Source organism: Brucella pseudogrignonensis (assembly GCF_032190615.1).
GTDB lineage: Bacteria > Pseudomonadota > Alphaproteobacteria > Rhizobiales > Rhizobiaceae > Brucella > Brucella pseudogrignonensis_B.
Map to the genome: position 1 here is coordinate 455495 of NZ_JAVLAT010000001.1, position 115343 is coordinate 570837.

The following is a 115343-nucleotide window of genomic DNA, read 5'->3' on the forward strand; positions in this document are numbered from 1 at the left end:
CGAAACACCCTTCGCACCGGGACGCAAAAGGAAGGATGCCAGATATGCATCATGCCGCGCACGCCACAACCGGTCGCGTTCTTCCGGATCATTGGTCCAGCGGAATTCACCGCCACCATTTTCCGCAGCGATCTCGCCAAAGATTTCCGCCTGTTCGGCAACGCCTGTTTCCGTGCCATGGAACTCGACAAACAGATAAGGCTGCGCCTCATAGGGCAGCTTGGAGTGCAGGATAAGCGCTTCCATTTGAAGCTTGTTCACAAGCTCAATGCGCGCAACCGGAATACCCATCTGGATGGTTTCGATCACGGCACGACAGGCCGATTCAACATCCGGGAATGGGCAAATCCCGCCCGATACAGCTTGCGGAATCCCCTGCAATTTTAACGTCAGTTCCGTGATGATACCGAGCGTGCCTTCAGAACCGATCAGCAGCCTTGTCAGATCATAGCCTGCGGCAGTCTTCTTCACGCGTTTTGACGTCTCGATCAGGCGACCATCGGGCATGACCGCTTTCAGCGCCAATACGTTTTCGCGCATTGTGCCATAGCGCACGGCGTTTGTGCCAGACGCCCGAGTTGAAGCCATGCCGCCCAGGGTCGCATTCGCGCCCGGATCGATTGGGAAAAACAACCCGGTATCGCGCAAATATTCATTGAGTTCGCGTCGCGTAATTCCCGGCTCAATCACGCAATCAAGGTCTTCCGCATGAACTGCCAAAACACGGTTCATCTGTGTGAGATCAATCGACACGCCACCTGCAGGCGCATTTACCTGCCCCTCAAGTGAGGAACCAGCACCAAATGCAATCACCGGCACCTTATGCTCGGCACAGATGCGGACCACATCCTGCACATCGTCTGTCGTTTGCGCAAAAATGACAATGTCCGGCGCCTGCGTCGGCACATAAGTCGTCGTGTGGCCATGCTGCTCGCGAATTGCCTGTCCAGTCTGGGCGCGTTCACCAAACCGCTGCTTGAGGAGTGCAACTGCGGCTGCAATACCCTCTTCATTACGCTGAAGGGCAACCACATTCTGAAGCGACATCGTTTATTCTCCGTATTTCAATTTATGCTGCGGCTAAGGCCAGCGCGACAGGATCCTGTCCCAAATGCTCGGCAATGGCACGCACGACAAGGTTATGATCTTCACGCTGCGGAAGGCCCGAAACAATCGCCGTCCCTATTACGCCCGCGCCTGCGACATGGATCGGAAATCCGCCACCCGCCAAGGCATAATCGGCGACATCAAGCGCCTTATGTTCTGCAAACATTTTATCTTCGCGGTTTTGTTCCAGAACAAGGCGATAGCTCGAAGCGTGAAAGCGGCGCACGACATTAAACTTACGCCGCAACCATTCGGTATTGTCAGCAGTCGTTCCGGCAGTGGCTGCAAAAAACAAACGGCGGTCCCAGAGCGAAATATCAATCGCAACCGCCAGCTTCTGTTTCACCGCAATATCGCGTAGCCGATGACCGAGGGAAAACGCATCATTCTCCGTAAAGCTCGTGAAAATAAGCGCCTGTTCCTGCCGGATGATCTGCTTGATGTCGTCGCTTTGCGCCATGATCCGCTTTCTCCCCAAAACAATTATTGTGTTCTTTTGCGCCCTCATTCACATGATTGCAACCGTTGAACACCACCATCAAACTTGATTGATTGAGCGCAAGCGGCTAGTGGAACTGCATGGCTCAGAACCCAAATATTGATGTACCCGCACAAGTCGACCGCATACCGCAATTTGTGGAGACCGCAGTTTTCAAACGCGATGTTTTTTCCGAAACACGCGCAGGCTATTTTGCGGGCGATCCCGAAACAAGAATTATCCGTCGTGTGGTGAGTGCTGCCCCTTGGTGGTCGAAGCCTTTGGCATGGATTCTGGCACGACGTGAAATTCGCGGCCTAAAAACCGTGCGCGGCATCGAAGGCGTCCCACAGCTTCTCTATACCGACAAAGACGGCCTCTATCGGTCATGGACGGAAGGCACACCGCTGCATCTTGCGCGTCCGGCGCAGCTCAAATGGTATCGCACCGCGCATCGCATTCTGCGTGATATGCGCCGCATGGGCGTTACCCACAACGATCTGGCCAAGCCACAAAACTGGCTGATGACACCGGAAGGCGAAGCAGCCGTCATCGATTTTCAGCTGGCAAGTGTGCATCGCCGTCGTGGCGGATTTTATCGTTTGCTCGCCTATGAAGATTTCCGTCACCTCATCAAGCAGAAGCGCGCCTTTGCGCCCGATCTGATGACACCGACCGAAAAGCGCATTCTGGCGCGTCGTTCGCTGCCGTCACGCATTTGGCTTGCTACGGGCAAGAAGGTTTATAACTTCATCACGCGCGGCATTTTCAACTGGTCCGATGGTGAAGGTACCGGCGACCGTATCGACAATGAAGGCCCGGCTATTATGGCGGCTCTCAAGTCTGATCCGCGTGTGAAAGACGTCGCGCTCACGCTTTATTCACTGCCCGCCAAAGGCGTCGGCCTCTACGCCTTTGTTGAAACTGCCGATGCAGACGAAAAAAGCCTACGTGCCCGGCTCAAAGGCAGCAAGCTTGAACTCATCCAGCCGGTTTCGCATTTGCCGCGTCGGGAAGATGGAACGATCCGCGACGATATTCTTCGTTTGATCGCCATGAACCAGATGACGGAGCTTGATGAACTGCTGCAACGCGAGCCGGAAATGCGCGGCCTTGTCGAAGCGCTTGCTTCACATCGGCTCAATTTCACCGACCGTCGCATCTCACAGCTTGAGTAATTTAACGCTTTCGCTGGTTTTTGATCAACGAATCACTACATTCGGTAGCAATGTCTGATTTTCCCGATGATATGCCGTTTTTCGGCAATGACACACCGGCTGACCGCACACCTGCGACAGGCGGAATTGCCGCGCGCGCTATGGCAGCACGCAACCAGCAGCGTGGCGAACCCGATTATTTAAAGGGTCTCAACCCTGAGCAGCGTCAGGCCGTCTTGACCACCGAAGGTCCGGTTCTTGTTCTCGCAGGTGCAGGCACCGGCAAGACCCGCGTGCTCACAACCCGCATCGCGCATATTGTGACGACTGGCCTCGCCTATCCAAGCCAAATTCTCGCTGTGACCTTTACCAACAAGGCTGCACGCGAAATGAAAGAGCGTATCGGCCATCTGGTCGGTGGTGCAGTTGAAGGCATGCCATGGCTTGGCACGTTCCACTCCATCGGCGTGAAACTGCTGCGCAAACATGCAGAACTGGTGCATCTCACTTCAGATTTCACCATTCTTGATACAGATGACGTCATCCGTCTCATCAAGCAGCTTATTCAGGCTGAGGGTCTCGACGACAAGCGCTGGCCACCCCGCACTTTTGCGAACATGATTGATGGCTGGAAAAACAAGGGCTTTGGGCCAGCTGATATCCCCGAAGGTGACGCGCGTTCATTCGGTAACGGCAAGGGCCGCGAGCTTTATCAGGCTTATCAGGAACGCCTGCGCACGTTGAACGCCTGCGACTTCGGCGATCTGCTGCTGCATCCGATCCGTATCTTCCGCAACAATCCCGACATTCTGCGCGAATACCACGCGAAGTTCCGTTATATCTTGGTGGACGAGTATCAGGACACCAATACGGCCCAATATATGTGGCTGCGTCTGCTTGCTCAAAGGCCACAATCGAAAAGCAGGGCTCCAGTTCCGGCAGATGCTCGGCAGGCCTCATCAGGCTTGAGCGACAATAAAGTGAATTTGTGCTGTGTGGGCGATGATGATCAGTCGATCTATGGCTGGCGTGGTGCGGAAGTGGATAATATCCTCCGCTTCGACAAGGATTTCCCTGGCGCGGTTGTGATCAAGCTTGAGCGTAATTATCGCTCGACAGCACATATTCTTGGCACGGCAGCGCACCTGATTGCCCATAATGAAGGTCGTCTCGGCAAAACGCTTTTTACCGAAGCGCCAAACCCCGACGATCCAAAAGTCAAAATCCATGCAGCATGGGATTCGGAAGAAGAAGCCCGTGCCGTTGGCGAAGCAATTGAACAGGCGCAGCGTCAGGGGCATATGCTCAACAACATGGCGATCCTTGTTCGTGCTTCTTTCCAGATGCGCGAGTTTGAAGATCGCTTTGTAACGCTTGGCCTCAACTATCGGGTCATCGGTGGACCGCGCTTCTACGAGCGTCTCGAAATCCGTGATGCCATGGCCTATTTGCGTGTCGTGGCCCAGCCCGCAGACGATCTGGCTTTAGAGCGCATCATCAACACGCCAAAGCGTGGCCTTGGTGAAGCGGCAATTCGCCTGATCCATGACTATGCGCGCGCGCGCGACATCTCGATGTTCGCAGCCGCTTGTGATCTGGTGGAAACCGAAGAGCTGAAACCAAAGCCTCGTTCGGCGCTGCGCGAAGTGGTCAATAATTTCCGCCGCTGGCAAACGCTTCTCGACAACACCCCGCATACAGAACTCGCAGAAACCATTCTTGATGAGTCTGGCTACACTGCCATGTGGCAGAACGACAAATCAGCGGAAGCGCCGGGACGTCTCGAAAACCTTAAGGAACTGATCCGTTCCATGGAGGATTATGAGAGTCTGCGCAGCTTCCTCGAGCACATCGCACTCGTCATGGATGCTGAGCAAAATACCGATATGGATGCGGTCAACATCATGACGCTCCATTCTGCGAAGGGGCTTGAGTTTGAAACCGTCTTCCTGCCCGGCTGGGAAGAAGGTCTGTTTCCGCATCAGCGTGCACTCGATGAAGGTGGCCGTTCCGGTCTCGAAGAGGAACGCCGCCTCGCCTATGTCGGCGTGACGCGTGCGAAAAAGAACCTGCATATCTGGTTTGTTTCCAACCGCCGCATCCACGGCATGTGGCAGTCGACCATTCCGTCACGCTTTCTGGAAGAACTTCCCGAAACGCATGTCGAAGTGGCTGAGATGGAAGGCAATTACGGCGGCTATGGCAATAGCAGTTACGGACAATCGCGCTTCGACAAGGCCGACCCGTTTGAAAACTCTTATTCAACGCCCGGTTGGCAGCGCGCGCAACAAAACCGTTCAGATGCAACGCGTAACAATTGGGGCTCACGCTCCGGTGCAAATGTCGAACGCGTCGGCTATGGCGAAACTGATTCCGGCTTTGGTGCGGGTCGTGGGTCGATAAAAGGGCGCATGATTGACGGCGAACTGGTTGCAAAATCAACAACCGATAAGCCATCCGCCTATTTCGTCGGCGACCGTGTGTTCCACATCAAATTCGGTAATGGCACAATCTCGACTATCGATGGCAATAAGCTCACCATTGATTTCGATAAGGCCGGTCAGAAGCGCGTTCTCGACAGCTTCGTTCAGCGCGCATAACTTTTAAGACAAAAAAGCCGGAGTTTACTCCGGCTTTCCTTTTTCCCAGGTCACATCACCCTTGAACAGCGGAACGGTCGATAGCGATGTCTTAGCCGATCCATCCTGAACTTGTGTCGCATGGGCGAGATAAAGAAGCGTATTGTTCTTCTGGTCATAGATACGGGTGATAACCAGCTTTTTCCAGATCAGACTGGTGCGCTCCGCAAAGACCCGCTCACCGCCCTTACCAAGCTTAATGTCGCCGATGGTAATGGGGCCGGACTGCTCGCAGGAAATCGATGCATTAGACGGGTTTTCGAACCAGTTGCCCTTCTGCAAACGATCGATAACACCCCGCGAAAACGATGCCAGATAGCAGGTTACACCCTGCACCTTCGGATCCTGAACTGCATCAATTGCTATGTCATTGCCGAGCCAGTCAACACCGACCTTGCCAACTTCTTCAGCCGATACGGCAGCAGAAGCGCCGAGCAAAAGCATGGGCGCGACAAGCAATCCCACGAACCTGTTCATCTTTGACATTCGATCTCTCCAACAACTTCATTCTCAAAGGTGGAGTAGCAAATCAGGCATTGCAAGAGAGCAAGCCTCAACCGCCCCATTTTTCCAAAAACGCTTCGATTTCAAACGTCTGAATATCAGGAATTGCTTCATAAAGTTTTTCTACCGGCCAATCCCACCAGCACAGAGCCAGCAATCGATTCACGATGGCATCATCAAAGCGTTTTCGGATGATACGAGCCGGCACACCGCCGACGATACGATAAGGCGCCACATCTTTCGTCACAACAGCATTGGCGCCGATCACCGCACCATGACCAATATTGACGCCGGGCGTGATCACCGCGCCATGGCCAATCCAGACATCATTGCCGATTGTCACGCGTTTGGCCTGTCGCCTTTCACGGAACGCACTGTCCACGCCTAGATAGCGAAAATATTCATTCGGGCGATAGCTCACCTTATGGGTCGTCAGCCGCTCCATCGGGTGCTCAAGCGCATTAATCCGTACATTGGAGGCAATTGAGCAGAACTTACCAATCTCAGCGTAAATGCCTTCACTGTTGCGCTCCAGATAGGTGAAGTCCCCAACCGTCACTTCGCGCAGTATTACACGCTCACCAATGTCAGCATAGCGTCCCAACTTGGAGCTTTTCAGCTGTGCAGTCGAATGAATGCGCGGTTCACTATTCTGCAAACGAAGGTCTTCGCCCTGCGTCATTTCAAAACTTTCTGAAATCTTTGTACTCTGCTAGACTGTATCTATCGTTTCAACATAAGATGCGCTCGATAAATAGGCGCTTTCCTATTGCATAACGATGTAAACATTAAATAGCGTTCTTATCTGCGATAAATGCAAAACAAAATTCAAGGCTGACCGGACATGAAAAAATTCCTGCCCATCTTCATCTTCGCCTTCATCATTGTGATTGTTGGCGCTGCAGGCTTCAATATGATCCGTGATCGTAATTCCGCCGATCAGCCTTTCGGTGGTCCGTTCAATCTCGTGGCCATGGATGGCAAGCCTTTCACTGAAAAAGAACTGCGCGACACACCTTCAGTGGTTTTCTTTGGCTTCACCCATTGTCCTGATGTGTGCCCAACGACGCTTTATGAACTGGACGGATACTTCAAACAGCTTGGACCAGAAGCATCTGATATTAAAGCTTATTTCATTTCCGTTGACCCTGAACGCGACACACAGGAAATCATGAAAACCTATGTGAGCAACGTATCAGACCGCATTATCGGCGTGACCGGAACACCTGAAAACGTTGCGGACATGGTGAAGTCCTATCACATCTACGCCAAGAAGGTTCTGACCGAAGACGGCGAATATACAATGGATCACACGGCTTCGGTTTTCCTTCTCGATAAGGGTGGCCGCTTCCGTGGAACGATCGCCTATCAGGAGAACCCAGATACTGCTCTGGAAAAGTTGAAGAATCTGGCCAAAGGCCGCACAAACGGGTAAACAAAGCTTCCAATTCGATTTGAGAGCTTATTATCCATGCCCCAATCACGACTCTTCTTTTCGGCTGACAAGACGGAAGCCGAACGAATCTATGACATCATCGAACAAGCATTTGAGGATGAAGCCTTCCCGATTGCGATTACTGAGATCGATGAAGACCGTCAGATTTTCGAAGTTTCCGTCTATACCGAAGATGGAGCGGATGAACTTGCAGCGCGCATAGACGCGCTGGTAGGTGCTGGCAAATTTGAAACTGAAGAACTGCCAGACATTGACTGGGTCACACACTCGCTCTCAGTTTTGAAGCCCGTTCGGGCAGGTCGTTTCTTTGTGCATGGCTCGCATGATAGCGACAAGCTGCAAGCCGATGATATTCCGATTTTGATTGATGCTGGCCTTGCTTTCGGCACCGGTCATCATGGCACCACGTCGGGTTGCCTCGAAATGCTTGAGGAAGTTGTTGAGCGCGAGCACCCAACCAATGCGCTTGATCTTGGTACCGGCTCGGCTGTTCTGGCCATTGCCATTGCCAAGCTTGCACCAATCCCGGTTCTCGCTACCGATATCGATCCAATCGCCGTTACGGTTGCCGCTGAAAACACAGTCCTCAACGGCGTGAGCGAACATGTCGTCACAGCGACTGCCGAAGGCTTTGATCATGCGATCTTCCGTTCCTACACACCGTTTGATCTGATCGTCGCCAATATTCTCGCAAACCCGCTGATGGAACTCGCACCGGCACTGAAATCACATCTGGCACCAAGCGGCTCAATCATCCTGTCTGGCATTCTCGACAGCCAGCACGACATGGTGCTTGCCGCCTATCAGGCGCAGGGGCTAACCCATCAGAAAACCTTCCATCGCGAAGGTTGGGTCACGATTCACCTGAAGTAATAGCTTTCCATTATTTATTGCGAGTTACGCTCATGGCTTTTCAGACTTTTGATGTAACCACCGATCCGGCCAATGGTGCGCCACGTGTCGCCAGATTGCACGAAAAGCTTGTCGAACAGGGGCTCGACGGCTTCCTCGTTCCGCGTGCCGATGAGCATCAGGGCGAATATGTGCCGCCCCGCGCGCAGCGCCTTGGCTGGCTGACAGGTTTTACCGGTTCGGCAGGTGCAGCACTGGTCCTCAAAGATAAGGCCTATATTTTCATCGATGGTCGCTATGAGTTGCAGGTTCGCAATCAGACGGATGGTAACGTGTTTTCTTATGAAAGCCTTGTCACCAATCCACCTGCAAGCTGGCTCGCAGAAAATGGCAAGGGTCTCACGATTGGTTTCGATCCGTGGTTGCACACGATTTCCGAAGCCTCCGCTCTCCGCGATGCTTTGGAAAAACAGGGCGGAAAGCTGGTGCCGGTTGCACATAATCTGGTTGATCTCATCTGGGATGACCAGCCGGAAGCCCCACTTGCGCCGGTCACTATTCAGCCAGCCCGTTTCTCGGGCCACGAGGCTGAAGACAAAATCAAGGAAATGCAAAAAGCCGTGGCCGCAACGGGTGCAAGTGCCACTGTGCTGACCGATCCGTCATCGGTTGCCTGGGTATTCAATATCCGTGGCAAGGACGTCTCCAACACGCCGCTGCCATTGAGCTTTGCCATCATTCCGGCAGAGGGAGAGCCGGAACTCTTCATCGACGAGCGCAAGCTCGCCATTGAACCCCGCGCCTATCTCACGCAGCTTGCGAAACTCTGCGATCCCGCAAAGCTTGAAGGCCATTTGAGTGCGCGCGCAGCGAACGGCGAAACGATTCTGCTCGATCCCGCACTGGCTGCGGAAAAGCTTCGTCTTGCGGTAGAAACTGCTGGTGGCCATGTCATTCATGGCAAAGACCCTGCCCGCCTGCCTCGCGCCATCAAAAACAAGGCAGAGCTTGACGGTTCCCGCGCAGCGCACGAGCGCGATGGGGTGGCCATGGTCAATTTCCTGTCATGGCTTGATGGCGAAAAGCCCGGCACAGTTGATGAAATCTCAGCAGCGCAAAAGCTGGAACAAAGCCGCGACAAGGCTGGCCGCGACTTCCAGATGCCGCTTGAGGATATTTCATTTGATTCGATCTCCGGTGCAGGTCCAGACGGCGCAATCATCCACTACCGCGTCAACACGGATACAAACCGCAAGCTCAACGATGGTGAGCTTTATCTGATTGATTCCGGCGCGCAATATCGTGATGGCACAACGGATATAACCCGCACGGTTGCTATCGGCACCACCACACCAGAAACGATACGCTCTTTCACGCTTGTGCTAAAGGGCATGATCGCTATCACCACCGCACGCTTCCCAAAAGGCACTCGCGGACAGGACATTGATGTGCTGGCACGTATCGCGTTGTGGAAAAAAGGTTTCGACTATGCACATGGTACGGGTCACGGCGTCGGCAGCTATTTGTCGGTTCATGAAGGACCCCAGAGCATTTCAAAGAAAGGCGTGCAGGAGCTTTTGCCTGGCATGATCCTTTCCAACGAACCGGGCTATTACAAGCCGGGCGCTTACGGCATCCGCATTGAAAACCTGATCATCGTGAAAGAAGCGGAAGTGCCAGCAGGCGGCGAGCTTCCGATGATGAGCTTTGAAACGCTCACCTTCTGCCCAATCGACCGCCGCCTGATCGACAAATCACTGCTCACGCAGGAAGAACTGGACTGGCTGAATGCCTATCATGCGAGCGTGCGTGAGAAGCTTATCAGCCATCTCGATGATGCACAGGCCAAGTGGCTCGAAGCAGCAACCGCCCCGCTTTAAACCGGAAAGAAATGGCGCAGCGCGACCAAAAGCGCTGCGCCTGCAAAAAACATTGTCATCATGCTAACCCGTAATGACAACAACACGCAGAAAACCAGTACCAGCAATTCGCGCCAGCCATGATCCGATGCAGGCGCTGCAACAATTGCGGTCAGAACAGCCGCAGGCACAGCATTCAGCGCTGCTTCAACGCGATAATGCACACGCTCAAAACGCGATAAAATCAAGTGTCCGCCAAAGCGGGTAATATAAGTGCATAATGCGCCCGCAAGAATGATCCAGATCGTCGTAGACATGATCTATGCCTTCCCTTCTTGCGGCTTTGCGAGAACAGCGGCCAACACAACTCCGCCCATAGCGCCGAGCGTCACATGCCATGGCGAACCGACGAACTTGTAAGCCGCCACTGCGCAAACAGCACTGACGATAACAACGGGCCACCAGTGTTCACGATGACGAAAACTCATCACCATTCCAAGGAAATAGATTGGCAGCAGAAAGTCGATGCCCAGCGCATAAGGATCAGAAATCAGATTGCCAAACAGCGCACCAATAAGCGTCTCGATCAGCCAGCAGACATAAATCGTGAGGCCAAGCCCCATATACCATGCGAAGCTGATTTTGCGGCCCGCCTCTGCGCGAATTTCAACTTCAGCATATTGCGGATCGACCAGCAGAAAGAACGCAACGGCCTTTTGCATGAAGGTGAAATGACGAATACGTCGCCCAACAGTTGCCGAATATAGTACATGGCGGAAATTGACCGCGAAAATCGACAGCACAATCATCCATGGCGCGATTTTCTGGCCGAAAAGATCAAGTCCAACCATCTGGCTGGCACCTGCATAGATCGTTCCACTCATGAAGATGGCTTCAACAATGGTAAAGCCGTTGTCTATAGCCACCGCACCAAACAACAAACCGAACGGCGCGCCAGCCGCAACGATAGGCACTCCACGCTTGACGCCCACCCAGAAATCATGATGCACTGACGCCGGTGCTGGCCGAAAACCCTGATCCACGAATATCACTCCTCACTCATGGAGTGCTTAGAGAATTTCAGACCAAGTTGAAATCAATTTTCGATAAAAATCATACTATTAGAATATACGCGCAGCATTTCAGCATCACTGATAAAAACCAGTGATGCTGAAATGAATTATTCTGATGCTTGTGGAACTGTGCCCTCAATCTTCTTGATCCAGTCTATCAGCGGTCGGGACTGGTCAGCAAACTTGACCAGCCTGTCAGCAATATCCGCGCGGGTGATGCTCTCCGGGTCAATTTCCATGCGAACAGCAAAATGCCTATTACGAATACCCTCAAGAAGATCAGCATCAGTGACAGTTTCAAAACCGCGTGGGGTCCGCTTCAGACGCTCGTGATCACTGATCTGCAAGCCGCTTTTCTTGAGCTTTGCCACAACCGCGCGATATTCGTCTGGCTTCTCGACAATTGACTCGCGGATAGCCTGAAGCAGCTCTTTCTTCGGCCCCCACCAGGCCACACCGGCATAGCAATCACGAATGCCCGGCAGACCAATACAAACATAAAAGCAGCCGCTTTCATCCCACTTCGTGCCGGAATTGGACAGAAGCGCCGACAAGTGCCGGTTATAGGGCGCTTTATCATGAGAAAACCGCGTGTCCCGCTTAATGCGGAACTGCGATTTCACCCGGTCACCCTTGAAAGGTAACCCCGCCTTCTCGAAGCGAGCCGTCAGTTCTTCAATCAGATCGCCAAGCGGCTCCTTCAGATGCTCTTCAAACAGGTCCTTGTTTTCAACGAACCACTCACGGTTCTGATGAAAATCAAGCGCTTTGAGGAATGGAATAGCCTTGTCGCCAAAACCTTTGAACGGAGCCATCAGCCCTCTCCAACCAATGTCAGCCACGCATCTTCATCGATGACTTCGATGCCAAGTTCCGACGCTTTCGCAAGCTTCGAACCTGCACCCGGACCAGCCACCACAAGATCAGTCTTTTTAGAAACCGAACCCGCCGTCTTGGCACCGTGACGTTCTGCCATGGCTTTTGCCTCATCGCGCGACATGCGTTCAAGGCTACCAGTGAACACCACGGTCTTTCCTTCGACAGGTGATCCAGTTGCAACGCGCGCCACTTCATCCAGCGGCTTCACTTCTGCAAGCAGCGCATTCAGCACTTCCTGATTATGCGGCTCTGCATAAAAATCGACGACGGCTTCCGCCACAATCGCGCCGATACCTTCAACGGCAATCAGATCCTGCCATGCTTCATTGCCCTTATCGGTACGGTCGCCTTCTTTTGGCGGGACAGCTGTTGTCGCTGCTCCGGCAAACTTGTCGTAGGTGAGATAGGCCTTGGCAAAGCGCTTGGCGTTCACTTCACCAACATGGCGGATACCAAGACCAAACAGAAAGCGATGCAGTGCAATTTCACGCCGATCATTAATCGCGTCATAGAGCTTCTTTACCGAAGTCGCACCAAAGCCGTCAATGTTTTCAAGCTTCTTAAAGACGGATGCTTCCTGTCGCTTTTGCAGCGTGAAAATATCCGCAGGTGATTTGATTTTCAGACTGTCATCTTCAGCATGGAAGAAAAACTCAACCTGCTTTTCGCCAAGTCCCTCAATGTCAAAGGCATTGCGTGAAACGAAATGGCGGATACGCTCAACCGCTTGTGCTCCACAGGCCAAACCGCCCGTGCAACGATAGACCGCCTCGCCTTCTTCACGCACGGCATGGCTACCGCAAACCGGACACTGATGCGGAAAATGAAACGGCACAGCATCAGAGGCACGCTTTTCCAACACCACATCGACAATCTGCGGAATCACATCGCCAGCACGCTGCACGATCACCGTATCGCCGATACGAATGTCGTGATCGTCCTCACGGATACGTTCACCCTTCAGGCCGATGCCCTTGATGTAATCCTCGTTATGCAAGGTTGCATTGGTCACAACCACACCGCCGACTGTAATCGGCTCAAGACGCGCAACCGGCGTCAATGCGCCTGTACGTCCAACCTGAATATCGATGCCACGCAGTATGGTCGTTGCCTGCTCGGCCGGAAACTTGTGCGCAATGGCCCAGCGCGGGCTACGCGAGCGGAATCCAAGCCGTGTTTGCAGATCCAGCCGATCCACTTTGTAGACAACGCCGTCAATATCGTAATCGAGCTTGGCACGCTCAAGACCAATGGCGCGATAATGCGCAATCAGTTCATCTGCGCTCTGCAACCGCTTGGTCAGCGGATTTACCGGGAAGCCCCACTTGGCGAACACGTCGACCATGCCATGCTGCGTATCCGCAGGCATTTCCGACATTTCACCCCATGCATAGGCGAAGAACCTAAGCTTGCGGCTGGCGGTTACTTTCGCATCAAGCTGACGCAGCGATCCTGCTGCTGTATTGCGCGGATTGACGTAGGTTTGCTTGCCTTCCGCCACCATCTGCTCGTTGAGCGCGAGAAAGTCGCTCTTCGCCATATAGACTTCGCCGCGCACTTCAACGATGGCTGGAGCGCCCGCCGGAAGCTTATTCGGAATTTCACCAATGGTGCGGATATTGGCCGTTACATTCTCGCCGGTGGTGCCATCGCCGCGCGTGGCCGCACTCACCAGAACGCCATTCTCATAGCGGATCGACATGGAAAGCCCGTCGATCTTCGGCTCTGCCGTGAATGCAATGGAATTATCAGGCAATTGTCCGAGAAAGCGATACACGCTGCCCACAAAATCTTGCACGTCTTCATCCGAAAAGGCATTGCCGAGCGACAGCATTGGTCGCGCATGGGTAATCTGAGCAAATTTGGAAACAGGTGCAGTGCCAATCCGCAAGGATGGACTATCTGGCCGAACCAGATGTGGAAAGCGCTCTTCAATCGCATCATTGCGCCGCTTCAATGCATCATAGTCGGCATCCGAAATTTCTGGCCGATCATTGGCGTGGTAAAGCTCATCATGATGCGCAATTTCACGCGCAAGCCGTTCCAGTTCTGCGGTGGCTTCTTGGTCGGTCAGTTTTTCAACGAAAATATCGGACATATGCGTGGCAAAACCTGCTGATTCAATTTTGCTCAACATAGCTAAGAAATGAGGCTGCGCCTACGAAAACAGCAAGTCGCACACAGACTGCTGACAACAGTTTAAATTGCTAGTGCACTGTTCTCGGCCAGCAAACGTTCCGCCGCTGCGCGTGCTTCATCGGTAATGCTGGCACCGGCCAGCATACGTGCGATTTCTTCCTGCCGCTCATCGACACCAATCGAACGGATCGACGTGGACATGCGATCTTCATTGGTCGCGGATTTGGCAATCAGGAAATGCGTTGAAGCGCGCGCGGCTACCTGCGGTGCATGCGTCACCGATAGAACCTGCACACGCGATGAAAGACGCGCCAAGCGCTGCCCAATCGCATCGGCAACTGCTCCACCTACCCCCGTATCGATCTCATCGAACACAAGTGTCGGTGCCGAACCGCGATCAGCAAGCGCCACCTTCAGCGCAAGCAGGAAGCGAGAAAGTTCACCACCCGATGCAACCTTCATCATCGGGCCAGCGCGCGTACCCGGATTGGTGCGAACCCAATATTCAACCGTATCAATGCCTTCGGCAGCACGCGCATTTATATCCGTCGTCATTTCGACGATAAACTCAGCACGCTCAAGCTTCAGCGCCGGAAGCTCGGCCATGACAGCGGCTTTAAGATGCTCAGCTGTATACGTACGGCGTTCAGACAGAGCCTTGGCAGCGGCATCATAAGACGCACGGGTTTCTGTGGCTTGTGCTTCAAGCTTAATCAGCTTTTCTGCTCCGGCATCAAGATCAGCAAGATCGGCATCCATCTTGTCCCGCAAAGCTGGCAAGCCTTCGACTGCAACCGAATATTTGCGCGCGGCGGCTCTTAAAGCAAACAACCGCTCCTCGACTTGCTCCAGCACACGCGGATCAAAATCAATCTCGCGCATGGCATGATCAATACCATCCTGTGCAAGTGCTAGGTGATTGAGTGCTTCATCAATCGCCTTACAAACGGGCTCAAGAAGATGCGGCGCTTCCGGGATTTTACGCTCTAACCGACGCACGAGGCTTGCAAGTGTCGGCACTGGCGAACCATTCCCTGACAACAACTCACCTGCTTCATTCACGTCACCGGCAATCTTTTCTGATTTCATCATGATCGCACGGCGTTCAGCGAGCTCCTCTTCTTCGCCCGGCTGCGGATCAAGTTTGGTCAGTTCTTCGACTGACGACCGCAGATAGTCACCTTCGCGCTCAGCCTGTTCGACACGCGCACGATGCTTCGACAATGCACTTTCTGCGTCGCGCCATGCTTTATAGCGCTCGCGAACAGTGGTGGCTTCAGCATCGAGACCGCCAAAAGCATCCAGCAATGTACGATGAAGATCGGTATCAATCAGCGCACGATCATCATGCTGACCGTGAATTTCAACGAGACGCTTGCCGAGTTCGCGCAGCAGCGCGACGCTTGCCGCCTGATCATTGATGAAAACACGAGTGCGGCCGTCCCCCATCTGGAGGCGGCGCAGGATAACGTCGCCGTCATCATCAAAACCATTTTCACTTAAGAATTTACGTGCCGGATGGCCACCCGGCACATCAAACACGGCAGTCACCTGCCCCTGATCCGCACCATGACGCACTAGAGAAGCGTCGCCGCGCGCACCAAGTGCGAGCGACAACGAATCAAGCAGGATTGATTTGCCTGCACCTGTCTCGCCCGTAAGCACGGACAAGCCGGTCTTGAACTCGATGTCGAGCCTTTCAATCAGAACAATATCGCGGATCGACAGGTGCGACAGCATGCAGGTATCGGCTTAGTTGCCGCCCGTGATGAGCGAAGAAGCCTTGGCTAGCCAAGAACCACCGTTTTCGCGCGGTTCAAGACCACCGCTCTGCAACAGCTTGTAGCTATCCTTATACCAACGGCTATCCGGGAAATTCTTGCCCAAGACAGACGCAGCCATCTGAGCTTCCGACGTCAGACCAAGCGCATAATAGGCTTCGACCAGACGAGCAAGTGCTTCTTCAACCTGACGGGTGTTGGAGTATTGCTCTACAACCAGGCGGAAACGCTTGATCGCAGCCAGATATTCCTTGCGCTCAAGATAGTAACGACCAACCTGCATTTCCTTGCCGGCGAGCTGATCGCGCGCAACACGGATTTTGGTCTTGGCATCGTCAACATATTCGGAATTCGGGAAGCGATCGACCACTTCCTGCATCGCTGCAATAGCGCGACGGCTTGCAGCCTGATCGCGGGTCACATCAGGAATCTGGCGGAAATAGCTCAAACCGATGATGTAGTATGCATAGGCCGATTCAGGCGATGTAGGGTAAAGCGTATTGTAACGCTTTGCCATGTTGATCGCTTCTTCGTAATTGCCCTGACGATAATTGGTAAAAGCGGCCATGACGAGCGACTTACGCGCCCATTCAGTGTAAGGATGCTGACGATCGACCGCAGCAAACTTCTTAGCAGCTTCGCCCAGACGACCAGCATCGAGGTTCGCAAGACCTTCGTTGTAAAGCTTATCCGCCGGATCAATCGTCTCAACATATTTGGTCAGATCGATATCGTCGTTTTTGCTGGCACATCCCGCAAGCGGAACAAAAACGGCAAGGGCGCTGACCATCAGCGCGGTTTTCGTCTTCACCGGGAAATTGGAACTCGTCATGCGGTCTCCGGCCATCTGGCAACGTCTTTTCAGTAAGGGCGTAAGCAAACAGACTGATCTGTGCTTATTTCCATCCAACTCAATACATCAGCATCAGCACAAAGGTAAACATAGCCGAGGCTGTTTTGGCCGTTCATAAACCACATGCTAGCGTAATCGGCAATCGTCTAGCTGATCAATCATCAGAAAATGGCATATTCGGAACGGCCTAAGGCATTATCTTTGCAAACCAATTGCTACATCCTCATCCAATGGCGAGGTCTGGCTGTCACTTCACATACGATACACCGACTCATAGCAAACATGACGTGGCGATCACGGCCCAATTATGGCCATAAACGTCCAGTCCTTCGCATCACACCCTTAAAGTGCCCAAGGGGCCGAAATATTTGGACGAACGGTCACCATATCCGAATTATCAAAATTGCGACGAACACCACTTGCTTCAACAATATCGTAATTCGATTTGTCAGCAAGAAGCGCCTTTACTGTTTCGGCATTCAGCCTGTGACCACCGCGATATGACCGGAAACAGCCAATGAAAGGCAGCCCAGCGAGCGCAAGATCGCCCACGGCATCCAGTGTCTTATGGCGTACGAACTCATCTTTAAAACGCAGGCCACCCGGATTTATAACCGAATTATCGTCGCCAATGACAAGCGAGTTATCAAGCGAAGAACCGAGCGCCAAACCAGCCGCCCACAGCCGTTCAACATCTTTCATGAAGCCGAAAGTACGTGCAGTGGAGATGTCCTTACGGAAGGCCTCTTCATTGATGTCATTGGCGTATTTCTGACGACCAATCAGCGGACACTCAAAATCGATTTCGACTTCGTAACGAGTCCCCGAATAGGGCTGAAACTCCCCCCATGATCCGCCTGCTTCCACGCGCACTGTTTTGAGAATACGAATGAACCGACGCTTGGCGTCTTGCGTAACAATACCAGCTTCATCGAACGCATCAATAAAACGCGCGGAGGTGCCATCAAGAATCGGAACTTCTGGCCCTTCAATCTCGACAATAAGATTATCAATACCCAGGGCGGCAATCGCTGCCATCAGATGCTCAACTGTATTGATTCGCGCTTCCTGCGGTCCAAGAGCCGTACAGAGATCAGTTGCACCAATCTCGGAGGCATGAGCGCGCGTATCCGGCGCATCCTTAATATCAGAACGGCGGAAGATAATTCCGATATTGACGTCTGCTGGCAAAAACGTAGCCGATGCACTTGTACCGCCATGGACACCTACGCCCGACAACGTGAAAACACGGCCAATTGTCTTTTGATAAACGTTCAAAACGGGGTCCAATCTATCTTTTTTTAATGCGCGATGCAGCATCCTGCCAAGGTCTTTTCAGCGGGCAAATCAACGTAACCGAGCTTTCTTCATGTCCCTTAAATAAAAGAGATATGGCAAAAATGAGCTACCGCTACGCAGAAACATCGCCCGCAGATATGAAAGCATTGGCTACAAATAGTAGTTGCGGGGAACCGATCAAAATCACGCTTTCTTACAACATATAACGAAGCGCCAATGAAAAAAGCCGCAAGGAATTCCTTGCGGCTTTTAAATTCAACCAACGTTTACTGATCAGTTTGACTGACGGCGCAGGAACGCTGGAATTTCGAGCTGGTCTTCTTCCGAAGCAGCGCGTGGCTGTGGACGGCCCTGATCGTCAAGCTGGCCGCGACGCGGTGCATAGATCGAAGCATCCTGCTGCATTGGGCGGCGCTGCTCTGGCTGACGCATCGCAGGTTCGCGCTGCTGAGCTGGCTCAAGGCGAGCTGCTGGCTGCTCTTCTTCACGACGGGTCAGACCACGTGTCAGGCGGGAAAGCAGACCCATTGGACCGCGTTCTTCCTGAACAGGCTGCTGAGGCGCTGCACGACGTGCATTGATCTCAGCCTGTGCAACAGGTGGGAAATCAGAAACAGCTGGCATACGCGGAGCAGGACGTGGCTGAGGAGCCGGTTCTGCATGCATCTGCTGTGGCTGCTGATAAGCCTGTGGCTGCATTGCCTGAGCAGTTGCCTGATTGTGATGCATCTGCGGCTGTGGAGCGACTGGACGAGCAACAGGTGCGCGTTCAAAGCTTTCAGCAGCAGGCGCCTGGAAAATACGGCTCTGCGGGCGGAACTCAGGAGCAGCAGAAGCGGCGGGCGCTACTGGTGCAGCTGGAATTTCAGTTTCGATCGACTGAGCAACTGGCGCAGGCTGTTCAACCTGACGTGGCTGTTCAGCGACTGGAGGACGAAGAATGCCATGTGGAGCCATTGGCTTTGCCTGCTGGGCAACTGGCTTTACCGGCTGGCGAAATTCCAGCGGCGCAGGCGCCGCATCTCCGATCTTCTTGTCGATGCCAGTGGCAACAACAGAGACGCGAATAACGCCTTCCAAGCCTTCATCAAAAGTAGCGCCAAGGATAATGTTGGCTTCAGGATCAACTTCTTCACGGATACGTGTCGCAGCTTCATCGACTTCAAACAGAGTCATATCGCGACCACCGGTGATCGAGATGAGAAGACCCTTTGCACCGCGCATCGAGGTTTCATCGAGCAGCGGGTTAGCAATCGCAGCTTCTGCAGCAGCCATTGCACGGCCTTCGCCGGAAGCTTCGCCAGTGCCCATCATCGCCTTGCCCATTTCGCGCATAACCGAGCGAACGTCAGCAAAGTCGAGGTTGATGAGGCCTTCCTTGACCATCAGATCGGTGATGCAGGCAACACCCGAATAGAGCACCTGATCCGCCATTGCGAAAGCATCAGCGAAGGTGGTCTTGTCGTTGGCAATGCGGAAGAGGTTCTGGTTTGGAATGACGATAAGCGTATCGACGTTCTTCTGCAGTTCTTCGATGCCGAGCTCAGCCGTCTTCATGCGGCGAGCACCTTCAAAATGGAAAGGCTTTGTTACGACGCCGACAGTGAGGATACCGCGTTCGCGTGCAGCGCGTGCCACAACAGGAGCCGCACCCGTACCGGTGCCGCCGCCCATACCGGCAGTGACGAAGCACATATGCGTGCCATTGAGGTGGTCGACGATTTCGTCGATGCATTCTTCAGCAGCTGCGCGACCAACTTCAGGCTGCGAACCAGCACCGAGACCTTCGGTGACAGCTGCGCCGAGCTGGATCATGCGTTCGGACTTCGACATGGTCAAAGCCTGCGCGTCAGTGTTCGCGACAACAAAATCCACACCGCGCAAACCGGCATTGATCATGTTGTTGACCGCGTTGCCGCCACCGCCACCGACACCGAACACGGTGATGCGAGGCTTCAGCTCGGTAATGTCCGGCTTTTGCAGATTAATTGTCATGGTTCTCGTTCCTCTTAAAGCCTCACACCGCTTCGCCGCCGCGGTGCTAATTGGTTATTACGCTGATGGTTACGCCCACATCACGCAATGAAATCACTCAGTGTACTCAAAAACTCTCTCTCAGCCATTGGCCGACACGCTGAATTCGCCCGCCCGTACCAGTCATAAGACCGGAGGAAGCTGCTTTCACCGACCGTTCTTCAATGCCTGCCACTTGCGGGTAGATCAGAAGTCCAACAGTCGCGGAGAAAGCCGCACCCTTAGCCGCTTCAGGCAATCCCGCTATTCCTAGCGGACGCCCGATACGCACATTCCTTGCAAGTATCCGTCTGGCTGCTTCTGGCATGCCCGGCAGCTGGCTTGCGCCACCTGTCAGCACCACACGCTTCCCAACGATGTGTCCGAGGCCCGACTGGTTCAGCCTGTCGCGAACCAGTTCAAGCGTTTCTTCCACACGTGCACGGATGATCCGCGTCAAAACCGAACGCGGATATTGATTGGGTACATCACGCTCGTCATCGCCAATTGGCGGAACCGAGATGAGATCGCGGTCGTCAGCTGCACTTGGCAGCGCCGAGCCATACATAACCTTAAGGCGTTCAGCATCTTCCATCCGTGTGGAGAAGCCGCGTGCCACATCCATGGTGACGTGCGAACCGCCGATAGCAACTGCATCAGCATGAATAAACTTACCTTCAGAGAAGACAGAAATCGTGGTCGTGCCGCCGCCCATATCGATGCAGGCCGCACCCATTTCAGCTTCGTCACCAACGAGCGCTGCAAGGCCGCTCGCATAAGGTGTCGCGACGATTGCCTCGACCGAAAGGTGACAACGATTGATACACAATTCGAGATTACGAAGCGGTGCCGCATCAGCCGTCAGCACATGCATGTCGACGCCAAGGCTGTCGCCCAGCATGCCAAGCGGATCGCGAATACCGCGCTCGCCGTCAAGCGTATAGCCAACGGGCAGCGAATGTACGAGGTGGCGTTCAGCAGCAAGCGCCTGCTTTGCGCCCGCCGCCAGTACGCGGCGAATATCTGTCTGTTCAACCTCATGACCGCCGAGATTAACGCTCGCAGTAAACGTCTCACTCTTCAAACGGCCAGCAGAAATATTCACGATGAGGCTATCAACCGTCAGGCCAGCCATACGCTCAGCAGCATCCACTGCGAGGCGGATTGACTGTTCAGCCGCATCGAGATCAATAATCACGCCAGACTTCACACCACGCGAACGCTGATGGCCAATGCCAAGCACTTCCATGCGATGCGTGCGACCCGGAAGAAGCGCACCCGCTTCATGCGGACGCAGACGCGCGATCACGCAGGAAACCTTACTAGAACCAACATCCAGAACTGTCAGCAGGCGCACCTTGCGCCCTGCACTTCCAGCTTGTGATGAACCTTTTCCGCCAAGAATACTCATACGCGTTTCCCCGTGCGGGCTAATTCTTTTTTACGATCTGCCAGAAACTTCTCACGCTGCTCCATGCCACTCGCCGTCAACTGCACCGTGACGCGATCATCAAGACGCATATCGACCGCAGCAATATCGCGCGACAACAGATGCTTTTCGCTATCCATCTTTTCGACTTCAGCAAGAGCCTTCATCGGATCATTTTCCGGCAGCATGATGCGAACGCCGTTTTCCAGCAGAATGTCCCAACGGCGATCAGCAACACGAATATATGCACGAACCTTGCCAGCCAGCGCAGGATAGGCGGCAACCTCGTCCACGAAGCCCTTAACGCGTTTTTCAGCACCCGCACCGACGACTAGCGGGAGAGCGTTGTAACGGCCCGGCCGGAACGGAACGATTGTATCACCCGCCGAATCAATCAGCGAAAGCTCCTGACCATTCTGCCAGACCGCGAAAGCTTTACGCTCTTCAAGCGACACCAGCAGAGTACCCGGATAAACCTTGCGCACTTCTGCGCTTTCAACCCAGGGAAGCTTCGCAATCGCCTGACGCGCAGCCTCAGCACTCAAGCCAACGAGCGATGTTTCACCGTCCAACTCAAGCTGACCGAGAATATCAATATCGGAGGTCTCGTTGTTACCAACGACCTTCACCTCTTCAATTGCAAAACCGAGAGTCGAGGCAGTTGCCTTGACCATGTTTTCGGAATGACCACCAAGAACCATGCCGTAAACGCCGGTTGCGCCAAGAAAGCCGAGCATACCAATCGTGCCAGCATAGCGCGGAACGTTGATATTGCCCTGAAACAAACGAACAGCAAAGCGGAAGGGCTTGCGCAGAAAGCGCGGCAGAACAAAGGCTGCACCCGATGCATCACGCATCGCGCCAGAACGCCTGTATTCATGTGATCTGCCGTTTAACGCAAACAAGACGCGTCCTCCACCAACCAACTCAACAATTCACCAAAAGAGATACCCGCCGCTTTCGCGATATCAGGTACGAGCGAGGTAGGAGTCATTCCCGGCTGAGTATTAACTTCCAGCCAAATAACTTCGCCTTCTTCGGAAAAACGGTCATCGAAACGGAAGTCTGACCTGCTTACGCCCCGACACCCGATTGCCCGATGCGCCGTAAGTGCCATTGTTTGTATTTTTTGGTAAATATTTGGTAAAATTTTTGCCGGACATACGTGAGTTGATGCTCCAGGCACATATTTTGAATCAAAATCGTAGAACTGATGCCCTACCGGAATGATCTCGCAGACATCCATCGCGCGATCACCCATCACGGCGCAGGTCAGCTCACGACCCGGAATGTATTTTTCGACCAAAACATCCGCACCATAATTCCACTCGGCTGAGCTGATGATTTGCGGAGGATGAGTCTGATCTTCCTGAACGATGACAACACCGAAGCTTGAACCTTCTTTTACAGGCTTCACCACATAAGGCGGCTGCATCGGATGCTCATTGCCGATTTCAAAACGATTCATCAGGCGTGAAGGCGCAACAGCAACACCAGCAGCAGCCGCAACCGTCTTCGCACGACCCTTATCCATAGCGAGCGCGGAAGCCAGCACACCGGAATGCGTGTAAGGAATTTGGAGATATTCAAGGATACCCTGAATGGTGCCATCTTCACCAAACGGACCGTGCAGCGCATTGAACGCCACATCAGGCTTCAACTCAGCGAGAACACTGGCAACATTCCGGTTAACATCAACACGCGTAACGCAGTAGCCGCACTCTTCGAGAGCAGTTGCACAAGCAGCACCAGACGACAGGCTGACAGGACGCTCTGAAGAGAAGCCGCCCATCAAAACGGCAACATGCTTTACAGCCTTCTGTCCAGCCACGTTAGTCATCCCCTCTGCGCATCCCCTGCGCTCGAATCAAAAATAGAATCAGGATAGCCCGGCCACACTACGCAGCAGACACCCAAGTCAGAAAACTCTGACGAATCAAATCACTGTACGGTTAACCATAAAGAATCAGAGAGTTGATTCCGTGGCAAGCCCCTATCAAAAGGGGAGCAACTTACGAACGACTCAATAAGCGCAAAAAAGCCCGGAATTTCAGTGGGAAATCCGGGCTTCTTAAAATATTAATTTTTATACGAATTCTTTCACTTCCTGCCCTTCACGGAATAAGCCAAGCCGCTTGATCTCCCAATGAAGGCGAATGCCGGAACTCTCATAAACCTTAGCGCGAACTGTCTCGCCAAGCATTTCGAGATCATATCCGGTGGCGTCACCCGTATTGATCATGAAATTGCAGTGCATCTCAGACATCTGTGCACCACCGACGCGCAAGCCACGACAGCCAGCCTTGTCGATTTCTTTCCAAGCAGACGTGCCTTCAGGGTTTTTGAAGGTTGAGCCGCCAGTTTTCTCACGCACAGGCTGCACTGTCTCGCGGTGATTCTGCACCTCGTCCATCGCCTTCTGAATGTCTTCACGGTCGCCCGGAATACCTTCAAACAAGGCAGACGTGAAAATCAGATCAGGCGATGCCGAGGAATGGCGATAGGCATAACCCATGTCTGCATTGGACAGAATGTGCAGCTCACCCTTGCGGTCAAGCGCACGCACTTCCACTACGCGCTCGCGGGTTTCAACACCATTGGCACCGGCATTCATCCGCAACGCGCCGCCAATGCCACCGGGAATGCCGTGATAAAAATGGAAGCCTGCCAGATTAGCCTCAAGCGCGGCCGCCGCTACACGCTTATCAGGTGTTGCCGTGCCTGCCCTCAACCGCGTTTCCGACACCTGTTCGACACTGCCGAAGCCCTTGGCTGATAAACGCACCACAAAGCCCGGAATACCACCGTCACGGACAAGAAGATTGGAGCCGATACCTACAACCAGAAGCGGAATCTCCTCTGGCACAGCTTGCAGAAACAAAGCCAAATCTTCTTCATCTGCGGGCTGAAACAGAACCTGTGCAAGGCCACCGGCGCGGAACCATGTGATTTTGTCCATGCCGGTATCCGGCATCATTTTGCCACGCAGCCCCGACAGCCTGCCGTCGAGCTTCTTGAGAAGCGCTTCGCCGCTTTCCATTACTTTTCACCCTGTTCAGCCAGTTCTTTCGGAAGTGCATGCGCCCATTGCGTGATATTGCCCGCACCGAGGAAAACCACGAAATCACCGGGTTCAGCAACAGATGCAACAAGTGGCGCCAATGTTTCTGGACCACTGGCATAACGTGCATCACGATGGCCCGCGGTCTTAATGCGCGAAACGAGCGTTTCCGAATTTACGCCTTCAATCGGGTCTTCGCCAGCCGTATACACGGGCGCAACGATAACCGTATCGGCATCATTGAAGCACGCTGCAAATTCATCAAACAGGCTGTGCAGACGCGTATAGCGATGCGGCTGAACGATACCAACGACACGACCTTTGGTTGCTTCGCGTGCGGCTTTCAGCACCGCGCGAATTTCAACCGGATGGTGTCCATAGTCATCGAAAATCTCAACGCCATTCCACGAGCCCGTGTGGGTAAAGCGACGCTTCACACCGCCAAACGCGCCAAGACCACGACGAATATCATCGGCTGAAATGCCCAGCTCATGCGCAACCGCAATGGCCGCCGTTGCGTTGGAAACATTGTGCAGACCCGGCATCGGCAGACGCAGATCCTTGATCTCGGTCGTCTCACCCTTGCGCGAACGAATCAGCACATCAAATACGCTGACAGCGCCTTCCATGCGATGATTGACAAAGCGCACATCTGCCTGCGGGTTCTGGCCATAGGTCACGATGCGACGATCCTCAATGCGGCTCACCAGAGCCTGCACTTCCGGGTGATCTAGGCACATCACGCCAAAACCATAGAACGGCACGTTCTCGACGAACTGTGCGAAAGCTGCACGCACATTGTCAAAGTTGCCGTAGTGATCGAGATGCTCAGGATCGATATTGGTAACAACCGCAATATCGGCTGGAAGCTTGAGGAACGTACCGTCGCTTTCATCCGCTTCGACAACCATCCAGTCACCGTCACCCATACGGGCATTGGTGCCGTAGGCATTGATAATGCCGCCATTGATAACCGTCGGGTCAAGATGACCGGCATCAAGCAGCGCTGCGACCATTGATGTGGTCGTGGTCTTGCCATGCGTGCCGCCAATGGCAACCGCACGACGGAAACGCATCAGTTCAGCCAGCATTTCAGCACGGCGAACAATCGGCAGAAGCTTTTCGCGCGCAGCGGCCAGTTCCGGATTGGTCTTCTTGATTGCTGTAGAGACAACAATTACTTCTGCATCGCCAAGATTCTCAGCCTTATGGCCGACAAAGACTTCAATGCCCTTCTCGCGCAGACGCTGCACATTGGCGCTATCCGACTGATCCGAGCCCTGAACCTTGTAGCCAAGATTGTGCAGCACTTCCGCAATGCCGCTCATGCCAATGCCGCCGATCCCGATAAAATGGACAAGCCCGATGTTGAGCGGCATTTTCATGGCCGAGTTCCTTCTTTAAATTCCTGAACTGATTGTCCTGCTGCAATAGCCTCTGCAAGATCAGCAAGCAACTGCGCGGCATCAGGCTTACCAACGCTTTTTGCAGCTTTTGCCTGTTGTTCAAGCCTTTCCGGCTCGTTAATCGCCGCACTAATTATGTCAGCCAGTCGCTGTGGCGTCAGCTCCGACTGCCGCATGACCTCGCAACCGCCAGCACGCGCAAGGGCTGCCGCATTCGCTGCCTGATCATGATCAAGCGCATGCGGGAAAGGCACCAGTATCGCCGGACGGCCAATCGCTGCTATTTCTGAAACAGTCGAAGCCCCCGAACGTGAAATGACAAAATGCGCATCGGCGATGCGTGCTGGCATATCGTTGAAGAACGGCGCAACATCCGCAAGAATACGCAGCTTCTGATAAGCAGCACGAACAGCCGCTTCATCTTCTTTGCGGGCTTGCTGGGTAATCAGCAGCCTTGCCCGTTCACTCTCTGGCAAAAGCGCAATCGCTTCGGGAATAGCTTGTGAGAAAAACTGCGCACCCTGACTACCACCAAATACCAGCAGGCGAAAACGCTGGCCTTCTTTGGCTGGTCTATAGGATGTGTTGGCAGCAGCAAGCACCGGCGGGCGAACCGGATTTCCGGTCGCAATAATCTTTTCAGCAAAAGCGCCGCTTGTTTCTGGAAGAAACCCGCCAGCAATTGCCTTCACGCGCGAGGCGAGTCCCTTATTGGCACGGCCCATGACGGCATTCTGCTCATGCACCATTGTCGGGATGCCCATATTGCTTGCAGCATAAAGCGGCGGCAACGTTGGATAACCACCGAAGCCAGCAACCAGTTTCGGCTTCAACCGACGGAACAGTTTGCGACTATCAAGATTACCCTGCCACAACGACCAGAGCGTGCGTGCCAGCGCAATCGGATTGCGCCCGGCAATGGTAGCGGAACGGATCACATGCACATGATCTTCTGCAAATGCCCCGGCAAAGCGCTGCGCGCGCGCATCGGTTGCCAGATGCACATCCCAGCCACGAGACTTCAACTCATGCGCCAGTGCTTCGGCTGGAAACAGATGGCCGCCAGTTCCCCCGGCAGCCAATACGATTACGCCTTTGGCCATAGTTCCCTCACAAAACCGGAATGCGCTCGCCCATGCTGACCGTATGCGTCATACGCGCTTCCGGACGACGGCGTGTCAGCGCCAGCAAAATGCCCATAGTGATTGCAATCGCTACAAGGGATGAACCACCATAAGAAATGAATGGCAGCGTCATGCCCTTTGCAGGCATCAAATGCAGATTAACCGCCATGTTAATGATCGACTGGAAGCCAAACAGGATCACGATGCCAGAAACAGCAAGACGCGTAAAAGCATCGCGCTCACGAAGCGCAATCGACAAGCCACGGATCACGATAAACGCAAACAGTGCCATGATGATCATGCAAAGAATAATGCCATATTCTTCGGCGGCTACCGAGAAGATAAAGTCGGTGTGACTATCAGGAATGATGCGCTTTACCGTACCTTCGCCCGGCCCCTGACCAAACCAGCCGCCACGCAAAATAGCTTCGCGACCTGCATCCACCTGAAACGTGTCGCCCTCGCCGGTCATAAAGCGGTTCACACGACCCGCAACGTGATCAAGCGTCATGTAAGCACCGAAAGCACCAACAACTGCGATGCCGCCAAGAACCAGAATCCAGAACATTGGCAGGCCAGCGAGAAAGAACATCGCGCCCCATGTGCCAGTGGTCAGCATGGTCTGCCCGAAGTCCGGCTGCAACATCAGCAATCCAGCTGTGACACAGAACAGTGCCATGGCTAGAAAATATCCCGGCATATGGCCACCGCGCTCGCGCTCCGAGAAAAGCCATGCGCAGATGACCACAAAAGCAGGCTTCATAAATTCGGACGGCTGAATAGAGACACCGGCAAGGCTGACCCAGCGACGTGCGCCCTTGATTTCGATGCCGACGAACAGCGCCGCAGCCATAAGAAACAGCGATGCGCAGAGCAGTATCAGTGCAAAACGCCTGATCTGCCGGGGTGACAGAAATGACACACCGATCATAACGGCAACAGCCGGGATCATGAAAAATGTCTGTCGTTCCACGAAATGGAAGCTATCGAGGCCAATGCGTTGTGCAACAGCAGGACTGGCCGCGAAGGAGAGCAGTACGCCAAGCCCCATCAGGGCCAGACATGCAGCCAGAAAGTAACGGTCGATTGTCCACCACCAATTGGCGACAGCACCACGGTCAACGCGACTTACCATCAGCTTTTCCCTCCGATTGGCTCAATACCCGGGAGTGCGAGAACGGCGCTGCGGAATGCATCACCGCGTTTTTCAAAATTCTGGAACTGGTCAAAGCTCGCACAGGCTGGTGAAAGCAGAACCACAGGCTCGCCCGCAGCGTCATTACCTGCATCGCGTGCCGCATGTTCAACAGCCGCAGCCAAAGTGTCTGAAATCTCAAACGACACCGCATCGCCCAGCGTCGCAGCAAATTGCGCCGCAGCCTCACCGATCAAATAGGCTTTGGTGATACGCGGGAAGAAACCAGAAAGCGACGCAATACCGCCCGCCTTGGGCACACCACCGGCAATCCAGTAAATATGATTGGCAAAAGATGACAGCGCGGGAGCGGTCGCTTCGGCATTAGTGGCTTTGGAATCATTGACGAAGAGAACCTTGCCGCGATGCCCCACCTGTTCCATCCGATGTGCAAGACCAGGGAAGCTTTTCAAACCGGCACGGACTTCTTCAATGGAAAGACCAACGGCAAGACAGGCAGTGATAGCGGCTAACGCATTCTGCGCATTGTGCGCGCCGCGAAGCGAACCAATACCCTCAAGCGAAGCAAGCTCTTCAACGCTGCCAGCTTTGGCGGAATAGAGCTTTACACCGTCCGCAAAAGCACCATCCTCAAGGCGCTCGTCCTTGGAAATTCTCGCGACTTTTACGCCGTTTCCTGCGAGACGGTCTGCAATACTGATGCAATAATCGTCATCGACGCCAATGATTGCCACATCGCTTTTTGCAACAAGCCGCTCCTTGATCGCGGCGTAGTTTTCCATCGAACCATGCCGGTCAAGATGATCCGGCGTCAGGTTGAGCAGAATACCAGCAGTCGGATTAAGCGATGGCGCAAGATCAATCTGATAGGATGAGCATTCAACAACATAGAAACGATTTGGCGCTGGTGCTTCCAGTGTCAGGATTGCTGTGCCAATATTGCCGCCAAGCTGCATGTCGCGGCCCGATGATTTGATAATATGGGCGATCAGCGCGGTTGTCGTCGATTTACCATTGGTGCCGGTGATGGCGATAAACGGGCAATCCGGCGCAATATGATTGCGTTCACGTACGAAGAGTTCAACGTCACCGATAATCTCAACACCAGCGGCAAGCGCCAGATCCGCCGTCCAGTGTGGTTTTGGATGGGTCAGCGGAACTCCCGGCGAAAGCACAAAGGCAGCGAACTGTGACCAGTCCGCCTGCCTCAGATCACCTGTTGCAATGCCAGCGCTTTGCGCGCGGGCCACACTGTCGGGATTATCATCCCAGGCAATGATCTTCGCGCCACCAGCCACTATAGCCTTGGCCGTTGCAATGCCCGACCCACCCAATCCGAAGAGGGCAACAGTCTTATCTTTAAGGGCGGTGATCGGGATCATTCGTCTGCCTTATCTCAACTTCAGTGTGGAAAGGCCGATCATGGCAAGGATAATCGCCACGATCCAGAAACGGATCACGACCTGACTTTCCGTCCAGCCCTTCTTTTCAAAATGATGATGAATAGGTGCCATCAGGAACACGCGCTTGCCAGTCATCTTGAACGAGCCAACCTGAATAATCACCGAAAGCGCTTCCATGACGAAAAGACCGCCAATGATCGCAAGGACAATCTCGTGCTTGGTGGCAACAGCAACCGTGCCGAGCATACCACCAAGGGCAAGCGAACCTGTGTCGCCCATGAAAATTGCAGCCGGTGGCGCATTAAACCAGAGGAAGCCAAGCCCCGCCCCAATCACAGCGCCCAGAACGACCGCCAATTCACCCGTACCCGGAACAAAGTGGATTTGTAGGTAATCCGCAAAAATAGCATTACCCGACAGATAGGCAATGAAGCCAAAGGAAGCGGCAGCAACCATCACTGGCACGATTGCAAGACCATCAAGACCATCGGTGAGGTTCACCGCATTGCCTGCACCAACCATCACGAAGGCTGCAAAAGGAATGAAGAACCAACCAAGATTAAGAACGAACTGTTTTACAAATGGAAATGTCAGCGACGACGAGAACGGCTCTTGCCCGGCGCGCATAATGATAAATGCTGCAACAGCAGCAATCAGAAACTCGATACCAAGGCGCGACTTACCTGAGAAACCTTTATCCGACTGCTTTGTGACCTTCAGGTAATCGTCATAAAAGCCGATCGCGCCAAATCCAACCGTGACCATCAAGACAACCCAGACATAGACGCTGGAAAGATTGGCCCAAAAGAAACATGACACGAGAATGCCGGTCATGATCATCAGGCCACCCATGGTGGGCGTCCCGGCTTTTTTAAAGTGAGTCTGAGGACCGTCAGCACGGATTGGCTGGCCTTTTCCCTGTCGCGCACGCAACGAATTGATGATCGCAGGACCAAACAAGAAAACGATCAGTGCCGAGGTAATCATCGCGCCGCCGGTGCGGAACGTGATGTAGCGAAACACGTTGAACGGCGTCACATGATCGGCAAAAACTGCAAGAAGCATCAACATACGGAGAAAAATCCCTCAAACACGCCTATTCGGCAGGAACCACCGGTGGAAACTGGTTTGTCAGCGCCTTGACGATCTTAGCGAAACCGATCCCTTTGGAGGATTTCACCATGACCACATCGCCGGGGCGGACTGCTTTCATCACCAATGGCAATAATTCCTCGGTGCTCTGCCTGTATTCGACGTGAATTTCAACCGGCAAGGCGTTTTTCAGCACCGACATTTCACGGCCACCGATATAAAGTACGTTCACTTCGGCATCGACAATCGGGCGCGCGAGGTCAGCATGAAGCTTGCCAGACTGACGACCCAGCTCCAGCATATCGCCCAAAATTGCGATGCGGCGACCACGCGGACCTTCCGGCGGCGTTGCCTGCAAAAGTGAAAGCGACGCACGCATCGATGTTGGGTTGGCGTTATAGCTTTCATCGATGAGTGTGAAAGAACCACCGTCCGGGTGTTCCAGCACATGACGCGCACCACGACCGCCTTCAGCGCTCAGCGTTGCCATAGCAATGGCAACTTTTGCCATGTCTGCACCAACGAGATGAGCAGCACCCAGAACAGCAAGCATGTTCTGCACAATATGGCGTCCCGGCATGCTGACTTTGACGACGGCTTCTTCATTGCCGATCTTAACGGTCATGCACGAACAGGTCGGATGCATTTTGACTTCGCGCAGGCGATAGTCCGAGCGGGCATTTTCACCGAAGGTGACGATGTGCTCGATGCCTGCCTTTTCAGCCAGTTCTTCAAGCTGTTTGAAGCGCTTGTCATCGCGATTAAGTAGCGCATAGCCACCCGGTACAACGCCTTCAAAAATCTCAGCTTTTGCTACCGCAATTTCTTCAAGATTTGCAAAATGGCCTAGATGCGCAGGCGCAATCAGCGTTATCAGCGCGACATGCGGGCGAACCATTTTCACCAGCGGACGAATTTCGTCATGATGATTCATGCCGATTTCGAACACACCATAATCGGTATCGGCTGGCATGCGCGCAAGCGTCAGCGGCACGCCCCAGTGATTGTTGAAAGAGGCAACCGACGCATGAACTTTGCCGCTATCGGCCAGCACGTGACGCAGCGCCTCTTTGGTTGTCGTCTTACCGACAGAGCCCGTGACAGCGATAATCTGCGCTTTGGAGCGTTCACGCGAAGCAAGACCAAGCTTGGTCAAAGATTCAAGCACATCTTCAACCACGATCATCGGCACTTTGAGATGACCAAGCGCAGGAAGGCGGGATTCGTTCACCACCAGCAGACCTGCGCCAGCGGCCATAGCAGCCGTTGCAAAATCATGCCCATCGAACAAATCGCCCTTGATCGCGAAGAAAGCTTCGCCTTCTTTCAGCGTGCGGCTATCAATGGAAATTCCCGTGATCCCCGCAGGCAACGTACCGAAAGGCCGGCCTTCCATGGCCTCCACCATATCGGCAGATGTCCAAAGCCAGTCATTCATCCCTTATGCTCCTCAAGGCGTGCGCCAAGTGCCGCCGCCACTTCCGTATGATCAGAGAATGGCAAAGTAATATTGCCAACAATCTGACCTTCTTCATGTCCCTTGCCCGCAACAACCAATGTATCGCCCGGCATCATCATCGAAACTGCTGTGAAAATCGCCTCGCGACGATCACCAATTTCCGTGGCTCCCGGTGCCGCAGCCATGATTTCGGCGCGGATTTGCGCAGGCACTTCGGAACGTGGGTTGTCATCTGTGACGATTGCCACATCAGCAAGACGCGCTGCGATTTCACCCATGATCGGGCGCTTGCCCTTATCACGATCGCCGCCACAGCCAAACACCACGATCACGCGACCCGTGGTAAACGGACGCACGGACGTCAGCACATTTTCAAGCGCTTCAGGCTTATGGGCGTAATCGACATAGGCAGGAGCGCCCTCTTCGGTGGCACCAACGAGATCAAGACGACCCGGAGCGCCTTTAAGACGTTCAAGCGCACGCATTGCAGCAGCAGCCGGGACACCGGTCACCATAGCGAGACCAGCCGACACCAGTGCATTCGCGACCTGAAAGTCACCAGCCAGCGGCAATTCAATTTCAAAAATTTCGTCCCCGATGCGCACTTCGACATGCTGGCGGAAACGCTCATGTTCAACGCGCTTAATGGTGATGAAATCGCCTTTGCGACCAACGGTCTTTACATCACAACCCGCAGCTTTTGCAGCTTCAATAGCCTGTGGCGAAAATTGGTCATCTGCAAAAATAATCGCAGGCGCACCTTTTGGCAAAAGCGTATCAAACAGGCGCATCTTGGCATGCAGATATTCTTCAATCGTCGCATGATAGTCCATGTGATCACGACCAAGATTTGTGAAAGCACCAGCGGCAAGCTTCACACCATCGAGGCGGCGTTGATCAAGACCATGCGACGAAGCTTCCATCGCAGCATGGGTCACACCTTCATCGGCCAGTTCAGCAAGCACACGATGCAGTTCAACCGGATCAGGTGTCGTCAGCGAATTATAGTCGCTGCGCGTTGGCGAGAAGACACCTGTTGTACCAATGTTTGCGGCTGGAAAACCGGCATAGGCCCAGATCTGACGCGTGAACGACGCCACTGAAGTCTTGCCGCTGGTACCTGTGACTGCAACCATAACTTCCGGCTGCTTGCCATAAAATTGAGCAGCCACAATAGCGAGCGCATGGCGCGGGTCTTCAACATGAAGGAGAGGCACACCGCGATTTTCAAGAACTGCACTCTTGCCAGCAATAACCGCAACTGCTCCACGTTTGACAGCATCAATCGCATAGGCCGAGCCATCTGCCTTCACGCCTTTGAGAGCCGCAAACAAGAAGCCCGGCTCCACTTTGCGGGAATCCGATGTAACGCCTGTAATTTCGAGATCACCTGCGGAACCGGAGGTAAGATCCTTAAAAAGTGCGATGTCTTTCAACTTCATGGTCATACCAATTCCAGATAAAGGGACGTATCACGCGCTACATGCAATTACACGAATCAATCATATCCAGCAGCAGCGGTGGCGATTTCTGACTCTGCTGGCGCAAATTCCTGTTTAAAATCGGGCTTAACCCCCAAAAAAGTGGCTGAGCGGCGAATAATTTGTGAAACCATTGGGGCTGCGTTCAAACCAGCGGTCGCACTGTACTTACCTTCTTCAGGCTTCGGTTCGTCAATAATGGTTAGAACCACATAGGTTGGATCATCCATCGGGAATGAGGCTACGAAGGCATTGAAACGCACATCCTTCGAATAACGGCCATGAACGACCTTTTCCGCCGTGCCGGTCTTTCCGCCAACGCGATAGCCCTGAACCGTTGCATTTTTACCCGAGCCACCGGGCGCAGTTGCGTTGAGGCGATAGAGATAGCGCATGTCAGCAGAGACTTGCGGATGAATCACCTGCTGTGCGACCTGATCGGCTTGAGCCTGTGTACGCGCAAGGAAAGTTGGCTCGATCAGCTTGCCGCCATTCATAAGCGCCGCCGCACCAACCGCCGTCTGCAATGGCGTGGTCATCATGCCGTGACCAAACGAAATGGTCATCGAATGAACCTTCTTCCAAACGCGCGGCTCAACAGGACGCGCAACTTCTGGAAGCTCTGTCTGCATACGATCCAGAAGACCAAGCTTTTTCAAGAACGCACGGTGGCCTTCAATGCCAACGACATTCGCTTCGTGACCCGAACCAATATTGGATGAGAAGATGAAAACTTCTGGCAGCGTCAACACACGGCCCTTGCCGTGGAAGTCGCGGATGGTCTGACGACCAATGACCAGCGGCCGCGAGGCATCAATCTTCGAGTTCAGCGTGAACTTGCCCGAGTCGAGCGCCATAGCCGTGGTGAAGCTCTTAATCGTCGAGCCCATTTCATAGGTACCCGCCGACATACGGTTAAGGCGATCCTTATCCAGTGCGTGCACTGGATTGTTCGGATCAAAATCCGGCACCGAAGCCATGGCGATCACTTCACCGGTCTTCACGTTCAGCACCACAGCACCCGCTGCAATTGCGCGATAACGTTCAACCGCCTTTACCAGCACATCACGCATGATATGCTGCACGCGAATATCAATCGAAAGCTTGACCGGTTCCAACGACTGTGCAGTGGCCATGCCTGCTGCACGAAGATCGCTAAGCCCCTGACTGTCAATATATTTCTCCATACCCGCAATGCCCTGATTGTCGACATTGACGAGGCCAAGAATATGCGACGCGGTCGGACCACCGGGATAGAAACGGCGCTTTTCGGTACGAAATCCGATACCCGGCACACCGAGAGCCATGATCTGGCTCTGCTGACGCGGCGTCAAACCGCGTTTTACCCAGACAAAGCCTGCACCGCTCTTCAGGCGGCGATACGTGGCTTCCCAATCGAGATCGGGAATGACGGTTGAAAGAAGCTCGATGGTTTCATCTGGATCAACGATCTTGCGAGGTTCCGCAAAAAGCGACGCAGTCTTGATATCAGTTGCCAGAATTTCGCCGTTGCGGTCCAGAATATCGGGACGCGACGCCAGCTGATGCACAGCAGGACCGTTGGAGTCATCGTCTTCGCCACCAATGACACCGAAATAGATGAGCTTTCCGCCGATAACACCGTAAATACCGACGAAACAGGCAATGGCCATCCACAAACGATTGCGCGCACGATTGCCATGTTTTTTGCGGGAACCCACAAACGCCATATTGCCAGCCAGCTTTTCATTGCCAGCCGGCATGGTGCCGTCATCAATGGTATTTTTGTTCTTCTTGGACAATCCGAGCTTCAGCCGCATGATCAGTGCCTCGCTCCATTCTTTTTAACGCTTCCGGTGGTGGTTGCATCTGGTTCCAGAACGCCGCTTGCGACCAGTTCGTCGCTGCCGGAAATCAATTTCTGAATATCATCGAGCTGACGCTCAGGAATATCTTCGACACCCATGGCCAGCTGCTGCGCTTCAATCGGCTCAAGCTTCAGCTCTTCAGAGTACACACCCACCAAGCTCTGCAAACGTCCCGGCTGATTCATCAATGCCCAGTCTGCGCGCAGAAGCGTGATCGTGTCCTTCTCAGAGTTAATCTGGCGTTGGAGTTTAGCAATAACCGAAATCTGCCTCTCCGCATCATACTTGATGGTATAGGTGATCGTTGCTGCTATCAGCATCGCCGCAATCATGATGAGTTCAAAAGTACGCAGCACTCGTTCAACTCCGGGCCAGTTCATGCGTTTCAGGCAGTTTAGGCAACCCGAAAAGCGTCAAATCATCTTCAAGAGGCGGATTTTCAGTTCTCACACCTGCACGCAGTTTTGCAGAGCGCGAGCGAGGATTGCGCTCTTCTTCTTCAGCTGTTGGGCCAACAGCGCCCTTCACCGCAGGCGTAAAGCTTGGCAACCGCACGTGCGTTGCAGGCAGATGCCGTGATCCTGCACTGCCGCCAGAACGATCCGCAAAGTAGCGCTTGACCATACGATCTTCGAGCGAATGGAAGGTCACAACAACAAGACGCCCGCCGGGCTTCAAGACGCGCTCGGCTGCAAGCAGCGCGCGCGCCAATTCGCCCAACTCATCATTCACATAGATACGCAGCGCCTGAAACACGCGCGTCGCCGGATGAATTGGCACCTTTGGATTGCGTCCGACCAGCCCTTCAATCGCATTCGCGAGATCAAGGGTGCGTGTAAAAGGCTGTGCTTCACGGCGCTTTTCGATCATGCGTGCAATACGGCCAGCATGACGTTCTTCGCCCAAAAAATTAAAAATACGTGCAAGATCGCCCATCTTGAGACGGTTCACGACGTCAGCAGCACTCGGTCCCTTGCGCGACATGCGCATATCAAGCGGACCATCTTTCTGGAAAGAGAAGCCGCGCTCGGCTTCATCAATCTGCATTGAGGAAACACCAATATCGAGAACAACGCCATCGACCATGGCACCCGCTCCCAATACCTTTTCAACCGCTTGATCCAGCGCAGAAAACTGGCTCTCAACAAGATCGAGCCTGCCGTCAAACTCCTTCACCATGACCTGTCCTGCTGCAATCGCAGTTGGGTCACGGTCAATGGCGATAACATTTGCGCTCTGCTCAAGAATGCAGCGCGTATAACCACCAGCACCAAAGGTGCCATCAACAATTACTTTGCCGGTTTCGGGTTTCAGAGCGTCAATCACTTCGGAGATAAGCACCGGAACGTGACGGACCTGAGCCCCTTCGGCTTGAGATTGGTCTCCGCCGAGGCTAGCCATCATCACGATCCTTTCCCGGGATCACGTCCCGCTATCCAGTGTTTTACGCATCATTCCGGCCAATTTCAGACGGGTGTCGATTTGGCGGATTCGTTCAAACAGTTATCGGATATTAAGCTTAATGAACCGTTATCCTTTGGCAGCGACCTTCATAAATCCGTCTTGTGTGAAAAGTTTTCCCAGCAATAAATTGAGGCACTTTTGTTAGCTCTTATCCTCGCAGCATCAGAGCCGGTTTAGCCGACAATTCACTCATCCAATATCCAGCCTTCACAATCACATAGTTATGAAGAGCACTCTCCCCAACACCGTTGACGTAATCACCGCACAAGATTATTAAATGCAAATAATTTGCAATTGCATTTTGGAAGCTTAAAGCATGGCCCCACAGGATACGACGACGACCACGGCGAAAGATGTTAGTTTTGAAGGCTGGCGTCGTGATCGCGGCGAAGCTTCGATGTCAGATGTTCATCGCTCTATACGGGTCAGTCGGTCCGGTTCTAAACTCCGACGTGCCATGGCTTTCTTCGGCCCCGGCTATCTCGTTGCCGTTGGCTATATGGATCCCGGAAACTGGGCAACATCCCTCGCTGGCGGTTCGCGCTTTGGCTATATGCTGCTGTCGGTCGTGCTGCTTTCAAACCTCATGGCCGTACTTCTGCAAGCACTCTGCACCCGACTGGCCGTTGCGACAGGACGCGATCTTGCTCAAGCCTGCCGCGATGCCTATCCGCGTTTTCTTGCCTGGCCTTTATGGCTGCTGGCAGAACTTGCAATCTGTGCCACCGATCTTGCCGAGGTCATCGGCACGGCAATTGGTCTCAACTTGCTGTTTGGCATCCCGCTCGAAATCGGTGTCATCCTCACAGCCGCCGATGTGCTTTTGGTGCTCTATCTCCAAAACAAAGGCTTTCGTCGTGTTGAAGCGCTGATCATTGCGCTGCTGGCTGTTATTGCAATTTGCTTCCTGATCCAAATTCTGATGGCAGACCCAAATTGGGGTGATGTTATCCGAGGTTTTGCACCCACCACCGAAATCCTGCGCAATCCGGATATGCTTTATATTGCACTCGGCATCATTGGTGCGACGGTCATGCCGCATAATCTCTATCTGCATTCTGGCATCATCCAGACCCGTGACTATGGCCAAACAATACCCGAAAAGCGCGAGGCAATCCGCTATGCCACGCTTGATTCCACCATTGCGTTAACGTTTGCTCTGCTGGTCAATGCTTCCATCCTGATCCTCGCTGCCGCAAGTTTCCACGCAACCGGAAATACCGGCGTCGAAGACCTGGACAAGGCCCATGCCTTGCTCAATCCGCTGCTTGGTTCAGCGCTGGCACCAACACTCTTCGCAATTGCTTTGCTGTGTTGTGGCCTTAACTCGACCATCACTGCAACGATGGCAGGTCAAATCGTGATGGAAGGTTTCATCGACATCAAACTGAAGCCTTGGTTGCGTCGCGCTATCACACGCTTTGTCGCGATAGTTCCAGCCGCAATCGTTACAATCATGTGTGGATCACAGGGAACCAGCGAGCTTCTCATCCTGTCGCAGGTTGTGCTCAGCCTACAATTGCCTTTCGCTGTCATTCCGCTTGTGATGTTTACAGCAGAAAAGAAAAAAATGGGCGCACTGGTGGCACCGCGCTGGGTAACAATTCTTGCGGCTATTACCGCCGCAATCATTGTCGTTTTGAACATGAAGCTTATTTATGACTTCTTCACAGGCGCACCCATTTGATCTGGCACAGTGGCTTTCCAACCCGGAAAGCCACTATTTTTTATTTGACAGCTGAATTACCACCATCAGCATAAAGCGCTGAGCCGGAAACAAAGCTCGCCATTGGACCCGCAAGAAAGAGTGCCGCCTGAGCAATTTCTTCAGGCTTCGCAATCCGCTTCATTGCATGGAGGCCCGCCGCCCATTCTTTCTGCGCATCACTGCCTGCCATCGGCGTATCGACACCGCCCGGCAAAAGCGCGTTGGCTCTTATGCCTTGCGCGCCATAATCTGCCGTGATGCCCTTCACCAATCCCATCAACCCAGCCTTTGCAGCACCATAGAGTGACATTCCAGGAATTCCGACACTGGTGCCAACAAAGCTTGATGTAAAAATGATCGAACCGCCGCCGGACTTGAGCATGGATGGTATCTGCGATTTCGCGCCGAGAAATGCCGATGTCAGATTTCCGGCAATCACCTTGTTCCAATCATCAAGGCTTGTTTCTGCAAAAGGCCCGATAGGACCGACAGTGCCAGCATTATTAAAAGCAATATCAAGACGACCGAACTCACTTTGCGCAACGGCTATGAGTTTCTCATGCGTTTCAGCTCTTGAAGCATCACCAGCCACATAATATGCTTCACCGCCAAGCTCTTTGATAGCTTGGGCGACTGGAACCAACCCCGCCTCATTGCGGGCATTTAGAACGATAGTTGCACCCTGCGCGGCAAAAAGCATTGCCGTAGCGCGCCCTATACCCGACGACGCACCGATAATAATTGCGACTTTATCTTTTAAGCTCGACATGGAAACCTCCTTTATTAGGAAGCTCCGCAATAGATAGGCAACGTGAACACAACTATCCGTTTCCTGCGATCAAAGACATATGAGAAAGAATAAAGTGTCAGTCGGTCTATAAGCCGGGTTTTGTATGGCCGGACTTGCGTCCAACGTGGCAGCCATTCATCTGGGACGGATGTCGCCACCCGCCTCTTGCAACCCACCCGGACGACTGATCCGGAAACTGATTGCCGGTCCTTACGAACCGGCGCGCCGTCCCTATTCGGTTTTGCTCCCAATGGGGTTTACCGTGCCGCCTGTGTTGCCACCGGCGCGGTGGGCTCTTACCCCACCCTTTCACCCTTACCCCGTCATCCCTGCCGCTTAGACAAGCGGTACGGAAGACGGGGCGGTTTACTTTCTGTGGCACTATCCCTGGGGTCGCCCCCGCCGGGCGTTACCCGGCATCGTATTTCCATGGAGCCCGGACTTTCCTCACCTGCCGTCTTTCGACATATGACAAGCGCGGCTGCCCGACCGACTGACGGCGCGTATATAGCATGATCGGACAAAGTGGGAACCGTGTTTCGCAAAAATCTCCACACAACAAAAAAGCCGGCAGCAAAACCACTACCGGCTTTTCGTTCACATCATCGGCCTGAAACTCTACGCGACCGACAACATAAATTCAGATGTTACAGACCAGCCATATAGGACTTAACTGAGCTACAATATTTTGCAGAGGTTGGGTTCATACGCTTTGCGCCATGACCGGCATTATACTTAAGGATCGTACCGCAAGTGCTGCCGCCGCCAAGCTTCTGAGCCATTGCAAGATACTTCATGCCAAACTGTATGTTGGTTGAAGGCTCGTAGAGACCCTTTGCAGAACCCGTGTATCCGAGACCACGCGCCGTCGAGAGCTTGATCTGCATCAGACCAATTTCACCAGCCTTGCCGCGAACATTTGGCTGGAAGTTGCTCTCGTGACGAACAACGGCATGCGCCAGCGACGATGGCACACCATAGGTTGATGCATAGCGATTGATGATCTGCGAATAAGCCTTGCCGCTAACCTTTGCGGACTTTGGTGCATCAGAACGTGCCTTGGAACGCTTTGCACTTTTTGCAGCGGGTGCAGCACGCTTGGTGATCACAGAAGCCTTTTTCGCGGTCTGCTTTGTTTCTGACCGTGCGGAACGCGAAGCCTTTTCTGACTTGTTGGCTTCAACAGCCTTGTTTTGAGCGCGGGCTTTCAGAAGATCTGCGAGATTGGTTGGCTCGTTTACCGGCGCACTGATCGCAGAATTTAGACCAAAAGAACTCATGGCGCCAATGAGGGCGCAAACAACTACAAATTTTGACTTCATAACCTACCGTCTTGGATCGTATTTATGGGGCTTTGCTGGTCTTGGGGGCAGCATTGCCGTTTTATTTTTGATCCCGCTCAACAAGCATTTCACACGCTCATCACCGCCGGGAATGGCAGATCATGTGCTGGGGAAATGCAGCCGAAGATTGGTGGGGGAAGTAAAATAGTCTTACAGGTTGTAATAAACACTGTCACATTTCGTGATGCACGCATCAGGGAAAAAAGATCAATAATCAGCACGACTTCCGGTCTAATTTAATGAAATTACTACAGAAATATGAATCCTGCGTCCCAGAGCATGTTAAAAAATGGCGATACTCACGCAGTAACATTTTGCAGCGAAAAAATAAGCCTGTAGAGGGTATCTATAGTAGATACGTCGGCTACACCGTCCACATTTTGTATCCGAAAATGCCGCTGAAAGGCCTTAATCACGATCTCAGTGGCCTCATCGAACACGCCATTGATCTCGATTTTGTATCCGTAAAGCGCAAGCATCGATTGCAAAGCCTCAACTGGTTGCCCGTGTTCGCCGCGCGCGAGAAAGCGTCCACCGCGGATCGGCGTTGGCTCAATGTAATGACCAATGCCTGCTTCATGCAGTTGCTTCCATGGGAAGTTATGCCCCGGATCAGTCTTACGCTCTGGTGCTATGTCTGAATGCGCAAGCACGTTTTCGGGGCGGATTCCGTAGCGTGAGCAAATACTGCGGCACAGTTCGATAACCGACGCGACTTGCTGCTCAGCGAATGGCGGATAGTTTTCAAGAACGCCCGGATTGACGATCTCAATACCGATGGAAGCCGAATTAATATCAGTTTCGCCTTTCCAGAAGCTGTTTCCTGCGTGCCATGCACGCGCCTTTTCAGACACCATCTGCACAATGCGTCCATCTTCATGAACCAGATAATGTGCTGAAACTTCCCGCTCTGGAGACTTGAGAACTTCAAGCGCCTCCTCTGCCGTCGCCAGACCCGTATAATGCAGGATCAGATAAGTCGGCGTCTTACCATCCTTGCGAAGTCCGAAGTTCGGCGAGGCATCAATAGTAGCGGTCGGATAATCCGGCTTTGCCAATGCAAGCGCTGCTAATTCATCTGACGGCTTAATATCTGAACCACTCATGCGGCCTCCAGTTGCTTCACGACACTGGCCCAAGCACTGTTGATGGCAGCGAGGCGCGCATTTGCAATATTAATGAATTCGAGCGGAAGGCCTTCTGCAAAAAGCCTGTCTGGATGATGTTCCTTAACCAGCGCGCGATATTTTTTGCGCGCTTCTTCAAAAGAAACACCACGATCCAAACCAAGAATAGCGAAGGGATCGCCCTCGCCGCGACTGACATGCCGCAAAGCGATGCGGTCAAAGCCTTGTTCGTCATAACCAAAAATTTCGGCAACGTTCGAAAGAAACGCCATTTCCTTTTCATGCACATAGCCGTCAGCGGTCGCTATATGAAACAGTCCGTCGAGAATATCTTCGAGTAGATGACAATTCTCATCGCCTTCGCGACAAAGCCCCGCAAGCTGACGCGCATAGCTCTCGTAACCAGCGACGTCCTGCTGCGCGAGGTTATAAAGGCGCACCACATGCGCATGTTCTTCTTCGGGTACGGAGAAAATCCGCTGGAACGCGCGAAACTCATCCTGCGTCACGACACCATCAGCCTTAGCCATCTTGGCCGACAGTGCAATCATGGCGATGGAAAAAGCAACGCGTCTGCGCGTGTCTGCATCGCCTTCGAAAACTGTTCGCACAGCTTCAATCACGCTGGAAATAGCGCTGAGCGTTATAGAGGTGAAAAAATCACCGATTTGAACCCAGATCGACATGAATCGTTTCTATAGAATTCCGCAAAGGCTGGAAACAACAACTCGCGACAATCGACGAAAAAACAATAATTTAGCAATAAACAAAATAGTTATTGGGGCTGACGTTCTGAAAAAGAACGCTGCGCGGAACTCGCAGCGGCTTCACCGGCGGCCTGCGCCTGTTGCTCGGATTGTCCGACTGCTTTGGCTGCGGCTTCCGCGTTGCTGCGCGCACGCTCAATGGCTACAGCCTGTTGTTCGGGTGTCATAACACCGGAATTATCTTCCAGCGCCTTTATAAGATTAGGGCCTTCCTGCGCTTGCTGAACAGGTGCAGATGTCGATTGTTCCGACTGTGTCGGCGCGGCTGCCTGTTCCTCTGCACCTTTGCCACAGGCAGCAAGCGCAACAAGAACAATAGCAGAAATGAAAAACAAGAAATTACGGCTCATGACAAAAGACATAACCGAAGTCAGACGGCGTTTGAACACTGAAAACGCGCTCACCTCATCTTTGTTTTCAACAATCGCAGAATTTGTCACTCGTTCCGTTCCCTTCGAGGCAAATAGCGGCCCGAAAACGGACCGCTATCTGAATTCTGTGAATACCGTGGGCATTCACGTGACTATCACTGCAAGCTAGTTTGCAGGCGGAGTTCCGGTTGTACCTGGCGTTGAAGGCGTCGGTGTTGCTGGCTCAGGGGTAGCCGGAGTCGTTGTCGTGTTATTAGCCGGCGCTGCCGGTGCAGCTGGCGCTTCAGGCGCCGGCGCTGCCGGAGCGTTACTGGAATCTTTTGAATTGTCGCTACAAGCTGCAAGACTCAAAAACGATACGGCAGCAACTGAAGCAATCAAAAACTTCTTCACGGTGGCTCTCCTTACCCTAAGTTGAAGCGTTGCGGGGATATAGCCAACGCTCTCTGGTTTTTTGTGACTGACCCCTTAATGGCCAATCACCTTCATAAGACATTCGTCACACCACTCTTTTTGTCCCCGGCGCTATTTCCAAGCGATGTTTTGACGATGTCAACATCACAACACAAAACGGCACGCATACGAAAAGGTTCTCTCAAATAGTCTTACGCACCGTAACAAACCGCCATAATAACAAAGGACTAATCATAACTTTCTGCGTCACGCGCCTGTTACCCGATGATGTTTAACTCTGCCAAACACGTCTGGCTTCGCCAGTGATTTGGCACCGCAGGAACCGGGAACATGGCATGAAAACGCAGAGTACGAACGACACGATCCTCAAGCGTGCAGTCACTCAAAACAACGCGCTCTCAAAAGACGGTGCTTCGGAAAGACTGTTTGCCTGGCTGTTTAAAGGGCTGGTTTATCCGCAGATATGGGAAGACCCGGAAGTCGATATGGCAGCACTTTCCATAGAACCGGGGCATCGCATCGTGACTATCGCGTCAGGCGGCTGCAACGCACTTTCTTATCTGACGGCCGATCCGGCTTCGGTCGAAGCTGTCGATCTGAACAATGCGCATGTTGCTTTTAATCGGCTGAAGCTCGCCGCACTCAAACACTTGCCAGACTACGCAACATTCTACCGCTTCTATGGAAAAGCCGATGACAAGGCCAATCTTGCGGCCTATCAGCGCTTCATCCAACCTCATCTTGATAACGAAAGCCGAGCCTATTGGGAAAAGCGCAAATGGAGCGGCCGCCAGCGTATCTCGATTTTCTCCCGCGATCTCTACCGCCATGGCCTGCTAGGCGTGTTCATTGGCATGGGACACCGCGTTGCCCGTCTTTATGGCATTGATCCGCGCGACATTCTCAAAGCACGCACCATGGAAGAACAGCGCACGTTCTTTGATACTGCCCTAGCACCCTTGTTTGAAAAACGCATGGTGCGCTGGGCCACAGCGCGCAAATCATCACTGTTTGGCCTTGGCATTCCGCCACAGCAATATGATGCCTTGGCAACAGCCGGCAATGGCGATATGGCTTTCGTCCTTCGAGCGCGCCTCGAAAAACTCGCCTGCGCTTTCCCTCTAAGCGAAAACTATTTCGCATGGCAGGCGTTTGGACGCGGCTATAATAATAATGACGAGACCGGCCCTTTGCCGCCTTATCTCTCTCGCCTAAACTTCGACACTGTACGCACGCGCGGTGATCGCATGAGCGTGCGCAATGCCAATTATACGGAATTTCTCGCCAAGAAGCCTGCTTCGTCGGTGGATCGCTATATCTTGCTTGACGCGCAAGACTGGATGAACGACGCACAACTCAACGCACTCTGGAGCGAAATCACGCGCACGGCAGCACCCGGTGCCCGCGTTATCTTCCGCACAGCAGCCGAGCCAAGTTTGCTGCCGGGACGTGTAGATGTCTCAATACTCGACCATTGGAATTATTGTGCAGAACAATCTCGTGCTTTGCATAACCGCGACCGCTCTTCCATCTATGGCGGCTTTCACCTTTATGTTCTGAAAGACGCATAATATGAGCGCCCATCAAAAACAGAGCAGCGGCATAGACCACGCGAGCCTGATGGACCGCGTCTATCGCCACCAACGATACTTCTACGACGCGACGCGCAAATATTATCTTCTCGGTCGCGATACAATGATCGCAGGCCTCAACGTTCCTCAAGGCGGCAGCGTATTGGAAATAGGCTGCGGTACGGGACGTAATCTGGTAAAAACCGCGAAGACCTACCCCACCGCAAAACTCTACGGCATCGATATTTCAGCCGAGATGCTCGATACCGCTCAAGCAGCTGCAAAGAGAGCCGGAATTGCGGAACGCATAGAACTAGAACGTGCTGATGCAACACATTTCAATCCAGTCAAACTTTTCAATGTAGACAGTTTCGACCGTATCTTCATTTCCTATGCGGTTTCGATGATCCCGCAATGGCAATCGGCTATTGCTGAAAGCATCCAGCACTTAAAGCCCGGCGGAGAAATGCATATTGTCGATTTTGGCGATCAGCAACGCCTACCAAGCCTTTTCAAAAATGCCCTTTTCACATGGCTAAATTGGTTTCATGTGACTCCACGCGAAAACCTCTTTGCTGTGTCAGAGCAGCTTGCAAAAGAACAAGGCGCTCATTTGCAGAAAAAAGTCCTGCACCGCGGCTTTGCATGGATCGCTATTATCCGCAAAACGCCCTAAACCTGCGACACAATATATATCGAGCAAAGTTTTGCCCGCCGACTGATGACGTCAGCATCGGGATCGCGTAACCCTAATCAAGACTGATTCGCGACACCGGGACTATCGTATGAACGCTACCGCCAGCCGCTGCTTTCTTGCCCTCGGGGCGTTTCTTCTGTCCGCTTGTACGACAGTCGATTATGATTTCGCCGACGTTAAAAAATCCGGCAATTCGATGCAGCAAATGGCACGACCATCCGGCGCGATTAACGCGCCGCGTTTTGGTGATCGCAAACCGTTTGAATGGACTGGCCGCACACCGTGGCATTACCCAATCCACGGCACGGATGTTTCCAAATATCAGGTCGATGTAGACTGGAACACAGTCCGGCGCAGCGGCATTTCCTTTGCCTTCATCAAAGCAACAGAAGGCGGCGACCGCTTCGATGATCGCTTCACTGAACACTGGAACGGTGCAAAACAAGCTGGCATTCCACGAAGCGCCTACCACTTCTATTATTTCTGCCGCCCTGCAATCGAACAGGCGCGCTGGTATATCCAGAATGTACCGCGTGATCCAAATGCATTGCCGCCCGTACTCGACATGGAATGGAATGCACATTCGCCCTCGTGCAAACTGAGGCCGAATGAAGTCGTCGTGCGCAAAGAAATGAAGATTTTTCTTGATGCCGTTGAAAAGCATTATGGCAAGCGCCCAATCATATACACAACTGTCGACTTCTTCGATGAGAACAACCTCAACCAGCTGAGCGGATATCCGTTCTGGCTGCGCTCCACTGCCGGTCATCCGACGGAGAAATACGGCCCCCATCCGTGGACATTCTGGCAATATACTGGCACCGGCACCATTCCCGGCATCAAGGGTGATGCAGACATCAATGTCTTTGCAGGCAGCGCGGCAGCATGGAAAAAGTGGCTCGAAAGCAACAAGGTCCGTTAACTCAACGATAAAAGGAAGCTCACACTAAGTTTCGCTTCATTTCCATGACGTGATGAGGCAATAGCTTAAAAAACAAATGGGGACGTTATTTCCCTCTTTTATTGTGAGTTCTCTCGATGAAACTTATCGCTTCAGTGATGGCTGCCGCTTTACTGGCATCAACTGCAATTTCCCCTGCTCTCGCTTCTCCGGCCCCGTCTGCCGCACCAGACGCGGCTAATCAGCCGAAGCCAGAATGCGAAATCGACTTTGGTCAGTGGATGGACAATCTGATCAAAGAAGCACGCGAAGCAGGTGTCGGCGAAAAGGGTATTGCGGAACTGCACAAGGCGACGCTCGAGCAGAAAGTTCTTGATCGCGACCGCAAGCAGACAGTTTTCAACCTCACCTTCACCGATTTTTCCAAGCGCCTGATTTCGGAAGCGCGCCTGAAGAATGGCCAGAACAACCTCGCCAAACATGCTGATGTTTTCAAGAAGGTCGAAGAAACCTATGGCGTTCCCGGCCCGGTTCTCGCAGCCTTCTGGGGACTGGAAACCGATTACGGCGCCATTCAGGGCGATTTCGATACGCTGAACGCACTGGTAACACTCTCTTACGATTGCCGCCGTCCAGACCTGTTCCGCCCGCAATTGATCGCGCTGCTTAAGCTTTTCGATACAGGCGTTGTCGATGCTGCCACAACCGGCGCTTGGGCTGGCGAAATCGGCATGATGCAGCTTCTGCCGAAGGATTATCTGGAACGTGGCGTTGATGGCGACGGCGATGGCAAGGTCGATCTGAAGAATAGCATTCCAGATGCGATGATGACCGCTGGCCGCATGATTTCCGAACTCGGCTGGAAGCGTGGCGAGCCTTGGCTTGAAGAAGTGCGCATCACGCAGGATCTCCCTTGGGAAGAATCCATCCGCACCAATCGCAAGCCGCATTCGTGGTGGGCGCAGCACGGTGTAACCGGCCTTAATGGTCCACTCGGCCCGGATGATGGCGATGCATCACTGCTGCTGCCGTTGGGTCGCAAAGGTCCGGCATTCTTATCTTATGCCAATTTCGACATCTTCGTTGAATGGAACAAGTCGATTGTTTACGCAACGACCGCTGCTTATTTCGCGACCCGTCTTGCAGGTGCTCCAGCTTTTAATGCTGGCAATCCTGATCAAGGCCTGACGCAGGAACAGATGAAGGAACTGCAGACCAAGTTGCAGGCGCGTGGCTACGACATGGGCAAGATCGACGGCGTCTTCGGCGTACTGACCCGCGATGCTGTTCGCACCGAACAATTGCGTTTGGGCATGCCTGCTGATTCCTGGCCAACACCGGAACTGCTCGAAAAGCTTTGATTGTGAAGAACTCGAAGGCGCGGACCACCTCCGCGCCTTTTTGCATTCCCCTCGTAAGTTGATCTCGCTATGCTTTCTACTTTGATCGTCGTCCTTCCCGTATTTGCCCTGATTTTTTCAGGCTGGCTGGCGTTCAAGCTCAAAATATTAGGCCCGCATGCAATAGCAGAACTCAATCGCTTCGTTGTCTATCTCGCCCTGCCCGCCCTGCTTTTCGACATTATGGCCAACACCCATGTCAGCGATCTCTGGCAACCCGGCTTTATCAGCGTGTTTATGCTCAGCAGCGCCATTGCTTTCGTACTTCCATTTCTTGTTCGTCTTCGCGGCAAGCTTTCTCTCGCGGATAATGCGCTCGACGGCCTGAATGCCGCCTATCCGAATACGGGCTATATGGGTATACCGCTTTCGATGATTGCGTTCGGCTCCGGTGTTCTTGCTGCAACGACGATCTCAATCATCATCACTGTCTGCGTGACTTTTGCTTTTGCAATTGTGCTGATCGAAATCGGTCTGCAAACAGAAAAGAAGCCGCTGCGCCTTATCTGGAAAGTTGCGCGCTCTCTCATGCGTAATCCGCTACTGGTTGCACCGTTTCTCGGCACCTTGATGCCTGTGACCGGCCTCACCATTCCCGCCCCCGCCGAAACCTTTCTGAAGATGTTGGGCGGCGCCGCTTCACCTTGCGCACTGGTTGCGCTTGGCCTATTCCTTGCGCAAACGCGTAAGATTGAACGCGATAGCGTCAACGCGATCGCCTTCCTTGTCTCGGTCAAACTCATTGTTATGCCGTTGGCTACATGGTTGCTTGCGGTTTACGTTTTCAATCTGCCGACGCATCTTGCGCAAAGCGCCACATTGCTTGCAGCCCTTCCTGCCGGAACTGGCCCCTTCATGCTGGCTGAACACTATCGTCGCGAGGCTGCCATCACGTCGAATGTCATCCTATATTCGACTGTTCTTTCAGTGCTGACTCTCTCCGGTTTGCTGGCTCTGATCCGCTAAAACAGCAAAAGCCACCCTCAAAATTGGCAGTTTCATGGCTTTTTCATGAAATGTGAACAAATTTTTCAGGTAAAAATTTCAGATACTTAAGTGGTAAACAGAAGGTTTTTTTCGCCATCACCGCATATTGCAGCAAGAAATCTTCTTTTGTTTAAACCGTTTTGCGCTTAGATTCAGGTTCTCTACCAGCGCGCATTCGACCAGTCATTGGCTCGTCGGGTGCATAGAAGGAGACAGACCGATGGGACTTACACGATCTTTGAACGTCCTCATGATCTGTGCAGCATTTGCATTTGTTGCAGCGTTGATAGCAGGCGTCATTCCCTGAATGAGGGAGAGCCTAAGCCATTAGACGACATCAGTTTTTGAGGATGAACTGATGTGTCTTACTGAAAGAAAAGCCCGGTTTAAAACCGGGCTTTTTTCATTTCATGCAACTTCAAGCGCAGGCTCGGCTTTTGGTCGAATGCCAATCATATGGCAAATCGCGAATGGCAGATCAGCGCGGTTCATCGTGTAGAAATGGAAATCCTGCACACCGCGCTCAATCAGGTCCATAACCTGCTCGGCAGCAATTGCGGCTGCAACCAACTGATGGGTCTGCGGGTCTTTATCCAACCCGTCAAAGCGTTCCGCAAGCCATGCCGGAATGTGGGTAGCTGAGCGCGCACAGAAATTGCTGACTTGCTTGAAATTATGCACCGGCAAGACACCCGGAACAATCGGGATATAAATGCCTGCTCGACGCACACGCTCCACATAACGCTCATAAAGATCGTTATCAAAGAAAAACTGTGTAATCGCTCGTGTTGCTCCATTATCGACCTTACGCTTGAGCATATCGATGTCAGTCGCGAAATCCGGGCTTTCAGGGTGCTTTTCCGGGTAGGCTGAAACAGAAATGTCGAAATCAGAAAGCTTACGCAGGCCACCGACCAAGTCAGCGCCGTTCTGATAACCGCCTGGTGTCGGCACATATTTCTCGCCAATGCCGCTGGCAGGATCACCACGCAGCGCTACAAACCGATTGACGCCAAGCGCTGCAAACTCCTGCGCAACGCGATCCACTTCCTCACGCGTCGCATCCACACAGGTCAGATGCGCTGCAGGCTGAATATCCGTTTCTTTCAAGATACGCGCAACAGTGCGGATCGTGCGCTCACGCGTCGAACCACCTGCACCATAGGTCACGGAGACAAACTCAGGCTCAAGCGGCGCAAGCCGCGTTACCGTTTCCCAAAGGCGCTGTTCCATTTCTTCCGACTTCGGCGGGAAGAATTCGAACGATACCCGGGTGGTCTGGCCGATATCAGGTCGGCGGGAAAGACCGTAAAAGCCCATCAGACTGTCTCCGTCATGCTTGCATTGCGCGGTACCGGATCAGCAATCAGCAAACGCGGATCATGGGCAAGCCAAAGCTTCACCGTCAGTCCATCGTCACCATTTGCAGCCTTTGGCGCCAACTCAGTTGTTTTTGCAGGTTCCAGTCCTGCCTCTTTCATCCAGCCCAGCATCTGCTCATCACTGAAACCAAGCCGTAAATGCGCATGCACTTCGCGCAGAAACTCAAGCCGATGCGGGGCAAAATCAACAATCAGCAACCGACCGCCCGGACGCAATGCACGCGCAGCTTCCCGAATTGCAGCCAGTGGATCATCAAGAAAATGAAGAACCTGATGGATTGTCACCAGATCAAAATTCTCGCGCTCGACAGGCAGCGCATAGACATCACCCTGCCGCACTTGCGCATTGGCAACCGATGCCAAATCGAGATTGGCTCGCGCCACAGCCAGCATGTCGCGATTAATATCAATCCCAAGCCCACGCAGATAAAGCGGTGAGAACAGTTCCAACAAACGGCCGGTCCCCGTGCCAACATCGAGCATCGCCTGAAATGGCTTCTCGCCTATGATGCTCTTGAGGGCAACCTCAACAGCATTTTCCGACACATGCAGCTTGCGAATTTCATCCCAGCTACCAGCATTGGCACTGAAATAGGCTGCGGCCTTTTCCTGACGACTGGATTTAACTTGCAAAAGCCGCTCCATATCCCGTTCAAGCAACGTGTCCGCACCATCGAGCTTTGACAGAAGATTGCGCGCAACTTCGCCGCAAACAGCATTATCCGACAGACGAAAATACGCCCATGCGCCTTCCTGATAGCGATCAATCAAATCTGCTTCACCAAGCAGCTTGAGATGCCGCGACACGCGCGGCTGCGACTGGCCAAGAATTGTAGTCAGGTCTGATACCGTCAGATCTCCTCTGGAAAGAAGCGTAAGGATGCGCAGGCGGCTTGGTTCAGCCACCGCTTTTAAAACATCCACCATCTGATCGAGCTGCAAACGCAATTCGCAATCTCCGCAATCTAAAACATATAAAGATATGTTTATGTGAATTGCAGAAATCGCGCAAGTGATTTTCACACACCCATGCACAGCAAAACTGCCATGAAGCTCCAGTAGCGGTTTGAATGATTTAATAAGCAGAGTATGGTTGTTGCCAATCGCGCTGAAAGCCGGAAAGGAAGACAGCCATGGGTGCAAGCACCGAGCGCCAGAAGGCAGTTGCAAAATCGCTTACGCTTTTGCTTCCCGCAGTTCCCTATTCCGATTCAGAACCAATCCGTGCAGCGGCACTTGCCCCGCATATGAAATCTCTCCCGCCATCTATAGCTGTCTGGCTAGCAACAGTTGCACATGTCCGGCACGCGCATACTGACTATGACGCTTTGCGTGATGATGGCTACGATAAAGATTCAGCACGCTTTTTTGTCATGGATGCAATCAATAAGAAGCTCACCGAATGGCGCGCTACACGGCTTGTCACCGCAGACGATGACGAGAAGACAGAAGCGTAATTCTCCGATTACTTCTGTGCAACAATAAAAATGCGCGGGAAACGAAGCAGAACACGACCATCATTCAGCGTTGGATAGAACGCCTCGAGACGAGCCTTATACGCTTTCAAATACGCGCGCTGCTCGTCATCATCCAGCGGCTCAAGAAATGGTCGCAGCCCAGTGGACTTCACCCATTCAATGATTGCATACACATCAGCCAATTGATGATTATAAATCACATGCCAGATATCGACGTGGGACGCATGCTTAATCAAAGCGTTATAGTATTCCGTCGCTGATGGCAGTGGTGCCCTACCCTTATCGCCAATTTTAGCGTTAAATAGCCCGGTTTTGGCGACTTCACGAATTAAAATATGGGTCGGTTCAGCCATGTTATCCGGCATCTGCACTGCCAGATAAGCACCCGTCTGAAGCTCGGACAATAATCTTTGCATCTGCTCAATGTGATCAGGAACCCACTGAAAAACAGCATTTGAAAATAGCACATCGGTTTCGGTATCTGGCACAAATTTGGTGAGATCACCAACATCGAAGTCCACTCGCGGCAAACGCACTTTCGCCTTCTTGATCATATCTGGCGATGTATCAAATCCCGAGATTTTTGCATTTGGCCAGCGCTGAACCAGAAGTTCAGTAGAATTTCCCGGTCCACAACCAATATCGACCACCTTACGCGGATTATCGATCTTTATCTGCGCCAGAAGGTCAACCGCCGGGCGGCTGCGCTCATCTTCAAACTTCAGATATTGCTGTGCAGACCAGTCTTTCACGGGACACTCCAAAAAATGAAAAAGGCCGGTGCAATGCATCGGCCTTGATTTTGTTTAGCGTGTCAGCGGCTTGTAGGTAACCCGCTTTGGATTGACGCTTTCAGGTCCGAGACGACGAACCTTGTCCGCTTCATAATCCTCGAAGTTGCCTTCGAACCATTCGACATGGCTATCGCCTTCGAATGCAAGAATATGTGTCGCAAGACGGTCAAGGAACATACGATCGTGGGAGATGATAACGGCGCAACCAGCGTATTTTTCGAGCGCATCTTCAAGCGCTGCCAGCGTTTCGGTATCAAGATCGTTGGTCGGTTCATCGAGGAGCAGAACGTTACCGCCTGCCTGCAACATCTTGGCAAGATGCACGCGGTTACGCTGACCGCCGGAGAGATTGCCGACTTTCGCCTGCTGATCACCGCCCTTGAAGTTGAACGCACCGCAATAAGCGCGGGAATTCATTTCAAACTTGCCGAGCTTGATGATGTCGTTACCGCCGGAAATTTCTTCCCAGACATTCTTGTTAGGGTCGAGGTGATCACGGCTCTGGTCAACATAACCAAGGTGAACCGTGTCGCCAATGCGGATCGAACCAGAATCTGGCTTTTCCTGACCGGTGATCATCTTGAAGAGCGTCGACTTACCGGCACCGTTTGGACCGATAACACCAACGATACCACCTGGAGGCAGCTTGAAGGTGAGGTTTTCGATCAGCATACGGTCGCCAAACGATTTGGTCAGACCTTCAGCTTCAATAACAACCTGACCAAGACGCTCACCGGCCGGGATCAGAATCTGGGCATCGCCCGGACGCTGATTGTTGGCAGCTTCAACCAGCTGGTCATAGGCCTTAATACGCGCTTTCGACTTCGACTGACGAGCCTTCGGGCTTGCGGCAATCCATTGACGTTCGCGCTCAAGTGCCTTCTGACGCGAATCTTCTTCGCGGCCTTCCTGAATCATGCGCTTTGACTTGGCTTCCAGATAGGCAGAGTAATTGCCTTCGTAAGGAATGCCGCGACCGCGATCAAGCTCGAGAATCCAACCGGTAACATTGTCGAGGAAGTAGCGATCGTGCGTGATGAGAAGCACTGCGCCTTCATATTCACGCAGGTGCTTTTCCAGCCAAGCGGTGGTTTCAGCGTCAAGGTGGTTGGTCGGTTCGTCAAGCAGCAGCAGATCAGGCTTCGAAAGAAGCAGCTTGCACAGTGCAACACGACGACGCTCACCACCCGAAAGCTTGGTAACATCAGCATCAGCAGGCGGGCAGCGCAGAGCCTCCATCGCCATTTCAACCTGACTGTCGAGATCCCAAAGGTTCTGGCTGTCGATGACGTCCTGAAGAGCCGCACCTTCGTCTGCGGTTTCATCAGAATAGTTCATCATCAGTTCGTTGTAACGGTCAAGAATAGCTGTCTTTTCAGCCACGCCTTCCATGACATTGCCAAGAACTGTCTTTTCCGGATCAAGATGCGGTTCCTGCGCAAGATAGCCACAGGTCGCACCTTCAGCGAGCCAGGCTTCGCCGGTGTAATCCTTGTCGAGACCAGCCATGATCTTCAGGATTGTCGATTTACCGGCACCGTTAGGACCAAGAATACCGATCTTCGCATCCGGATAGAACGACAGATGAAGGTTTTCGATAACCTTTTTAGCACCATAGGCCTTGTTCAGCCCGGACATATGATAAATGAATTGGCGTGCCATAAAGCGCGTCGTCTCCACGAGTTAGAAAGCGTGAACGGCCATTCGCCGAACCGCAGATAAAATTCTGAGGGCTATGTAGGCGAAATAGCGCGCGGAAGCAAATATCATCGCGCAAACTTCAGCTTGAAAAGCTTATAAACAAAATGAAACCGGGCGCGGATATTTCCGTCACCCGGTTTCCCCTCTGGCCACCACTCGGGAAAGTATCCTCCCTTTCACCGAATGGCCTGCTAGTTATGCCTTAATACCTAAATTCAACGCCTCTGGATTTCCTCCAAAACTCCGTCGACATCCCCGTTAAAGATAGATTTGCCTAGGTTTCTGCGGTTTTCAAGCGGAATTTGCTTAAAAATTGCATTTGCCTAAATTTAATTCACTCAACCTCTGGATGCCTTTTTAAGCGACACCACCAAAAGAGCATTTGACTATTTGCGCAGCATAAATTCAGATGCTTTTATGTCGTTTGAAACCATCCATCGCTTGCCGCTTAATGGCAGAATCGAACTGCCATTTCGGCAATCGCTGATTGCTGCACCAAAGGCTGCGGTACACATCTGCCATGGGCTTGCAGAACACTCAGCCCGTTATGCGCGCTTTGCTCTAGCCCTCAACGCAGCAGGCTATAACGTCTATGCACACGATCATCGCGGCCATGGCGCCAATATTGGTGCATATGCGCCAAGAGGAATATTCGCGCAAAAAGACGGCTATAGAGTGGCAATTGATGATGTTCTTGCCCTAAACCGCCATATTCATGCCTCGCACTCTGGCTTGCCGGTGGTTTTGTTCGGACATTCAATGGGCGGACTGATCGCGCTCAATTATACGCTCGTTCACTCTGAAACGATTGATGCTGCAGCCATCTGGAATGCCAACTTCAACGGAGGCGTTGAGAACAGCGCGGCGATGGCAATTCTGAAAATCGAGCGCATGCTGAAAGGCTCAGACGTCCCAAGTTCGATCTTGCCCAAGCTCACCTTTCGGGCCTGGGGCAACGCTATCCCCAACCATCGCACCGCGTTTGACTGGCTATCGCGCGATGCTTCAGAGGTTGAAGCTTATATCAACGATCCGCTTTGTGGCTTTGATGCAAGCGTCGCCTTATGGATCGACGTATTCCGCATGATGAAGGCGGGTGCGACTGACAGTAATTTTGCAAATATTCGCCGCGACCTGCCGTTTAATCTGGTTGGCGGTGGCGAAGATCCTGCAACAAACAAAGCCAAAGCCACCCAAAAGCTTGCGCACAGAATGCGGGCCATGGGCTTTAGCAAAGTAACCTGCACAGTCTATCCCGAGTCCCGCCACGAAAGTCTCAACGACCTCAATCGGGATGAAGTGACGCAGAATTTTCTGAATTGGCTCGCGCAAGCTCTTCCGTCTGACAACAAGTCCGGCTAAAAGCAGCTTATATCCTGAAAAACTGGTCAAGCTCACGATTTCTTGAAACACTTGGTTTGCCCGGCAATCAATGGTATGGAGCCCGCCTTGCGCGCTACAGGGCACCTGTACTGAGATATTATGCACACTGATTTACGGTAAATGCGCAAGGAATGAAGGAACTCCGCTTGTCAACACCGACGATTTCTGTGGTCATCCCCTGCCGCAACGAAGCCGACAATCTCGCTTTTCTGCTCGATGAAGTCGATAGCGCCATGCTGGGCCGAGTCTATGAAGTCATTGTCGTAGACGATGGCTCAACGGATTCTACCAGCGATGTGTTGGCTGGCCGTATCCATGCAGGCAAGCCGCTACGCCATATCCGCCATGATCGCTCATCCGGCCAGAGTGCTGCTTTGCGCTCGGGCGTTTTCGCAGCGCGTGGCCAGATTGTCGTGACAATGGATGGCGACGGGCAGAACAATCCTGCCTATCTGCCGGCACTTGCCGACGCTCTCATCAATGCTGGCCCTGCTTTTGGCATTGCTGCCGGTCAGCGCCTCAAGCGCACCGACACCAAACTCAAACAGCTTTCATCGCGCTTTGCCAACAATCTGCGCGGAGCAATCCTCAAGGACAAAACCCGCGACTCCGGTTGTGGCCTCAAGGCGCTGCACACCGATCTCTTCCGCCAGCTGCCATTCTTTGACGGCTGGCATCGTTATCTTCCTGCGCTCGCTTTGCGTGAAGGTTTTGATGTCGTGCATATCGATGTCACTGACCGCGAACGCCGCCATGGCAAATCGAATTACGGCATTCTCGACCGCGGCCTGCGCGGCATTCTCGACCTTTACGGCGTGTGGTGGTTGCGCAAGCGCCGCAAGGTGGTGCCGCGCGTGACGGAGATTACCCATGACTGATATTTTCACCAGCATGTCCCAGTGGCTTCACGATGTGTTCGTAGCACAGTGGGATGGCTGGATCATTTTGGGCTTTGTCGCGCAAGCCTGCTTTACCATGCGCTTTGTCGTGCAGTGGCTAGCATCTGAAAAAGCAAAAAAGAGCGTTATGCCAGTGGCATTCTGGTTCTTCTCGCTCATTGGCGGCGTGCTACTATTGGTTTACGCTATTCAACGCAAAGACCCGGTCTTCATCGCCGGTCAAGGCTTTGGCCTGATCGTCTATATCCGCAATCTCTGGCTTATTGCCAATGAGAAGAAGCGGTTGAAAGCAGCGAATTAATCCTTTTCACCAAACAAAATCGCCGATTTGAAATTCTCAGATCGGCGATTTTCTTTTAATGCTTTAAGGTCCGCCCTACCGAGCGATAATCCAATCCGGTTCCGGCAACATCGTCAGCTTTGTAGACATTACGCAGATCGATCAGCACATTGCCATCCATCGCGTTCGCGACACGTTTCAAATCAAGCGCCCGATAAGCATTCCACTCTGTCAAAAGCGCCGTAACACCCGCACCCTCTGCCGCTTCGTAAGCAGAACTGCACCAGACAACATCCGGCAATACTGCCTTTGCAGCATCCATCGCTTCCGGATCATGCGCACGCACAGAAATGCCTGCCTTTTGAATGGCGGCAATTATGTCAATCGCAGGCGATTCACGAATATCATCCGTGTTCGGCTTGAAAGCGACACCCAGCACAGCAACCGTTTTCGCGCCACTCTCACGAGCAGCAGCAATAATACGATCAGCCATCGACAACTTGCGCGCTTCGTTGACCGAAATGACTTCTTCAATCAGCGACTGCGGCGCGTCATATTTTTTGCCGGTTGCAGCAAAAGCGCGGGTATCTTTTGGGAAACACGAACCGCCAAATCCCGGTCCCGCATGCAGGAACTTCGAACCAATGCGGTTATCCATACCAATGGCGCGTGCAACCTCCTGCACATTGCCGCCGGTCTTTTCGCAAAGATCCGCCACCTGATTGATGAAAGTCACCTTCATAGCGAGAAAAGCATTCGCTGCATATTTGATGATTTCAGCGTTCTCCAACGAGGTGATGACCATTGGCGTCTCACGCAGATAAAGCGGACGATAAAGCCGCTGCATCGCCGCCTTGCCGCGCTCATCATCAACACCCACCACCACACGATCAGGGCGCATGAAGTCTTCAATCGCTGAACCTTCACGCAGGAATTCCGGGTTCGAGACCATCGAAAACTCAACGCCCGGCCGCGCTTGCGCGATGCGATCGCGAATACGCGCATTGGTGCCGACAACCACCGTCGATTTGATAACGACCACCGCACCCGGCTTCATCGCAGCTGCAATTTCATCAGCAGCTGCCTCAATATATTGTAGGTCCGCTTCACCATCGCCACGACGCGACGGCGTGCCAACTGCAATCAGGATCACATCAGCATCAGCAACGCTGGTCGCAAGATCGGTACTGAATTCAAGGCGACCATCACGAATGTTGCGCCCCATAAGCTCATCAAGCCCTGGCTCGAAAATCGTGACCTTACCGGCTTCAAGCCGTTCGATGATCGACGGGTTCTTGTCGACACAGGTAACGTGAAAGCCAAACTCGGCAAAACACACACCTGAAACCAGACCCACATAGCCCGTTCCGATCATCGCCAGCTTCATATGTTCAGTCCTTCTTCGTTCATCGCAAGCTTGCTGAACCTGTTGAGATTTCGGTTATGGTCTGTCGAAAATGGTGTTTTTCGAGAACCGGCGCGCAGCGTACTTAAAGGTACGTGAGCACCGGAAGCGCAGAAAAGTGTCATTTGCAGACGGGCATAGCCGAAATATCGGTGGGTTCAGAGCCACTTATCATAATCTGATACCAGCAAATGCAGTGGCTGTTCGTTCTCTTCAATATCGGAAAAGCGGCCAATCGGCTCACGGAAAATATTGTCGGTCAGATCGTCGTTGACGGTCGATACTTCACCGATCAAAACATCGCCGCCCTCGCCCCAAAAGGCATGCCAGTTGCCCGGCAGAAGCGTAACGCTTTCACCTGGGCTTAGCTTCAAATGCGCACCGGCTTTCTGGGTCACCCAGCGCCCATCCGTTGCGACGGTCACATCAGTTTCTTCGTCAACGCTACCGTCGGCGCGCGAATTGAAGAGTTCCAGTACCAGCGTACCGCCACCGCGATTGATGATGTCTTCTGCCTTCACCACATGGCGATGCATTGGCGAAAGCTGATTCTTGCGCGAGATCATGATCTTTTCGGCATAAAGCATACCACCACCACGCTTGAGGTCCTCGGCATTGCCGTTGCGCGTGGTGAAAAGAAACAGACCAAGATCCGCAAACTTGCCCTGACCATAATCAGTAATATCCCAGCCAAGACGACCATCGAGAATAGCCTTTGAATCGCTTGACGTGCGCGTTTTCAACTCTTCAGGCGTCCAATAGGCAAATGGTGGCATGATATAACCAAAAGAACGGATGAAAGCATCGCTCTCGCGAATAATCTCATTAACTTCTGAACGTTTCATGGCCTGCGAGCCTCCCATGGAATGAAACCGAATATGTCAGGCAGCTTGGTAACTGGCTTTCTCCCATCTTGGCAATCCCGCGCGCGTAACTCACACATATTTGCGAAGAACTGCGCGAATGCGCGCGTGTCGTCTTTATGCGAAAATCATGTCGCATCCCAATGCGCGTTTAGAACATTTCAATGATTGAATCATGACAACGGAAGCCAGTCTGAACATGAGCCAATGAACAGACAAACCATTGAGATAATGGAGAAAGCACAGCTTCCGGAGGACAAAGGGAACATTCGGTCGAGCCAGCGTCGCTGAGAGAACAGCACCAGCCCGACTTTGATACGGACGCAAAGGGTCGAATCGATGGACGTTCGCAATGAAATGCTGGGGCTTTTGACCGGGCGCGACCCAAATTTCAGCCTCGAGCAGAAGTTTTATACTGATCCGGATTTCTACAAGCTCGATCTGGAAAACATTTTCTATCGCGATTGGCTGTTCGTCGGCCACGATTGCGAGCTGCCTAAGACTGGCTCCTACATGACCGTTCAGGTCGGTGCATACCCTGTCGTCATTGTACGCGATGCACAGGGCGGTATCCGCGCGTTCCACAATTCCTGCCGCCATCGCGGCTCACGTATCTGCTCCGCCGAAAAAGGCACCGCAGCGAAACTCGTCTGCCCTTATCACCAATGGACCTATGAACTTGATGGACGCCTATTGTTTGCGCGTCAGGTCGGGCCGGATTTCAAGCCCGCCGAATATGGTTTGAAGCAAGTGCATTGCGAAAGCGTCGCGGGATATATCTATGTCTGCCTTGCCGATGACGCACCCGACTTCAATAGCTTCCGCACTCTGGTTGAGCCTTACCTCGCACCGCACAATATCAAGGAAGCCAAGGTCGCCTTTGAAAGCTCGATCATTGAGAAGGGTAACTGGAAGCTCGTGTGGGAAAACAACCGCGAGTGCTATCACTGCGCGGCCAACCACCCGGAACTTTGCCGCACCTACCCGGAAGCACCGAGCGCTACAGGCGTTCAGGGCGTCATGGAAGACCCGGAAATCAACCAGCTCTGGAAGAACTGCGCCTCGATCGGCTTGCCTGCCGAGTTTAACATGTCTGAAGACGGCCGTTATCGCATTACCCGTATTCCACTTCTGCGCGATGCGGTGAGCTACACCATGTCGGGCAAGCCAGCGGTTAAGAAACCATTAAGCGATCAGGTATCGGGTAACACCAATATCGGCGCGATGCTGCTCTTCAATTATCCTTCGACCTGGAACCACCTGATGGCCGATCACGCCATTTCCTTCCGTGTGCTGCCAATCAGCGCCAATGAAACCATGGTGACGACCAAGTGGCTGGTTCACAAGGATGCCGTTGAAGGCGTTGACTACGACCTCGATGAGCTGACCCATGTGTGGATTCAGACCAACGATCAGGACCGCCAAATTGTGGAAGAAAATGCGGTTGGCATCCGCTCACCCGCTTACCAGCCCGGCCCCTATTCGGTCGAGCATGAGGGCGGCGTGATGCAGTTCCTTGAATGGTATACCAACACCATCACGCCTCGCCTGAAGGGCGAGACCGCGAAGCTCAGCCGCGTCGCGTAATTTGTAATGAACTTAAAGAAGTGAGAAGGCCATGCAGCCTCTGAAATATCTGGATGAGATGCTGCCGTGGAACGACAGGTTGCAGATGCTGCAATGCATCTCGGCCATCGAAGAAGCGCCAGACGTCATGACCTTCTCCTTCAAAACACTGGAGGACAACTGGTTCCGCTATACGCCGGGCCAGTTCGTCACGCTTGAACTGCCGATTGAGCGCGCTGATGGGCTTGGGCCAGTGCTGCGCACCTACACGCTATCATCGACCCCTTCCCGCCCGTATCATATCTCGGTGACCGTCAAAGCGCAGAAGGATAGCATCGGTACTCGCTGGATGCTTGACCATTTGCGTCCGCCGATGACCATCAAGGCCTATGGCCCCAATGGCGACTTTTCGCTCGCCAATCATCCGAGCGAAAAATATCTCTTCATCTCGGCGGGTTCTGGCATCACGCCAATGGTTTCGATGACGCGCTGGCTTTTTGACTGCGCACCGGCAACTGATGTCGCTTTCATCAATTGCGCACGTTCGCCCGATGACATTATTTTCCGCAAGGAACTGGAACTGCTTTCAGGCCGTATGGAAGCCATGCGTCTTGCTTTCATCGTCGAACAGTCATCTGCGCGTCATGTGTGGCCCGGCCTGCATGGACGTATTGACCGTGCTCGGCTCGAACTGCTGGCACCGGATTTTCTCCATCGCAAAGTATTCTGCTGTGGTCCCGAACCGTTTATGAACGGCGTGCGTGGTCTTCTGGAGCAATCTGGCTTCAACATGGCCAATTATCATCAGGAAAGCTTCCAGCCTGCCAGCGAAATTTCTGCTGTACCCCTGCCAACAACATTGGCTGCAACGGGTGAAAAGCCAGCGGCTCCCGCAAAGCCTGCCGTGCTACCTGCAACGGTTGTCTTCACGCTTTCAGGTGTTGAAGTTGAATGCACCGAAAACGACACAATTCTGCTGACTGCCCGCAATGGCGGATTAAAAATCCCGAGCGCCTGCGAGTTCGGCATTTGCGGCACCTGTAAAGTCAAATGTATCGGTGGTGAAACCGAAATGACCCACAATGGCGGCATTCGCGATGACGAAGTCGCGGAAGGCTACATCCTTGCCTGTTGCAGCCGTCCGCGTGGTCGTGTCGAAATTGATGCCTGATTAGGCTTTTTTCAAAAATTCCGTACGCAGCACGAGGCCTTTAACCTGCTTTGTGCTGCAATCCACTTCGTCCGGATTCCCCGTCAGACGAATACCCTTGACCAGCGTACCGCGCTTGAGCGTTGTCGACGTGCCTTTTACCTTCAAATCCTTGATAAGCGTAACCGAATCGCCATCATTGAGCTGCGTTCCATTGCTGTCACGTGTGATTTCACCAGTCATAAACATCCCCTGTCAAAGTGAAATAAAGCCGGTCGGTAGCACCAAAGATGATGTAATACCAGAACGCGGGTAATGACTGGCATATGAACTCGTGTCTCAATATAATTGCATTGAAGCATTCAGGAGCGTTTTATGATAGGACATGCCCTTCTCGTCGTTGATGTGCAAAATGATTTTTGTCCCGGTGGCGCACTTGCCGTCGACAAGGGGGATGAAATTCTACCCGCAATCAACCGTTTGATTGAAGAGAGCGAGCACGTCATTCTAACGCAAGACTGGCACCCAGCAGGACATTTGAGCTTTGCAACCAGTCACCCGGGACAAAAGCCGTTTAACAGCATAGAGATGGCTTACGGACCGCAGACGCTATGGCCCGACCATTGCATTCAAGGCACGCATGGTGCCGACTTTCATCCAGATTTACAGTGGACGCGGGCACAACTCGTCATTCGCAAAGGCTTTCGGATTGGCGTGGACAGTTATTCGTCTTTTTATGAAAACGACCGCAAAACGCCGACAGGTCTGTCAGGTTACTTGCGTGACCGCGAAATCGGTTCTTTGACAATCGTCGGACTGGCCACCGATTTCTGCGTCGCCTATTCCGCGCTTGATGCTATAGCACACGGTTTTCAGGTGCGCGTAAGGCTTGATGCTTGCCGCGGCATCGACATTGGCGGTTCGATGGATGCCATGCTTGATCAGATGCAAAAAGCGGGCGTTGAACTTATCAACGAACCCACCCTTGCATCTCATTTCATCTGATTATTTTTCGATCTCGCCATCAGGCAGAACGACATAAATCAGCACGGCAATGATCGTAATGAAGAAGCGGAATGCCGATTCAATTCCGTTCCATGTAGACGACATCCACATGCCGAACCATTCGCCACCAATTGACATGAAGCCAACCTGCCAGACGAGAAAGCCGACCGAAAGACCAGCAATGCCCCACTTCTTGGAGTGATTGAAGCTCTTTGCATCACCACTCAGGCGACCGACCATAGCAAAAGCACCAATCCAGCAGAGAATAGCTGTCAGTGTTTCAGCAGCAATTATCAGAATGTAGCCAGCATTGTGCAGAGTATTGCTCTCAATAGCGCGATATTTGATCGTGGCATCTGGGAAAATCGTGTCCATCAGAAGTACATGCTGAACGAATGCAAAATTGCTGCCGTAATCAGTAATATTGCCGAAAGAAACGAGTGTTGCAAAGAAAGCAATTGCTGCAACAAAAGCAGTTTTGCTTAAGCGAGTAACGACCATGGAAAACCCCTCTCCAAAAAAGTCGCAGCCGCAGTCGTTTCTGACTGACGGCATATGAAAATACACTCCGACGAGCCTTGTCGTGAGCAAGTTAACGCTCGCCAACTCTTTTGATTCGGTCAACAAAAAAGGCGGCAAATGCCGCCTTTCTCTTCGTTAAACAGTGCAAGACTTAGTGCAACGCGGCTTCGTCAGCCTCGTTCTGCCACTCCGGGTTCCGCTTATTATACCGGATCGACGACATGAATGAGAGACCGATCAACACCGCACCAATAAGTCCGGTAATCACTTCCGGGATGTGGAACATTGTCTGCACATACATAATCACCGCCAATACGAGTATGGCATAAAATGCGCCATGCTCGAGATAGCGATACTGACCGAGCGTCTTTTTCTCGACCAGCATAATGGTCAGCGAACGGACATAAAACGCACCAATACCAAGACCGATTGCGATCACAAACAAGTTTGTGGTGAGCGCAAATGCACCAATAACGCCGTCGAAAGAAAAGCTGGCATCCAGCACTTCAAGATAGATAAACGCTCCAAGACCACCGCGATGCACCATATCGACCTGCTCCTGCGAAGCGTCGAGCACCGCGCCCAAGCCCTCAACCGCGAGAAAGGTCAACAAACCAAACAGCGCCGCCACAAGGAATGTGTGCGAATGCTCGGCATCAAGCTGATATGAGAAAAACAAGATCAGCGCGATCGCAACGCCGATTTCGATCCCCTGAATCGAAGCAAACTTCGACATTTGGCTTTCGATAACCTTGACCCAATGCACGTCCTTCTCGACATCGAAAAAGTACTTCATACCAACCATCAGCAGAAATGTACCACCAAAGGCAGCAATCCCCGTGTGAGATTCCGCAATCACACGCGCATATTCATTAGGTTGCCAGATCGCGAGTTTCAGCGCCGAAATTGGGTCCGTCCACATAGCGACCGCGACGATGGCAAGCGGGAAGATAATCCGCATACCGAAAACTGCAATGATGATGCCCCATGTCAAGAATCGATGCTGCCACTCCGGCGTCATATCACGCAGGATGCGCGCGTTGACGATAGCATTATCAAACGAAAGCGAGATTTCGAGAATACTCAAAACCGCACAGATGATGAAAACAGAGAGCATGCCTCCCACTGTGCCGGTCAATGAATATCCCAGCCATAAGGCACAGAGCAAACCAATGACCGTGAAAATCACAGGCCAGGTGAAATATCGAAAAGTGGTCATAACAAACCATCTAATTATCAAGTTTATGAGGCAGGCCGAACTATCAATCTGGCGAGAACACCAGACAAACGGCACTACTCCTGCGGCGCTCATGCTATGTAAGAAGCCCCACAGCCGCGAACAAGAAAAACAATGGCAAAATTGTGTTCACGAAAAAACGCAAACCTCAAGATTATGTGATCAGCCATGCCGCCTGGCATCTTACGGAGAAATGATGGCATTCATCGCGTTTGATCATCAGCTCGATACAATATTTACAGACAATGGAATATGATCGAACCTCAGAATACTGTGCTTGAAGGAGTCGGCACCCAGTTTATCTGCGAAAACAGTGGCGAGCCAGGCGTCAGGCTGAAACTCAATCATTCTGAAGCAAAACGCAGTGAAAGTTTGGAAAACGAAAGCGCCATTCAAGAATATGAGGACGTTCCATGAATGTAATTGGGGCGGCTCAAGATATCTGGCAGATCTGAGTATTTCATCTCCGATCAGCAAAGCTTATTTTCGTTCCAATTCTATGATCAGGCACCTCCGAATATTCAATCACACGAGGAGGATAAAAGCGAACCAATTGCCATTTTTTAGTTTATTTCTGCCAATAATTAACTTATTGATAAAAATAGAAATTTTGAGATTATACTTTCATTTTTCCTAAATTACGCTCCAAGGGGATGGATCCGTTATGAAGCTGAATTCAAGCACTTATAACCGGAATTTTACGGGTAAAACTGTGCGTAATATTGCTTTAATCAGCACCTTTTTAATAACATCAACAGCGTCTGCTCTTGCTGCAGACGTAATCGCGCCAGCGCCTGCTCAGTCAGAGTTTCAGGATCAACAGAGTTGGAGGGTAATTTTTAGCCCTTATGTCTGGGGAGCTTCGCTCAATGGCAATGCAGGATTACTTGGATATTCATCCAAGGTTGATGTCCCATTTAAGGAAATTTTCAGCAATCTCGACATGAGCGCCATGGGCAACATCGAGATTACGAATGGAAAGTACGGAGTTTATTTTGACGGTCAGTACACCAAGACCAGTCAGGGCGAAGATGTCTTCCATGAACGTCTCGATCTCGACATTACATCGACCTCGCTCGCAGGTGGTGTTTTTTATCGAGCTTACCAGCAGGATCTTGATGGCCTCACTTACTTTGGAAAGCAGCGTGTCTTTGCTATCGAGCCAACGGCCGGTGTCCGATGGACACAGATCAAGGCGAAACTCAGCGTCGGGCCGTTCAGCGAAACACGTAAAGCAGAATGGACCGATCCATTTGTAGGCACACGCGTGCTTTACGATGTTAGCGAGCGCTGGAACCTTTCCGCTGAGGGCGACATCGGAGGTTTTGGCGTCGGCACCAAGCTCAGTGCGCATGGCCAGATTTATCTTGGTTATCGTACCAAGACATTTGATCTGCCAACAATCTGGCGTGTTGGCTATCGCGCTTTGTATCAAGACTTCAACGACAAAGAAGGCCGTGAGAAGTTTAGATATGACGTTACGCAGCACGGGCCGGTCGTTGGCGTTTCGATTGTCTTTTAACAACCGATTATCAGGGCCACAAATTGCGCAGAAGATAGTCTTTGTGCAATTTGTGGCGTTTGCAAAATTTGTATAATCCTGCCTGAAATCTTCACTTTCTGATTTCTCTGTTATTAATCAAAAACAACAAGTGCCTATTTTAGGCTTGCAAGATTTCTCGAGATAACCTCAAATATACGAGGCAAACTGCGGGAGCTTGTATTATTTTTTGAATATTCCAACCTCACCAACGAATGCCACTTCCAGAATGGTAAGCAGGCGGGTTATGGCGTTTATTTTTGAGTTATCTGTTTATGTTTCCTTTTTGACATTCGCCATACTCGGACTATGCGTTTATTCCGTTGGTTATTTGGCACTACATATTCTCTCACACCATGCAAAGAATGATATTCTTTCCGTTCCGATCGGCGCATTTGTCAGCACAATTGCAACGGCTTGGGCTTTATCGCTGGGCTTTGTTGCCGCGGATATATGGACAGCCAATTCAAAAGCAGATCAGGCAACGAGCGACGAAAGGTCATCAATTTACCGATTAATTGGCGCAGCAAGCCCAGAAATTCTCAACGCCCCTCAACTGACTGCAACACTCATCGAATATCGACAAGCTGTCGTGAAAGATGAGTGGCTGGAGAATAGCAATATCGAGCCTGCACATTCTGTTGAGGCAGCCCTACAAAATATCCGCCGCGAAATCGTTGACCTCGCCAAAACCAATATTCCAACGCCAATTATCTCTCAGTTGGTCCATGACTTTGATGAGCTTCAAGATGCCCGCAATACCCGCCTGTCTGTAGGCGCGACATCTGTCGACATGTATAAGTGGTATTTGCTAATAGCATTGACCGTACTAACGGCCATTACGATAGCCTCAACGCATGCAGATCGTGCGCGTGCCGGCATTAAGGCACTAATTATTTATTCAATTACAGCTTCATTCAGCCTTTGGATTCTGGCAATTCATGCGAATCCCTATCAGGGCATTGAGCGACTTGAGCCTTCACAACTCTTCACCAGCCAGAAGCATGAGCAATCCACCCTATGAGACTTCTAGCTCCGATTATAACAGCGCTTACGCTCTACGCGACTTCATCAAGCGCCGAAGCGGCCACTTTCAGGGTTTGCCACGGTTACGACTGTTATTATCAAACCAAGCTCATCTTATCCGCTCAGGACTTGCGCCGTATCGACGCTATTATGAGCCGTGGTATCAAATCAGCTGCTGAAGAACAAAAATCGCTAAAGCGTGCTATCGCTTATTTCGAGGAACGCAGCACAGCTGTGATTGGCGTTCGTGACAAACCACGAATGCAGTTCGGGAAAGCACGGATAAAAGGACAGATGGACTGTGTTGATGAGTCTACCAACACAGATAATTTCATCCGCTTTTTGCATGCAAAAGGCTGGCTTAGACACCATCAGCCTGCGCGGAAAACCACACGCGGCAGTTTCATCGATGGCCGTTACCCTCATTGGACTGCCGTTATCACCGCAAGCGACGGCGAGCGATGGGCGGTCGATTCCTGGTATGAAGCTGGCGGCGGACAGCCTGACATCATGCCTTTAAAAGAATGGAAGCGCCGCGGATATAATGGTGAAAGATAAGTATTTTCAGTAAATACCCTTTCGAAGCCCCCAATAGTTTATATTGTACAATCATATAATTAGTTTACCAATAAGCATATTCAGACAAGAATGAGTATGCTCGCCACGAAGCGAAGTGTTTTTGATTGAAGCCAATTATCTGCCGTTTCAACAATAGGGGGCCATTCATGGCATTTCTGAAAAAATCTTTAGCAGCCGCATGCACAAGCTTGCTCGTCACCACCAGTATGCTCATCGCTCCAGTCGCGGAAGCCTGTACGCGGGTGGTTTACCTCGGCGCGAACGACCATATCATCACCGCCCGGTCGATGGACTGGAAGGTTGACGTTGGCACAAATCTTTGGATTTTTCCTCGCGGCATGGCCCGCACTGGAGAAACTGGCCCAGATTCGATCAAATGGACTTCGAAGTACGGCAGCGTCATCGCTTCCGGCTATGACATCTCAACAACGGACGGCATGAACGAAGCCGGGCTGGTTGCAAATGTTCTTTGGCTGGTCGAATCCGAATATCCAAAATTCGACGGCACAGGCCCCGGCCTTTCGATTGCAGCATGGGCGCAATACGTTCTCGATAACTTTGCAACCGTCGACGAAGCCGTACAAGAGCTTAGCAAAAACCCGTACACCATCGTAACCGAGGCAGTTCCAGGCGAAAGCCGCTTGGCCACGCTGCATCTTTCAATTTCTGACGCCAGCGGCGACAGCGCTATCGTTGAATATATCAACGGCAAGCAGGTCATCCATCACAGCCCGACCTATCAGGTAATGACCAACTCCCCGACGTTTGATCAACAACTGGCACTCCACTCCTATTGGGAGCAGATCGGCGGGACAGTGATGCTTCCGGGTACAAACCGCGCATCAGACCGTTTCACACGCGCTGCCTTCTACATCAACGCCATTCCAAAATCAGAAGATCCGGTTGAGGCCATCGCGAGTGTATTTGGCGTTATCCGCAACGCTTCTGTTCCTTTCGGAATCACCACTCCTGATGAGCCGAACATTTCCTCGACCCGCTGGCGCACCGTGTCTGACCAGAAAGAAAAACTCTATTTCTTTGAATCCGCCCTCACGCCAAACGTCTTCTGGGTCGACCTAAAGACTATCGATTTTTCGGCTGACAAGGGCAAAGTCCAGAAACTTGACCTTGGACCGGATCAGAAAAACATTTTTTCTGGCGTCGTAAATAATGAATTTAAAGATGCTAAGCCGTTCAAATTCTTGGGAATTTAATTATCCTAGAATGAAATTCGCATTTTCTCGCGCAGAAAAATCTGAACCAATCGTCTGCTGAAGCATTGTCTTAGTACAACAAACCGGAACGGAGGAAATCCAATGGACTGGAATCGCGTAGAAGGCAACTGGAAGCAAGCCAAAGGCAAAATCAAGGAACAGTGGGGGGAACTCACCGACGATGATCTCGACCAGATTAACGGTCGCCGTGAGCAGCTTGAAGGTAAGATCCAAGAGCGCTATGGCCTAGCTAAGGACCGTGCAAAATCTGATATTGATGACTGGTATAAGCACCAGACGTGGCTTTCTTAAAAGAGTTGCACCATCCCATATTAAAGCCCTGCCGTTGGCAGGGCTTTATTTTATGTTCGCTTAGCAGCGATCAACGCGCTTCAGCGAAGCAGACAATCCCATCAATGAGAATGTGTAACGAGTCTGTGTGCCGCGTGCGGACGTCGCTTGGACATTGACCGACTTGCCCGACCGCATAGCGCTTATAATGCGCCCCTCATCGCCGACATTTTGGGCCCATGCACGATTGCCTTCACTGAAGAAGGGAAACTGTGCGCCATCAATCATAACGTTAACGCGGCTATCTGCTTTTAACGGGTAACCCATAACAAGCTGCGGACTATAGCTTCCGCCAGACTTGGAAATAATTATGAAATTGTCACCATGTCGCACCCCTGCCGGAAGAAAACTCGACGGCACAGTCAATGCGTAGCACTTATTCCCCGGTAATTGCGTGTTCTGATAGACACCCCAATCCCTGAATTCGCCAATATGACTTGTTTTAGCCGAAGCCGCGAGAGAACTCGCCATCAACCCTGCAAGCGCCAACGCAACAGTGGTTGTTTTTCTAGTCATTGCCTGAGACCTCCTAAATGAAATTCACATGACATGAAAAATTGTTTCATTACGTTACTATTTCTTTAACAAACTCCTAAAAAAATGTTGATGGTAAAAAGTCGGCAGCAATACCTTCGTCCGCCGAACGGCTAAGCAGCGAAAAATAATGCAAACCGTGCTTGACCATTAACACCGTTGCTTTTGTTTGACCAAACTGCTGTCTCGCCATAGAAGCAATGAAAAATGGTGGTTAAATGAAGTGCTATCTAATTAATCTCGATCGCTCTGTAGATCGGCTTGCTCTCATGCAGCAGCAGATGCACGCGCTGGGATTGGACTTAATCAGAGTGCCTGCTGTCCAAGTGGGCCAGTTTTCACCGGATATTGCTTCTCCAGCACTTTATGCTGGGGAAGTCGCCTGTTTCCTAAGCCATCGGAAATGCTGGCAGTTAGTAGTGCGAGGTGAAGATGAGTTTGCAGCTATTTTTGAGGATGATGTCCAGCTTTCGCCGAATTCTCACGCTTTTTTAAGCAGCACAGACTGGATTCCGTCAAATGCCGATCTCGTCAAAATCGAAACATTCATGCAGCCAGTTTTCCTTCGCAGAAAAGGAGCCCGCAAGGCTTTTGATCGTGAAGTCAGGATTCTTGCATCGTGGCATGCTGCCAGCGCCGGTTATATAATATCGAAGAAAGCGGCGGCTAGTTTACTGGAATCAACGAACTCATATTTAGAGCATCCTGTAGACTACTTGCTGTTTGACTGGGATTTGGGGATATTACAAAATGGCGGCGTTTATCAGCTTGATCCGGCTATTTGCATTCAGTTTGACAGGCTACCGTCCTATGACAAACCAATAAGCCCTACAATTGAGCGGCGCGAAGGCAGTGCCGCAAAGAGACTAAAGGGCAACCTCACAACAACAAAAAAAGTGCGCCGTGAAATTTTTAGATTAATGAAACGCGTTTATCATTTTCTGTCTCGCCGAAACGGGATTATTTGCAAAATAAATAAAGTCAAAATGAGGTAATATCAGAATTTCTCTGAATTTTAATTTCAGAATTGGAATGTTATACATTTATAACTTTACATTTGTTTTATTAATACTTTTTAGATGTAAGTATTATGCAAAAACCGAAACCCGCTGACAACATACATTTGATGATAGCATAAATATGGAAAAATGGTGGGCCCGGAGGGACTCGAACCCCCAACCAAGCGGTTATGAGCCGCCGGCTCTGACCAATTGAGCTACAGGCCCACACAACACTGCACCTACCTTAAAGAAACATGAGACACAAGCTGTCAATTACACAAGTTGCCCTAATACGCACATATTCGATTGCCATTCATGCAACCCAAGTCACAATTGACCTCATTTGAAACAGTTGATTGCAATTCAACAGCATTTCAGATCAGATAATGTGGCGTTTTGCTTTAGAGGAAACTTAAATACACGAGCAACAAAGCAGAAATAGCACTATCGCAAAGAATGCTTTGTAAAAGCTGCCTCAACATTCTCTATAGGAGATCTCATGAAAAACCGCGCTACTACTCTTCTTGCCACTTCGATTTCGGCAATCATGCTAGCAGGCATACTTGCACTGCCAGCCAAAGCGCAAGAGAATCAGATGACGAAGCAGCCCGGACGTATTTCCGTGACTGGCGAAGGCAAGACCACCTCCACACCTGATATGGCGATTCTGAATCTCACCGTCTTGCGTGACGCAGAAACCGCACGCGAAGCTATGACCGCCAATAATGAAGCCATGGCAAAAGTGCTGGACGCAATGAAAAAGGCTGGCGTTGAAGAGCGCGATCTGCAGACAAGCGGCATCAATATTCAGCCACGCTACGTTTTTCCAGACGACAAGAACGGCCTTAAGGAACCCAAGATCAGCGGCTATAGTGTTTCAAACAGCTTGACAGTGCGCGTGCGCGATCTGGCCAAGGTTGGCAATGTTCTGGATGAATCCGTAACGCTCGGCGTCAATCAGGGCGGCGATCTGACTTTCGTCAATGACGATCCGGCATCGACAATCAACGAAGCACGCAAGCGCGCAGTCGCAGATGCAATTGCCAAAGCCAAAACCCTTGCCGATGCAGCGGGCGTTGGGCTCGGTCGTGTTGTCGAAATCAACGAGCAGAACCGCGGTTATATGCCGATGCCAATCGCACGTCAGGTCAAGATGATGGCAGCAGCTGCCCCTGAAGATTCAGTTCCGGTTGCAGCTGGCGAAAACAGCTACAACGTTTCGGTCAATGTTATTTTCGAAATCAAAGAATAAAAGAAGGGCGCTCCAGCGCCCTTCCCTTCTCTTTTGCGGCATCAAACAGAAAAAGCCAGCCTCACTGAAAGGCTGGCTTTTTCCATATTGGGCGACCGTTAGCGGATGATCGGGCAACCGCGTGCATTGGCAAACACAACGCCGGTTGGATGGCCGTGGCGGAAGCCACGCACCTGAACCGATTTCCCACGATAGGCAACGCGTGCATTACGAATGCCCATGCGGTGCGCTTTCATCTTGGCATTCTCAACCGAACAGGCGGGGCCGCGGTAAGCTGGGCGGCCATGATGACGATTGCCACGATGATCTATCTTGATCAAAGGCGAATGTGCCGATGTGTTCAATGCTGGAGCGGAAGAAGGCGACGCTGCGTTTGCAGATGCACTCGCTGAAAAAACGGCAGCAAGACCAATTGCGGCAGCGACAACAAGCGACTTGAACGAAAGTGCGGACATCTTGAAACCCTTTCAAACTTTTATCAGGTGGCTCTCACCTGAGACACCCAATAAGTAGTCCATGAAAGATGAACGGAAAGCCAAGCCAGCGTTCATATCGTGTTCAGCTTGATAGGCATCACAAAAAAATCGCCCCCCGACGCATGGAATATTATTCATTTAAAGCAACAACTTATTCAAAGATCGCGCTTGGACAGATACTGACCGATTTCAATATTAAACTTAATTAATGTGCAGCAGTCGCCGCTCAGTCCAGCGGAACCATATGTTGGATATATTCTTCTTCATCGGCCAGCTCATGATCAAAAGCCGTTACTTTTCCACGGATGGACACACCTGCTTCGTAGATCGTGTCTGGCGAGCCCGACACAAGCGGATGCCACCAGTAAAGATCAGCGCCTTCGGCAACCAGACGATAGGCACAAGTCGCGGGCAGCCAGTTGACCTCATGTACGATCTCAGGCGTCAGAAACACGCAGTCAGGCACCGTCTTGCGGCGGTTCGGATAATCGCTGCACTTACAGCTTTCCGCATCCAGCAGCGTACAGGCAACCGTTGTCCAGTAGACTTCCTCGGTATCGTCATCGAGCAATTTATGCAGGCAGCATTGACCACAACCATCGCACAGGCTTTCCCATTCCTGTCGGTTGAGTTCTTCAAGAGATTTAGTCTGCCAGAAAGGTTTCTTATCCATGAGGCTGCATATAGAGCATTTGCAGCAAAAGTGCGTAGCGGTTTTGCTTAGAACAGCGTGGGCAAATCGCCGCCCTTGCCTCTTGAAAGAAAAGCGCCGCTGCATTACACAATGCCCATCATCCTTTTGATCGTAAGCGTCTTACGTTAGGCAACGCATCCACTCTGCCGGGAACGGCTATTGGCTTTGATGTTTGCTTGCGCCTTCCCGCATAATATTCAGGAATACACATGTCTCAGTTGAACGGTTCACGCCGCAGAAAACTGCCAGCGCGTTATGCATCTATTGTGATGCCATTCATTCTTTCGATCATGATGACCTTCGTCGTCTCGCTGATCGCAACGGCGAAAAGCCTTGGCTTTGCCCACCCTGATCTGGCCTATAGCTGGATGACTTCGTGGGCTCTGTCCTGGGCAATCGCCTTCCCGGTTCTGCTTGCCATCCTGCCAGTGGTTCGGAAGATGGTCGGCTTCGTCTGCCATCCGCATTAGAGCGCCGTGCATCCATTCGGACGCACAAAGGACGCTCTAAACTATTGAATCTACGCATCGTGCGCCCTTTTGCGTAGGATAATGCGATAAAATAACTAAGGCATGCAAAAAGCCGCGCATTATCCATGCGCGGCTTTTTGCAAATCTATCAAAGCAGATTAACGGAAAATCGCTTCGCCCTGCTCGTCGATAATCTGGCGACCCTTATTGAGCGAAATGCTTGCAGCATCTTCAATGCCCGGGCAACGATCAGCACGCACAAAGCGATGCTCTTTCAGCTCGCCATCAATGGTCTTGGAGATCACACCACACACCTGATACTGGCCGCCTTCACTGTAAGGCGTTGCAACGATCAGGAAGTCTTTGTGCTCAAGGCGTCCCACTTCTTTTGGCGCTGCTGGCGTTTGTTCCGCTGAGCCACCGCCAAAAAGGCGCTTCAAAAAAGACATAACGCTCCCTCTTACTTAAAAAGAATCGTCCGACACCATATCCGGCATCGGGCGAAAAGGTCTTAGCTGTCGAGGAACGAACGCAGCTTGCGCGAACGGCTCGGATGCTTGAGCTTGCGCAGTGCTTTCGCTTCAATCTGACGGATACGTTCACGCGTGACCGAGAACTGCTGACCAACTTCTTCAAGCGTGTGGTCAGTGTTCATGCCGATACCGAAACGCATGCGCAGCACGCGTTCTTCACGCGGTGTCAGCGATGCCAGAACACGCGTGGTCGTATCGCGAAGGTTTGCCTGAATGGCCGCATCAATTGGCAGCAGCGCATTCTTGTCTTCGATGAAGTCGCCAAGATGTGAATCTTCTTCGTCACCCACTGGCGTTTCAAGCGAAATCGGCTCCTTGGCGATTTTCAAAACCTTGCGCACTTTTTCAAGCGGCATGGCCAGCTTCTCAGCCAATTCTTCCGGCGTTGGTTCACGGCCGATTTCATGCAGCATCTGACGCGATGTACGAACGATCTTGTTGATCGTTTCGATCATATGCACCGGAATACGAATGGTGCGTGCTTGATCGGCAATCGAACGGGTGATTGCCTGACGAATCCACCATGTCGCATAGGTCGAGAACTTGTAACCACGGCGATATTCGAACTTATCGACCGCCTTCATCAGACCGATATTGCCTTCCTGAATAAGATCAAGGAACTGAAGGCCACGGTTGGTGTACTTCTTGGCAATCGAAATAACGAGACGAAGGTTGGCTTCCACCATTTCCTTCTTGGCGATGGTTGCTTCGCGTTCGCCCTTCTGAACCTGATTGACGATGCGGCGGAATTCACCAATCGAAATCGCAGTTTCTGTAGCCAGCATCTGAATTTCCGAACGCAGACGATCAATCGTGCGCTCTTCTTTCGTAGCAAAGTCTTTCCAGCCACGCGCAGACAGAGTGCCAACACGCTCTACCCAGTTCGGATCAAGCTCGTTACCCTGATATTCTTTCAGGAAGTCTTCGCGACGCACACCGAAGGATTCTGCCAGACGCAAAAGCTTGCCTTCGTTCTGAACAAGGCGCTTATTAATGTCGTAGAGCTGTTCTACGAGCTGCTCAATACGGTTCTGGTTCAGCGAAAGGGACTTAACAGCCTTAATCAGCTGATCTTTCAGTTCCTTGTAGCGACGTTCCTGGCTCGATGACAGATCAGCTGAAGCTGCGAGACGGCTTTCAACCTGCTGGTCCTGCAACTTGCGCAGCTTGCGGTAGGTGTCAGCAATCAGATCAAGCGTTTCCATAACCTGTGGGCGCAGCTCGGCTTCCATAGCCGCCAGCGACAGGTTGGCTTCGTCCTCGTCTTCTTCCTCTTCTTCCGAAGGCATATCGCCGCCGACATTGGTAATGTCGTCGTCGTCACGCGAACGGCGCGGAGCCTTGTCGTCACGTGGCTTTTCTTCTTCCACGCGCTCAACAATCGGTGCCTGCTTGGCTTCTGGGCCAGCATAAGTAGTTTCAAGATCGATGATTTCGCGCAGCAGAATGTTGGATTCATTCAACTGTTCGCGCCAGATGATAATCGCCTGGAATGTCAGCGGGCTTTCGCAAAGCCCGGCGATCATCGTTTCCCGACCCGCTTCAATGCGCTTCGCAATGGCGATTTCGCCTTCACGCGACAGAAGCTCAACTGTTCCCATTTCGCGCAAATACATGCGCACAGGATCGTCGGTGCGGTCAGTCGGCTCTTTCTTGGTGGTCGTGGCAGCAACGGCGGTGCCAGTTGCTTCAACCAGATCGCCGCCTTCTTCCTGCTCGTCATCGCTGCTGTTTTCGTCGCGATCAGCTTCCTGCTCATCGTCTTCAACAACATTGATGCCCATATCCGACAGCATAGCCATCGTATCTTCGATCTGCTCAGATGTCACTTCTTCGGAAGGAAGCACAGCATTCAGCTCGTCCATAGTGACGTAGCCGCGCTTCTTCGCAACCTTGATCATCTTCTTGACAGCATCGTCAGAAAGGTCGAGAAGCGGCCCGTCGGTCGCACCTTCGCGCTCGACTTCGGCTTCTTCGTTTTCCTTAGCCTTCGTTGCCATATTGCTCGTCTCCAGGCGACACATGTCGCTTCTAAGATATATAGAGTGGCCAAACGGTTTTGCGAGAGCGCCGTTTAACTGTTGATTCTGCGAATAGCTGATTTCACGTTAATGCCGAATTAACCCTGCGGTTATTAACGAGCCCTGTTGGTTCCAAAATCCTGTGGGTTGATCGGGGGCACTGGTCGCCTTGAAGTCCCTGCCCGCTCTTTAATTCTTGCCCGCTCAGGATGATTTCAGAGGTCCTCTTAGGGAATATTGATCAATATCAGTTCTTTAAATCCTTGCTCGAACTGTCGTGATTCCGTCATTTGTGCCGCACGTCAAGAGCGACTCACCTGATTCGGGTCTAAAAAGCGAATCATTTATTGTCGCGGCCCATTCTCTGGGCTTTTACGCAATGATACTTTCTACAAACGAGCATTCTAAGCCAGTTTGAAATTCCTGCGATCTATAGTGATTCGCCGGTTTCCAGATTACGAAGCACCGGGGGCACGACCCGAAGAAAGTCCGAAACCATCAATGAGAGCTTCGGTCGCCTCTGCCTGCGCAATCTGCTTTTGAATGTCGATAAGCCGGGCAAAAACTTCGCCCGTTTCGTCCGTATCAAGCGATGCTTCAACGGCGCGCAGCTCTCTATGTAGGGTGCGTGCGCGCTGATGCAAGTGAAGCGCCTGCTTTAAGGCTTCGCGCACATCGTCTTCAGCAGCCTGTGCCGTGGCAGTCCATTCACGTGTGCGTCGAACCATAGCTTCGAGACTTTCAATCGCTTCACCATGTCCCGCGGCGACCAGCGCTTTGCGCATGGCAAAGCCATCCTGAACATGATCAGATGCCAAAACATCAAGCATGGCGAAATGCAGCACTCTCAAAGCATCGTGTTCAAAATCGAGCGTCGACATCGCCTCGAAATCTTCTTCGATAAGACGTGGGTGATTGAGCAACATCAAAACGATTGCAGTTTCACGCGCTGGCGCATTGCGGCCTTTGACCATATTCGAACGCGTCAGGCTGTCGGAAAACGCCATGCGCCCACCAAAGGCAGCACCGCCACGCCCCTGCTGCTGCGCTCCGCGTCCCTTAGCCTTATCGCGATTGAACGTATTGCCGCCGTTGCTTTGCCGCCGCTGGCCAAAAAATGCCTGCGCTCTGTCACGCATTTCCTGGCTATAATGACGCCGAATGTCCTCATTCGCGATACGATTGGTGATTTCGCGCAACCTTGCTTCAAGCTCCGCACGACGCTCCGGCGTATCAAAAACACCGCTCGCTGTTTCCCGCGTCCAGACCATATCAACCAGCGGCTTTGCATCGCGCAACACCGCGTAAAACGCCGACGGACCTTCCGCCTTGACCAGATCGTCCGGGTCTTGCCCCTCGGGTAGCATCGCAAAACGAAGCGACTTTCCCGGCTGCAAGCTCGGAAGCCCAAGATCCGCCGCGCGATGCGCTGCCCGCAAACCCGCACCGTCACCATCAAAGCAAAGGATCGGCTCAGGGCTGATGCGCCACAACAATTCGAGCTGCTCTTCCGTCAACGCAGTACCGAGCGGTGCAACTGCCTGATGAATGCCAGCCTGTGCAAGCGCGATCACATCCATATAGCCTTCAACCGCAATGATCGGCTTTGCTTCTTCACCGCCCTGTGCCTGACAAGCTTTTCGTGCACGCAAGCCGTTATAAAGGATGCGGCCCTTGTGAAAGAGTTCAGTTTCTGGCGAGTTCAGATACTTCGCAGGCGCATCAGCAGAAAGTGCGCGACCACCAAATGCAATGATCCGTCCGCGCAGATCCTCAATCGGAAACATGATCCGATCACGGAAGCGGTCATAGGAAACAGCAATGCCTTCACCGTGCACCACCAGGCCACAAGCCTCAATCTGATCTTTTGCAACGCCTTTGGACGCTAAAAACTCTTTCAGCGCATTGCGCGATTCAGGGGCATAACCAATGCGGAATGTCTGCTGCGTAGCACTCGAAAGCCCGCGGTCACGCAAATAGGCTCGCGCCTTGGCACCAGCAGCAACCTGCAACTGACTTTCGAAAAACTGGGCGGCAAGCTCCATAACATCGAACAGCGTTGCACGTTGCGCTTCGCGCTTTTCCATTTCTGGATCACGCTCAGGCATCGGCACACCTGCCATATCGGCAACGCGCTCAACCGCTTCAGGAAAACTCGCACCTTCAAGCTCAGTCAAAAACTTGAAATGATCGCCCGTTACGCCACAGCCAAAGCAATGATAACGGCCCTTGCGGTCTTCACAGTGAAAACTCGGTGTCTTCTCGCCATGAAACGGGCAGCAGCCCCAAAAGTCGCCCTTTGACGGATTGCTTTTCTTACGATCAAATGAAACACGCGTTCCGATCAGCGTCGAAATCGGCACGCGATCTCTGATCTCATCAAGGAATGACGGCGGAAAACGCATTACAACTGTCTCTCTCAGGTCAGCAAACTCTATAGTTTATAGACTATATAGGCTCGCGCGCACATGCAGTCCATCGCCCGTGCCAAACGCTCCCCGTTAATCACATGCGCCGGACGACCTTTATAGACCGCCCCCTTTGTCACAAAACTGTCATATAACTTTTACATTCGAGCTTCACGACTTGATTTTGGGGCGTTTCAGGCCCATATTCCCCGAATTATATGATTAGCCGGAACATATTTTTTCTCTTTTTGTTGCGTAGACTTAACTGAAATATTTGTTCCCCCGCCTCCAACCTGAAAGGAGTTCCCGTGAACGGTTCTCTTGTCCTTTTGCATCTTGCTGGTGCTGTTGCTCTCCTTCTTTGGGCGACGCGCATGGTGCGAACAGGTGTGGAGCGTGCCTATGGTGATCGCTTGCGCCGTCGTTTGCGTAACCAGATGCAAAACCCGCTGCTCTCCATCGCCTTTGGTCTTGCGCTTGCAATTGCGCTGCAAAGCTCGACGGCAGTAACGCTTCTGGTCGGCTCCTTTGTCGGATCGGGCATTGTTGGCGGGGTCGCAGGCCTTATGGCTGTGCGCGGTGGCGAGCTTGGATCAGCGCTTGTTGTCAAAATTCTAAGCTATGACCTGACTATTCTGGTCCCGCTCTGCCTTGTATCGGGCACCGCCATTTTCATGACGACAGAACGACGCGATTGGCGACAGATCGGCCGCATTCTGGTCGGTATCGGCTTGCTCATCATGTCTCTGGAAATGACAGGCCACGCAACTGAGCCACTCCGCCAGAGCGAGCTGCTGCCAGTCATTGTTGATTATCTATCAAATGATCCGGTCACTGCCTATCTTCTGGCCGCGCTGATGACATGGCTGTTTCACTCAAGCATTGCCGCCGTCATTCTGCTCACCACCTTTGCTTCACGCGGACTAATCACACCAGAACTGGCCGTGGTTATGGTACTCGGCGTCAATCTCGGCTCGTCGATCATCGCACCAATTCTCACCCGTCAGGCACCGCCAGAAACGCGTGTCGTGCCGCTCGGCAATCTGCTGATGCGTGGCGCTGGCTCGCTTATCATGCTGATCCTGTTTGAGACATTCAAACCCTCGATTGCGTTCCTGGGCGGCGACCCCGTCTCGCAGGTGGTCAACGCGCATATTCTGTTCAACTTGATCATCATGCTCGCTGGCATTCCACTTTCTGGGCTGGTGCTGCGTGCGACTGAAGCATTGGTGCATCTCAACAGCGATAAAAATGCCCCAACGCAACCGCTTGAAGTCGAAGAATATAGTGCACTGGATAACGCGGTTCTCGACCGCCCTTCACAAGCGCTTGCAAATGCGACGCGTGAAGTTGTCGGCGTCTGTGACACGATTGAAGTCATGCTGCGACGCATTATCGACCTCTATGAAAACCCCGATCAGGCGCGCATCCATGAACTTGCAGCACTTGATGATCGCGTGGACAAGAAGCATGCTGCCATCAAGCTTTATCTGACAAGGCTTGCCAGCAAAAATCTCGATGAATTTGAGGCACTGCGTATGCAGGAATTGATGGGCGCGTGCGTAAAACTGGAACAGGTCGGCGACATCATCGTCCGCAACATGCTCGCGCATGTACAAAAGAAGATGGACCACAATCTCGAATTTACCGAGGAAGGCTGGAAAGAGCTGAGCCACTTCCACGCCATGGTACTTGCCAATGCGCATATGGCCTTTAACGTGATCGTTTCGCGTGACGGACATACGGCACGCCAGCTCGTGCAGGAAAAGGATAATCTGCGCGATCTGGAAAAACAGACGAGCATGCGCCACTTCTCGCGCCTTCGCGATGGTTCAACACGCAGCATCGAAACCAGTACGATCCACCTCGACACAATCCGCGATCTCAAGCAGATTAACTCGCTACTGGCTTCAATGGCCTATCCCGTTCTTGAAGAACAAGGATTGCTCGGCACCACACGCTTGAAAACGATCAAGCAAAGTTCATAAAAAATGCTCAGAAAGGTTCCGACCTTTCTGAGCGCACAAAACATGATTTCATCTGACCAATGAAGCGATGGCACTAAAAATCGATCACCACTGAAGATGCGCTACGCTTTGCTTCACCATGGAACACGGCCTCAATATTATTGCCATCGGGATCGAGCACGAACGCCGCATAGTAATCCGGGTGATAAGAGCGCTCGCCGGGGGCGCCATTATCCTGACCGCCATTGTCCATCGCCGCTCGATAAAACGCATCGACTGTCGCCCGGTCCTTTGCTTGAAAAGCCAGGTGGTGACGCCCCGTCAATAGACCCAGTGCCGCCTGACTATCCGCAGAAGATACCACAAGCTCGTCAGCCCAGAAATAACCGTCATCCGTAACATTGATGGGGATGTCCAACACGGACAGAACCGCCGTGTAGAATTCCTGACTGGCCTTTAAGTCGCGGACGACGAGCTGAATATGGTCGATGAGGCGACCACGATGAAGTTGATTTGTTTCCATGGCCGTTCATCCCGTTCTTGTATGTGCAACAGCACAGAACCAACAATTCTGTGCGCAGTGAACGACCAGAATGCGTCAAGACGATATTTCCGGCAACATAAAACGCTCGAACCGAGCATCATGCGCAGCAATAAAAATGCATTACCCGTGCCACGTCAGGGACGGCCCACTTATGGGCCATCCCAAGTTGCTATTGAAGAAGGGTTTTCACCAGAGCGCTTGCCTTGGTGAAATCCATCTGGCCTGCATAGCGTTCTTTCAGCGCTGCCATGACCTTACCCATATCGCGCAAGCCACTCGCTCCAACATCAGCAATAACAGCTTCACAAGCCGCTTTGGCTTCGTCATCACTCATCTGAACTGGCAGAAAATCGCTGATAATCGCAATTTCTGCACGCTCGCCTTCAGCCAATTCGATGCGGTTGCCTTCTTCATAGATGCGTGCGGATTCTTCACGCTGCTTGACCATCTTACCAAGAATGCCAAGCAATTCTTCATCACCAACCGGATCTTTTCCCGCACCGCGATTGGCAATATCGCGATCCTTGACCGCAGCCATGATCAGACGCAGTGTGGACAAACGAAGCTTATCCTGCGCCTTCATAGCGGTGGTCATTGCATCAGAAATCTCTTGGCGCAGCATAGGTGCCTCCTAATATCTTTAAACTGTTCAGTTAAAACTGCTTCTAGTCTGAAAGCAGGCGAATAAGCAATCACACGCTCCAATCCGACATTTCATCAAAAGCTTGCAATCAGGCGATTGACCCGGAGTGCAAGTTTCTCTATTGCTCAAAGCTTAGCAGGACATCGGCATGTGCTCACGGCGGGAAGTTTAATCCCCGCTGCTTTTTGGCGCATATATGGCCCCGAAAACATCGGTTTTCAAGTTGCTCAGTCTTGAGCGGCTGAAACACGGATACATGCCGCATGACTGATAAACCGAACACGCGCGCCAGACGGCGCTGCTAAACCACGCAGGAGTGCACGCCATGACCGAAACCCCATCGAAGACAGCACCCTGGACGATTGCCAAGCGAACCGCCGTTCTGGTGCTGGCAGATGGCACCGTCATCGAAGGTCAGGGCGTGGGCGCAACCGGCGCAATTGAGGCGGAAGTCGTCTTCAACACCGCCCTCACCGGCTATGAAGAAATCCTGACAGACCCGTCCTATGCAGGCCAGATTGTCACCTTCACCTTCCCGCATATCGGCAATGTCGGCGCAAACGCGGAAGACATCGAAGACCTGACACCGGCCAACCGTCACGGTGCCGTCGGTGCGATCTTTAAAGCTGACATCACAAGCCCATCCAACTTCCGTGCTTCCGAACATCTTGATGCATGGCTGAAAAGCCGTGGCGTTATCGCATTGACCGGCATTGATACCCGCGCCCTAACCTCACTCATCCGCGAGCGTGGCGCACAGAATGCTGTCATCGCGCATGACCCGGAAGGCAAGTTTGACATCGACGCGCTCAAGGCTCGCGCTGCGAACTGGAGCGGCCTTGAAAACCTCGACCTCGCAAAAGACGTCACCATCGGCCAGAGCCAGACGTGGGACCAGACTCCATGGGCGCTTGGTGAAGGTTACGGCGAACAGGGCGACGCCCAGTATCATGTCGTTGCACTCGACTTCGGTGTAAAGCGCAATATTTTGCGTCTGCTTTCGGGCCTCGGCGCGAAAGTCACCGTACTTCCTGCAACAGCAACCGCAGAAGACGTACTAGCCTACAATCCAGACGGTATTTTCCTGTCGAACGGCCCTGGCGATCCAGCTGCAACAGGCGAATATGCAGTACCAACCATTCAGAAGCTCGTTGATAGCGAACTACCTGTTTTCGGCATCTGTCTCGGTCATCAGATGTTGGCTCTCGCACTCGGTGGAAAAACCGAAAAGATGCATCAGGGCCATCATGGTGCGAACCATCCGGTCAAGGATTACACCACCGGTAAGGTTGAAATTGTCTCGATGAACCACGGCTTCGCAGTTGATTCCGACAGCCTGCCGGATCACGTCGAAGAAACGCATGTATCGCTTTTTGACGGCACGAATTGCGGCCTGCGCGTCATCGGCAAGCCAGTCTTCTCCGTGCAGCATCACCCTGAAGCTTCGCCGGGCCCACAGGACAGCCACTATCTTTTCCGCCGGTTCATCAATCTGATCCGCGAAAACAAGGGCGAAGCCCTTCTTCCAGAACGCGAAGAAGCTGCATAAAGCAAAAAACAAAAAAGCCGGGATCAAACCCCGGCTTTTTCTTTGTCCATATTTATCGCAGCGATCAAATATCGCCGCTGAACGTATCGCAGGAATCGATCTTCCCGCTATCAAAACCGCGCTGGAACCATTTTGCGCGCTGTGCCGATGTACCGTGATTGAAGCTTTCAGGAACGACATAACCCTGAGAACGCTTTTGCAGCGTATCATCACCAATCTGATGCGCGGCATTGATCGCTTCTTCCAGATCACCGGCTTCCAGAATACCCTTCTGATCGGTGTAATAGCCCCAAACGCCAGCAAAGCAGTCCGCCTGCAACTCAACCCGCACTGACATCTGATTGGCTTGCGCCTCATTCATCTGCTGACGCATCTGATTAAAGCGTGGCAAGATACCAAGAACGTTCTGCACATGGTGCCCGACTTCATGCGCAATCACATAAGCATTGGCGAAATCACCTGAAGCGCCAAACTTGGTTGCAAGCTCGTTGAAGAATGTCAGGTCAATATAAAGCTTTTTATCGCCGGGACAGTAGAATGGCCCCGAAGCAGACGATGCCATGCCACAAGCAGAGCGCACGCCATTGGAAAATAGAACCATGGTCGGCGGGACATAGGTTTGTCCGCGCGATTGGAAAATACCGCTCCATGTGTCTTCGGTTTCCGCCAGAATAGTGCGCGCAAACTGCGTCGCCTCGTCATTGGCAACCTTGCCGCCAGTGCTCTGCTGCGAGGTTTGGGTTGGGTTAATACTACCGTCACCAAACAAAAACGGCAGCGGATCAATACCGACAGCCTTCAGCACAAAGAACATCACAACAAGAATGAGAATACCGGAAAGCCCACCGCCACGCATGATGCGAAAACCGGGACCACCACCCATGCCACCACCGCGAAAGCCCCCGCCTCCGCTTTGTTGTCCACGTACGTCTTCGACATTATCGCTTTGTCTACGGCCTTGCCAGCGCATCCCGTCGCCTCTCCTGAAATGCTACGGAGACTTACCTTCACGCAGCAAACAATTCCATTAATTGCTTTATAGAGCAGCTTTAAGCTGCAAAAAGTCAATATCCTGTAAGCCGATCCAGTTCACTCAATTTTGCCGACCATAATAGCCCGGCACAGAATAACGATTATGCGTTCAATGAAAAAATGTAATTTAGAGGACACCGCTAAATAAAGCGGGATTTGGAGAATAGGACCTTGAAAAAAAGTATATTTTTTATCTTAGCAATTAACTGCATTCTATTTTCATCTGAAGTGTTTGCCTGCACAAAATCTACGGCAGAATGCGCCATCGAATGCATGGACAAAGCAACATTCTGGGAAACTGCTTATTGCATGATTGGCACACAAGCACCTTCTAAATAGGATATTTTAAAAATGACAAAAACGGCAATTGCCTGCCTCTTCACTGCTGCAATATTATCGACCAATCCGGTCTATGCTTGCATAAAGGACAATCTAGGACCAAACGATTGTGCAAAACGATGTATGAACATAACAGGCTTCTTCAAAAATATAGCCTGTACCCTCGGTAGCGATATGTCGCCACAATAGACAAAAATTCGCCGTCCCGATCTAAAACGAAAGGGGCGGTGTGTTGCAAATGCTAGAGAACAGTTACACATGGCCTTGATCTTCCGAATTGCGCCCAAAATTCCTTCATAAAAAACGCCTTAAATCATAACGAATTTAATTTAAAGGGGTTCCGCTTTGGCTCATCATTGCCTATAAGGCCCACTTAGCCCAAAGAATATACTTCTGCCAACCCGCCGGAAATCCGCGCGGGCTTTTCTGGCAGGCTAAGAACAAGGATACGCCCCCATGCCGAAACGTACAGATATCAAGTCCATCCTGATCATCGGCGCGGGCCCAATTGTTATCGGTCAGGCTTGCGAGTTCGATTACTCCGGCACGCAAGCTTGTAAGGCGCTGAAAGAGGAAGGCTACCGCATCATCCTCGTCAACTCCAATCCGGCCACAATCATGACCGATCCGGATCTGGCAGATGCGACCTATATCGAGCCGATCACCCCGGAAGTGGTTGCTAAAATTATTGCGAAAGAGCGCCCGGATGCGCTTCTTCCCACAATGGGTGGTCAGACCGCACTCAACACTGCATTATCGCTCCGCCGCATGGGCGTTCTCGAGCGCTACAATGTAGAGATGATCGGTGCGAATGCTGAAGCCATCGACAAAGCGGAAGACCGCGCTCTTTTCCGTGAAGCCATGGACAAGATCGGCCTTGATACGCCGAATTCCATGCTCGCGAACGCAACCGAAATCAAAGACGAAGACCGCAAGCGTCACGAAGCCAAGCGCAACGAAGTCAAATCGCAATATTCCGGCGATGAGCTCGATAAGGCACTCGACAAGCTTGAAACCGAATGGCAGCTCGGCGAAGTCGAACGCAAACAGCGTTACATGAGCCATGCGCTTGCTACAGCCGCACAGGCCATGGATTACGTTGGCCTGCCAGCGATCATCCGCCCAAGCTTCACACTCGGCGGTACCGGCGGCGGCATTGCCTATAACCGGCAGGAATTTTTCGAGATCATTGAGCGCGGCCTCGATGCATCGCCAACCACCGAAGTGCTGATCGAAGAATCGGTTCTCGGCTGGAAAGAATATGAAATGGAAGTTGTCCGCGACAAGGCGGATAACTGCATCATCATCTGCTCGATCGAAAACCTCGACCCAATGGGCGTGCATACAGGTGACTCAATCACCGTAGCGCCTGCGCTGACGCTGACCGACAAAGAATACCAGATCATGCGTAACGCCTCGATTGCGGTGCTGCGCGAAATCGGCGTTGAAACCGGCGGCTCGAATGTTCAATTCGCGATCAACCCAGCCAATGGCCGTATGATCGTCATCGAAATGAACCCACGCGTATCGCGTTCGTCAGCACTTGCATCCAAAGCAACCGGCTTCCCGATTGCCAAAGTCGCAGCCAAGCTTGCAGTTGGTTACACGCTGGACGAGTTGGACAACGACATCACCGGCGGCGCAACACCTGCATCGTTTGAACCATCGATTGACTATGTCGTCACCAAGATCCCACGCTTTGCGTTTGAAAAATTCCCCGGCTCTTCGCCAATCCTGACCACCGCTATGAAGTCGGTCGGTGAAGTTATGGCCATTGGCCGTACTTTCCAGGAAAGCTTGCAGAAGGCGCTTCGCGGTCTTGAAACCGGTCTCACTGGTCTTGATGAAATCGCCATTCCAAACATTGAAGAAGGCGACGAAAAGAATGCGATCCGCGCGGCCATCGGCACACCAACACCGGATCGTCTGCGCATGGTCGCTCAAGCAATGCGCCTTGGTCTGACCACTGAACAGATCCACGAGGTATCGAAGATCGATCCATGGTTCCTTGAGCAGATGGAAGAGATCGTCCTAACCGAAGCCCGCGTCCGCGAACACGGCCTGCCGCAGGACGCTGAAAACCTGCGCATGTTGAAGTCCATGGGCTTCTCCGATGCGCGTCTTGCAAGCCTGACGGGCAAGGACGCGGAAGACGTGGCCAAGCTGCGTAACGAGCTGGACGTTCATCCGGTTTACAAGCGCATCGATACATGCGCTGCGGAATTTGCTTCGCCAACGGCCTATATGTACTCGACCTACGAAACACCTTTTGTTGGTCAGCCGCGCTCAGAAGCAGAAGTTTCGGATCGCAAGAAGGTCGTCATTCTCGGTGGAGGTCCAAACCGTATTGGTCAGGGCATCGAGTTCGATTATTGCTGCTGCCATGCAGCATTCGCGCTCAATGATGCCGATTATGAAGCCATCATGGTCAACTGCAACCCGGAAACAGTTTCCACCGATTACGACACATCAGATCGTCTCTACTTTGAGCCACTGACTGCTGAAGACGTGCTAGAAATCCTTCGTGTTGAGCAGGAAAAAGGCACGTTGCACGGTGTGATCGTCCAGTTCGGTGGCCAGACACCGCTCAAGCTTGCCAATGCACTGGAAAAGGCCGGCATTCCGATCCTCGGCACCTCGCCTGACGCAATCGATCTTGCAGAAGACCGTGACCGCTTCCAAAAGCTCCTGATCAAGCTGGGTCTCAACCAGCCAAAGAACGGAATCGCCTATTCGGTTGAGCAGGCGCGCCTGATCGTTGCTGACCTCGGCTTCCCGCTGGTTGTGCGTCCATCTTATGTTCTGGGTGGCCGTGCCATGCAGATCATTCATGACGAACGCGGCTTGCAGACATATCTTCTCGACACCGTTCCTGAACTGGTGCCAGAAGACATCAAGGCTAAGTATCCAAACGACAAGACTGGCCAGATCAACACGCTTCTCGGGAAGAACCCGCTTCTGTTCGATACTTACCTGACACAGGCTATCGAAGTGGATGTTGATTGCCTTTGCGATGGCAAGAATAGTTTTGTTTCCGGCATCATGGAGCATATTGAAGAGGCTGGTATTCACTCCGGCGACAGCGCCTGCTCGCTGCCAGTCCACACGCTTTCGAAAGACATTGTCAACGAACTCGAACGCCAGACAGCACTGCTTGCCAAGGCACTCAACGTCGCCGGCCTGATGAACGTGCAGTTCGCCATCAAGGATGATGAAATCTTCATTCTTGAAGTAAACCCACGCGCATCGCGCACCGTTCCATTTGTCGCAAAAACCATCGGAACCCCGATTGCCAAGGTTGCAGCGCGCATCATGGCTGGTGAAAGCCTTGATGAGGCCATCACTGCCTATGGCGGCAAACCTCAGCCAAGTGCGCGTCCGCACATCGCTGTCAAGGAAGCCGTGTTCCCATTCGCGCGCTTCCCGGGTGTCGACACATTGCTCGGACCAGAAATGCGTTCGACCGGCGAAGTTATGGGCCTCGACTACGATTACGCATTGGCTTTCGCCAAGGCACAGCTCGGCGCAGGTGTCGAGCTTCCACGTGAAGGCACGGTGTTTGTATCAGTCCGCGATGAAGACAAGCAACGTGTGCTCGGTCCGGTCCGCAAGCTGGCAAGCATTGGCTTCAAGGTCATGGCAACCGGCGGTACGCAGAAGTTCCTTGAAGAAAATGGCATTGAAGCTGTCAAGATCAACAAGGTGATCGAAGGCCGTCCGCATGTTGAAGATGCGATCCGCAATCGTCAGATCCATCTGGTCTTCAACACGACTGACAGTGCGAGTGCTGTTTCGGATAGCAAATCGATCCGCCGTGCAACCCTGATGCAGAAGCTGCCTTACTACACCACCATGGCCGGTGCAGAAGCTGCCGCAGAAGCCATTGCAGCACTCAAGGCTGGTTCAATGGAAGTTCGTCCGCTTCAGGATTACTTCCGCGCATAAACAACAGAAATTATTCAACTTTGACCGATAGCCCCCATCGACATGGGGGCTATTTATTTCTAAGAAACTATAGGAATATTTATTAATTAGATAAGAATTTAAAAGGCAATCTCCAAAGACAGGAGATATATAGTGTTAAAATTTTTAGGAATTTCATTACTCAGTTCGTCATTTATGCTTCTAGTTCCCGTAGAATCTTTTGCAGGCTGGAAAGACGAACTAAAAAAAGCGGGTAAAAAAGTAGAGCAAGTCGGTCGAGCTGTTAGCGACCCAAAGGGACCTGATGCACAAAAGGTTCTGGGATCAGATGCACGAAATTTTTTACAGAACCCACATAAAGAAATTAATAAGTTCTGCGATTCAGCTTCAAACAAGTTTCAAGGTTTATCAGGTACATTTCAAACTATTTCGCGTGCCCTAAGCTCTCAACCAGCAGATTGCGACGAAGGAAGCAATTAATCAGCAACACTTATTGGTAATCCTCCATTGCAAATTAGCAGTGGAGGAATCTTAACACGATTCAATCTTCTAGTTTTGATGTGGCAAGCGCAGGGGCGTGGCGTCCAAATCTATCTCAAGATGAAGCTTTTTCGGAAACAGGCCATTATGGCCCAATCCCTTGCCAATATGGATCACGGACGCGGCTTTTAGTGGCCCTTCCAGAATGTCATAAGCGCGCTTGCGGGCATCTTCATCCATACCATCAAGCGTGCCATCAATGACAATCCAGCTTGGATTTTGCAGCACCAACCGCGCCAAAGCCAAGCTTTGTTGCTCGTCAGCCGTCAAGGTCCGGTCCCAGCGCAGAACACGATCAATCTGCGGCACAAGTCGCTCAAGCCCGGCTAATCTCAAAACCTCAGCAACCTGATTTTTTGAAAAATCGGCAGCGTTGAGAGGATAGACAACCGCATCATGCAAGTTGCCCGGCGGTATGTAAGGCGCATGCGGAATGAAAACCACGCGGTCGCCCGCAGGCAAGCCAATCCGTCCACTGCCCCAAGGCCATAGGCCACCGAGTGCGCGGAAGAGCATGCTTCGCTCAGATTCTGTGGCACCCGTCACAAGCAGACGTTCACCGGGGTTTATGACGACCTTCTTCTCAACCAGATTAAGGCAGCCATCTGGTGCTGCAATCGACAGGTTATCCATCGTCAATTGCTCATTCGTATTGGTCTCGACGGTAATCTGTCGATCAAGATGGCCAATTTCATCCATGCGCAAAATCGCCTGCCGAAAGCTCGCGACACGCAGAAGCGTTGCCCGCCAGTCAGCAATCGCACCAAAATTATCGACAAACCAACGCAACGAATTATGCACCTGCGTGAAGGCACCAACCGCCATCATCAGGCCGCCAAATGTCAGCCCACCAGAGAAATAAACAGGGGCAGCGACGAGGATCGGCGCAACAATGGTAAACCAGCCATAACCTGCCGTCACCCATGTGAGATTGGTGGTTGCAATAACGATGCGTTTTATAGCGAGCAGCACCGCGTCAAGATCGCGATCCAGCCTGCGGCGCTCATCGGCCTCACCACGCGCCAGCGTCACGGCATCAATATGTTCGTTCACGCGCATCAGCGAAAAGCGGAAATCAGCCTCGCGCGCATAGCGGTCTGCATTGTGATTAACAAGGCTACGGCCGACAAACCAGGAAAGCAGTGAAGCGGAGCCTGCATAAAACACAGCCGCCCAAACCATGTAACCGGGAATAGAAAAACTATAGCCCCAGACATGAAATACAAAACCGCTCGAAAGTGACCACAGCACACCGACGAAGCTTACAAGAATCACCGTCGATTGCAGAAGGTTAATGCCGAGATCGCTGGTTGTTTCCGCGAGATGCCGCGCATCTTCCTGCAAACGCTGATCGGGATTAATACCGATCTCGCCCGCCTTTGCCAAACGAAACGCCCGCCCCGGCTGCAACCATTGACCAACGAGATCACGTGCCAGCCCATCACGCAATTTCAGCTTGAACATCTGGTTCAGCCAAGTCTGCGACACATTCAGAATGAGAACCGTGCCTGCAATCGCGAAGAAAATCAGCAATTGATGGAAGAAGGCACTTAGATTGCGATCAGACAACGCGTTGTAGAAAGGCACATTCCAGCGATTGATAGCAACTTGCCCAACCGCAATCAGAACAATCAGCGAAAATATGCCCGTTCCCAGAGCAATAAGCTGATTGCGAACCGGAGAGACCCAGAATGCGCTCATCATCATGCGAACTTGCGAGAAAAGATCGTTGCCGTCCGGCATCACTTCGCCTTGCGGCTTCGTGAGGCGACGATCAACGCCTTGCGGTTCATCCTGCTTTGACTGGGATACCACGTCTTTCCTCATCGCATGTACGATTTCACGTTGCCGCTATTACTACGAAATATAGTGACCAAAACCAGACAGAACCCTGTTGTTTTCAACAACTCGCGCGGTCTTGAGTACATATAAGATGTAACTTTCACGCGAGGATAGAGCGAGACACTCTAAAAACCTTCTGAAAAATATGGAGTGACCATAACTCTTCTCAGAAATACCTTTCCCCGCAGAACCGAGGAAATGAGAAAAAGCATTACGAAAATAGGCCTTTAGAGAGTGCAAAGCCTGTCTTGTGCAGGTCAAATTTGTCGCATATAGTTCGCCTATCGATTTTTCGGTCAAGTGACTTTGCGACCCGCCCGGCCTGCCGTGCTTCCTGACGATCTCCTGTCCATAAATTCGATCCACAGGGACGTGTGCGAAGCATACGGACTAACGACTACTAATGTTACAAAGGAATTTCCCATGGCTACGGGAACAGTTAAGTGGTTTAACACGACCAAGGGCTTCGGCTTCATTCAGCCTGATCAGGGCAGCACGGACATTTTCGTCCACATCTCTGCTGTTCAGCGCGCTGGTCTGACCACGCTTGACGAAGGTCAGAAGATTTCTTTCGAAATCGTTGAAGACCGTCGTTCGGGTCGTTCATCTGCAGACAACCTCGTCGCAGTATAAGTTTTGCCCATAAAGCAAAGAAAAAGGCGGGGTAACACCCCGCCTTTTTCTTGATCGAAATTCAGGGCAGCCAATCCATCGGGACATGGCCTTTATCCGAAGCGACACGCGCAAGCCACGCCTGAACAGCCGGATATTGATCCATATTGAAGCCACCGCGATGGGCCTCATGGGTATAAGCATAGAGTGCAATATCGGCGATGCTTATGGTATCGCCTGCCAGAAACGGCGTTTTCTTGAGCTGTGTTTCCATCACGCTGAGCGCCTTTTCGCCACCAACAAACGTTGATGCCAGTCGTTCAGGCGTCGCATCACATGCGCGCTCCGGATAAATCATCAAAGCACGGCGCACCGCAATATAAGGCTCATGGCTATATTGCTCGAAAAACAGCCACTGATAGACGAGCGCACGCTCATAGGCATCTTTTGGCAGATAGGCCGTGCCTTCTGCCAGATGAAGAAGAAGTGCATTTGATTCGGCAATGAAGCGCCCGTCTTCAAGTTCGAGCAACGGAACCTTGCCGTTTGGATTTTTGGCCAAATATTCCGGCGTTCGGGTCGAACCATCAAGCGCGGAAACCGCGATGTGCTTAAAAGGCTTGCCGAGTTTCGCAAGCAAAAGCCGTGGCTTATAACAATTTCCAGAATCTGGCTGTGAATAGATCGTGAGCATCTGCTTCTCCTGTGCAGCTATACCATGTCGATGCCGTTGCAAGCTGTCCAATCAGTTTCGTTGAACGAATAGGCTCGGATTGCTGATGGATCAGAACTTTTAAGCAACACAATTGCGCGAGACCGCAGAATTTGTTGCGAAACTGCAAAGCTTTTGTTGCGATTCGTGCGGCAATGCGACATAGAAAGCCCGCAAGACCGGACCACGCCCGGTGCCGGTTATCTGATCCTGCCATCTATGGAGATCTATCATGGCATTTCTCGCCGACGCCCTTTCCCGTGTAAAACCATCTGCGACCATCGCGGTCAGCCAGAAAGCACGTGAATTGAAAGCCAAGGGCAAGGACGTGATTGGTCTCGGAGCGGGTGAACCCGATTTCGATACACCGGATAATATCAAGCAGGCTGCTATCGACGCGATCAATCGCGGCGAAACAAAGTACACCCCAGTTGCTGGCATTCCTGAGCTGCGTCAGGCCATCGTTGCTAAGTTCAAGCGCGAAAACGGTCTCGACTATAAGCCAGAACAGGTCATCGTCGGCACCGGCGGCAAGCAGATCCTGTTCAACGCTTTCATGGCAACCCTGAACCCAGGTGATGAAGTCATCGTTCCTGCGCCATACTGGGTCAGCTACCCGGAAATGGTTGCGATCAACGGCGGCACCCCGGTTTTCGTCAACACGAAGATCGAAGACAATTTCAAGCTGACCGCAGCCGATCTCGAAAAGGCGATCACGCCAAAGACAAAGTGGTTGATCTTCAACTCGCCATCGAACCCAACAGGCTCGGCATACACAGAATCCGAACTGAAGGCACTGACCGACGTTCTCGTGCGTCATCCGCAGGTCTGGATCCTCACCGACGACATGTATGAACATCTCGTTTATGGCGATTTCGTCTTCACCACGCCTGCACAGGTTGAGCCATCGCTTTATGACCGCACACTCACCATGAACGGCGTGTCAAAGGCCTATGCAATGACCGGCTGGCGTATTGGTTATGCAGCAGGCCCGCTGCAACTCATCAAGGCTATGGATATGGTCCAGGGTCAGCAGACCTCCGGCGCTTGCTCCATCGCTCAGTGGGCTGCTGTTGAAGCACTGAACGGCACGCAGGACTTCATCCCGAAGAACAAGGAAATCTTCCAGGCGCGTCGCGATCTGGTCGTCTCCATGCTCAATCAGGCAACCGGCATTCATTGCCCAACACCTGAAGGTGCGTTCTACGTGTATCCGTCATGCGCAGGCCTGATCGGCAAGAAGACAGAAGCTGGCAAAGTTATCGAAACCGACGAAGACTTTGTCACCGAACTGCTCGAAGCAGAAGGCGTTGCCGTTGTTCACGGTTCGGCGTTCGGTCTTGGACCAAACTTCCGCATTTCCTATGCAACTTCGGATGAGCTGCTCGAAGAAGCCTGCACACGCATTCAGCGTTTCTGCGCAAGCCTGCGCTAAATACTTTTATTATGACATGACGAAGGGGCCGAAAGGCCCCTTTTTCGTATCTGCATTTCTCTTAAAAAATCATCTGCCCGGCGCAAAGCCAAAAAAAAAGCCAGACAAGTGTCTGGCTTTGAGTTTTGAAGGTGCCATTGAGGCAAACCTCCAGAGGGGAACACTCAGCGCGCGCAAATGGGAGGAGGAAACGCAGCGCTGAGATGCATTCTTTATGCATCGTGATTATTGTTTTTGCAACTCAACTTTAGCACAATGCAGCCATGCATTTTTTGCATGGCTTCTTCATTCGATATTATCATTTAAAATCAAAACCTTGAACGTTAACCAACCGAGTATGTTTCTTTATTCCCCACTCATGAGCCGCCTAAACGAAAGGCACATAGCTATAATGTATGCCTCATAAAATGGCAAAAAATCACACCGACAAGCAAATCAGGCCAACTGACAGCTGTCATTAAACAATCATCCAGCTGCAACCGATCTGTCATGATAGGCTCCTAGATACCGTTTAAAATTCCTAGCCCCCTTCCCCCATCGCGCTGCGCCGGAGCCTATCTTGCGGATCATCCAGATTACCGACACCCATCTCAGCCCAACCAAGCCGCACTTCAATGGCAACTGGTCACCACTCATTGACTGGATCGCTGATCAGAAACCGGACCTCATTATCCATACTGGCGACTTCACAATAGATGGCGCTGATGTGGAAGCCGATCTGATCTTCTGTCGTGAGCTGATGACAGACCTTCCCGCTCCGATGCTGTGCCTGCCAGGTAATCATGACATCGGCCATTTACCGGCAAGCAGGCAGCCAGTTAATGTCGAACGCTTACAACGCTGGCGCAACCAATTCGGCCCTGAATACTGGACACTGAATTTCGGACAATGGCTGCTTATCGGCCTCAACAGTCTGATAATAGGCGATGGCTCGGCGCTGGAAGAAGAGCAATCCCATTGGCTTGAAAAACAGCTCAACCAAAGCGAAGGTCGCCCCGTTGCGGTTTTTGGGCACAAGCCACTATTCATTGACCGGCCGGATGAAGGCGAAACCGGGCTCTGGGGTATCCCGCCTATGCCACGCCAGCGCTTGATGGAACTTTTCGCACGTCATAATGTAAAGCTTCACGCCAGCGGGCACCTTCATCGGGCGTGGTCGGGTGAAGTGGCAGGAATAAGCTATGTCTGGGCACCGTCAGCGGGATTTGTTGCACATGCAATAGATCGTGAACTTCCCGGCGACCGGATTGTCGGTGGGGTCATTCATGATCTTGATAACAAAGCGACAAGCAAAATAATTGAGATTGAAACACTGACACATCACGTCATCGATGATGTCATGCATGAGGTTTACCCGAACAATCTCAACCGGGAACAGCTAAAACCTCAAGAAAACCTGCCCGCTTAACAACACTCCATAGAAAAAGGCCGCGTAAGCAATCCTCTGCGGCCTTTTCTCACTCTTTGAAGTCGATCAATAGGTCCAGTTACGCGCCTTTGAAAACAGGAAGTCGCGGAAAGCATGAAGCTTGGCCGAATTCTTCAACGCCTCCGGGTAGCAGAAAAATGTGTCGAAGGATGGAATTTCCTCAAGATCAGGCAGCAGCTGCACCAGACCTGATTCCTTGTCAGCCATGTAATCAGGCAGAACCGCCATGCCGACGCCGCGCTGCACAGCACGACGCACGGACAGAAGATTATTGACCTGCAAGACAGGAATACGTGCGCTTCCGTCCGTGCGACCTGCAACTTCCAACCAGTTCAACCCTGTCAGATAGCTCGGCGCAGGCTCACCGAATGTCACAACGCGATGCTGGTCGATTTCGTCGATGGAATTAAGCTTTCCATGCTTGGAAACATAACCCGCCGATGCATAGACGTGCATATGCACGGTGAACAGTCGACGCTGGATCAGGTCCGGCTGCTGCGGCTGACGCAAACGAATTGCGCAATCCGCGTGACGCATCGTCAGATCCAGTTCCTCATTGTCGAGGATAAGCTGCAACTGAATATCCGGATAAAGCTCAACGAACTCCTGAATGCGCTCAATCAGCCAGCCGGAGCCAAGGCCGACCGTTGTGGTCACCCGCAGGCGCCCCGTCGGCTTCTCTTTGCTTTCGGCAAGTTTGGAGCGGACATTTTCGAGCTTCATCAGCACGTCATGCGCTGTGCGATAGAGCGTTTCGCCCTGCTCCGTCAGAATAAGGCCACGTGCATGGCGATGGAACAACGGAACACCGACATCAAGCTCCAAGGCGCTGACTTGTCGCGAAATAGCCGATTGCGACAAATGCAGCGTCTGCGCGGCATGGGTAAAGGACCCCGCCTCTGCAGCAGCGTGGAAGATGCGCAGTTTATCCCAGTCGAGTGGTGCGACCACCTTCTCCCCCTCTCATTACTCCGCAGCTTCGTGCAGCGGTTCCTGTGCAGCCAGATAGCGCTCTGCTTCCAGAGCAGCCATGCAACCCATACCCGCTGCCGTTACAGCCTGCCGGTAAATATCATCAGTGACATCACCGGCAGCAAAAATACCAGGGACATCGGTGGCGGTCGAATCAGGCGCAGTCCACAGATAGCCGTTTGGCTTCTGCTTAAGCTTGCCCTCGAACAAAGAAACCGCAGGTGCGTGGCCGATAGCGATGAAAACGCCATGAGCGTCGTGAAGAGCCGTCTCGCCGGTGACAACATTCTTCAGGCGCACGCCGGTCACGGTCGCGCCCACTGGTGGCTTGGCTTCAGTGCCGACGATCTCATCAATGACGCTGTTCCACACGACCTTAACGTTATCGCGCGACAGCAGACGATCCTGCATAATCTTTTCAGCGCGGAAGCCTTCGCGGCGATGAACAACCGTCACGCTCTTTGCGATATGCGAAAGATAAAGCGCTTCTTCGACAGCCGTATTACCGCCACCAACAACCACAACATCCTTGCCGCGATAGAAGAAACCGTCACAGGTCGCACAGGCCGAAACGCCGCCGCCCATAAAGGTCTGTTCGCTTTCAAGGCCCAGCCATTTGGCCTGAGCACCCGTGGCAATAATCAGCGCATCGCAGGTATAAACCGTACCGCCATCGCCAATCAGGCGGAAGGGACGCGATTGAGTGTCAACTTCGGTGATAATGTCATAAAGAATTTCCGCGCCGACATTCTGGGCCTGCGTTGCCATCTGGTCCATCATCCACGGACCCTGCACGGGTTCGGCATAGCCAGGATAATTTTCCACGTCCGTCGTGATCATCAACTGACCACCCTGCTGTAAACCGGTAATGATAATCGGTTTAAGCATCGCACGCGCTGCATAAATCGCCGCCGTATAACCTGCCGGACCTGAGCCGATGATAATGACGGGCGCATGACGCTGTGACATGGGTAATTCTCCGGTCCCAAAAATCGATTTGATTTGCGGGCAGCTGGCTTAACAGAATCGCTCTCGCGCTCAACCAAGCCCATGCCCTGATATTAAGGCCAAGGTAGGTCCGTGAACTTATCATTGCAAGGCAAGACCGGGATTTGAACAACAATCCCCAATATCTTGTCGTCTTTCAGAGGAGCTTTAGATCACACCTGCATTGCAGCGGGCCAACTCCCACGTTAAACACTCAAGAAGCGAAGCTAATTTCAGGAAACGCTGGAGCCGACCGCCATTTATAAGACAGTCGCCAATATCTGCGCGCGCTTCGGCCTCGTGATGGCTGTTGCAATGTTGTTGCCTGCGGCTATCGACCTGCGTGATGGCAGCGACGACTGGCTGATCTTTATCCGCTCAGCTGCGGCAACAGGCGCAATATCTCTCCTTATTTTTCTTGCGACACAAAATCAGAATACCCGCTTCACGCCGCGCCTCGGCTTTCTGCTGACAGCGTCTTTGTGGCTGACAGCAAGCTTTCTCGGCTCGATACCGCTCTACTTCTCACATCTGCCGATCAGTTATGCGACGGCCTTTTTTGAAAGCATGTCAGGCGTAACATCGACAGGTGCGACGGCGCTTATCAATCTCGACGACATGCAGCGCGGTATTTTGTTGTGGCGCTCGCTTCTTTGCTGGATTGGTGGCGTCGGCTTCATTGGTTTGGCACTCTTGATGCTGCCATCGCTGCGCGCCGGTGGGCTTGCGCTTTTTCATATGGAAAACTCCGATAAGTCGGAAAAGATCCTGCCGCGAATGAACCAGATCGCGCTTGGTATCGTCACCGCTTATCTCAGTCTGACCGCGGCCTGCATGATCGCGTATTTTGCCGTCGGCATGAGCATTTTTGATGCTGTTAACCACGGTTTGGCGACTGTCGCCACGGCTGGCTTTTCAACGCACGACAATTCTTTCGCCTATTATGAAGGCAATCGAATGCTGCTGGTCGTCTCCACCGTGTTCATGGTTCTGTCAGCCTTGCCGTTTATTCTTTACATCAAAGCATTCATGCCGCGCCGGACTGAGCTGTTAAAAGACCCTCAAGTGAAGCTCTTCTTCACGATTGTCGTCGGTTTCAGCTTCATTCTTGCAATCGTCTTACGGCTTGGCACGCATATTCCGTTTGGTGACGCACTGATTGCTGCATCGTTTCATTTTGTCTCGGTCATCACCACGACCGGCTTCACAACAGAAGATTATTCGCTGTGGGGACCGCCAGCCATCGGCATTTTCTTCCTCGCAAGTTTTCTGGGCGGCTGTGCAGGCTCGACCTCCGGCGGCATCAAAATGAACCGACTGATCATCTTGTGGAACCTGACACGTGCCAATCTCGCGCGCCTTGTCATGCCACACGCCGTCATAAAAATTCGCTACGGCTCGTCAGAAGTGTCGGGCGAAATAGCGCAGAACGTCCTGCTCTATTTGTTTCTCTACATTGCATCGCTGGTTATCGGCGCGGTTCTGCTGGCATCCCTCGGCCTCGATTTTGTATCGGCCTTCACGGGCGCGCTGACCGCACTCTCCAATGTCGGACCCGGATTTGGCGATATTATTGGCCCTGTCGGCAACTTCTCAACCATCCATGATCCGGCACTTTGGGTGCTTTCTTTCCTCATGCTGGTTGGCCGTCTTGAACTTATCACCATCTTTATCCTGTTCACACGGACGTTCTGGATGCGCTAACGACGCTTTAGACGGTTTACATCCTGTGATTTCTTTTGGTATGAGCAGGATTACATTGCGCTACGAAGGCGCTGAGTGTTTTAAAATTACAATTGACTGAAATTTCCTTGCGCGGAGTTTTATATGCCTATTAAGGCTGATCTGGATGACATCGATTGGAAAATCCTTCGGGAGCTCCAGAATGACGGGCGCATCACCAATGTCGAACTCGCTGAACGGGTCGGCATTTCCGCCCCTCCTTGCTTGCGTCGTGTGCGCAAACTTGAGGAAAGCGGCGTCATTCGTGGTTATCGCGCCATCCTGAACGGCAACGCACTCGGTCAGGATCTGGTAGCCTTCTGTTCCGTTGGTTTGCATCGTCAGGCAGATGCCGATTTGAAGGCTTTTGCGGAAAAGACAAAGCAATGGCCGTTGGTACGCCGCGCATGGATGGTTTCGGGCGAATCTGATTTCCTGTTGCATTGCGTTGCCCGTGACCTCAACACCTTCCAGACTTTCGTCATCGAAGAGCTGACGGCAGCACCGAATGTCGATTCCGTCCGCACAGCACTGACCATTCGTCCGGTTAAAGACGAACCTCTGATGATTCTCTGATCAGATCAAATTCCAAGAAAAAGCGATTGCGTCCTGCGCAGTCGCTTTTTTATTTGGACAAGAATTCAGCTGTTAAATACGCGCTCGTAAACCGCACTGATTGCAGCGGCTTCTTTTTCGAGCGGAAACGCTTCGCGCACATATGTTAGCGCAATTTCACCGTGACGCTCCGCCATCGCCGGATCGGCCAGATACGGCTCAATCGCATCACGCAAAGCGTTGCCGTCGCCTGCCGCAACAAAACTGCCCGTACCTTTAACGATCATTTCCGCATAAGCGCCAGCATCACTTGCAACGACAGCGGTTTTTGAAGCCATGGCCTCAAGCGGCGTCAGGCCGAAGCCTTCATTGCGTGACGGGGCAACATAGAGCGTCAAGCGCCGATACCAGATGCGCACATCCGGCACTTCGCCCAGAATACGAATACGATCTTGCAAGCCAGCCGCCGCAATCCGCGCCTTAAGATCATCTTCAAATGCCTGATGCTCAGACGTCGTGCGGCCAGTAATGATGGCGGTCCAATCCGGGTATTTCGGCAAAAGTGCGATCATCGCATCGACGAAAAGGTCAGTACCCTTGGAGTGGCGCACACGCCCAAAACAACCAATCGCATATTTACCCGGCAAACCAGATGCACTGAACTGATCATCCTCACCGAAAGGCGGATGAAACCGTTCAAGATCAACGCCATGCATAATCACGTCATGAGGCACTTCGAGAAAGCTTCCCGAGCGACCACTGGTCGCAATCACCGCATTCATGCGACGGATTAGCCATTTCGTGAAAGGTTTGTGATGACGCTGTGCAGCGGAGGTAAACACCAGCCGCAGCTTCATGCGCAAGACGTCACGCATGAAAATGCCTGCCAGCATTTCGATGTTGCGGCGCGCATGCCAAATGCGAAAGCGGCGATTTGCGGGCTTTTTCCAGAAAGAGAAAAGAGCCGCCCAGCCAAGATGCGGAAGGCTCTCAGGCAGTCCCGGTCCCATTGTCGCAATGCTCAATCCCTTTGCGCGTTGCAAAGGAATGAGCTGTACGATGGTTGAAGTCACGCCTGAAAGGCGGCGCTTGAAATTTGGGGCGACGACCTCAACCTCATCGACAGGAACCGTCACATCAGACATCAGATAAACTTGAAGCCGATGATCTCGTATGAACGCGAACCGCCCGGTGCATTGACTTCGATCGTGTCGCCTTCGCCTTTGCCGATCAGCGCGCGCGCGATTGGCGAAGAAATCGAAATACGGCCCTGCTTCACATTGGCTTCCTGATCACCAACGATCTGATAGACTTTTTCTTCTTCGCTATCTTCATCGATCAGCGTAACGGTAGCGCCAAACTTGATTTTGTCGCCGGAAAGCTTGGTGACATCGATAACTTCAGCGCGACCAACGAGATCTTCCAGCTCGTTGATACGGCCTTCATTCAAGCTCTGCGCTTCTTTCGCAGCGTGATATTCCGCATTTTCGGAAAGATCGCCATGCGCGCGTGCTTCCGCAATTGCCTCAATAATATTGGGCCGTTCAACTTGCTGACGCGTGCGCAGTTCTTCCTTGAGGTTTTCAAAACCGCTAGGGGTCATCGGGAACTTTTCCATACCCAGTCCAGTCCTTTCCATCGCCCGCCACACTTCCCTCCGGGATTTAAGTGCAGCGGCAGTTTGATTGCCCGCCTGATTCTGCTTCACACTGGAACCAAAATCACCGTCCGACAGGTGAGATCACCCGGCGGTACACAAAAAGAAAACGGCCCCCGAAGCAATCGCTTCGGAACCGTTAAAAGAGATGTTGGTGAAACTATAGCATTTTAAAAGATCATTTCACGAACAAAAATATCAGCCTGTTAATTATGCGCGGAAATCGCGCTATTTTTTCGAGACAGGCCAGCTTGCAGGCCATTTTTCGGGGCCACCGGCATAGTTGCCGTCACAATCGCCTTTCGAACGCTCTTCAAGGAGAACGAAGCGCACCTTGCCATCCACGTCGTCAGTTGCCTTCCAGACATCGTAAGTCCCGCAATCACCGATGCCACGACCTTTGAAAAAGGCAGTCAGTGTCTTGGAAGATTGCGACCAGTCAATGTTCCATGCTTCGTCCACGGTGCTCGGACCATCATCAGAGATAGTCGGCAAGGAAATTGGAACGACCTTATCATCCGACTGGCTGTAAAAGGTATAGGGCTGGTTGTAGGCACCCGGAGAACCACACGGCACGCCGATGAGGTTCGTTCCATCGGCTATTTTTGCATTGAACCCGCCACCATTCTGAAAGGGGTCTCCATCGTCAGTGCCACAAACCGAATCTTCGCCAATGAAATCTTTACGAATGGACTCTGGCAGTTCATTGATGGTTGTGATCTGCGACACGTCTGGCGCGGGCGGAGCCGCCTTATTGCCCTTGGCCTGCAAAGCCGCAACTGTGCCGTTCAGCGACTGTTGCTCATCCATATAAATCAATCCACCCACAAAACCTGAGAGCGAATAGCTATATGTTTTGCCATTATATTGCAGCGTCAGCTTCTGACCGGCTTTCATCGCATCAAGCAGCTTTTTTACGTCTGCGGCGTTTTCATAATAGCCTTGTCCATCATCAAGCTTCATCGCCGAGAGGTCGAAGGAAATCACCTGCTTGCCATCAACAGCAACGGCGATCTTGCCAGCCTTAGCGTTCTGATCAAAGCCGGACAAACGCAATGACGGCTGCGAATTGACTGCACTGCTGCGATAGAGACTGAATGATATCGGACCATTATCCGTGCTTTTAAGCGCAAGCGTACAATTGGATGCGAAATCGCATTGAACCCAGCTATCGCGAATTTGCTTGAACGCCGCAGCAGCGGGACCAGCATTGGCAAAAACCGCTGCAAGCGCAGCTCCTGCCAGAATGGCCTTGTTTCTAGTGAGAAAAGAAAACATGTAGCCCCTCCCGAAAAAGCATTCCCAAACACACCGCGCAAGGAAATCCCTTGCCGCCGTTATCGACTATTGCCTATAGCATAACTGCTAAGGGATGACGCGCCAAGCCGCTAACCTGATCCCGTATTTATGAGGCAATGATGACACGCGTTCAGGCAAATTTACTCCTTCTTCTGGCGGGTGTCATTTGGGGGATGGGCTTTGTTGCCCAATCAACCGCTATGGCCAGTATTGGCCCATTCCTTTTCATTGGCGTTCGCTCGGCTATTGCCGCAATCACTGTACTGCCATGGTCGATTGCCGAGGGCAGACGCTCACCCCATAGGCTGCAACGTTCGAACTATCTTTATTTCATGCTTGTTGGTTCGATGCTTTTCACAGGCCTCGTCCTGCAACAAATCGGCCTCATCACCACATCCGTTACCAATGCAGGCTTTCTCACCGGCCTTTATGTTGTGATGGTGCCAGTATTGGGCGTCATTGTGTTTCGAAACTGGCCACACCCGATTGTCTGGCCAAGCGCTATTGCGTGCCTCGCAGGGATATTTCTACTGTCCGGTGGCACTTTAAGCGCACTCAAACAAGGTGACTGGCTCGTCATCATTGGCGCAGTGTTTTGGGCCATGCAGGTTTTGCTAATCAGCCGTGCCAATCGTGCGGGCCGCCCCATAACACTAAGCTGCGTGCAGTTTGCAACCGCCGCTGTGGCCGGACTGTCCATTGCTGTAGCGGTTGAAGACATTAACTGGAATTTCATAGCGCTAACGTGGAAAGAACTGCTGTTTACGGGGGTATTTTCATCAGGCGTCGCATTCACGCTGCAAGCCATTGGTCAGCGTTACACAACGTCGGCGCAGGCGGCGATTTTCCTCTCATCCGAAGCAATCTTTGCCGCGCTGTTTGGCGCAATCTTCCTCGGCGACCGCCTGACATTTATCGGTTTTATCGGCTGCGGACTGTTGTTTATCGCAATGATGGCAGTGGAATTGGTTCCGATGTTCTGGAAACGCAGAGCGGAACCTATCCCGGTGGCGGCGGAATAACCCAGCATTTCCAGCAACAGTACGAAAAAACTACCCGCGAAAAATCAGCGACGCGCCACCAGCAATCAGTGCAAAGCCGAGCACATGGTTCCAGGTAAAGGCTTCTTTGAGGTAAAAGATCGAGAACAGGCTGAAGATAACCAGCGTGATAACTTCTTGCATGGTTTTCAGCTGCGCGGCGGAATAGACTTCGTGCCCGATGCGATTGGCCGGCACTGCAAGAAAATATTCAAACAGCGCGATACCCCAACTGACAAAAATAACAGTTATCAGCGGTGTACTCGTAAATTTCAAATGCCCGTACCAGGCAAAGGTCATGAATACATTGGAGCCGATGAGAAGTAGAATCGGCAAGACGCTTGGCGAAATGAGTGCTGACATGGGAAGAACTTTGGGGACCGAAAGGATCATGTCGCGGTCTGGCCCTCAACCGCAAAATACTGTTAGCAGAGTGATATTGAAATTTCGCCAATCTTATGACCACCATCTGCCCGATTATCGCCATAGGCTTTAACAACAGCACTGACTGTTCGTTTACGCTTATGAGCTAATATGCGACGAAACCAGTACACAACTGAAAGGCATGGACATGAGTTTTGCGTTGTCCAACCGCTTTCATCGTTATGCATTGCCAACAGGTCTTGCGCTTTTGACGCTCTTAGCCAGTTGCTCGGGTGATCGTCCACCACGACCACAGGCAGACATTGCCAATGCAGATATCGTCGTGCCGCCACAAGCCCCACGGGAACCGCGCGTTGTTGGTCTCGCAGAAGAAATCGAAAACAATGCCAATGAAATGACAACGCAAAGCCAGCCACGTTACGCGGGCGACTATGGCTTTGTCACACCAGTGCAAAATCCGGTCAGCACTGTTGAAAACATCTATGCGATGTCGAACTCCGAAGCGGCCTGCCGAACGCGCTTAAAGCGTCTTGGTGTCGTCTTCACCGAAAAATCGCCGATCAATCAGGGTGGAAGCTGTCGCATCGACAACCCGATTGAAGTACGCGGTTTCAACAGCGGCAACATCGCTTTCAAGCCAGCAGCAACATTGAATTGCGAGGTGACCGAAGCCTTCGCACGCTGGATCAAGGGCGACCTGCAACCGTCGGCGCGGCTGCGTTACCTCTCAGGCATCAACACGATCCACAATGCGGGTGGCTATTCCTGTCGCACGATGAACCATCGTCGCGGCGCGAAAATGTCAGAGCATTCCAGCGGTAATGCTATTGACGTTACGAAAATCGTTCTGAACAACGGCAAGAGCATTACCGTTCGCAAACCCGGCTTCTTCGCCTTCCGCGAAAAAGGGTTGCTCAACAGTGTTCGCTCCGATGCCTGCTCGTATTTCACGACGGTCCTCGGACCCGGCTATAACCGCGAACATGCCGATCATTTTCATTTCGATCTGATGCAGCGCCGCAGCGGTCATCGCGCCTGCAAATAGCACAAAGCCCGGACATATCCGGGCTTTCCATTATTATTCAGCAGGAACTGGCGTTGGCTGTCCACTCTTGTCGAGTGCAACCATAACAAACTCGCCATGCGTCACCAGATCCATCTCTTCTGCAAGATAACGCTGTGCCCACGCCTCCACGCGCAGCGTGATCGACGTCCGGCCAACACGCGTAATTTCCGTGTAAACACACAGTACATCGCCGATCTTGACCGGCTTCGCGAACGACATTTCGCGCACAGCAGCCGTTACAACGCGCCCCTTGGCACGTTCTGAAGCACGAATAGCGCTTGCAATATCCATCTGCGCCATAACCCAACCACCGAAAATATCGCCCGCTGCATTGGTATCATTCGGCATGGCCTGTGTCCGTACGGTCAACATGCCCTTTGGCGCGTTCAAATCAATCATCAATGTTTCCTTCGGTCACCTGAACAGAGTCGGGCGAAGTATGCGGTAAGCCGTGAACGAGGAAAAGTGCGACATGCGCACTACAGCCATGCGATAAAATTCATCATTTAAAAATCGAGTAAAATTTCAAATATTAATCATCACATCAGAACAAATTTGATCCGTTAAATTAAAAATAATAAAAAGATAATATCTTAGATTTATATACAAATATAAGGATATTCGAATGAAAACAATAATAACATCTTCTATTGTTGCATTAGGACTTTTATTTGCAAGCAATGCCGAGGCAGCCAGCGGCTTAGCGACGGCTACTATAAATCTTCGTACCGGCCCCGGCACGCAGTATCCATCTATGGGACGCATCCCGAATGGAATCGTTCTCAATGTAGCAGGCTGTACCAATGGATATGGCTGGTGCCGGGTCAATTATCGCAGTCTTGATGGCTGGGCGTCATCCCGCTACATCGCCGTGCAAACGGGCGGCGGATATACCACGAATGACAATTTCGGTCCTACTGCAGCGGCCATTGGCATTCCACTCATAGCTGGCCTCGTAATTGGCTCGGCAATCAACAATGACAATCGCTGGAATGGCGGCCCGAGATGGGGACCACGCCCATACAATCCAAGTTGGGGGCCAGGTTTGGAACCAGGTCCAGTTCGTCCCGGTCCGGGTTGGCGCGGCCCCGGTCAATGGGGGCCGCCAAGACCACACTGGGGTGATCGTCCCGGCTGGCGTGACCATCCCGGCTACCATCCAAATTTCTACGGTCCGGGCGATCGCTGGCGTCCAAGGGGACCACGGTAAGCGACAGCTCCTGACAGCCTGATGTCAGGAGCCAAAGAATTCTGATAAGTGGTGCGGCGGTTTTAATCGCTGCACCCTTTTCATTTGTGCTGCGAAATTCCATATTGTGTCCATGGCTTCCTCAAAAGACAAATACACTCAGGATTCGCACGACGAAACACGCGGCTTTGGCGAAGCGCCACAGCGCGATTTGTCAGGCACACCATTCTCGGGCTCGATCTCTGACTGGGCCAAAGACATCGGCGAAGAGGCCGACAAGCCTCAGACGAAAGCCAAAACACCAAAGGCACCCAAGAAAGTGCCTGAGCGCAGCAAGGAATCATCACGCAGCGCACGCGGCACCTCAATGGGCGGCGCAGCTTCAGCAAAAGAACGCGCTGCAGCAGGCCTTAATCCTGTCTCCGGTCTCGACATCAGCCTTGAAGACGCAACCGCGCTAAACCCGACAGGCGCGACGGCGACCGTCAAGGCACTGTCCGATCTGATTGAATCCGGCAATCCGCTATTCAAGAACGGCGAACTCTGGACACCGCACCGCCCAGCCCGGCCACCCAAGTCAGAAGGTGGTATTGCGATCCAGATGGAATCGAATTTCGAGCCATCGGGCGATCAGCCGACCGCTATTCGCGATCTGGTCAGCGGTCTGGAAGATCAGGACCGCACGCAGGTTCTGCTTGGCGTCACCGGCTCGGGTAAAACCTTCACAATGGCGAAGGTTATTCAGGAAACGCAGCGGCCCGCGCTCATTCTTGCTCCAAATAAAACGCTGGCCGCGCAGCTTTACGGGGAGTTCAAAAACTTCTTCCCGAACAATGCCGTCGAATATTTCGTTTCTTACTACGATTATTACCAGCCGGAAGCCTATGTGGCGCGCTCAGACACCTATATCGAAAAAGAATCGACTGTAAACGAACAGATCGACCGGATGCGCCACGCAGCAACGCGTGCGTTGATCGAGCGCGATGACGTTATCATCGTTGCATCTGTATCGTGCATTTACGGTATCGGTTCCGTCGAAACCTATACGGCCATGACGTTTGAAATGAAGATTGGCGACCGGCTCGACCAGCGCCAGCTTCTGGCCGATCTTGTGGCGCAGCAATATAAGCGGCAGGACATCAATTTCGTGCGCGGCTCATTTCGCGTGCGCGGCGATACAATTGAAATCTTCCCTGCCCACTTGGAAGATCGTGCATGGCGTATCTCCCTTTTTGGCGATGAAATCGAAAGCATTGCCGAGTTCGACCCACTGACCGCTCAGAAAACCGGCGATTTGCAGTCGGTCAAAATCTACGCGAATTCGCACTATGTAACACCCCGTCCAACGCTCAATCAGGCGATCAAGTCCATTCAGGAAGAGCTTCAGCACCGCCTTGCAGAATTGACCCGTGCCGGTCGCCTGCTGGAAGCGCAACGCCTTGAACAGCGCACAAATTTTGACCTTGAAATGTTAGAAGCAACCGGTGTGTGCAACGGCATTGAAAATTATTCACGCTATCTGACAGGGCGTCAGCCGGGCGAACCGCCGCCGACGCTATTCGAATATATTCCAGACAACGCGCTCGTTTTCCTTGACGAAAGTCACGTCACGGTTCCGCAGATCGGCGGCATGTATCGCGGCGACTTTCGGCGCAAAGCGACTCTGGCCGAATATGGCTTCCGCCTTCCTTCCTGCATGGATAACCGTCCGCTGCGCTTTGAGGAATGGGACGCCATGCGTCCGCAGACCATTGCGGTGTCAGCCACGCCGGGTAAATGGGAGATGGAAGAAGCTGGCGGCGTGTTTGCCGAACAGGTCATCCGCCCGACCGGCCTGATCGATCCGCCAGTGGAAGTGCGCCCTGCCAAAAATCAGGTTGATGATGTGCTGGGCGAAATCCGCGAAACTGCGCGCAAGGGCTATCGTACGCTCTGCACAGTGCTGACCAAGCGCATGGCGGAAGACCTGACCGAATATCTGCACGAACAGGGTGTGCGGGTGCGTTATATGCACTCGGACATTGACACGCTGGAACGTATTGAAATCATTCGCGATCTGCGCCTTGGCGCATTCGATGTTCTGGTGGGGATCAACCTGCTGCGCGAAGGTCTCGACATTCCCGAATGCGGTTTCGTCGCCATTCTGGATGCCGACAAGGAAGGTTTCCTGCGTTCGGAAACCTCTCTGGTGCAGACTATCGGTCGTGCGGCCCGTAACGTTGACGGCAAGGTCATTCTTTACGCCGACAATATTACCGGCTCGATGCAGCGCGCGATGGATGAAACCAGCCGCCGTCGCGAAAAGCAGGAAGCTTACAATCGTGAACATGGCATCACGCCTGCCTCGGTGAAGAAGAATATCTCGGACATCCTCAACTCGGTTTACGAGCAGGATCACGTCCGCGCCGATATTTCGGGCTTTGCCGAAGAAGGTGCGATGATGGGTAACAATCTCGCCGCCCATCTTGAACATCTCGAAAAGCAAATGCGCGATGCCGCAGCCGATCTTGATTTTGAAAAGGCGGCCCGCCTTCGTGATGAGGTCAAGCGCCTGCGCGAAATGGAACTGGCGATTGCCGACGACCCGATGGCCCGGGAAGTGGAGCTTGAGAGCCCAGTAACCGGACGAACCAAGGGACGCCATAATGCTGGTCGCAAGATGCACCGGACTGTTGATGACGAGCCGAAAAAGTCACTCTTCGCCAAGCCGTCGCTCGACAATATGGGACCGGGCACCGACATGGCCAAACCACTGTTCCGCAAGAACACGCTGGATGAGATGACCGTGAAGCGGACGGAAAAGCCAGCGGGTGCGGACGATACTCTGATCCGCCGCGAACGTTCAGGTATCGGCTCGTATGAAGATCCGGCTGAAACCGCCCGCAAAAAGCGTCGCCCCGGCAAGACTGGCCGACCGGGGCGGTAAGTCAGGTAGAAAAAAATTACAAATATTTGGCTATAGCTTTATTCAGATCATTTTGAATTATAGTCTTTGTCATTCTACGATAGCGACGAGTTTGCTGAGAAAAAATTGGATTAAATCCAAGGAACGTTTTGCTGGCTCGTTGCGCGTATTTAACGAAGGTCCAGCTCTCAAAGCCATTATCTTGGTTGAACGTTACATTTTGTAACATTTTCTTTTCGAGGTATGCATGCGGATAATTATTTCTTATCCATAATTCACCCTTATCTTTATACCTAACAACAAAACGCCAAGCATGTCCGTATGACTTCCGCTTTAATTTCCGCCAAGCATTAGATAATGTCGAATTTTTTATTTTCACATCTTGACCATCGTATTCAAATCCAAGGTATTCCAAGCCATTTTTCGAAGCCTCTCCAAACAAATGACTGTAATCAAGATTTGTAGTAGAATTCTTGAATTCTCCTATGCACACCTTTTTATCTTGAATTCTAAGGCGTGCGCCGTATTTCTTAATGTTCGCTTGAAGATAATTCTTCATACCATCAAAGGTAGTATTTTCTCTAACAGGTATTACAACAATTATGTCGTCCGAGTACCTACGATACATTCCGCCCAATGCCTGGACGTAATCGTTCACTTCCTTATCAAAATCTATAAGATAGAAATTGGCAACAAGATCGGAGATCGGCGTCCCTTGCGGGATACCAAACTCAAATCCATTCTTCTGTATTAGGCTTGGGTAATTACCATCTGCCCCCGCAATAACATTTCTAAACTCCTGCGGTGAACATATCTGCCTATAACCATTTGCCCTCAGGGTATCAACACGGCGTTGACGCGCCTCTCTGCGCACTCCAACGTTAACTTTCTCCGTCAGCTTTAGGCGAGAAAATATTTTATCCACGTCCACAATACAATATTTTGTTAAAGACTTGAAAACAGCCAAGTGATCCCTTGGAAGGGTTTCGCCAAGGAGCTCCTCCCAAATGTATTTAATTATTTTATGATCTAAACTTTCAAAATAAGACTTAATATCAACGACTGTCACTATACAATTGCCAGTATTTTTGATGAATGAAAATACATCTTTAGCGATATCTATATTACATTTATTGCCGCCGCTAGCTTTTGGAATACGCCTATAGGCGACGGGAACATCAGCTATTCCCCTGCGAATTAAAGCTTCTTCGTAACACTTTGAAAGCTTGTGCCTATAGCACGCATATATTGCAGCATCTAACCGTGAAGCATACCTTAAGGAGCGGACTTTTGTTTTCTTAGGTTTTTTAGGATCTCTGAACTTAGTCCACTTCTCATAAAACCGCAGAAGTGGAAAGAATGGGTGCTGCGATACTGCGAGAGGATCATTAGCTAACTTTTGAATTTTTTTAAGAGATATAGCTCTATCAAAGTGTATATAACGCTTTATATCTTTTTCTCTTGGTTCCCACTCATCAACAGAGTGAGTGGAGGCAATAACACCACTAGGCATGGTACAGTTACCACCTCCGCCATTTCAGCATGGCATTCGCGCCACTATCGTCCTTATTCAACGTTATATGTCATACTGTCGGTATGGAATTGATGATGGCCATGACCAGCATCGTAATACAGTTGCTCATATCGAAATTAACCATAGGAGTTGTCCCATTGATTAAGATGATATTGACTGTCTTTCCCATTGACAGTGTAAACACTCGACTCACGCGCTACCGTGATCCGGACTATCCGAAGACGTTTCCCGTCTGGGTGCTCCCATGAGTTATATATCTATGCTGCACCCTACTTTTTCAAGTGAGCATTAATATATACCCAAATATTATTTTATTTTAGTAAATCCTATTTTATAGATTAACTTTAAATCGCATTACTTTCCACTATAAGCTTAACTAACGACAATGCCCGCCATTCGTAATGCGATAGCCTGCACGTTCGGCTTCGCAGCGATTTGGGAATGCTTGCTTTGCATTCCCTCTGCGGGCACAAACCGGCATGTATTCGCGTGTGCAGGCAGCCACTGGCCCCGGACGACCCGGTCTCGTGCCTTGGTGCGGTGGACGCCCCGGGCGCTCCCCTCCCCAGCCGGAACCCGGGCCAGTTACTGGTCTTGAACCACACTGGCCATTCCCAACAATTCGATAACCATCAGCACGGGCTTGGCAGGCATTGCCAAAAGTCTTGCGCGACGAACCGCGCTCACCACAAACCGGCGCATAAATCATCGGACACATTTGCGGCTGCGATGGGCCCGGTCTGACTGGTGGCCGATAATCTGGTCCACCTTCTGCCACGCAACCCGCCAAAAACATGACACCCGCCAACACGCTCAAACGACTGATTTTATTTAACAGCATGGCTCTCTCCCTCTTGATTAATTGGTAAATGGCACAGCAGGCGGGAAGAGCAAGGATATATCGGCGGATATTCCACTTTTACCCTCGAACCATATCGACATGACAAAAACTTGCTTTACTCTGCATTCAAGGATTTTGGGGTTTACAGGCGGAAAAGCTGCATGACGCATTCGCATCTGGCTATCGCAGTGGTTGCGCTTTTTCAGCTTTTTTGCTGGCCAGACGCTATTAAATCCGCATTCGCTCAAACCGAAACAGCAGCGGAAATCTATGGTCCGCCGATGCCGCCGAAAAAAGCGGATCCCACTGTCGCGCGCATCTGCCAACTCATTGAAGAGAATGCAGAGAAACGGGGCATTCCAAAAGATTTTTTCGCCCGTCTTATCTGGAAGGAAAGCCGCTTTGATCATCGCGCCGTCAGCCCTGTCGGTGCGCAGGGCATTGCACAGTTCATGCCCTACACAGCCAAAGAGCGCGGCCTTGCTGACCCATTCGACATTGAACAGGCGATCCCCGCATCGGCAGGTTTTCTGAGTGAACTAAAAAGCGCCTTCGGAAACTGGGGCTTGGCTGCTGCGGCCTATAATGCGGGACCGGGTCGCGTTGGTAACTGGATGCGTTCAGGTGGCTTTCTGCCACTTGAAACCGAAGACTATGTTCTGGATCTGACCGGCGCACCTGCCGATAATTTTGCAGCGGGACAGGAGATCACCAACAGACCGCTTGATGCGAAGCTAAGCTTTAGCGAGGCCTGCAAACGCCTGCCGATCGTCCGCACCGCAACAATCCCGATGTCGCGGATCAAGCCAAAACCATGGGGCATTCAGGTTGCAGGCAATTTCCGGCGCAGTGTCGCAGTTAATCAATGGAACCGTCTGCGCAAACAATTCAGTTCTGTGCTGGCCGGACATAACCCAGTGATCAGCCGTGTGCGCACACCAATTGCGCGCCGAGGCATCTATGCAGTGCGTATTGGAGCTGACAGTCGTGGCGAAGCGGATAACATCTGCGCTAAACTGCGCTCAGCGGGTGGCGCATGCATAGTTTTGCGTAATAAATAGGCATTTGAGCATACTATACCATAGTATGAAGCGATATATTGCCTTAAGCTTGCTCTTTTTTGGTATTAAATTAGCAATATTCTGGTAATTTTTATACAAAATAACAACGATACCGTTTCAAAGATAACCAATCTCATATTTGGTGAAAAATTTGCTTGCCAAACCACGCGTCTTAGATCAGTCTTCATGTGTCCGGGCAATTTGAGTACAACGGAAGACTGGAAGAACGGCGTGCCGGAACCGCTAGAAGTTCCGGGTTGGGGATTTAATCTCCGGCAATGATCGGTTCCTTTCCTAAGTCGATAACTGCCTGCATAACCCTCTGCCGGGTGTGTGGTGCGTTCGGCAGAAGTTGTAATTCCACCGTCTCTAATAAAACGGTGGCGCCAAGGAAAAGGAACGGATCCCATGGCACAGACCGGACAGGTCAAATTCTTCAACTCCGAAAAAGGTTTCGGATTTATCAAGCCTGATGATGGTGGCGCAGATATTTTCGTGCATATCTCTGCTGTACAGGCTTCAGGTCTGGCAGGACTTGCTGACAACCAGAAGGTTTCTTATGAAACTGAACCGGATCGTCGCGGTAAGGGTCCTAAGGCCGTAAATATCTCGGTCACTGACTAAAACCGATATTTTACTGATAAAGAATTTGATCCCCGGCTAATGCCGGGGGTTTTTTATTATACGAAGCCCCACCCTGCCAGGGCTTTTGACCAGAAAAATGCGAATGTGAAACGCGTGAGTTAAGCGCGAAATATTACCGACGCTGCCTTTAATTTACCGGATGACGACACTTTCCACGTGGTCGTCACCATTGTTCAGCCTCCATTCATGTCCAATCTATTAACTTGTTATTCATGATTGAAGCAGTGTGCCGATCCGGCCCTGCACATCAAAGAGATTGAAGTTGTGCTTCTGAAGGAGCGGACAATGAACAAGTTACTTAAGACAGTTATTCTGGCAATTGCCTCCATAGCAGCAGTCTCAGCACCGCTCGCATCTGCTTCGGCAGACTCTTGGGGTCGTGGCGGTTGGGAGCGTCGCGGATGGGATGGCGGCGGCTATAATCGTGGTGGATGGGACCGTGGCGGCTGGGATCGCCGCCCGTATCGCCATCGTGACCGTGGCGGCGATGCACTCGCGGCTGGCGTCATCGGCCTTGCAGCGGGTGCACTCATCGGCAGCGCGCTGAGTCAGCCTCAGCCAACTTATGTGCAGCCAGCGCCAGTTTACGCACCACCGCCACCACCACCCGCCTATTATCCAGCACCGCCAGCCCGCAGCGTGCAATATCGTGCAGGTTATGAGCCATGGAGCCGTGGCTGGTATCAGTATTGTTCCGACCGCTATCGGTCGTTCAATGCAAACACCGGTACCTATCGCGGCTATGATGGCCGGGATCATTTCTGTTCCGCCAACTAAACGGATAAACAAAACATTAAAAGCCGCCTCAAAGGGCGGCTTTTTTCATACCTGAAGCAAATCAGGCATATCCGATATCATTCAGGAACGGATTGTTGCGGCGCTCTTCACCAAACCGTCCACCCGGGCCATGACCGCACAGAAAACCAATGTCGTCGCCAAGCGGCAAAAGCTTATCTTTTATCGAATGAATAAGTGCCGCATGATCGCCACCCGGCAAGTCAGTACGTCCGACTGATCCATTAAACAAAACATCGCCAACAATCGCAAAATGCGCTTCGGCGTTATAGAAAACAACATGACCCGGCGCATGCCCCGGACAATGCAGCACGTCAAACTCGTGACCTGCAACCGTGACTTTATCACCTTCCTCCAGCCAGCGATCGGGCGTGATGTTCCGCACACCCTCGGTCAAGCCGTATTTCAGGCCAGTCGTCACCAGATTATCGAGCAAGAACGCGTCATCTTTATGCGGACCGATAACATCCACACCAAGCTCATCTCTCAATTCTGATGCGCCACCCGCGTGATCAATATGGCCATGCGTAATCCAGATCGCTTCGACTTTGACATCCTGCGATGCAATCGCTTCTTTGATGCGCTCAAGATCGCCACCCGGATCAATCACGACGCCTTTTTTGGTATCACCGTCAAAAAGGATCGTGCAGTTCTGCTGAAATGGCGTCACCGGAACGATGATTGCCTGCAATTGTCCCATCAAAAATTCCATTCAGTCAGTAGGTTAAAAAATTATCGTCGCTCATGAGATAATGCAGCACATCACGCTTTCAAAGGCATAAAATAAAACGGGCGGCCAAAGCCGCCCGTTTCCCCTCTCACAGGAAATCAATCGGTTGTTGTCCCCACAACCGCGTTATTCTTTTAAGCTTTGCTTGCCAGCGAGTTTTTGATCAGACCGACGATTGCTGTGAGAACGAGGCCGCCCACACCACCACCCGCAACCTGACCGATCACACCATTAAGAACAGAATCCAGTCCGCCGCCGGATAACATCGGCAGAAGCTGACCAAGAATGACACCACCAATACCACCGGCGACCGTATTGCCAGCAGTACCGAGGCTCAGGTTTTTAACAGCGCCGGCAATATTGCCACCGACCGCACCCGAAACAAGCTGAAGAATGATAGGCAGTAGAGATTCCATAACCGTCACCCCATCTGAGTTAAATGCCGGAATAACGCGAGTCCGACTGGCAAAATCTTGAACTGAAACGTGTTAATGTCAAACAATAAGCATCAAAATAATAAAAAAGCGGCTTTAAAAGCCGCT

At 52.1% G+C, this 115343-nt stretch carries 106 protein-coding genes, 1 tRNA gene, 1 other RNA gene and 2 pseudogenes (1 of these 110 cut by a window edge); 45 read left to right on the forward strand and 65 right to left on the reverse strand.

What is annotated here, in order from left to right; all coding sequences use genetic code 11:
* Window positions 1-1047, reverse strand: partial view of an FAD-linked oxidase C-terminal domain-containing protein gene (locus RI570_RS02265; protein WP_313826742.1) — the 5' portion only. 363 nt of this gene lie to the left of the window's left edge; the window shows 1047 of its 1410 coding nt (coding positions 1-1047); its start codon is at window positions 1045-1047; its stop codon lies off the left edge, out of view.
* 22 nt (window positions 1048-1069) lie between these two features.
* On the reverse strand, window positions 1070-1567 hold the full coding sequence (locus RI570_RS02270; protein WP_313826743.1) for a heme-degrading domain-containing protein: 498 nt from the start codon (window positions 1565-1567) through the stop codon (window positions 1070-1072).
* A gap of 119 nt (window positions 1568-1686) precedes the next feature.
* Between RI570_RS02270 and RI570_RS02275 the strand changes: the two genes are divergently transcribed.
* The gene (locus tag RI570_RS02275; RefSeq protein ID WP_313826744.1) at window positions 1687-2763 is read left to right on the forward strand and encodes a serine/threonine protein kinase; all 1077 of its coding nucleotides are present in this window, start codon (window positions 1687-1689) and stop codon (window positions 2761-2763) included.
* A 50-nt stretch (window positions 2764-2813) separates the two neighbouring features.
* Window positions 2814-5342 (forward strand): UvrD-helicase domain-containing protein, encoded by a 2529-nt coding sequence (locus RI570_RS02280; protein ID WP_313826745.1) that lies wholly within the window; start codon window positions 2814-2816, stop codon window positions 5340-5342.
* Window positions 5343-5366: 24 nt separating this feature from the next.
* Here RI570_RS02280 and RI570_RS02285 read toward each other — a convergent pair whose 3' ends face one another.
* Together RI570_RS02285 and RI570_RS02290 are read right to left on the reverse strand one after the other, a co-directional pair.
* Window positions 5367-5867, reverse strand: a complete 501-nt coding sequence (locus RI570_RS02285) for a CreA family protein (protein WP_313826746.1) — start codon at window positions 5865-5867, stop codon at window positions 5367-5369.
* A gap of 67 nt (window positions 5868-5934) precedes the next feature.
* Window positions 5935-6567: a DapH/DapD/GlmU-related protein gene (locus RI570_RS02290; RefSeq protein WP_313826747.1), complete on the reverse strand. Its 633-nt coding sequence runs from the start codon at window positions 6565-6567 to the stop codon at window positions 5935-5937.
* 162 nt (window positions 6568-6729) lie between these two features.
* Between RI570_RS02290 and RI570_RS02295 the strand changes: the two genes are divergently transcribed.
* From RI570_RS02295 to RI570_RS02305, 3 genes are read left to right on the forward strand one after another with little or no spacing between them, the layout of a single operon-like run.
* Complete coding sequence (locus RI570_RS02295) at window positions 6730-7320, forward strand: SCO family protein (protein ID WP_250038868.1); 591 nt, start codon at window positions 6730-6732, stop codon at window positions 7318-7320.
* A 36-nt stretch (window positions 7321-7356) separates the two neighbouring features.
* Window positions 7357-8214 carry a 50S ribosomal protein L11 methyltransferase gene (locus RI570_RS02300; RefSeq protein WP_313826748.1) on the forward strand — a complete coding sequence of 286 codons (858 nt, stop codon included), beginning with the start codon at window positions 7357-7359 and terminating at the stop codon, window positions 8212-8214.
* A gap of 32 nt (window positions 8215-8246) precedes the next feature.
* Complete coding sequence (locus RI570_RS02305; protein WP_313826749.1) at window positions 8247-10073, forward strand: aminopeptidase P family protein; 1827 nt, start codon at window positions 8247-8249, stop codon at window positions 10071-10073.
* On the opposite strand, the gene RI570_RS02310 is transcribed toward RI570_RS02305, so the two are convergent.
* The 22 genes from RI570_RS02310 to rsmH form a co-directional block, all read right to left on the reverse strand.
* Window positions 10070-10369, reverse strand: coding sequence for an AzlD domain-containing protein (locus RI570_RS02310; protein ID WP_313826750.1), 300 nt, complete (start codon window positions 10367-10369; stop codon window positions 10070-10072). The two genes, RI570_RS02305 and RI570_RS02310, sit on opposite strands and share 4 nt — an antisense overlap.
* 3 nt (window positions 10370-10372) lie before the next feature.
* Entirely contained in the window at window positions 10373-11095 is a 723-nt protein-coding gene (locus tag RI570_RS02315) for an AzlC family ABC transporter permease (protein ID WP_313826751.1), read from the reverse strand.
* A 137-nt stretch (window positions 11096-11232) separates the two neighbouring features.
* Entirely contained in the window at window positions 11233-11940 is a 708-nt protein-coding gene (locus tag RI570_RS02320; RefSeq protein ID WP_313826752.1) for a TIGR02453 family protein, read from the reverse strand.
* Window positions 11940-14102: an NAD-dependent DNA ligase LigA gene (gene ligA / locus RI570_RS02325; RefSeq protein WP_313826753.1), complete on the reverse strand. Its 2163-nt coding sequence runs from the start codon at window positions 14100-14102 to the stop codon at window positions 11940-11942. The genes RI570_RS02320 and ligA overlap by 1 nt, the downstream gene beginning before the upstream one ends.
* 101 nt (window positions 14103-14203) lie before the next feature.
* Window positions 14204-15883, reverse strand: a complete 1680-nt coding sequence (gene recN, locus RI570_RS02330; protein WP_313826754.1) for a DNA repair protein RecN — start codon at window positions 15881-15883, stop codon at window positions 14204-14206.
* Window positions 15884-15895: 12 nt separating this feature from the next.
* Window positions 15896-16756, reverse strand: coding sequence for an outer membrane protein assembly factor BamD (locus tag RI570_RS02335; protein ID WP_313826755.1), 861 nt, complete (start codon window positions 16754-16756; stop codon window positions 15896-15898).
* 363 nt (window positions 16757-17119) lie between these two features.
* Window positions 17120-18055, reverse strand: coding sequence for a UDP-3-O-acyl-N-acetylglucosamine deacetylase (gene lpxC / locus RI570_RS02340; protein WP_313826756.1), 936 nt, complete (start codon window positions 18053-18055; stop codon window positions 17120-17122).
* 294 nt (window positions 18056-18349) lie between these two features.
* Entirely contained in the window at window positions 18350-20071 is a 1722-nt protein-coding gene (gene ftsZ / locus RI570_RS02345; RefSeq protein WP_313826757.1) for a cell division protein FtsZ, read from the reverse strand.
* A 106-nt stretch (window positions 20072-20177) separates the two neighbouring features.
* Window positions 20178-21500 (reverse strand): cell division protein FtsA, encoded by a 1323-nt coding sequence (gene ftsA, locus RI570_RS02350; protein WP_313826758.1) that lies wholly within the window; start codon window positions 21498-21500, stop codon window positions 20178-20180.
* Window positions 21497-22423: a cell division protein FtsQ/DivIB gene (locus tag RI570_RS02355; protein ID WP_313826759.1), complete on the reverse strand. Its 927-nt coding sequence runs from the start codon at window positions 22421-22423 to the stop codon at window positions 21497-21499. Before RI570_RS02355 ends, ftsA begins: the two co-directional genes overlap by 4 nt.
* Window positions 22411-23358 carry a D-alanine--D-alanine ligase gene (locus tag RI570_RS02360; protein ID WP_409558607.1) on the reverse strand — a complete coding sequence of 316 codons (948 nt, stop codon included), beginning with the start codon at window positions 23356-23358 and terminating at the stop codon, window positions 22411-22413. Before RI570_RS02360 ends, RI570_RS02355 begins: the two co-directional genes overlap by 13 nt.
* Window positions 23359-23604: 246 nt before the next feature.
* Entirely contained in the window at window positions 23605-24558 is a 954-nt protein-coding gene (murB, locus tag RI570_RS02365) for a UDP-N-acetylmuramate dehydrogenase (RefSeq protein ID WP_313826760.1), read from the reverse strand.
* Complete coding sequence (gene murC / locus RI570_RS02370; protein WP_313826761.1) at window positions 24558-25964, reverse strand: UDP-N-acetylmuramate--L-alanine ligase; 1407 nt, start codon at window positions 25962-25964, stop codon at window positions 24558-24560. Before murC ends, murB begins: the two co-directional genes overlap by 1 nt.
* Window positions 25961-27088 carry an undecaprenyldiphospho-muramoylpentapeptide beta-N-acetylglucosaminyltransferase gene (gene murG, locus RI570_RS02375; RefSeq protein ID WP_313826762.1) on the reverse strand — a complete coding sequence of 376 codons (1128 nt, stop codon included), beginning with the start codon at window positions 27086-27088 and terminating at the stop codon, window positions 25961-25963. The genes murC and murG overlap by 4 nt, the downstream gene beginning before the upstream one ends.
* Window positions 27089-27095: 7 nt before the next feature.
* Window positions 27096-28244, reverse strand: a complete 1149-nt coding sequence (gene ftsW / locus RI570_RS02380; protein WP_313826763.1) for a putative lipid II flippase FtsW — start codon at window positions 28242-28244, stop codon at window positions 27096-27098.
* Window positions 28244-29647: a UDP-N-acetylmuramoyl-L-alanine--D-glutamate ligase gene (murD, locus tag RI570_RS02385; protein WP_313826764.1), complete on the reverse strand. Its 1404-nt coding sequence runs from the start codon at window positions 29645-29647 to the stop codon at window positions 28244-28246. Before murD ends, ftsW begins: the two co-directional genes overlap by 1 nt.
* Window positions 29648-29656: 9 nt before the next feature.
* On the reverse strand, window positions 29657-30739 hold the full coding sequence (gene mraY / locus RI570_RS02390; RefSeq protein ID WP_313826765.1) for a phospho-N-acetylmuramoyl-pentapeptide-transferase: 1083 nt from the start codon (window positions 30737-30739) through the stop codon (window positions 29657-29659).
* Between the two features lie 25 nt (window positions 30740-30764).
* Entirely contained in the window at window positions 30765-32198 is a 1434-nt protein-coding gene (locus RI570_RS02395; RefSeq protein ID WP_313826766.1) for a UDP-N-acetylmuramoylalanyl-D-glutamyl-2,6-diaminopimelate--D-alanyl-D-alanine ligase, read from the reverse strand.
* The gene (locus tag RI570_RS02400; RefSeq protein WP_313826767.1) at window positions 32195-33667 is read right to left on the reverse strand and encodes a UDP-N-acetylmuramoyl-L-alanyl-D-glutamate--2,6-diaminopimelate ligase; all 1473 of its coding nucleotides are present in this window, start codon (window positions 33665-33667) and stop codon (window positions 32195-32197) included. Before RI570_RS02400 ends, RI570_RS02395 begins: the two co-directional genes overlap by 4 nt.
* Window positions 33668-33717: 50 nt before the next feature.
* On the reverse strand, window positions 33718-35499 hold the full coding sequence (locus RI570_RS02405; RefSeq protein WP_313826768.1) for a penicillin-binding protein 2: 1782 nt from the start codon (window positions 35497-35499) through the stop codon (window positions 33718-33720).
* A gap of 2 nt (window positions 35500-35501) precedes the next feature.
* Window positions 35502-35903 (reverse strand): hypothetical protein, encoded by a 402-nt coding sequence (locus tag RI570_RS02410; RefSeq protein ID WP_313826769.1) that lies wholly within the window; start codon window positions 35901-35903, stop codon window positions 35502-35504.
* A gap of 4 nt (window positions 35904-35907) precedes the next feature.
* Window positions 35908-36951: a 16S rRNA (cytosine(1402)-N(4))-methyltransferase RsmH gene (gene rsmH / locus RI570_RS02415; RefSeq protein ID WP_313828522.1), complete on the reverse strand. Its 1044-nt coding sequence runs from the start codon at window positions 36949-36951 to the stop codon at window positions 35908-35910.
* Window positions 36952-37327: 376 nt separating this feature from the next.
* On the opposite strand from rsmH, the gene RI570_RS02420 reads away from it, so the two are divergent.
* Entirely contained in the window at window positions 37328-38698 is a 1371-nt protein-coding gene (locus tag RI570_RS02420; RefSeq protein ID WP_313826771.1) for an Nramp family divalent metal transporter, read from the forward strand.
* A gap of 40 nt (window positions 38699-38738) precedes the next feature.
* On the opposite strand, the gene RI570_RS02425 is transcribed toward RI570_RS02420, so the two are convergent.
* From RI570_RS02425 to RI570_RS02455, 7 genes are all read right to left on the reverse strand, one after another.
* Complete coding sequence (locus tag RI570_RS02425) at window positions 38739-39488, reverse strand: SDR family oxidoreductase (protein ID WP_313826772.1); 750 nt, start codon at window positions 39486-39488, stop codon at window positions 38739-38741.
* A gap of 93 nt (window positions 39489-39581) precedes the next feature.
* An RNA gene (rnpB, locus tag RI570_RS02430) (RNase P RNA component class A) lies at window positions 39582-40006 on the reverse strand.
* A gap of 150 nt (window positions 40007-40156) precedes the next feature.
* Entirely contained in the window at window positions 40157-40831 is a 675-nt protein-coding gene (locus tag RI570_RS02435; RefSeq protein ID WP_313826773.1) for a lytic transglycosylase domain-containing protein, read from the reverse strand.
* Between the two features lie 320 nt (window positions 40832-41151).
* Complete coding sequence (locus RI570_RS02440) at window positions 41152-41958, reverse strand: N-acetylmuramoyl-L-alanine amidase (RefSeq protein WP_313826774.1); 807 nt, start codon at window positions 41956-41958, stop codon at window positions 41152-41154.
* On the reverse strand, window positions 41955-42665 hold the full coding sequence (locus tag RI570_RS02445) for a DnaJ family molecular chaperone (protein WP_313826775.1): 711 nt from the start codon (window positions 42663-42665) through the stop codon (window positions 41955-41957). Before RI570_RS02445 ends, RI570_RS02440 begins: the two co-directional genes overlap by 4 nt.
* A gap of 89 nt (window positions 42666-42754) precedes the next feature.
* Window positions 42755-43108 (reverse strand): antifreeze protein, encoded by a 354-nt coding sequence (locus tag RI570_RS02450; RefSeq protein WP_313828523.1) that lies wholly within the window; start codon window positions 43106-43108, stop codon window positions 42755-42757.
* 174 nt (window positions 43109-43282) lie between these two features.
* Window positions 43283-43510, reverse strand: coding sequence for a hypothetical protein (locus tag RI570_RS02455; protein ID WP_313826776.1), 228 nt, complete (start codon window positions 43508-43510; stop codon window positions 43283-43285).
* Between the two features lie 356 nt (window positions 43511-43866).
* Between RI570_RS02455 and RI570_RS02460 the strand changes: the two genes are divergently transcribed.
* From RI570_RS02460 to RI570_RS02480, 5 genes are all read left to right on the forward strand, one after another.
* Window positions 43867-45102: a DUF3419 family protein gene (locus RI570_RS02460; RefSeq protein WP_313826777.1), complete on the forward strand. Its 1236-nt coding sequence runs from the start codon at window positions 43867-43869 to the stop codon at window positions 45100-45102.
* 1 nt (window position 45103) lies between these two features.
* Window positions 45104-45778 carry a class I SAM-dependent methyltransferase gene (locus tag RI570_RS02465; protein WP_313826778.1) on the forward strand — a complete coding sequence of 225 codons (675 nt, stop codon included), beginning with the start codon at window positions 45104-45106 and terminating at the stop codon, window positions 45776-45778.
* A 109-nt stretch (window positions 45779-45887) separates the two neighbouring features.
* On the forward strand, window positions 45888-46721 hold the full coding sequence (locus RI570_RS02470; protein WP_313826779.1) for a GH25 family lysozyme: 834 nt from the start codon (window positions 45888-45890) through the stop codon (window positions 46719-46721).
* A 116-nt stretch (window positions 46722-46837) separates the two neighbouring features.
* On the forward strand, window positions 46838-48061 hold the full coding sequence (locus tag RI570_RS02475) for a lytic murein transglycosylase (protein WP_313826781.1): 1224 nt from the start codon (window positions 46838-46840) through the stop codon (window positions 48059-48061).
* A gap of 69 nt (window positions 48062-48130) precedes the next feature.
* The gene (locus tag RI570_RS02480) at window positions 48131-49066 is read left to right on the forward strand and encodes an AEC family transporter (protein WP_313826783.1); all 936 of its coding nucleotides are present in this window, start codon (window positions 48131-48133) and stop codon (window positions 49064-49066) included.
* Between the two features lie 429 nt (window positions 49067-49495).
* Here RI570_RS02480 and metF read toward each other — a convergent pair whose 3' ends face one another.
* Entirely contained in the window at window positions 49496-50407 is a 912-nt protein-coding gene (metF, locus tag RI570_RS02485) for a methylenetetrahydrofolate reductase [NAD(P)H] (RefSeq protein WP_313826784.1), read from the reverse strand.
* Window positions 50407-51396 carry a metalloregulator ArsR/SmtB family transcription factor gene (locus tag RI570_RS02490; RefSeq protein ID WP_313828524.1) on the reverse strand — a complete coding sequence of 330 codons (990 nt, stop codon included), beginning with the start codon at window positions 51394-51396 and terminating at the stop codon, window positions 50407-50409. The genes metF and RI570_RS02490 overlap by 1 nt, the downstream gene beginning before the upstream one ends.
* 206 nt (window positions 51397-51602) lie before the next feature.
* Here RI570_RS02490 and RI570_RS02495 point away from each other — a divergent pair, with 206 nt between their 5' ends.
* Window positions 51603-51926 carry a DUF2293 domain-containing protein gene (locus RI570_RS02495; RefSeq protein ID WP_313826785.1) on the forward strand — a complete coding sequence of 108 codons (324 nt, stop codon included), beginning with the start codon at window positions 51603-51605 and terminating at the stop codon, window positions 51924-51926.
* A gap of 8 nt (window positions 51927-51934) precedes the next feature.
* Here RI570_RS02495 and tam read toward each other — a convergent pair whose 3' ends face one another.
* The gene (gene tam / locus RI570_RS02500) at window positions 51935-52699 is read right to left on the reverse strand and encodes a trans-aconitate 2-methyltransferase (protein ID WP_313826786.1); all 765 of its coding nucleotides are present in this window, start codon (window positions 52697-52699) and stop codon (window positions 51935-51937) included.
* 54 nt (window positions 52700-52753) lie between these two features.
* Window positions 52754-54403 carry an energy-dependent translational throttle protein EttA gene (gene ettA, locus RI570_RS02505; protein WP_313826787.1) on the reverse strand — a complete coding sequence of 550 codons (1650 nt, stop codon included), beginning with the start codon at window positions 54401-54403 and terminating at the stop codon, window positions 52754-52756.
* A gap of 456 nt (window positions 54404-54859) precedes the next feature.
* Here ettA and RI570_RS02510 point away from each other — a divergent pair, with 456 nt between their 5' ends.
* The 3 genes from RI570_RS02510 to RI570_RS02520 all read left to right on the forward strand — a co-directional run bounded on the left by RI570_RS02510 (window position 54860) and on the right by RI570_RS02520 (window position 57025).
* Entirely contained in the window at window positions 54860-55804 is a 945-nt protein-coding gene (locus RI570_RS02510) for an alpha/beta hydrolase (protein ID WP_313826788.1), read from the forward strand.
* 167 nt (window positions 55805-55971) lie between these two features.
* The gene (locus tag RI570_RS02515; protein ID WP_313826789.1) at window positions 55972-56703 is read left to right on the forward strand and encodes a glycosyltransferase family 2 protein; all 732 of its coding nucleotides are present in this window, start codon (window positions 55972-55974) and stop codon (window positions 56701-56703) included.
* Complete coding sequence (locus RI570_RS02520; RefSeq protein WP_313826790.1) at window positions 56696-57025, forward strand: lipid-A-disaccharide synthase N-terminal domain-containing protein; 330 nt, start codon at window positions 56696-56698, stop codon at window positions 57023-57025. The genes RI570_RS02515 and RI570_RS02520 overlap by 8 nt, the downstream gene beginning before the upstream one ends.
* A gap of 55 nt (window positions 57026-57080) precedes the next feature.
* On the opposite strand, the gene RI570_RS02525 is transcribed toward RI570_RS02520, so the two are convergent.
* Window positions 57081-58391 (reverse strand): UDP-glucose/GDP-mannose dehydrogenase family protein, encoded by a 1311-nt coding sequence (locus RI570_RS02525; RefSeq protein ID WP_313826791.1) that lies wholly within the window; start codon window positions 58389-58391, stop codon window positions 57081-57083.
* A 176-nt stretch (window positions 58392-58567) separates the two neighbouring features.
* Window positions 58568-59254 (reverse strand): D-lyxose/D-mannose family sugar isomerase, encoded by a 687-nt coding sequence (locus RI570_RS02530; RefSeq protein ID WP_313826792.1) that lies wholly within the window; start codon window positions 59252-59254, stop codon window positions 58568-58570.
* A 357-nt stretch (window positions 59255-59611) separates the two neighbouring features.
* On the opposite strand from RI570_RS02530, the gene RI570_RS02535 reads away from it, so the two are divergent.
* Together RI570_RS02535 and RI570_RS02540 are read left to right on the forward strand one after the other, a co-directional pair.
* Entirely contained in the window at window positions 59612-60859 is a 1248-nt protein-coding gene (locus RI570_RS02535) for an aromatic ring-hydroxylating dioxygenase subunit alpha (RefSeq protein WP_313826793.1), read from the forward strand.
* Window positions 60860-60890: 31 nt separating this feature from the next.
* On the forward strand, window positions 60891-62009 hold the full coding sequence (locus RI570_RS02540; RefSeq protein WP_313826795.1) for a hybrid-cluster NAD(P)-dependent oxidoreductase: 1119 nt from the start codon (window positions 60891-60893) through the stop codon (window positions 62007-62009).
* On the opposite strand, the gene RI570_RS02545 is transcribed toward RI570_RS02540, so the two are convergent.
* The gene (locus RI570_RS02545) at window positions 62010-62231 is read right to left on the reverse strand and encodes an alkylphosphonate utilization protein (RefSeq protein WP_313826797.1); all 222 of its coding nucleotides are present in this window, start codon (window positions 62229-62231) and stop codon (window positions 62010-62012) included.
* 132 nt (window positions 62232-62363) lie between these two features.
* Here RI570_RS02545 and pncA point away from each other — a divergent pair, with 132 nt between their 5' ends.
* On the forward strand, window positions 62364-62993 hold the full coding sequence (pncA, locus tag RI570_RS02550; RefSeq protein ID WP_313826798.1) for a bifunctional nicotinamidase/pyrazinamidase: 630 nt from the start codon (window positions 62364-62366) through the stop codon (window positions 62991-62993).
* Here the strand turns inward: pncA and RI570_RS02555 are convergent, their stop codons facing one another.
* A complete protein-coding gene (locus RI570_RS02555) occupies window positions 62994-63494 on the reverse strand; it encodes a DUF2165 domain-containing protein (protein WP_313826799.1) in 501 nt (166 codons plus the stop codon). It lies immediately after the preceding gene.
* Between the two features lie 172 nt (window positions 63495-63666).
* Window positions 63667-64734, reverse strand: coding sequence for a DUF475 domain-containing protein (locus RI570_RS02560; RefSeq protein WP_313826800.1), 1068 nt, complete (start codon window positions 64732-64734; stop codon window positions 63667-63669).
* Between RI570_RS02560 and RI570_RS02565 the strand changes: the two genes are divergently transcribed.
* The 7 genes from RI570_RS02565 (at window position 64688) to RI570_RS02595 (ending at window position 69423) form a co-directional block, all read left to right on the forward strand.
* Window positions 64688-65008 carry a hypothetical protein gene (locus tag RI570_RS02565; protein ID WP_313828639.1) on the forward strand — a complete coding sequence of 107 codons (321 nt, stop codon included), beginning with the start codon at window positions 64688-64690 and terminating at the stop codon, window positions 65006-65008. The two genes, RI570_RS02560 and RI570_RS02565, sit on opposite strands and share 47 nt — an antisense overlap.
* Window positions 65005-65169, forward strand: coding sequence for a hypothetical protein (locus tag RI570_RS02570; RefSeq protein WP_313826801.1), 165 nt, complete (start codon window positions 65005-65007; stop codon window positions 65167-65169). Before RI570_RS02565 ends, RI570_RS02570 begins: the two co-directional genes overlap by 4 nt.
* Window positions 65170-65416: 247 nt before the next feature.
* Entirely contained in the window at window positions 65417-66274 is an 858-nt protein-coding gene (locus tag RI570_RS02575) for a hypothetical protein (RefSeq protein WP_409558608.1), read from the forward strand.
* A 265-nt stretch (window positions 66275-66539) separates the two neighbouring features.
* On the forward strand, window positions 66540-67316 hold the full coding sequence (locus RI570_RS02580; protein ID WP_313826803.1) for a hypothetical protein: 777 nt from the start codon (window positions 66540-66542) through the stop codon (window positions 67314-67316).
* Entirely contained in the window at window positions 67313-67876 is a 564-nt protein-coding gene (locus RI570_RS02585) for a hypothetical protein (RefSeq protein ID WP_313826805.1), read from the forward strand. The genes RI570_RS02580 and RI570_RS02585 overlap by 4 nt, the downstream gene beginning before the upstream one ends.
* 227 nt (window positions 67877-68103) lie before the next feature.
* Entirely contained in the window at window positions 68104-69111 is a 1008-nt protein-coding gene (locus RI570_RS02590) for a linear amide C-N hydrolase (RefSeq protein WP_409558643.1), read from the forward strand.
* 102 nt (window positions 69112-69213) lie between these two features.
* Window positions 69214-69423, forward strand: a complete 210-nt coding sequence (locus RI570_RS02595; RefSeq protein ID WP_313826807.1) for a CsbD family protein — start codon at window positions 69214-69216, stop codon at window positions 69421-69423.
* 60 nt (window positions 69424-69483) lie between these two features.
* Here RI570_RS02595 and RI570_RS02600 read toward each other — a convergent pair whose 3' ends face one another.
* Window positions 69484-69978, reverse strand: coding sequence for an invasion associated locus B family protein (locus RI570_RS02600; protein WP_313826808.1), 495 nt, complete (start codon window positions 69976-69978; stop codon window positions 69484-69486).
* A gap of 236 nt (window positions 69979-70214) precedes the next feature.
* On the opposite strand from RI570_RS02600, the gene RI570_RS02605 reads away from it, so the two are divergent.
* Window positions 70215-70991, forward strand: coding sequence for a glycosyltransferase family 25 protein (locus RI570_RS02605; protein ID WP_313826809.1), 777 nt, complete (start codon window positions 70215-70217; stop codon window positions 70989-70991).
* Between the two features lie 154 nt (window positions 70992-71145).
* On the opposite strand, the gene RI570_RS02610 is transcribed toward RI570_RS02605, so the two are convergent.
* Window positions 71146-71222: transfer RNA gene (locus tag RI570_RS02610), tRNA-Ile, on the reverse strand.
* A 274-nt stretch (window positions 71223-71496) separates the two neighbouring features.
* Between RI570_RS02610 and RI570_RS02615 the strand changes: the two genes are divergently transcribed.
* Window positions 71497-72249: an SIMPL domain-containing protein gene (locus tag RI570_RS02615; RefSeq protein ID WP_313826810.1), complete on the forward strand. Its 753-nt coding sequence runs from the start codon at window positions 71497-71499 to the stop codon at window positions 72247-72249.
* Window positions 72250-72347: 98 nt separating this feature from the next.
* On the opposite strand, the gene RI570_RS02620 is transcribed toward RI570_RS02615, so the two are convergent.
* Window positions 72348-72704, reverse strand: coding sequence for an antifreeze protein (locus tag RI570_RS02620; protein WP_313826812.1), 357 nt, complete (start codon window positions 72702-72704; stop codon window positions 72348-72350).
* A 247-nt stretch (window positions 72705-72951) separates the two neighbouring features.
* Window positions 72952-73398 carry a YcgN family cysteine cluster protein gene (locus RI570_RS02625; RefSeq protein WP_313826813.1) on the reverse strand — a complete coding sequence of 149 codons (447 nt, stop codon included), beginning with the start codon at window positions 73396-73398 and terminating at the stop codon, window positions 72952-72954.
* Window positions 73399-73628: 230 nt separating this feature from the next.
* Here RI570_RS02625 and RI570_RS02630 point away from each other — a divergent pair, with 230 nt between their 5' ends.
* Entirely contained in the window at window positions 73629-73889 is a 261-nt protein-coding gene (locus RI570_RS02630; protein ID WP_313826814.1) for a DUF2798 domain-containing protein, read from the forward strand.
* Window positions 73890-74047: 158 nt separating this feature from the next.
* On the opposite strand, the gene RI570_RS02635 is transcribed toward RI570_RS02630, so the two are convergent.
* The 3 genes from RI570_RS02635 to dnaG all read right to left on the reverse strand — a co-directional run bounded on the left by RI570_RS02635 (window position 74048) and on the right by dnaG (window position 78848).
* Entirely contained in the window at window positions 74048-74338 is a 291-nt protein-coding gene (locus tag RI570_RS02635) for an HlyU family transcriptional regulator (RefSeq protein ID WP_313826815.1), read from the reverse strand.
* Window positions 74339-74400: 62 nt separating this feature from the next.
* The gene (rpoD, locus tag RI570_RS02640) at window positions 74401-76422 is read right to left on the reverse strand and encodes an RNA polymerase sigma factor RpoD (RefSeq protein WP_313826816.1); all 2022 of its coding nucleotides are present in this window, start codon (window positions 76420-76422) and stop codon (window positions 74401-74403) included.
* 476 nt (window positions 76423-76898) lie between these two features.
* Window positions 76899-78848, reverse strand: coding sequence for a DNA primase (gene dnaG, locus RI570_RS02645; protein ID WP_313826817.1), 1950 nt, complete (start codon window positions 78846-78848; stop codon window positions 76899-76901).
* Between the two features lie 311 nt (window positions 78849-79159).
* On the opposite strand from dnaG, the gene RI570_RS02650 reads away from it, so the two are divergent.
* On the forward strand, window positions 79160-80839 hold the full coding sequence (locus RI570_RS02650) for a Na/Pi cotransporter family protein (protein WP_313826818.1): 1680 nt from the start codon (window positions 79160-79162) through the stop codon (window positions 80837-80839).
* 73 nt (window positions 80840-80912) lie between these two features.
* On the opposite strand, the gene RI570_RS02655 is transcribed toward RI570_RS02650, so the two are convergent.
* On the reverse strand, window positions 80913-81341 hold the full coding sequence (locus RI570_RS02655) for a VOC family protein (RefSeq protein WP_313826820.1): 429 nt from the start codon (window positions 81339-81341) through the stop codon (window positions 80913-80915).
* 190 nt (window positions 81342-81531) lie between these two features.
* Window positions 81532-81984, reverse strand: a complete 453-nt coding sequence (locus RI570_RS02660) for a GatB/YqeY domain-containing protein (protein WP_313826822.1) — start codon at window positions 81982-81984, stop codon at window positions 81532-81534.
* Between the two features lie 346 nt (window positions 81985-82330).
* Here RI570_RS02660 and carA point away from each other — a divergent pair, with 346 nt between their 5' ends.
* Complete coding sequence (carA, locus tag RI570_RS02665) at window positions 82331-83554, forward strand: glutamine-hydrolyzing carbamoyl-phosphate synthase small subunit (RefSeq protein ID WP_313826823.1); 1224 nt, start codon at window positions 82331-82333, stop codon at window positions 83552-83554.
* Between the two features lie 64 nt (window positions 83555-83618).
* On the opposite strand, the gene RI570_RS02670 is transcribed toward carA, so the two are convergent.
* Complete coding sequence (locus tag RI570_RS02670) at window positions 83619-84524, reverse strand: neutral zinc metallopeptidase (protein ID WP_313826825.1); 906 nt, start codon at window positions 84522-84524, stop codon at window positions 83619-83621.
* A gap of 857 nt (window positions 84525-85381) precedes the next feature.
* Between RI570_RS02670 and carB the strand changes: the two genes are divergently transcribed.
* Together carB and RI570_RS02680 are read left to right on the forward strand one after the other, a co-directional pair.
* Entirely contained in the window at window positions 85382-88870 is a 3489-nt protein-coding gene (gene carB / locus RI570_RS02675) for a carbamoyl-phosphate synthase large subunit (protein WP_313826826.1), read from the forward strand.
* A 132-nt stretch (window positions 88871-89002) separates the two neighbouring features.
* Entirely contained in the window at window positions 89003-89329 is a 327-nt protein-coding gene (locus tag RI570_RS02680; protein ID WP_313826828.1) for a hypothetical protein, read from the forward strand.
* A gap of 69 nt (window positions 89330-89398) precedes the next feature.
* Here the strand turns inward: RI570_RS02680 and RI570_RS02685 are convergent, their stop codons facing one another.
* Window positions 89399-91132 carry an ABC transporter ATP-binding protein/permease gene (locus RI570_RS02685; RefSeq protein ID WP_313828526.1) on the reverse strand — a complete coding sequence of 578 codons (1734 nt, stop codon included), beginning with the start codon at window positions 91130-91132 and terminating at the stop codon, window positions 89399-89401.
* 522 nt (window positions 91133-91654) lie between these two features.
* Here RI570_RS02685 and RI570_RS02690 point away from each other — a divergent pair.
* Complete coding sequence (locus tag RI570_RS02690) at window positions 91655-91864, forward strand: cold-shock protein (RefSeq protein ID WP_250038802.1); 210 nt, start codon at window positions 91655-91657, stop codon at window positions 91862-91864.
* A gap of 61 nt (window positions 91865-91925) precedes the next feature.
* On the opposite strand, the gene RI570_RS02695 is transcribed toward RI570_RS02690, so the two are convergent.
* A complete protein-coding gene (locus RI570_RS02695) occupies window positions 91926-92537 on the reverse strand; it encodes a glutathione S-transferase family protein (RefSeq protein WP_313826829.1) in 612 nt (203 codons plus the stop codon).
* 250 nt (window positions 92538-92787) lie between these two features.
* Between RI570_RS02695 and RI570_RS02700 the strand changes: the two genes are divergently transcribed.
* From RI570_RS02700 to RI570_RS02710, 3 genes and pseudogenes are all read left to right on the forward strand, one after another.
* The gene (locus RI570_RS02700) at window positions 92788-93990 is read left to right on the forward strand and encodes a pyridoxal phosphate-dependent aminotransferase (protein WP_313826830.1); all 1203 of its coding nucleotides are present in this window, start codon (window positions 92788-92790) and stop codon (window positions 93988-93990) included.
* A 16-nt stretch (window positions 93991-94006) separates the two neighbouring features.
* Window positions 94007-94215: pseudogene (locus RI570_RS02705) on the forward strand (hypothetical protein).
* Between the two features lie 334 nt (window positions 94216-94549).
* A complete protein-coding gene (locus RI570_RS02710) occupies window positions 94550-95398 on the forward strand; it encodes a metallophosphoesterase (RefSeq protein WP_313826831.1) in 849 nt (282 codons plus the stop codon).
* Window positions 95399-95464: 66 nt separating this feature from the next.
* Here the strand turns inward: RI570_RS02710 and RI570_RS02715 are convergent, their stop codons facing one another.
* Entirely contained in the window at window positions 95465-96370 is a 906-nt protein-coding gene (locus RI570_RS02715) for a LysR family transcriptional regulator (protein ID WP_313826832.1), read from the reverse strand.
* 15 nt (window positions 96371-96385) lie between these two features.
* The gene (trxB, locus tag RI570_RS02720; RefSeq protein ID WP_313826834.1) at window positions 96386-97360 is read right to left on the reverse strand and encodes a thioredoxin-disulfide reductase; all 975 of its coding nucleotides are present in this window, start codon (window positions 97358-97360) and stop codon (window positions 96386-96388) included.
* 321 nt (window positions 97361-97681) lie between these two features.
* Between trxB and RI570_RS02725 the strand changes: the two genes are divergently transcribed.
* Both RI570_RS02725 and RI570_RS02730 read left to right on the forward strand, forming a co-directional pair.
* Entirely contained in the window at window positions 97682-99082 is a 1401-nt protein-coding gene (locus tag RI570_RS02725) for a TrkH family potassium uptake protein (protein ID WP_313826835.1), read from the forward strand.
* 123 nt (window positions 99083-99205) lie between these two features.
* Complete coding sequence (locus tag RI570_RS02730; RefSeq protein WP_007875947.1) at window positions 99206-99676, forward strand: Lrp/AsnC family transcriptional regulator; 471 nt, start codon at window positions 99206-99208, stop codon at window positions 99674-99676.
* Between the two features lie 65 nt (window positions 99677-99741).
* Here RI570_RS02730 and RI570_RS02735 read toward each other — a convergent pair whose 3' ends face one another.
* The 3 genes from RI570_RS02735 to RI570_RS02745 form a co-directional block, all read right to left on the reverse strand.
* Entirely contained in the window at window positions 99742-100800 is a 1059-nt protein-coding gene (locus tag RI570_RS02735; protein ID WP_313826836.1) for a glycosyltransferase family 4 protein, read from the reverse strand.
* Window positions 100800-101273 (reverse strand): transcription elongation factor GreA, encoded by a 474-nt coding sequence (gene greA, locus RI570_RS02740; protein ID WP_250038972.1) that lies wholly within the window; start codon window positions 101271-101273, stop codon window positions 100800-100802. The genes RI570_RS02735 and greA overlap by 1 nt, the downstream gene beginning before the upstream one ends.
* 267 nt (window positions 101274-101540) lie before the next feature.
* Window positions 101541-102590 carry a DUF1176 domain-containing protein gene (locus RI570_RS02745; protein WP_313826837.1) on the reverse strand — a complete coding sequence of 350 codons (1050 nt, stop codon included), beginning with the start codon at window positions 102588-102590 and terminating at the stop codon, window positions 101541-101543.
* A 140-nt stretch (window positions 102591-102730) separates the two neighbouring features.
* Here RI570_RS02745 and RI570_RS02750 point away from each other — a divergent pair, with 140 nt between their 5' ends.
* A complete protein-coding gene (locus tag RI570_RS02750; protein WP_313826838.1) occupies window positions 102731-103633 on the forward strand; it encodes a DMT family transporter in 903 nt (300 codons plus the stop codon).
* A 30-nt stretch (window positions 103634-103663) separates the two neighbouring features.
* Here the strand turns inward: RI570_RS02750 and RI570_RS02755 are convergent, their stop codons facing one another.
* Complete coding sequence (locus RI570_RS02755; RefSeq protein WP_273726770.1) at window positions 103664-104014, reverse strand: DMT family protein; 351 nt, start codon at window positions 104012-104014, stop codon at window positions 103664-103666.
* Between the two features lie 208 nt (window positions 104015-104222).
* Between RI570_RS02755 and RI570_RS02760 the strand changes: the two genes are divergently transcribed.
* Complete coding sequence (locus RI570_RS02760) at window positions 104223-105080, forward strand: extensin family protein (RefSeq protein WP_409558609.1); 858 nt, start codon at window positions 104223-104225, stop codon at window positions 105078-105080.
* A 33-nt stretch (window positions 105081-105113) separates the two neighbouring features.
* Here the strand turns inward: RI570_RS02760 and RI570_RS02765 are convergent, their stop codons facing one another.
* The gene (locus RI570_RS02765; protein WP_313826841.1) at window positions 105114-105500 is read right to left on the reverse strand and encodes an acyl-CoA thioesterase; all 387 of its coding nucleotides are present in this window, start codon (window positions 105498-105500) and stop codon (window positions 105114-105116) included.
* A 226-nt stretch (window positions 105501-105726) separates the two neighbouring features.
* On the opposite strand from RI570_RS02765, the gene RI570_RS02770 reads away from it, so the two are divergent.
* Window positions 105727-106311: an SH3 domain-containing protein gene (locus tag RI570_RS02770; protein ID WP_313826842.1), complete on the forward strand. Its 585-nt coding sequence runs from the start codon at window positions 105727-105729 to the stop codon at window positions 106309-106311.
* Between the two features lie 112 nt (window positions 106312-106423).
* The gene (gene uvrB / locus RI570_RS02775; protein ID WP_313826843.1) at window positions 106424-109216 is read left to right on the forward strand and encodes an excinuclease ABC subunit UvrB; all 2793 of its coding nucleotides are present in this window, start codon (window positions 106424-106426) and stop codon (window positions 109214-109216) included.
* 16 nt (window positions 109217-109232) lie between these two features.
* Here uvrB and RI570_RS02780 read toward each other — a convergent pair whose 3' ends face one another.
* Complete coding sequence (locus RI570_RS02780) at window positions 109233-110708, reverse strand: reverse transcriptase domain-containing protein (protein ID WP_313826844.1); 1476 nt, start codon at window positions 110706-110708, stop codon at window positions 109233-109235.
* A gap of 397 nt (window positions 110709-111105) precedes the next feature.
* Entirely contained in the window at window positions 111106-111570 is a 465-nt protein-coding gene (locus tag RI570_RS02785; RefSeq protein WP_313826845.1) for a Kazal-type serine protease inhibitor domain-containing protein, read from the reverse strand.
* Window positions 111571-111731: 161 nt separating this feature from the next.
* On the opposite strand from RI570_RS02785, the gene RI570_RS02790 reads away from it, so the two are divergent.
* From RI570_RS02790 to RI570_RS21620, 3 genes and pseudogenes are all read left to right on the forward strand, one after another.
* Entirely contained in the window at window positions 111732-112631 is a 900-nt protein-coding gene (locus tag RI570_RS02790; protein ID WP_313826847.1) for a lytic transglycosylase domain-containing protein, read from the forward strand.
* Window positions 112632-113039: 408 nt separating this feature from the next.
* Window positions 113040-113255: a cold-shock protein gene (locus RI570_RS02795; RefSeq protein WP_024899445.1), complete on the forward strand. Its 216-nt coding sequence runs from the start codon at window positions 113040-113042 to the stop codon at window positions 113253-113255.
* A 501-nt stretch (window positions 113256-113756) separates the two neighbouring features.
* Window positions 113757-114053, forward strand: a pseudogene (locus RI570_RS21620) (BA14K family protein); the annotation flags it as partial.
* Window positions 114054-114114: 61 nt separating this feature from the next.
* On the opposite strand, the gene RI570_RS02805 reads toward RI570_RS21620, so the two are convergent.
* Window positions 114115-114771 (reverse strand): MBL fold metallo-hydrolase, encoded by a 657-nt coding sequence (locus tag RI570_RS02805; RefSeq protein WP_313826850.1) that lies wholly within the window; start codon window positions 114769-114771, stop codon window positions 114115-114117.
* Between the two features lie 164 nt (window positions 114772-114935).
* The gene (locus tag RI570_RS02810) at window positions 114936-115217 is read right to left on the reverse strand and encodes a hypothetical protein (protein ID WP_250038786.1); all 282 of its coding nucleotides are present in this window, start codon (window positions 115215-115217) and stop codon (window positions 114936-114938) included.
* Between the last annotated feature and the right edge of the window lie 126 nt (window positions 115218-115343).

What these genes read in the sequence shown, in the direction of transcription:
- RI570_RS02270 (WP_313826743.1), bottom strand. Translation starts at nt 1,567, where the DNA reads ATGGCGCAAAGCGACGACATCAAGCAGATCATCCGGCAGGAACAGGCG.
- RI570_RS02275 (WP_313826744.1), top strand. Translation starts at nt 1,687, where the DNA reads ATGGCTCAGAACCCAAATATTGATGTACCCGCACAAGTCGACCGCATA.
- RI570_RS02280 (WP_313826745.1), top strand. Translation starts at nt 2,814, where the DNA reads ATGTCTGATTTTCCCGATGATATGCCGTTTTTCGGCAATGACACACCG.
- RI570_RS02285 (WP_313826746.1), bottom strand. Translation starts at nt 5,867, where the DNA reads ATGTCAAAGATGAACAGGTTCGTGGGATTGCTTGTCGCGCCCATGCTT.
- RI570_RS02290 (WP_313826747.1), bottom strand. Translation starts at nt 6,567, where the DNA reads ATGACGCAGGGCGAAGACCTTCGTTTGCAGAATAGTGAACCGCGCATT.
- RI570_RS02295 (WP_250038868.1), top strand. Translation starts at nt 6,730, where the DNA reads ATGAAAAAATTCCTGCCCATCTTCATCTTCGCCTTCATCATTGTGATT.
- RI570_RS02300 (WP_313826748.1), top strand. Translation starts at nt 7,357, where the DNA reads ATGCCCCAATCACGACTCTTCTTTTCGGCTGACAAGACGGAAGCCGAA.
- RI570_RS02305 (WP_313826749.1), top strand. Translation starts at nt 8,247, where the DNA reads ATGGCTTTTCAGACTTTTGATGTAACCACCGATCCGGCCAATGGTGCG.
- RI570_RS02310 (WP_313826750.1), bottom strand. Translation starts at nt 10,369, where the DNA reads ATGTCTACGACGATCTGGATCATTCTTGCGGGCGCATTATGCACTTAT.
- RI570_RS02320 (WP_313826752.1), bottom strand. Translation starts at nt 11,940, where the DNA reads ATGGCTCCGTTCAAAGGTTTTGGCGACAAGGCTATTCCATTCCTCAAA.
- ligA (WP_313826753.1), bottom strand. Translation starts at nt 14,102, where the DNA reads ATGTCCGATATTTTCGTTGAAAAACTGACCGACCAAGAAGCCACCGCA.
- recN (WP_313826754.1), bottom strand. Translation starts at nt 15,883, where the DNA reads ATGCTGTCGCACCTGTCGATCCGCGATATTGTTCTGATTGAAAGGCTC.
- RI570_RS02335 (WP_313826755.1), bottom strand. Translation starts at nt 16,756, where the DNA reads ATGACGAGTTCCAATTTCCCGGTGAAGACGAAAACCGCGCTGATGGTC.
- ftsZ (WP_313826757.1), bottom strand. Translation starts at nt 20,071, where the DNA reads ATGACAATTAATCTGCAAAAGCCGGACATTACCGAGCTGAAGCCTCGC.
- ftsA (WP_313826758.1), bottom strand. Translation starts at nt 21,500, where the DNA reads ATGAGTATTCTTGGCGGAAAAGGTTCATCACAAGCTGGAAGTGCAGGG.
- RI570_RS02360 (WP_409558607.1), bottom strand. Translation starts at nt 23,358, where the DNA reads ATGACTAACGTGGCTGGACAGAAGGCTGTAAAGCATGTTGCCGTTTTG.
- murB (WP_313826760.1), bottom strand. Translation starts at nt 24,558, where the DNA reads ATGGAAAGCGGCGAAGCGCTTCTCAAGAAGCTCGACGGCAGGCTGTCG.
- murC (WP_313826761.1), bottom strand. Translation starts at nt 25,964, where the DNA reads ATGAAAATGCCGCTCAACATCGGGCTTGTCCATTTTATCGGGATCGGC.
- murG (WP_313826762.1), bottom strand. Translation starts at nt 27,088, where the DNA reads ATGGCCAAAGGCGTAATCGTATTGGCTGCCGGGGGAACTGGCGGCCAT.
- ftsW (WP_313826763.1), bottom strand. Translation starts at nt 28,244, where the DNA reads ATGGTAAGTCGCGTTGACCGTGGTGCTGTCGCCAATTGGTGGTGGACA.
- murD (WP_313826764.1), bottom strand. Translation starts at nt 29,647, where the DNA reads ATGATCCCGATCACCGCCCTTAAAGATAAGACTGTTGCCCTCTTCGGA.
- mraY (WP_313826765.1), bottom strand. Translation starts at nt 30,739, where the DNA reads ATGTTGATGCTTCTTGCAGTTTTTGCCGATCATGTGACGCCGTTCAAC.
- RI570_RS02395 (WP_313826766.1), bottom strand. Translation starts at nt 32,198, where the DNA reads ATGAATGACTGGCTTTGGACATCTGCCGATATGGTGGAGGCCATGGAA.
- RI570_RS02400 (WP_313826767.1), bottom strand. Translation starts at nt 33,667, where the DNA reads ATGACCATGAAGTTGAAAGACATCGCACTTTTTAAGGATCTTACCTCC.
- RI570_RS02405 (WP_313826768.1), bottom strand. Translation starts at nt 35,499, where the DNA reads ATGCGGCTGAAGCTCGGATTGTCCAAGAAGAACAAAAATACCATTGAT.
- rsmH (WP_313828522.1), bottom strand. Translation starts at nt 36,951, where the DNA reads ATGATGGCTAGCCTCGGCGGAGACCAATCTCAAGCCGAAGGGGCTCAG.
- RI570_RS02420 (WP_313826771.1), top strand. Translation starts at nt 37,328, where the DNA reads ATGGCCCCACAGGATACGACGACGACCACGGCGAAAGATGTTAGTTTT.
- RI570_RS02425 (WP_313826772.1), bottom strand. Translation starts at nt 39,488, where the DNA reads ATGTCGAGCTTAAAAGATAAAGTCGCAATTATTATCGGTGCGTCGTCG.
- RI570_RS02435 (WP_313826773.1), bottom strand. Translation starts at nt 40,831, where the DNA reads ATGAAGTCAAAATTTGTAGTTGTTTGCGCCCTCATTGGCGCCATGAGT.
- RI570_RS02440 (WP_313826774.1), bottom strand. Translation starts at nt 41,958, where the DNA reads ATGAGTGGTTCAGATATTAAGCCGTCAGATGAATTAGCAGCGCTTGCA.
- RI570_RS02445 (WP_313826775.1), bottom strand. Translation starts at nt 42,665, where the DNA reads ATGTCGATCTGGGTTCAAATCGGTGATTTTTTCACCTCTATAACGCTC.
- RI570_RS02450 (WP_313828523.1), bottom strand. Translation starts at nt 43,108, where the DNA reads ATGTCTTTTGTCATGAGCCGTAATTTCTTGTTTTTCATTTCTGCTATT.
- RI570_RS02460 (WP_313826777.1), top strand. Translation starts at nt 43,867, where the DNA reads ATGAAAACGCAGAGTACGAACGACACGATCCTCAAGCGTGCAGTCACT.
- RI570_RS02465 (WP_313826778.1), top strand. Translation starts at nt 45,104, where the DNA reads ATGAGCGCCCATCAAAAACAGAGCAGCGGCATAGACCACGCGAGCCTG.
- RI570_RS02470 (WP_313826779.1), top strand. Translation starts at nt 45,888, where the DNA reads ATGAACGCTACCGCCAGCCGCTGCTTTCTTGCCCTCGGGGCGTTTCTT.
- RI570_RS02475 (WP_313826781.1), top strand. Translation starts at nt 46,838, where the DNA reads ATGAAACTTATCGCTTCAGTGATGGCTGCCGCTTTACTGGCATCAACT.
- RI570_RS02480 (WP_313826783.1), top strand. Translation starts at nt 48,131, where the DNA reads ATGCTTTCTACTTTGATCGTCGTCCTTCCCGTATTTGCCCTGATTTTT.
- metF (WP_313826784.1), bottom strand. Translation starts at nt 50,407, where the DNA reads ATGGGCTTTTACGGTCTTTCCCGCCGACCTGATATCGGCCAGACCACC.
- RI570_RS02490 (WP_313828524.1), bottom strand. Translation starts at nt 51,396, where the DNA reads ATGGTGGATGTTTTAAAAGCGGTGGCTGAACCAAGCCGCCTGCGCATC.
- RI570_RS02495 (WP_313826785.1), top strand. Translation starts at nt 51,603, where the DNA reads ATGGGTGCAAGCACCGAGCGCCAGAAGGCAGTTGCAAAATCGCTTACG.
- ettA (WP_313826787.1), bottom strand. Translation starts at nt 54,403, where the DNA reads ATGGCACGCCAATTCATTTATCATATGTCCGGGCTGAACAAGGCCTAT.
- RI570_RS02510 (WP_313826788.1), top strand. Translation starts at nt 54,860, where the DNA reads ATGTCGTTTGAAACCATCCATCGCTTGCCGCTTAATGGCAGAATCGAA.
- RI570_RS02520 (WP_313826790.1), top strand. Translation starts at nt 56,696, where the DNA reads ATGACTGATATTTTCACCAGCATGTCCCAGTGGCTTCACGATGTGTTC.
- RI570_RS02525 (WP_313826791.1), bottom strand. Translation starts at nt 58,391, where the DNA reads ATGAAGCTGGCGATGATCGGAACGGGCTATGTGGGTCTGGTTTCAGGT.
- RI570_RS02530 (WP_313826792.1), bottom strand. Translation starts at nt 59,254, where the DNA reads ATGAAACGTTCAGAAGTTAATGAGATTATTCGCGAGAGCGATGCTTTC.
- RI570_RS02535 (WP_313826793.1), top strand. Translation starts at nt 59,612, where the DNA reads ATGGACGTTCGCAATGAAATGCTGGGGCTTTTGACCGGGCGCGACCCA.
- RI570_RS02540 (WP_313826795.1), top strand. Translation starts at nt 60,891, where the DNA reads ATGCAGCCTCTGAAATATCTGGATGAGATGCTGCCGTGGAACGACAGG.
- RI570_RS02545 (WP_313826797.1), bottom strand. Translation starts at nt 62,231, where the DNA reads ATGACTGGTGAAATCACACGTGACAGCAATGGAACGCAGCTCAATGAT.
- pncA (WP_313826798.1), top strand. Translation starts at nt 62,364, where the DNA reads ATGATAGGACATGCCCTTCTCGTCGTTGATGTGCAAAATGATTTTTGT.
- RI570_RS02555 (WP_313826799.1), bottom strand. Translation starts at nt 63,494, where the DNA reads ATGGTCGTTACTCGCTTAAGCAAAACTGCTTTTGTTGCAGCAATTGCT.
- RI570_RS02565 (WP_313828639.1), top strand. Translation starts at nt 64,688, where the DNA reads ATGACCGTGAAAATCACAGGCCAGGTGAAATATCGAAAAGTGGTCATA.
- RI570_RS02560 (WP_313826800.1), bottom strand. Translation starts at nt 64,734, where the DNA reads ATGACCACTTTTCGATATTTCACCTGGCCTGTGATTTTCACGGTCATT.
- RI570_RS02570 (WP_313826801.1), top strand. Translation starts at nt 65,005, where the DNA reads ATGATCGAACCTCAGAATACTGTGCTTGAAGGAGTCGGCACCCAGTTT.
- RI570_RS02575 (WP_409558608.1), top strand. Translation starts at nt 65,417, where the DNA reads ATGAAGCTGAATTCAAGCACTTATAACCGGAATTTTACGGGTAAAACT.
- RI570_RS02580 (WP_313826803.1), top strand. Translation starts at nt 66,540, where the DNA reads ATGGCGTTTATTTTTGAGTTATCTGTTTATGTTTCCTTTTTGACATTC.
- RI570_RS02585 (WP_313826805.1), top strand. Translation starts at nt 67,313, where the DNA reads ATGAGACTTCTAGCTCCGATTATAACAGCGCTTACGCTCTACGCGACT.
- RI570_RS02590 (WP_409558643.1), top strand. Translation starts at nt 68,104, where the DNA reads ATGCTCATCGCTCCAGTCGCGGAAGCCTGTACGCGGGTGGTTTACCTC.
- RI570_RS02595 (WP_313826807.1), top strand. Translation starts at nt 69,214, where the DNA reads ATGGACTGGAATCGCGTAGAAGGCAACTGGAAGCAAGCCAAAGGCAAA.
- RI570_RS02600 (WP_313826808.1), bottom strand. Translation starts at nt 69,978, where the DNA reads ATGACTAGAAAAACAACCACTGTTGCGTTGGCGCTTGCAGGGTTGATG.
- RI570_RS02605 (WP_313826809.1), top strand. Translation starts at nt 70,215, where the DNA reads ATGAAGTGCTATCTAATTAATCTCGATCGCTCTGTAGATCGGCTTGCT.
- RI570_RS02615 (WP_313826810.1), top strand. Translation starts at nt 71,497, where the DNA reads ATGAAAAACCGCGCTACTACTCTTCTTGCCACTTCGATTTCGGCAATC.
- RI570_RS02620 (WP_313826812.1), bottom strand. Translation starts at nt 72,704, where the DNA reads ATGTCCGCACTTTCGTTCAAGTCGCTTGTTGTCGCTGCCGCAATTGGT.
- RI570_RS02625 (WP_313826813.1), bottom strand. Translation starts at nt 73,398, where the DNA reads ATGGATAAGAAACCTTTCTGGCAGACTAAATCTCTTGAAGAACTCAAC.
- RI570_RS02630 (WP_313826814.1), top strand. Translation starts at nt 73,629, where the DNA reads ATGTCTCAGTTGAACGGTTCACGCCGCAGAAAACTGCCAGCGCGTTAT.
- RI570_RS02635 (WP_313826815.1), bottom strand. Translation starts at nt 74,338, where the DNA reads ATGTCTTTTTTGAAGCGCCTTTTTGGCGGTGGCTCAGCGGAACAAACG.
- rpoD (WP_313826816.1), bottom strand. Translation starts at nt 76,422, where the DNA reads ATGGCAACGAAGGCTAAGGAAAACGAAGAAGCCGAAGTCGAGCGCGAA.
- dnaG (WP_313826817.1), bottom strand. Translation starts at nt 78,848, where the DNA reads ATGCGTTTTCCGCCGTCATTCCTTGATGAGATCAGAGATCGCGTGCCG.
- RI570_RS02655 (WP_313826820.1), bottom strand. Translation starts at nt 81,341, where the DNA reads ATGGAAACAAATCAACTTCATCGTGGTCGCCTCATCGACCATATTCAG.
- RI570_RS02660 (WP_313826822.1), bottom strand. Translation starts at nt 81,984, where the DNA reads ATGCTGCGCCAAGAGATTTCTGATGCAATGACCACCGCTATGAAGGCG.
- carA (WP_313826823.1), top strand. Translation starts at nt 82,331, where the DNA reads ATGACCGAAACCCCATCGAAGACAGCACCCTGGACGATTGCCAAGCGA.
- RI570_RS02670 (WP_313826825.1), bottom strand. Translation starts at nt 84,524, where the DNA reads ATGCGCTGGCAAGGCCGTAGACAAAGCGATAATGTCGAAGACGTACGT.
- carB (WP_313826826.1), top strand. Translation starts at nt 85,382, where the DNA reads ATGCCGAAACGTACAGATATCAAGTCCATCCTGATCATCGGCGCGGGC.
- RI570_RS02685 (WP_313828526.1), bottom strand. Translation starts at nt 91,132, where the DNA reads ATGCCGGACGGCAACGATCTTTTCTCGCAAGTTCGCATGATGATGAGC.
- RI570_RS02690 (WP_250038802.1), top strand. Translation starts at nt 91,655, where the DNA reads ATGGCTACGGGAACAGTTAAGTGGTTTAACACGACCAAGGGCTTCGGC.
- RI570_RS02695 (WP_313826829.1), bottom strand. Translation starts at nt 92,537, where the DNA reads ATGCTCACGATCTATTCACAGCCAGATTCTGGAAATTGTTATAAGCCA.
- RI570_RS02700 (WP_313826830.1), top strand. Translation starts at nt 92,788, where the DNA reads ATGGCATTTCTCGCCGACGCCCTTTCCCGTGTAAAACCATCTGCGACC.
- trxB (WP_313826834.1), bottom strand. Translation starts at nt 97,360, where the DNA reads ATGTCACAGCGTCATGCGCCCGTCATTATCATCGGCTCAGGTCCGGCA.
- RI570_RS02725 (WP_313826835.1), top strand. Translation starts at nt 97,682, where the DNA reads ATGGCTGTTGCAATGTTGTTGCCTGCGGCTATCGACCTGCGTGATGGC.
- RI570_RS02730 (WP_007875947.1), top strand. Translation starts at nt 99,206, where the DNA reads ATGCCTATTAAGGCTGATCTGGATGACATCGATTGGAAAATCCTTCGG.
- RI570_RS02735 (WP_313826836.1), bottom strand. Translation starts at nt 100,800, where the DNA reads ATGTCTGATGTGACGGTTCCTGTCGATGAGGTTGAGGTCGTCGCCCCA.
- greA (WP_250038972.1), bottom strand. Translation starts at nt 101,273, where the DNA reads ATGGAAAAGTTCCCGATGACCCCTAGCGGTTTTGAAAACCTCAAGGAA.
- RI570_RS02745 (WP_313826837.1), bottom strand. Translation starts at nt 102,590, where the DNA reads ATGTTTTCTTTTCTCACTAGAAACAAGGCCATTCTGGCAGGAGCTGCG.
- RI570_RS02750 (WP_313826838.1), top strand. Translation starts at nt 102,731, where the DNA reads ATGACACGCGTTCAGGCAAATTTACTCCTTCTTCTGGCGGGTGTCATT.
- RI570_RS02755 (WP_273726770.1), bottom strand. Translation starts at nt 104,014, where the DNA reads ATGTCAGCACTCATTTCGCCAAGCGTCTTGCCGATTCTACTTCTCATC.
- RI570_RS02760 (WP_409558609.1), top strand. Translation starts at nt 104,223, where the DNA reads ATGAGTTTTGCGTTGTCCAACCGCTTTCATCGTTATGCATTGCCAACA.
- RI570_RS02765 (WP_313826841.1), bottom strand. Translation starts at nt 105,500, where the DNA reads ATGATTGATTTGAACGCGCCAAAGGGCATGTTGACCGTACGGACACAG.
- RI570_RS02770 (WP_313826842.1), top strand. Translation starts at nt 105,727, where the DNA reads ATGAAAACAATAATAACATCTTCTATTGTTGCATTAGGACTTTTATTT.
- uvrB (WP_313826843.1), top strand. Translation starts at nt 106,424, where the DNA reads ATGGCTTCCTCAAAAGACAAATACACTCAGGATTCGCACGACGAAACA.
- RI570_RS02780 (WP_313826844.1), bottom strand. Translation starts at nt 110,708, where the DNA reads ATGCCTAGTGGTGTTATTGCCTCCACTCACTCTGTTGATGAGTGGGAA.
- RI570_RS02785 (WP_313826845.1), bottom strand. Translation starts at nt 111,570, where the DNA reads ATGCTGTTAAATAAAATCAGTCGTTTGAGCGTGTTGGCGGGTGTCATG.
- RI570_RS02790 (WP_313826847.1), top strand. Translation starts at nt 111,732, where the DNA reads ATGACGCATTCGCATCTGGCTATCGCAGTGGTTGCGCTTTTTCAGCTT.
- RI570_RS02795 (WP_024899445.1), top strand. Translation starts at nt 113,040, where the DNA reads ATGGCACAGACCGGACAGGTCAAATTCTTCAACTCCGAAAAAGGTTTC.
- RI570_RS02805 (WP_313826850.1), bottom strand. Translation starts at nt 114,771, where the DNA reads ATGGGACAATTGCAGGCAATCATCGTTCCGGTGACGCCATTTCAGCAG.
- RI570_RS02810 (WP_250038786.1), bottom strand. Translation starts at nt 115,217, where the DNA reads ATGGAATCTCTACTGCCTATCATTCTTCAGCTTGTTTCGGGTGCGGTC.